We start from the raw sequence: 115,343 nt of genomic DNA, 5'->3' as shown, positions 1-115,343 counted from the left end.
TTCCGTCCGAAAACCGGTGCCAACTTCGGGTGGCGCTGTTGGCTGAGGAACTGAAAGAACTGGAAGTAGCCATTGTCGAAAAAGACATCGTAGAAGTAGCCGATGCGCTTTGCGATCTGCAGTACGTCCTGGCGGGCGCCATTCTGGAATTCGGACTGGGCGAAAAATTCAAAACGCTCTTCGACGAGGTCCAGCGGTCGAACCTGAGCAAAGCCTGCCTGACGGTCGAAGAAGCCGAAGCGACGGTAGCACATTACCAGGCCAAAGGGGTTGAATGTCATTATGTTGAGTCTGACGGAAAATACCTGGTGTATCGGACAGCGGACAAGAAGACGCTGAAAAACATTAACTATTCTCCGGCCGATCTGGTCAGCCTTTTGAAATAGCAAAAAAAGTCCGGCTGGCCGAGCGGCCAGCCGGAGCTTGCAATAACCTAAATAAATTACAGAAATAAACAGTTGCCAGGGGCGTTACTTCGATCTTGCGACGCGGTAAGGGCGTAACGGGTTTCGTTGACCGTGCATTAACCAAGCCTGTGTTCACGTTTGAGCTTGTGGATGATCCGATTGTTAGGATAATCCAGGTCAGCCGGTTTGGGGGGGCGCCCCCGGCGAAATGCGAAAAAGACCATACCCGCCAGGAACACCCCGGTAAGGGCGGTATAGCCAAAAGGCGGAGCCAGATCCCCGAGTGAATTTAGATCCAATACATACAAAGCGGTTACCTGGCTGGCCAGCTTAATAAAGAGAGCCGGAAAAAGGCCGATGGCCAGAATGCAAAGGACCAGCAGGGCTTTGGGAACCAGCATTCCATCGGACACTTCTTTTGCCTGGGCTGCAGCCGTGGAGCGGGGCCTCCCCAGAAACGCCGTTTTAAAAATTTTTGTAAACCCGAACACGCTATACAGGCTAATGAACCCCAGGCCGCTCAAAATCGTCCAGAGCAACAGGTTCAGGGAGCCGCCCGTCAGCCCAAGGTTTTGGATAAGGCCGGTATAAATCAGGAACTCGGAAACAAAGCCGTTGAACGGGGGAAAACCGCAAAGGGCCATCGAACCCAGCAGAAACGATACGGTCGTTTTGGGCATGGTTTTGATCAACCCACCCAATTGTTCCAGCGTGCGCGTATTAGTGGCTCGGTATACGGATCCCAGGCTGTAGAATAAGACGGATTTGGCAAGGGCATGGTTCGCAATGTGTAGAATTCCGCCCGTAAAACCTAGCGCGGCCAGCGTCGGATGATGGAACGCAAGGCCGAGCAAACCGGTGCCAATGCCAATGCCGATAATGCCGGTATTGGCGATGCTGCTGTAGGCTAAAACCGTTTTACCATCGGTCTGAACAAAGGCCGAGCGGATGCCGACGATACCTGAGAGCAGCGAAAGGGCCAGTATGATGAGGCTAATCGTGAAAAAATCCGTTTGAACGAAGGTCAAAACCCGCAGAATGCCGTAAAATCCCATTTGAATTAAAACACCCGACATAATTCCCGAAACGTGGGATGGGGTGGCCAAGTGGGTGCTGGGGAGCCACGAGTGGAGCGGGACAAAGCCAATACTCAGCCCAAAGCCACTGAGCAGAAGCAGGAAGACCGGCAGCAGGTCGTGGGTCGCAAAATAACCACTCAGGCCATCGAACCCGAACGAAAAACCGCTGGCCCGCAGAATCAGGAACGCCGTGGCCAGTAACGCAAATCCGATTTGCATCTGGACCAGGTAGGTAACCCCGGTTTTCAGGATTTCCTTCCGTTCGCCTTCAAACATGACCAGGCTGAAAGCGGAAACGTGCATAAGTTCCCAAACGGCCAGAAAAGCGGCTCCTCCGCGTAGAGTGACGACGAGCAGCATGGAAATGTGCAGCCACAGGAGCGCCAGGTGATGCTGCGAAAATTGCCGTTCCGAACGGGTCTGTCGGTATAATTTCAAATAACCGTGGGCATACAGCAAACCGGCCAGGAAGGTCAAACTGATGATCAGCAGAAAGAAGGCACCCAGGCTGTCAATGTTGCCCGGGAGCGGCAAGCCAACAAGTTCGAGCAGATTAAACTGCATGAGGCCACCCGAGGATAACGCCCGCAAGGCCCAGGAAGAAGCCGTGACAATGAGGACGATATGGAGGAATAAGCTGAAAAAATACTTCGTCTCACCCCGGAAAAAGAATAGGCCCGGGGTGCCAACAGCAGTACAGAGTAAAACAGCAGATTCCATGCACAATTGACGGTATCACCAATGAATTCAAAGATGATGCGATACCGTTAAAAGTGAATTAAGGCAGAGTTAAAAACCGGTTAAATCGGGCTGCGTTAGGTATTTAATTCAAAAGCAAGCGGTTTTTCGGCCTGGGCAGTCGTGCGCACCGGCACGATGACTTCGACGGTTGTTCCTTCGCCGACGGTTGATGTGACGTTGATTTGTCCGCCGTGAATGGTAATAATCCGGTGGGTGAGGGCCAGGCCAATTCCGTGTCCGATAATTCCCAACGTCGTTTCGGAACGGAAGAAGGGTTCAAACAAGTGGGGAATATCCTCCGGCGGGATACCGTAGCCGTGGTCGGTGAACGTAACATGGATCGTATGCTCACCAACGTTCAACGTTACGACGATATGGTGATCATTCGAATACTTGCACCCATTCTCGATCAGGTTCTGGAACGCCATCTGGAGCAGCGATTCTTCTCCCATCACCATGAGTTCTTCTTCATTGCCGGGTACGACTCCGTATTCGATATCGATCCGGTATTCCCGGTTTTTCTGAGCCAGCCGGCTGCGGGCCTGCCAGAGGAGTTCATCAATCCGGACCGGTTTGAACGATAGCGTGGTGGTATCGGCATTGACCCGCGCCAATTCGAGCAACCCCTCGACCAGGTTGTTCATTTTTTTGCCTTCCTCCAGCACACTTTCGAGCGCCTGTTTGTATTCGTCATTGCTCCGGGGCTGCATTAGCGTCACATCGACCTGACCGATCATCACCGTTAAGGGCGTTCGGAGTTCGTGGGATGCGTGGGAAACAAAGCTTTTCTGGAGGATAAAGGCCTGTTCCAGCCGGTCAAGCATGGCGTTGAAGGTAGCTGCCAGTTTCGCCAGTTCATCGCGGGGCCGTCCGACGCGCAACCGGGCGTAGATGTTAGTGGCTGAAATCGCATTCACCTGATCGATGATATCAGAAACCGGTTTCATGGCATCCCCGGCAAAAAGCCATCCCGCCAGAATGACAATGCCCATACTGACGAGCCAGCTCACCACCAGAATGTCACGCAGCCATTCAATTTTAGTAAAACCGTACCGATCAATGGCTGTGGCTACCACGACCAGAATTCGCTTGTGGTTGTCGACATACCGGACGCCCAGCGTCTCGATCTCTCCGGTGCGGATAAAAATTTCTTTTCCGGTACGGACCTGCTCCAGAAATTGCGAGGAAGCCTGTTCGTGCTGCGAATCCGTTGAGTGCAGGATCCGGTTATCGGGCAGGTAAATGGTTACGTGACCTTTGTACAAGGACATGAAACTCATCTCTATTTTCTGAAGAATTTCGTCCGTGATGCCACTTACCTCCACATTTTCCAGCGTTTGAGCGGTGGCAAAGGCGTTTTGGCGCAGCCGATCATAAAATTCACGCTCGCGGTATTGATCAAACAGGTAATAAATCGAAAGCGAAAACAAGAGAATGATCGAACCGACCAGCAGCGCGAAAAGTACGGTTAATCGAGCGCGAATGTTCATAATAGTGAGGACTAAAGGAGAAGAGGAAAAAGCGGCAAAGCAGGAAGAAATCATCGTTCCTCTTCTCCTTTAGTCCGCTACTCCTCTTTTAACATATAACCCATTCCAATGACCGTATGAATTAATTTAACCGGAAAATCCTTATCGACCTTCTTCCGCAGAAAATTGACATAGACGTCGATGACGTTCGTGCCGGTGTCAAAATGGATATCCCAGACTTTCTCGGCAATATCGATCCGGGACACCACCCGGCTTCGGTTGCGCATCAGGTATTCCAGTAACGCAAATTCCTTGGCGGTCAGTTCGATGCGCTTACCACCCCGGCGGGCTATTTTTTCGTTCAGGTCCAGCTCCAGATCGGCCACTTTCAGCAAATTAGCCTGCAGACCAGGATCGATCATCCGTTTGCTCAGGGCCCGCAACCGGGCGAGCAACTCCCGAAATTCGAAGGGTTTGACGAGATAATCGTCGGCCCCGGCCTCAAAACCGGCTACTTTGTTATCCAGCGATCCCATCGCCGTCAGCATCAGAAGTGGTGTCTTGATATTTTCCGATCGCAGAAATTTGGCCAGATCGTAGCCGTTCATTTTGGGTATATTAACATCGAGCACAATCACGTCATAATGGTTACTTAGTGCCATGTTTCGTCCGATATGACCATCATATGCAATATCTACCTCAAAAGATTGTTCTTCAAGGCCTTTTTTGACAAACGACGCCAGTTTGGGTTCGTCTTCAACCACAAGAATTTTCATATTTTCAAAAACAGGCTTAACCGGCTTGGGACGTGTCCGGAACGAAGTTTGATTTTTAATGCAATAAAACAAAAAAGCTACCCGAAATATATCTTCAGGTAGCTTTTTTCATCCTATCCACACCATTCAAAGCTAATTATTAAACCAGCTCTGATGTTCAACCTTCCAAGTGTAAGATATTAGCTGACTTACAGCGGAAATTTGATCGGTCAAAAGTAGACCGATCAGATTAAACACAAGTTAAAGACAGGTTAAAATCGAGTGAAAGCGCCGAAATAAAGCAAACAAAAAAGCTATCCGAGACTACCCGAATAGCTTTCCGACTATATCCACACCATTTAAAAACAGCCGCCCGTTCAGGCTTAGGCTGCCTTTTTTCGTAACCTGCACCAGGTCAGGTCTATATTTTTAATCTCTTGTTTCCAGATTAGTATGCAAATATAACAGTTGTTTACAGCATGAGCATCAAAATTTCTCCAAAAAAATCAAAGAAAACTACTTAGTTATTTTTAGAGTATGCTAAGTAACCAGTTAATAACACTGTAAAACCAGCCAGCAACGGCTAAAAAGGCGGTTTTGCACGAATTTTACAAGTTGCTCAAAACCGCATATGTTATTTTACGGTCTGAATATGCACATAAATTAAGTAACAAAAAAGCGAAATGCTTGGTCACAAGCATTTCGCTACTTATCCATAATGTTGAGTAAATCAGATTCGAGGTAAGCAGGCGCCTTAATCGACCTTTACGGACTTCTTCGCCGAATCGACACCTTCGTGGGCCTTGCTGGCCATATCGTCTACTTTCTCGTTATACTTGTCCTTGTGCTGCTCACCTTCACTCTGGAGCTTACCCGTCCACTGGTTTACCTGAGCCTTCACCTGTTCAACCTGGGCTTTCACCTGTTCTACCCCTTTACTCCATTGATCCTGTAGATCCTTGGTGCGTTTGTCGGCTTCATCCTGAATCCACTGGCGGCTTTCCTGGCCACTTTTCGGAGCTGTCAGAATACCCGCAACAACGCCGGTGATAAACCCTAACAGAAAATCTCTTGAACTTTTCATGGTGTATCTTATTTAAGTTTGCGACTTGTGAAGGTAGCAAATGAAATTAATATTTCGAATTGCGTTCAACCCCTTCAACGGCACTTTTGGTCCGCGAAGCGACCGTATCAACGGCATCATTGTACTTTGACGTCAGGTTTTCCCGGGTGTCTTCATACTGGCTTTTAATGCTGTTGAAGCCCTTGGTAATGGTATCCTGCAGATCTTTCAAAAACTTGTCTGAATCATTTGTTATTTTCTTACGGGTATCTTTCCCGCTGCGGGGAGCCAGCAATAATCCCAAGGCAGCTCCAGTCAAAATAGCAACGACGAGTCCACTGAAATTCGATTTCATACCTTTTCAAACGGTTTTAAGTGAGAAATAACCGCTCACGGCGGATAACGGTTCTATTACAGAAAAATTCGTACCACTTTCCCGCTAGTGGGTAAAAGTTTAGTTGTAACCTATTGGTAGTCAATGAGGTTTATTTAATTCGGTAGGATTACGATTCGGATGATTCGGGGATAAAATGAGGAATATTTTCTACAAACTGTAGAACTGTGTCGGGCCTATGGCTTTCGGAAAGGCGCTCGGTACAGCAGTTGGACAACACTAAGGAAACAAAGATGATTGCCTGGCCAGGGATACACATACAAAAAATCCCTGCACTCAAATCTGGTGCAGGGATTCCGTACCCACCGTAACTTGTACTTAACCTAAAATGAAACCACCTAAACCTAAACGTATCGCTCAGTAAAGTGTATCAGCGATGATATCGACATTCGCTTGACCATCAGGTCCAACGGCATTTTTAAATGATGTGTGTTGTGTAATCAAACGCCCCGCCCACGAATCAGACGTAGCAAAATAGCAACAATTGCGATGACTAACAATATGTGGATCAGGTTGTTACCTGCTAATCCGGTTCCCAGGACTCCAAAGAAACCCAGTGCCCAGATAATAATAAGGATGACTGCGACCGTGTAAAGCAAGTTTCCCATAATATAGCCGGATCAAAGCTGAAAAATTGTTAAGCAAGCAATCGCTTCTGTATCGTTTAATTGAAAATCTTATGCCAAAATAAAGCTACTCGAAAAGTGTCTTTAAAAAGTTCAATAATAGTTTAATGATTTGGATCTTTCTTTGAAAAACGAACAGAAGAAGCTACGGGAATCGATACCCTTTCCCCTAAAAGGTGTGGAAAAAAGTCTACAACTGTAGAATAATATGTAGAAAAAATCCGTCTCTTCTTCGAAATATGAAATTATTTTTTCCGCTTTCTGGCTCCCTCAAATAGTAGTTTTTTAGTAGCTAAACACGCTATTTTGCCAAAAAACCGGGTAAATCACCCATTTTTTGACCGTATGATGGTTTTAGGCACATTATTGTCTATACATCCTTATTGTATAATAAGTGTAAAAATGGAAACCGTAAAACGATCGTGGAACGAATGAGGGGCTGGCAAACCGGGACGCAATATAAGCCGGTACTATCGAACATGACCAATACAAAAAAGGTACTTATCGTTGATGACGAAGCAGATATTTGTCTTTTATTGTCAGGGTTATTAAAGCAAATGGGGTACCAGCCAACCTGTGCTAACTTTCTGGAGGAAGGTCGCGAGCGACTGGCCCAGCAGGCCTATGATGCCGTCTTTCTGGATTTGAGTTTGCCCGATGGGGTGGGGTTTGAACTCCTTTCCCACATTCGGAAAACCGAGTCCAAGGCGAAAGTTATTATGATCAGCGCATTCGACGGGATCGCCGAGCGCAAACGGGCGTCGCAGGAGGGAGCTGATTATTTTATTGGCAAGCCTTTTAACCGAAAGACCATCGAACAGGCTTTACAATATATCCAAGTTTAATTAACTTTATCCCTGAATCAGTAAATTGGGCACTGTAACTGTCCCTGTATGGAAAGAATCTTGATCGTTGACGATAATACGGATATATGCCTGCTTTTAGAACGCTTTTTGTCAAAACAAGGATATAAGACGGCTTCTGTTCAACGGGGAGATGACGCCTTGGCTCTTCTGCGAAAAGACTCCTTTGAGTTGGTAATATGTGATTTCAAACTGCCGGATATCGACGGTTTGGAAATGTTGCGCCGAATAAAAATCTTCGATCCTACGACCGCAGTCATCATTATTACCGGTTATTCAGACGTCCGGATGGCAGTGCAAACCGTTAAACACGGGGCGTATGATTACGTGACAAAACCACTCTATCCGGACGAAATATTATACACCATCAAAAGTGCCCTGGATCGGCGCAATCAGCGGGTTGAATCACGGACGGAAACCGATGGGTCAACCCTGGAGGACGAAGCCACCGAAGCCGGTCCGGTGAAAGTAACGACCCGGGCCGCCAAAACCGCCACCATTATCAATGGGGGGCGTCGCTTTATTTTTGGAAGAAGCCGGGCGGCCGAAATGCTCCAGAAACACATCGAACTCATTGCTCCCACGAATATGTCGGTGATTATTACCGGCGAAACTGGCACGGGCAAGGAATTTGTCGCCAACGCCATTCACCAGAAAAGTAAGCGCTCCGGCAAACCGTTTGTGGCCATTGATTGCGGAGCCCTGTCGAAAGAACTGGCTGGTAGTGAATTATTTGGGCATACCAAAGGGGCTTTTACCGGAGCGATCTCCGACAAAATGGGGAGCTTTGAATATGCCAATGGAGGGACCTTGTTTCTGGACGAAATTGGGAACCTTTCCTACGAAAATCAGATCAAACTGCTGCGGGTTCTGCAGGAGCGGAAAATCCGGCGAATCGGTAGCAATACCGATATTTTAGTCGATGTGCGCATTCTGTGTGCGACCAACGAAGATCTTCGGGAGGCCGTTCGCCAGGGCCGTTTTCGGGAAGATATTTTCCACCGGCTCGACGAATTTCGGATTGATCTGGTCCCGTTGCGGGAACGGAAAGCCGACATCATTCTCTTTGCCGAACACTTCCTGGAATTAGCCAACGAGCAGCTCGAAAAGAATGTGCTAGGCTTCGACGACGAAGTGAAGGATAAATTAAAGGATTATTTCTGGCACGGTAACCTTCGTGAAATTCAGAACGTTGTGAAACGTGCGGTCTTGCTTACGCAGGGTGATATGATTACGGTGGACGCATTGCCCTACGAAATTGTAGCGCCCAGCTACCTCATGGAAGACGGCGGCTCGGCGGTTTCTACAATGACGCCCGCTAACAACCTGAAGTCCGTCTCGGAGAGCGCAGAACGGGCGGCCATTATTAAGGTATTGGAAAAAACCGGCTATAATAAAACCAAGGCTGCCGAAGTATTGAACATCGACCGCAAAACGCTTTATAACAAGCTCAAAGCTTACGATATTCATCTGTAGAGAATAATTCACAATGAACGGACTAACGGCTGCTCATTGTGAATTATTCATTCTTTTTATCTAATCGTAAAGCCGAGCGAAACTTGTCCAACGGCGTTTTTCGCTTTTCCCATCAGCGCACGGGCTGCTCCATCGTTGGCAACGGGCTGTAAGCCCTGTCCGTAACGGAGTCCCAGCATAGCGGCTCCAAAGTAGATGTTTAATCCGCCCGCTACCCCGTAATCGAACGCGTTAAAGTTGTCACGATTAATACTGCGGTAGTCTGAGCCCAGGTCGCCTTCTGTGGTGACTTTCGAGTTAAGCAGATAAGATGCGTACGGGCCAGCCTGCAAGTCAACCGAATTGCCCAGTTTGAACGTTGCCAAAACCGGTAATTCAATGTAATTAAGTTTAAACGTATTCCGCCCCGTAGCACCCAATAGATTATAATTCGCCGAAACCCCTTTGGTTGAATATTGAAGTTCCGGTTGAATCGCAAAGAAACTGCTTACCGGCACCTGGGTAAAGACGCCAACATGAAAACCAATTCGTTCATTTCGATCATCGACATTGTTGAGGTATAAGGTGCTGGCATTTAATCCACCCTTGATTCCCGTTCGGGGTGTTGTCTGAGCAGTTGCCCGCAACGTTGACAGACCGCCCAGGAGAACCATAACCACGAGTAATTTGACAATCGGATTTTTCATAAAGTAAACACGTTTGGTATACCCGAAAGGATGAAAAATATATGCCAATCAGACTGAATAGCAAAGGTGTTTTGGGTATTTGTTTGATAATCAGAAGTTTGATGGTTTTTGATTTTCCGTATTGAGGACGTGGTGAGCCGGGAAAGGCTTCCATTTGTGGAAGATAATACTCAAACTGTAGAAGGAAAATCGTAAAAGTTGGGGATTTGTGAAACACCTTTCCGACAAACTTGTTCCTGTATTCGACGAAAAGTATACTTACTTTTGTCTTTCGGAACACCGGGAACCGGCCTTAAAGCGCATCAAACGAATGACAACGAAAGAAATCCATACGAGCATACTGATTGCCGACGATGATGCCGATGACCGGATGCTGATCCAGCAGGCTTTTCGGGAGTGTAACCTGAAATCGGACTTGCACTTTGTGGAAGATGGAGAGGACCTGATGGATTTTCTCTACCAGCGTGCGGGCTACACCTCGGCGACGCGGCCCAGCCTGATCATTCTGGACCTGAATATGCCCCGGAAAAACGGAATTCAGGCCCTTCGCGAAATCAAGGCAAACGAGCAATTTCGGCAAATTCCTGTCGTTGTATTGACAACCTCGACGGCAGAAGAAGACATTTTACGGACCTACGATTTGGGCGTAAGCTCCTACATATCAAAGCCGTTTGACTTTAACACGCTGCTCGATATCACCAACACCATAAAGAAATACTGGATTGACACCGTTTCCTTACCTGATGACTCAACCCGATGAATTTTCGGATAAGCCCATTCGGGTACTTTTAGTTGAGGATGATGAAGATGATTTTGTGTTGACGAAGTCCCTGATTTCGACCCGGGATAACGCCAACATACGCCTGGATTGGATTAGTGATTTTGATTCGGCGCTGAAACAGATATACCGCAATGCGTATGATGTTTACCTGGTGGACTACCGCCTGGGGGAGCGAACCGGGATCGAATTGATTCAGGAAGCCTTTGCGGCCGGTTTTCAAACGCCGATGATTTTGCTGACCGGGCAGGATGATCTGGAAGTTGATTATTCGGCCCTCAAACTGGGAGCTGCCGATTACCTGGTCAAAGGCCGGATCGATGCCCAACTGCTCGGCCGGAGCATTCGCTACGCGCTACGGCAGGCCCAGGTTATGGGGGAGCTGGCCGAAAAGGAAAACCGCTACCGGTCGCTGTTCGAGCGCTCGATTGATGCCATTTTTATTACCGATCGTAATTTCGAATTTCAGGAAATTAACCCATCACTGGAAAACCTGACCGGCTATTCGAAGGAAGAATTACGGCAACTGGCCGTCCGCGACCTCTTCGATAAGTCCGAGGTGTACGATCAGTTACTGCAGCAAATTAAAGGACCGGTTCATGTCAAGGATACAGAAGTTGTCCTGGTGAGTAAAAACCGGAAAAAGATCGATTGCCTGCTTTCGGTGGTCGCGATTCCCGACAAAGATGGAAACACGAATTGGTATCAGGCCATTGTCCGGGATGTTACTCAGCAGAAAAAAGCCCAGCGCGACCTGCTCATTGCCGAGAAATTGAGCATGACGGGCCAGATCGCCCGCAGCATCGCTCACGAGGTGCGTAACCCGCTGACGAACCTGCACCTGGCCCTGGAACAACTCAAGGAAGATTTGCCGCCGGACGATCCCGGTTTGGCGCTCTACATCAACATCATCCGCCGGAATGCCGAACGGATTGGCCAGTTGATCACCGAAATGCTCAACTCCTCCAAACCCCGCGATCTGGAGTTAAGACCCTATAACCTGAACGACGCGGTGCGCGAGACCCTGCACCTGGTTCACGACCGGTTGCAACTGAAGGGCATGAAGCTGATCACCGATTTCACGACCGAAGATAGTTCTGTTCCCCTCGACAAGGAACAGTTTAAAACCGCCCTGCTGAATATCCTGATCAACGCCGTTGAAGCCATGAAGGAGATGACGGGTGTTTTAACCGTTAAAACCCTGCCGGTGAGCGAACGGGCCATTATGGTGTGTGTGGAAGACAATGGTTCCGGGATTTCGGAAGAAAACCGCCAGCGCCTTTTCGATCCGTTTTTTACCGGAAAACAGGGCGGAATGGGTTTAGGCCTGACAACGACCCAGAACATCATTAACAGCCACCGTGGCTCCATTGAAGTGGAAAGCCAGGAAGGGGTAGGCACCACATTCCGTCTTTTGTTTCCCAAATAAGGACGGTTGGCAAGATCGTAAAAACCGGGACCTCTGAATAATCAGAGGTCTTTTTTTGGTCCATGCTGTAGACTTTTATACCCAGTGAAGTATTCTGATTTCCACAGAAGGATACAAAAATCCAAATCGGTTTTTGTATTATTCAGAGTCATGGTTTTTCAAGACTATTGATAGTCAGTTGAATACAGTTTGTCGGATGGACACGGGAGGGGTTCCGTGAAAATGGCACAATTATCTCCCTACAGGTAATGTCTCATCAACAATCGACTCACGAAAATGTACTGGAAACCAACTCATTTTCCCGCAGCGATGCGTTCGCTTTCACCCAGTGTTCGTGCCAAGGCAATTGAAATTGCCAATCGGCTACAATTGCAGGGTGAACCGGACCAGAAGACGCTTATTTCAACCAGCATTATGCAGGCAAGGCAGTGGAATCGCCAGCGCTTTCTGGAATCTCAGGATTCATCGTTGCGTTAACCCGACCGGCCAGCTAAATGCTGATGAATACAACCCGTTTTGAATTTCCTAGTTACCAACCCAAGCGAATCAAGCCATTATGATCTGGAAAAAAAACATTTACGACACGCTGGTCTCCTGTGCCGCGGCCTGTGACGAATACGCAACAGAATGCTCCCGTCAACAAGATATTGAAGACTTATATCGCTGTATTTTCCTGAGTTTGGATTGTTCGGATCTCTGTCGTCAGGTTGCGGTTTTGTACGTTCGGGGTTCCGAAAATACGCGGCTCCTGGCCAGAACCTGTATTGAAGTCTGCGAAAAATGCGCGGAAGAATGCGAGCGGACGAGTGCCGAACGCGCCTGCCAGATTGCTTCCACCTGTCGCCAGTGCATCCGGGTGTGCATGGCCATTCTGGAAATGGGCCTGCAACCGGACACGGAATCCGAAACCTCCAAAACCCTGTTTGTGGCTCTGGGCCGGCAGGAAATGATTTACAATTAACGTTTTTCACTGTCCGCAAGTGTGTAATCAAGTAAAACGGTGCTGGTTTAAAACCGGCAAGGCCATTGGCCACCGAAAAATTCTGTCAGGAACGTGTCGTCAAGAAACGTGTTGAATGCACTGACTATTTCTGGAAACTGGAACACAACCTGAACACGAACTGATCGTGAGTTTTCGGTGTGAAGCGTGATCTTTACCCCGTAATAGGACCTGAGCCGGGCGTATGGGAACATACATCTGATGAAGACCTTCGCAGGGAATCGGCACCGTGTATACATCATTTAATTGAAAAGGGCCGATTGTTTTTAGTGAAGACTAAACACGATCGGCCTTCTGGTTTAAAATCATAGCGTTATGGAAACCTCGGAACAACAGAAAGCAGGTATGGAAAAAGTGAGCAAGCTGATTGATACGATCCGGATCGGCATGCTGACTACCCTGGACGAACACGGTAATCTGGTCAGTCGACCCATGGCCGTTATGCAGATGGATGAGAACGGAGATTTGTGGTTTTTCACCAAAGAGCACTCTCCGAAAACTGACCAGATCGGTACAAATTATAAAGTCAATGTGGCTTTTGCCGATGTGTCGGATGCGTCTTATGTATCCGTCAGCGGAACGGCTGAAGAGCAGCGTGATCGGGCTAAAATCGAAGAATTATGGTCGCCGATGGCAAAACCGTGGTTTCCGGACGGCAAGGAAGATCCGGAACTGGTTATCCTGAAAGTACACATCGAAACCGCCCAATACTGGGATTCGACTTCCAGCCGAATGGTGCGGCTTTTTGAAATGGCCCGGGCTGCGCTGACGGGCGATACCTACCAGGAAGGGGAAAATAAACTGGTGGAAAACCGGTGATCTGAATGATAAATTGAATGAGGGCTGATGAACGATGAAAGCGCTGCGTAGCCCATTCATCGTTCATCAGCCCTCTTGTATCATTTCATTTTGAGCAATATGATCGAGCGTTCCCGAATTTCGAACGGTTCGCGGGCCGAAACCTCATGCGGTTTTTCCGACCCGGCTGCGGTATTGATCAGAACTTCCCAGGTATGTTTTCTCCCTATTTTGGGTAACGCAAAGGAGAGAGGTTCCCAATAGGCGTTCAACAGAATTAAAAGCCGGTCGTCGCCAATCGCATCGCCATTTTCGTCCTGTTCCTCTACTTTCGTTCCGTCAATCAGTAACCCCAGGCAGCGCGTAATTCCGTCATTCCAGTTGGCTTCTTTCATGGGCTTGCCGTCATTGCGAAGCCAGACGATTTCGTGCCCCGCGTAGAATTTGCGCCGGCGCAGGAGCGGTAATTGCTGACGGAGCGCCGTGAGCTTTCGGGTAAAATCGAACAGCGCCTGCTGGTTGGTGTCCCACTCCCAGTTGAACCAGCTGATTTCGTTATCCTGCGCATACGCATTGTTATTGCCCTGCTGGGTGCGACCGTATTCGTCGCCCATCACCAGCATGGGCGTTCCCTGGCTCAGCAGCAGGGTAGCCAGGAAGGTACGTTTTTGCTGCTCCCGGGCCTGCTGAATCGCTTCGTCGTCGGTTGGCCCTTCGACACCCATGTTCCAGCTCCGGTTATCGTTGGCTCCGTCCTGGTTGTTTTCGCCGTTGGCTTCGTTGTGTTTATCGTTGTAGCTAACCAGGTCGTTGAGCGTAAAACCGTCGTGGGCCGTAATCAGGTTGATGCTATTGCCGGGTTGCCGACCGTCGTTGTACAAGTCCGGACTGCCGAGCAATCGGGTTGCCAGCTCACCCGCCAGCCCCTCGTCGCCTTTCCAGAAGCCCCGGACGCAATCACGGTATTTTCCGTTCCATTCCGACCAGTTTACCGGAAAATTCCCCACCTGATATGACTGAATATCCCAGGGCTCGGCAATCAGCTTGACCTGCGACAAAACCGGGTCCTGCTGGATGGTTTCCAGAAACGACGACAACTGTCCGGCCGCCGTCAGGCTTTGGGCCAGCGCCGTGGCCAGATCGAACCGGAAGCCATCGACGTGCATTTCCGTCACCCAATACCGCAAACTGTCCATAACCAGTTGCAACGTGCGCGGGTGGGCCATGTTCAGGGTGTTGCCGGTGCCGGTATAATCCATGTAATACATCGGATCGTCTTCGACGAGCCAGTAATAAGCCGGATTGTCGATGCCCCGGAAGGAGAGGGTCGGCCCGTGTTGATTGCCCTCCGCCGTGTGGTTGTACACCACGTCCAACACCACTTCGAGTCCCGCTTTGTGCAACGCTTTGACCATCTCCTTGAACTCCTGAACAACGTGTCCGATGGTTCCCTTCGATGCATATTCGCTATGCGGGGCAAAATACCCGATGGAGTTATAGCCCCAGTAGCTTTCGCCCGTAAACTGGTGGATTGGCATCAGCTCGACGGTCGTAACACCCAGCGATTTCAGGTAGTCTGTCACCTCCGGCCGACCCAGGCCCGCGTAGGTACCGCGCACTTTCCCGGGCAGTTCCGGATGGAGTTTGGTAAACCCTTTGACGTGCAGTTCATAAATAACCGTGCGATTCAACGGAATATCGGGCCGTTGATCGTCCTCCCAATCGAAAGCGGAATCAATGACGACGGATTTGGGGACAAACGGAGCCGAGTCTTCATCCGGCGGTTCGATGAACCGGTTTTCATCCTGGTTATTCAGATCGAAGCTCAACTGAGCCGGGTGGCTTTCGACGGGGCCGCTGATGGCTTTGGCGTAGGGGTCAAGCAGCAGCTTTTGCGGATTGAACCAGAAGCCTTTCGACGGATCAAAAAGGCCTTCGACGCGATAGCCGTACAGTTGGCCGGGCCGGATCGAATCCAGGTAAATGTGCCAGATTTGTTCGGTACGTTCAGTGAGTGGGATTCGATGGGTTTCCTGCGTCGGATCATCCACATCGAACAGGCAAAGGGTGACGCCGGTGGCATGTTCACTAAAAAGGGCAAAATTAACACCTTCTCCGTCCCAGGTTGCGCCCAGCGGATAGGGCTTACCCGGTCTGGAACGGATCTCTTCCGAGTTTTTTACCGTATTTGTGGGTTCCATATTTATAAAGTACACATGATGCAGGCGATGAAGGACGACGTATCAGCCACCAATCCTGCTTTTCATTCTTGTCAGACACTCAACTGTCCGATCGGATTGATTGTTCTTGGATACAAAAAAAAGTCTTCGACTGGTCGAAGACTTCTCAGGTAGTAACAACGCGCTTAGACAACTTTTGCCAGCCGGCCCATAGATGCATGGGCCGACTCGATGCGCTCTTTCTGATTGAGCAAAAGCTCCCGCGTACTGGCCATCAGGTAGGTGTTTTTCAGAATTTCCTGATAATCATCCAACGCCTGGCCATCGCCCCGTTTACATTCTTCCACGACTGCTTTGTCGTCATTACCGGTGAAGGTTGTTTTGATGTTAATCCAGGCCCGGTGCAGATCGGCGGCCAGACTGGTTGTCGTCTCGGGATCACCCCCAAGCATCCGGATTTCACGGTCAATCTCGGCGGCAAACTCGCCCCGCTGCCGTGATTGCGTCAGAAACAAGCTCTTCAATTCGGTATCTTTTACATTTTCAGCGGCTTCCTGATAGCCCCATTCGCCATCGCGCGTACGCGTCAACAACGTGTTCAACCGATTCAGAATTTCGCCATTGGTTGTTCCAGCTTCCATAATGTGTCGAATAAATAAACCATGAAAAAGGTGTTGATAGGATAACCCATAGGGCCGGTCGGTGTTTTAACAAAGCGGTTTTTACGTGTTAATGGACCCAAGAGTACCGCGTTCAGCCGCTTTCCGGAGTTTTTCATTTGCGTAAATGGCAATTTCGACCCGGCGGTTTTGCTGACGCCCCGCCGTGCTGCTGTTATCGGCAATCGGCTGGCTTTCGCCGTATCCTTTTTCAATCAGCCGGTTTCCTTTCACCCCCTGCGACTGAAGCAATTTCCCAACGGTTTTGGCCCGGCGCTCCGAAAGTTTCAGGTTATGTTCGTCCGAACCGGTATTGTCCGCGTGGCCTTCAATCAGCACTTCGGTATCGTCATATTTCTTCAGTGTTTCGGCCAGTTTGGCAATGTTCTCCTGATTAGAGCTTTTCAGATTGTATTGGTCCACATCAAACAGGAAATCGGAATCGAAGGTAATTTTGATTCCTTCGCCAACCCGCTCGATCCGCGCGTTTTCGAGCCCTTTTCGTAATTCTTCGGCCTGCTTGTCCATCCGGCGCCCAATCAGCGCCCCCCCGGCTCCCCCGACGGTCGCGCCGATAATGGCACCCATGGCGGTATTACCGGATTTTCGACCGATCAAGCCGCCGGCAACAGCCCCGGCTCCGGCACCAATGACGGCACCCCGCTGCGTATTATTCGTTTTCTCTCTGATTGTTTTACATCCCGTCATTGTATCCACCATCAGCAGGCTTCCGGCGATTACAAGGGCCACCGCTCTCGTTTTCATTACGTTTAACGACTGGCTGTGCTTATTCATAGTGCATCAAAACGTTGGTTTCCAGAGGCAACTCCAAAAGACGTACCAGATCCTTTTCTGATGCATTTTTTCTGGTATAAAACTTGTTGTATATAATTGTTAATCAGTAACTTGTTGGGTTTTTAGGCTGAGCCGGAAGCGAACTTGTTCGATGTCAGTTAACGGGAAACCTCGCCTATAAAGTGAGGAATACTTTCTACAGATTGAATGCCGTAAGACCTTGTATAGGCGTTCCTTAAAACTAGCGTCCGGTTCTCAAATGTTAGTTTTTGGTTCGTTGTAAATTCCAGAAAAAATTAATATTGCTATATTTTACTAAGCGGTTACAAATAGTAAATATTTGGCCTGATTTGTGCACGTATTTAAACGTTTTTCTACTGTTTACCGTACGTGTATGTATTCTCGAGATTCAACAATTACTCTACGTTTAAGGAGGAATGTGGCGTTTCCGCGTCTTGCTGAAATGTTGAAAGAGGCCCGGCAATCCGAATTTAAAACATTGATGCAAGCGATTGATTGTGCGAATAACCGGTATGTTAAAGGAAATGATCATTGGATTGTGCGCGGGGACAATGGCGTTTATTGGGTAGTTCGGCCTCGAGTTGCCGAGTATTTGGTAAATGCCGGGTATGAACTAGCATTTGGAAGGTAGTCGATTACACAACAGCAGAAGGGGTGAAAATTGAAAAGGATCGAGACTTTTTCTATTTTCACCCCTTCTGCTTTTTATTCAGTACGCTATGAAACAAAGCCGTGCGTTAGGAATGTGTTTGGTAATAAGTTGGTTATTGGTGGGTTGTATGGCTTCCAACTGCCCGATCAAGAGTTGTCATGTTCGCATGGAACACCAGCATGGCGGGCGGGTTTACCGCGGAACGTTTTTTGGTACGATGCATAGCCCGGGCTGGTGGCTGTCAAACCGAAAAGGGGCGGGGGCGTCGGCTTCAATGGCTTCCGACCGCAAAGGAGCCGGAAAAGAAAAGGGGGAAGGCAAATCGAAAAAAGCGAAAAAGCAATTTCGCTGGGAGCGTGTGTAAGACCCCAGCGGTTTTAAGCAGGCCTATCTTGGGAGAAACCAGTTCGGTTTTACGCCTGGTAAACAAAACCCCGGCAATAGCCGGGGCATGTCCATTTAGTGTATGTACTTTCAAAATTAAAACGTTCAGCCTAAAATAATGTTTGTGAAATTTGTCTGATAATATTACTAATTAATAGGATCATATTAAAACGATACGGTTTTTTAAAGTCTATAAATCATTTGATAACTCGTACTATAGCCATTATTTAAAAATTACTCCTGATCGATAGCGCTTACTTTCTTGCGTTATGTCTTGATTTTCTGTCTGATTATTGAAGTTTTTATAAACAGTGATGCGCTCTTTTCGTTTGTAGTGAAACGGGGTCCGTTAGCGTCAAGATAGGAAACCATTCGACAAAGGAGGAAAGAGGTAAGAGGACGGTATTGATTCTTGGTTAAGGAATCGTTTGTCTATTTTCTTTATGTCTACGTATAGTCTTTGCAATTCGATTACAAAATCGCCTGCACAAAACATTTAAGCAAAGGTTCGGTTACATCCAGCAATGATTTGCCTGTGAATTAGCGATTTGAAGATGATGACTAAAAAGCAAAAAATTCTGGTTGTGGACGATGATCCGTCGTATCGGCAACTAATCACCCACCAGTTAACCAAAGCGGGGTATGAGGTTTTGATTGCCAAGGATGGGCAGGAGGCTATAAGCTGGCTTCGCAATGACCAGCAACGGCCTAATTTGATTGTGCTGGACTTATTAATGCCCCGCTATAGCGGGATTGAAGTGCTGGAAAGCCTGAGAGCGTTTCCATTTAAACTGCCGGTTATTCTGGTTTCGGGGGCAGAATGGCCGATCGCCCGGCAGGGGATGGCACTGGCAGCACCGGATGCTTACCTTACGAAGCCGTTTAAGATGCAGGATTTGCTGGAAAAAATCGGGGACCTGCTGTTGCCGGTTTCAGAATCCGATCTAACCTGACCCAACACGGAGAATTTATTCGGACAGTGGGCAACTATCGGCAGGAAACGGGCCCTGTTTCGTGCCGATAGTCCGGTTGCCAGGGAGGTTCCATGGTCAAATTACCAGTTTAGAAATTTGTCGTACGTTCATTGGGAACCGTTCTGCCCTCGCCGATAACCAAAACCGCCCCAACGGACGCTGTCCCTGGGGCGGTTTTGGGCAAAGCACGGATCCCTTAGTTGGGATACCCCGGGTTCTGGGGTTTCAGATTGGGGTTGTTCAGCGGAGCATCTCCGAAAAATACTAAAGTTGCTTAATAAACGCGGACGGTATGACAACCCCGCGGAACGCTGATTTTGCCCGCCATTTTCTCCAGCGACGGTTTATCGCCTTTGTTCACTTTCCAGAATTCGATTGCTCCGGAACGATCGCCGTAATCGATATATTCAGAAACCGCTACGGCAATAGCCGCTCCGTTTTTATCGAACTCAATACTTTGCGGAAGAACCCCTTCGAACGGGTATTCGTTGGCCAGGGTTAATTTGCCTTCTTTATCGAGCGTGTAAACCGACAGCGAGCTTTTTCCGGCGGCTGCGTTGCCGTAAGGCTGGTACGATTGCCCGGCGTTGGCCACCACCACCATCGAACCGTCGGGGCTAATCGTCAGCGATTCGCTACTTTCCCCCGCAGCTAGTTGCGAAACAATTTTGTGTTCACCCGGTGTATCTTCGGTGCTGAATTGGACCACAAACAACTCGCCTTTACCGGCACCCTGAGCGTTAGTTCCTTTCTTGATGTCGGAAATGATAAAGAACTTGCCATCGGGCGAGAACTTGCCGGTGGCGGGAAGACCGCCGACTTTAATGGGTTTGCCGTGCGGAACGATGTTTGGTTTTTTAGCCGCATCGAGTGAATATTTCATGATTCCTACTTCCTGCGAATCTTCAATGGAATAGGCAATGAAATCGCCCGCCGGGCTCCAGACCAGGTCGGTAATGCGGGCACCCGGAACCGGCGAAGGCGCCGTAATGACCCGTTTCGGCGTTCCCGTATTATCGAACTCGACCAGGCGCATTTCCTTGCCGGCTTCGCCCGAAGCCACGGCCAGCGTATTGCCCTGCGGGTTGATGGTGATCGCGGTGGGCAGGGCACCGACACTGACCACTTTCGCCGTTGGTTTGGCCGGAGCCAGATCGACTATAAACATCCGGGTGGCCGCCGGCAACCCTTTTATGCCATCTTTCAGGGTCGCTACGGTATCACCCAGCGGACCGTGTCCTTCCAGAACAAAGGCAAACCGACCATTGGGAGAAACCACCGCGGCTTTGTCATACAGGGCCGACGAATTGGAAATGGGGGCCGTAGTGATGTTCTGTCCGTTGCGGTCGAGCGGAAATTTGACAACCGTCAGAACATCACGACTGCCTTTACTTTTGTAGAGGTTACCGTCCACCAGTGTTGAGGCTGACAGGTCGGCATCCGACAGGGCAACGAGTCCTTTGGCAGTAAATTGAATAGGTTCCTGGGCAAACACGCCCGTTGTCAGGAGAGTGGCAAGCGCAAACAAACTCTGATTTTTCATACTGTCAGTAGAAAGGTTATAGCTTAGAGGTTACGCAAATATAGACGAAAGAAGCAATTTTTAAAGACCTTCCGGAGTTGGCGTAAACTTTATTTTGCGCTTACAGCCAAAGCCGAAATCCGATTCCGTGGAGGTTTTCGATCCGGATCGAAGCATCTTGCCGGAGCCGTTTTCGCAGCCGGGAGATGAAGACGTCCAGACTGCGGCCCATGAAAGAGTCGTTTTCACCCCAGAAGGCTTTTAGAATTTCGTCGCGCCGGATAAGGCCATTCCAATTTCCTCGGGTGGCTTTTTGGCTTAATACTTCATAATGCCGAGTTCCTTCTCCACCGCCGAGCGGCCTTGCTTCATCCAGGCGGGTTCGGGGGCCTCTTTCAGATAGTAGTCGAAAAACTGGTACATCCGCACACTGAGGTCCTTGGCGTTATGCCGCTGCGTCAGGTTATGGTCTTCGCCGTTGTAAACCAGTAGCCAGGCCGGTTTACGGAGTCGGCGCAGGGCCGAATAGAACTCGATACTCTGGTACCAGGGCACTGCGCCGTCCTGGTCGTTCGCCATCAGCAGGAGTGGGGTCTGGATGCGGTTGGCGTAGAACAGCGGGGAGCTTTCGATGTAGTTCATCGGTTTGTCCCAGAGTGTACCACCGATCCGGCTTTGCGTTTTTTCGTACTGGAACATGCGGCTCATACCCGTTCCCCACCGGATTCCGCCGTAGGCGCTGGTCATGTTGGCGACGGGTGCCCCCGCCATAGCGGCTTTGAACAGGTTCGTCCGGGTGACCAGGTAGGCCGTCTGATAACCGCCCCAGCTCTGGCCCTGCAAGCCGATGCGGTCGCGATCCACAAACCCTTTTTCGAGCAGACTCAACACGCCCGGCACAATCGCATCGTAGGCGTTCTGTCCGGGCATCCCGGTTGTATACACAATGTCGGGCACGAAAACCAGATAGCCATTCGAAACGCAGTACGACATATTGATCGTCGAACGGCTGGGCGCGGGGGCTTTGTAATCGTTCAGGGTTTCGGCGTTGCGTTCGTAGTAATACACCAGCATCGGGTACTTCTTTTTCGGATCAAAGTCGTCGGGTTTGTAGAGCAGCCCCTCCAGCCGAACACCATTGTTGCCGACCCAGTTGACCAGTTCAACACTCCCCCAGCGGATGCTGTCCTGCTGCGGGTTGAGCTGCGTCAGTTGCAGCGGTTTCGCGAAAGCCGTATCAGTGAGATACAGATTATTGGACTCTCGGAAATTGCCTTTCAAAAACGTCATCGTCGGTCCTTTTTTCGCCTTTGACAAACCGGCAAACCGGTAATTGCCTTTGGTCAGGAGCACCGGTTCGGCGGCCGGGTCGCTTATCGGTTTCCGGAGAATGCCGGTCGATTTATCGGATTCCCAGAAACCCGTCAGCCACAAATCGCCACTCAGCGCCACGTGTTTTTCGTCGGGCTCCAGATCGACGCGCCGGAGCCGGATGCGGTTTTTTCGCCCGTAACCCGCCGTCAGGTTCACCGGTTTTTCCTGACCGGTCGGGTCGATGCGCCAGAGGTCGAACCGGTCGTAAATCAGCACGTACCGATCGTCTTTGGTCCAGCCTGCGGCCCCATAGCTGCCCGGCAGGTCGGGGGTATCGTGTTCTTCGTCGAAAAACCGGGCCGGAATGCCCCGGGTCAGATCAAGGCGTTTGCTGTCGGCAATCGACCAGGCCCGCCAGAGCGAATCGCGCTCGTCGTACCACCAGGCGTATTTCCCGCCCGGCGACAACTGGGCGTACGAGACCCGGGCGTCGTTGGCAATCTGTTTTTTCTGCCCGGTTTTGGCGTTGATCAGGTAGAGATCCGTCTGGCCGGGGTCCCACATGCTATTGATCTGGTAGGGCAGGTTGCTCAGTCCCAGCCAGTAAGGCTGGTCAATTTTCGGATCAATCTGCACATTCGGCATGTCCCGGTTGGCCAGTTGGGTGATATGTCCGGTAGCCAGATCGCAAACCGCCAGAAAACCGCGTTCTTTTTCCTGTCTCAATTGCCGGAGCTGCATGGGCTGGATGGTCGGATCGTTCCAGCTCCAGATGTCCACTTTCACGCGTTCTTCGTCCAGTTGTGTCGAATCCTTGATGGGTTTGGGGGGCAGGAGGGAGGAGGCAAAATAGAGTCGTTTTCCGTCGTCGGAGAAATTCGGCGTCCGGTATTCATTGACGTTCCAGCCTTTCGGGTAAGCGTTCGTGAGCGTGTCGGCCAGCACGACGGTCTGCCCGCTCAGGCCCGCAAAAACCGCCGGTGTTTTCGACTTCCGGGATTTCGGGGCAACCACCGGAGCAAGCCGCTTGTAGAACAGCGCATAGGCCCGGACGTCGGCATCGGCGCTGTCGGCGGTGGCCATCCAGGCGAGTTGCGATCCGGTTTTATCGACGGCCAATCCCTTGTAGATCGTACGTTTCGAACTGGTGTCAATCAGGATTTCATTCTGCTTTTTGGTGTCAAACACAAAAACCCCAGCCTTTTTCAGCGTGTCGTTGACGGCGTCTTTCGTGTAAAAGATGGTGTTGCCGTTTTCCGAAATGGTCACGTAGGTGACGTACCGGAACGATTGCGTCGCACCGGTTTCCAGGTTAAGCAGAATCAGGTCGTCGCCTTTGGGCTTTTTGGTGGAAACCGACGCGCGGGTTCGGCTGGCCGGTTTCGCGTTGGAAGAATCTTTTTTGAGACCCTTTACCTCCTGATGTTCCTGCAAAATGGCGGCCCAGTTACCGCTTTCTTTGGGCAGGGTGTACGATTTGACGTTGGCAAAGCCGATGCGGTTGCCGGTTTCGAGATTAAACACCAGCAGGCTGTCTTTGGGCAACTGGTCGGCTTTGAGTTTTTTCTTTTTGGCGTCCCGCAGCTGTTTGTACGGCGCTTTCAGCCGCATCACCAGGAACCGGCTGTCGGGGGTAAACTGGGCCAGATACCCCCGCGGAAAGGCATACCGGCGGCCCCCGGGAGTCCGCTGATTCTGCGAGAAACCGGTTTCTGTTCGATCGGCAGAAAGGCTGGGATTGCCCGTACGGGCTTCCAGTTGGGGTTGGTCGCCGGTCGGTTGTTTAGCGGATGGGCTCAATCGGGATGCCGACTGGCCCGTGGGGATGTGGACCAGTTCCAGCACGCCGTCGCCCTCCTGCGGGTCGATCTGGTAGCAAAGCCATTGGCCGTTGTGGGAATGCTTCTCGAACCGGACCGACTGCCAGCGGTCATAGTCGGCATGGGTCAGCGGCCGTTTCGGAGACTGGGCCAGCAGAAGCGTTTGAAAATGAAGGACAAAATAAGTGAGCAGAAAAGCGCAGCAACGCATAGCTGGATTGGGTTATAAAGCTACTAATTTACGAAAATTGCGTTGTGGATGCGTCCAATAATCCGTAAAATGCAAAAACCCAATCGCCCGCTATGAAACTTCGTTTGCTTTGGATTCTCGGGTTCTGTCCGTTGGCGGTTTTTAGCCAGATCAACGAACCCCTCAAAAAGGAACTGGACAGTATGTACGTGCTGGATCAGAAATACCGGGCGTATCTGTCGGAATATCCCAACAATAAAAAGCTGGCCGACAGCCTGATGGCGGTTTTTCAGGTTAAAGAAAACCTGGGCGGGGCGCTCTGGCGGCAGCAAAACCGCATCGACAGCCTGAACCTGGTTCGGGTGAAGGAAATCATCCAGCGGCACGGCTATCCCGGGAGTTCGCTGGTGGGCAAACCGACAAACACCGCAGCCTGGTACATCATTCAGCATTCGCCGGAAATCGCGACGTATTTTCCGGTGATCGAGAAAGCCGGACAGGCGGGCGAACTGCCCGAGTCGCTGGTGGCCATGATGCAGGATCGTTTACGGATGCAGCAGCGAAAACCGCAGCTTTACGGCACCCAGGCTGCGTGTTACCCGCTGAAGTTGGATCCGAAAAAACAGGAATGTTTCGTCTGGCCGATTGAAAACCCGGCCACCGTGAACGAGCGCCGGAAGAAAGTCGGTTTTACGCAAACCGTCGAAGAAAACGCCCGACGATTGCAAGTAGAGTATAAGGTATTAACCCTGCAGGAAGTCAGCGAGCGGTTTCAGCTTGGAAATCGGTAACGGAAGATACAGCACGTTTCTTTCCTGAAAATTTTACAAAACATTTTAAAATAAAAGAACGTTCGTTTATTTTTGATCCCATTATGAGATTACGCGACGAAACAAAGGAACTGGCCATCCGCGAAAAAGCGATGGAGATGATCGTGCAGGAAGGGTTCGACGGACTGAGCATGCAAAAACTGGCGAAGGCTGCGGGGGTCTCACCGGCGACCATCTACATCTATTTCAAAGACCGTGAGGACCTGATTCGGCAGATTTATTATGAAGAAATGCAGACAATGAGCGCCAAAACGCTGAAAGGCTTCGATCCGGGCATGCCGTTTAAAGAAGGATTGCGGGTGCAGTGGATGAACCGGGCAAACTACTGCCTGCAATACCCGCTGCGGATGCATTTTCTGGAACAGATGCGGCACTCGCCCTTTCACGAAAAATTCCGGACCGAACGTCAGAATCCGTTTTGGGAGACCATGAATTCATTTGTGAAAAATGCTATCGACCGAAAGGAACTGGTTCCGTTGCCGGTGGAGGTGTACTGGTCCATCGCGTTTGCGCCCTTGTATCAATTGATCAAGTTTCACCGATCGGAACGCCTGGCACCGGATTGGGGCAGTTTTGTTCTGGATGAGAAAATACTGGACCAGGCATTAACGCTGGTACTGAAAGCGCTGAAACCTTAAAAAATTTTGCTACAAATAATAATGAACATTCGTTTATTAATAGCTAAATCATCCGAATCGGTATATTTCGGTTTGAATGCCGGGCTTCCCAGGCGCCTGCGCTCTTCGCGGTATCGTCCGGCCAGGGCGGTTTTGAGTTGGTGCTTCGTGATCTGCAAAAAGCCTTCAAAACCGTCTATCCAGCTCGTTTGTGTCTGGGTATTTGGGTGGAAAGACCGGAACGGGCACAAGCCATTTACCCGTGTTTGCGCGCTGCGAGCATGACGGTCGAGCCTGAGCCCTGGATGATTCGCCATGCGTTCGGCTACTGGCGTGGCGGACCGGGGAACGGGATAGCCAGAGGGAGCGCCTTTTCGGAAAATTAAATCGGTTTTTAATGAAATCCATTCAACGGGTTTCACCGAGCTTCCCTAATTTACACGATTAAATTCATTGAACATGCAAAACGCGGAACCGAAAATCGTTTTTACCGGCTACGAAAAAGCCATCATCGGCCTGCTGGCGTTCATCCAGTTTACGGTAATTCTGGACTTTATGGTGCTGTCGCCCCTGGGAGCCCAACTCCTGACGGAACTGAATATTACCACCGCGCAGTTTGGGTGGGTGGTGTCGGCGTATGCGTTTAGCGCCGGATCGGCCGGTTTGCTGACCGCCGGTTTTGCCGACCGTTACGACCGAAAAAAGCTGTTGCTGTTCTTTTACAGCGGTTTTGTAATCGGCACGCTGCTCTGCGGCATTGCGCCGGATTATGAGTTTTTGCTGATGGCCCGCATCATCACCGGTCTTTTCGGCGGGGTGATTGGCTCCATCGGCTTTGCAATTGTTACCGATTTATTTGCCTGGCAGGTACGTGGTCGGGTGATGGGCGTGATTCAAACGGCCTTCGCGGCCAGTCAGGTGCTGGGTATTCCGGTGGGGTTGTACCTGGCCAATGCGCTGGGCTGGCACGCTCCGTTCCTGCTCATTGTGGCCGTCAGCGTGCTGGTCGGCATGGCGATCGTGCTGTACATGAAACCGGTCAACGCCCATTTGAACCTGAAGTCCGACCGGAATCCGTTCCAGCATTTACTCCATACGGTTTCGCGCCCGAGCTACCTGCGCGGTTTTGCCAGTACCACGCTGCTGGCTACGGGCGGCTTTATGCTGATGCCGTTCGGGAGCGCCTTTGCCATTCACAATCTGGGAATTACGCAGGAGGAACTGCCTTTGGTCTATATGGTGACGGGAGTTTCATCGATCATTATCGGACCGTTTGCCGGTAAGCTGAGTGACCGGATTGGCAAGTATCCGTTGTTTCTATACGCATCGTTATGGGGGATGCTCATTACCATTCTCTATTGCAATCTCGGTAGTACCCCGCTTTGGCAGATCATGGTCATCAATGTGCTGCTGTTTGCCGGTATTTCGGCCCGGATGGTGTCGTCAGGGGCGCTGGTTTCGGGGATTCCCGACCCGCAGGACCGGGGGGCGTACATGGGCATCAACTCGTCGGTTTCCCAGATTTCCGGCGGTATTGCCTCGATGATTGCGGGGCTGATTGTGGTGCAGGCCGCCGACGGCTCGTTGCAGCGGTACAGCCTGCTGGGCTACATTGTGGCCGCAACGATGGCCGTCACCATCGTCATGATGTACATCATCAACTGGGATGTTTCCCGAAAACAGGCCGCCGAAGCCGCCCGGAACGCATCGCCAGCCAGCCAACCACCGGTTTCCGCTAATCAGGATTTACAATCCTGATTTAACCCGCCACGGATTTTTAATCCGAAGCAGCTTCAGGTTGTAGACTGCGGATTGCAAATCCGCGGCAGTTGGGGTCGGGATGGAAACATCCTGACCAGCGTGGGAACAGTTCGACTCCTGAACCGCTCGTTTTATCGGACAGCGGGTTTACATTGCGGCTTCATTCTTACAAACCATGCAAACGGGGAATTTTTTCTCGGATATTCCGGCCCAACTGCCCGAAGAGTTGGTGAACGAACTGGTCGGCCGGGATGGCATCCGGGTTGAGCGGATAGTGTCGAAAGGGCACGCTTCGCCGGATGATTTTTGGTACGATCAGGCGGAAAACGAATGGGTGATGGTGCTGAAAGGCGAAGCCCGGCTTCGGATCGAAGGGCGGGCAGAACCCCTGGATTTGAAAACCGGCGATTACATTAACCTGCCCGCTCACTGCAAACACCGGGTCGAGTGGACAAAAGAAGGCGAAGAAACCATCTGGCTGGCGGTCTTCTATTAACTGCTCCAACTGGTTCTAGTAGGATGAAATCGCGCCCCCGGCTTTCGAAGGTAGGAGTTCGTGTAAGCCCGGAATGGTCGTCTGGCAGCAGCCGCAGGATAGTTTCGCGGTTCAATGGCGCGGCAATTGGTAACAAAATGACCGGTATTGCGCTTAGGGACGGTATCAACAAACTGTTACCATGGAAGCGAATACGGTTAAAAAAATAGCCCGCATGGCCTTAGGAGCCAATTTGATTTTTGCCGGCCTGAGCCACCTGACGTTTGCCCGCAAGGAATTTCAGGCGCAGGTTCCGGACTGGGTCCCACTACCGAAAGACGATACGGTTATTTATTCGGGTATTGCCGAACTGGCGCTGGGCAGCAGCCTGGTGCTGACGGATGCAGCGCACGAAAAAACCGTGGGAAAAGCAGCGGCCGGTTTTTTTACGGCGGTTTTTCCCGGGAACCTTTCCCAGTACATCCATCACCGTACTGGGTTCGGGCTGGATACCGACCGGAAGCGGTTTTTGCGGCTGTTTTTTCAGCCCGTTCTGGTATACTGGGCGTTGAAAAGCACCCATAACGTCTGAATTGAAAAACCGAGTCGTTCGGCGGTTTTGTCAATTAAAAAAACGTGGGTCTTCCTTTTACGGCATCCCATCGCCGGAGATCGTTAGCCGTTCCTGGTCGGCAATGGCTAAAAATTCCGGTTCCGCTTTGCCCATTATAAACCGCTGGCAACGGCTTCGTAAAACCGGTCGAGGAGCAGCGCCCGGAGATTGATGGTGGGTTTGCCGTAGGTTTTGGAGTCGTCGGGATACACGCGGTTGGTCAGGCAGATATAGACCATATGGTACTGGGGATCGACCCAGACGTAGGTGCCCGTATAGCCCGAATGACCGTACGCCAGTGCCGAGGCATAGCGCCGGGTGGCATCACCGGGGAGTTTCGTCCGGTCAAAACCATAGCCGCGTCCGCTGCCTTCCGATTGCTTCGCGGTAAAAAGCTGAAGCGTAGCCGGTTCGATGTATTTGCGACCGCCGTAGGTACCTTTGTTGAGGTACATCTGGTACAGAATGGCGAGGTCGTTGGCGTTGGCAAACAGCCCGGCATGGCCTTCGACGCCCCCGGCCATCGCGGCTCCGGGATCGTTGACGAAGCCCTGCACCCGCATGGTGCGGAACCAGTTGTCGTTGTCGGTGGTCGGCACAATCCGCGAGCGCGGAAACCGGTTTCGGGGTAAAAAACCGGTCGATTGCAGGCCCATTGGCCAATAGAACTCGTTCAGAACGTATTCGTCGAGTCGCTGGTGCGAAACCGTCTCGACGACTTCCTTGAGCATGTACATGCTCACATCGCTGTAGACGTATTTGCCCCGGGTTTTCACCGGCGAACGGAGCGTTACCGGCCACATCACGTCTTCAAAATAGTTGGCCCGCAGAAAAAAACGGTCGGCCACTTTGGTCGGAAAGGCCGCCGACGAATCGGTACTCAGGTCCAGGGGTTTGAGTTGTTCGTAAAACTTGATGTACGGTGTATAACCGCCTTCGTGGAGCAGTGCTTCCCGGATGGTAATAGTCGCTTTGTCCGGGATGGCCCGGGTGCGCGCGACGTAGGTGCTGATCGGGTCGCTGAGCTTCAGGCGGTTCTGGTCCAGCAGCCGCATGATGGATGGCGTGGTGGCGCTCACCTTGGTGACCGAAGCCATGTCGAAAATGTCATCCGGTTTGGTTTTCTCCGGTTCCGAATAGGTATGATGGCCGTAGGCTTTGTGGAAAATCACCTGTCCGTCTTTGGCGAGTAAAATTACCGCTCCGGGCGTCACGTGGTCGGCGATGGCGACATTGACCAGTGAATCAATTGCGGTCAACCGGCGACTGCTGATCGCCTGGGCTTCCGGAATGGTATAGCCCAGCCGGATTTTCGGGGTGGGAAAACCGCTTCCCTGCTTAAAGCGGGTGCTGAAGGTGGCCGGTAAGCGGTTGGACGTGGCGATGCCACCGAAGAGCAGTTGGGCGGCTGCCGATGCGCCTTCCGGCGTGTTGGCGGGGTACCAGATAATGGGCGAACGCACGGATTCCAACGATGCCAGATTTTTTCCGCTGCCCGCCAGAATGATCACCACCCGGTTAATGGCCTGCTGATCGGTGATGAAACGGAGTACGTTCGGGGAAATCGGCGTAGCATCGGTCAGCGTGATCAGAATCAGGTTGTGCAGTTTTAGCCGGTCGTGGAGGGCCAGCAGCGCGGAATCCGTTGGGGTATGGTGGAGCGCAAAGGGGGTGATCGGTGCATACCGGCTGGCCAGGCTGTCGAAAACCGCCTGCTGGCCGAAGGCGAAATGAACACTGGCCGTTTTCAGGTTCTGGAGGTCAGCTACCGGAATCAGGGCCGATGGGTTGTTGAGCAGCGTGATCTGTTTTTCGGCGTCCCGAATGGCGGTTAACGAATGAAGATTGCCGGGCGAGGGTTGGGCCATGGCGCGGACGGTTTCCAGCAGCAGCACTAAATTCAGGAAAAGAACTCTCATGCGATTCGACAAGGGCGGTAGTACAACGGGCTGGCAAGATAAGGATTAATATTCCTGCGGGACGGAATAAATATCCGATCTTTCAGCGGTAAATTCAGTATTTTGGTCGCTTACAGAATTGAGCGCATTCTAACCTTCTATTTTCATCAAACCAACCCTGATTATCATGAAAAAACTAGCTTTTGCCGCCCTATTACTAAGCGGAGCCTATTCCAGCATGGCCCAGAGCTTTACGCTGAAACCTGTCTGGGAATCAGACACCACGCTGCGGACGCCCGAGTGTGTGCTGGTCGATTCCAAAAACAAGGTGTTATACGTAGCCTGTATCAACGGCGGCCCGTCGATGGACAACAAAAACAGCTTTCTGGCCAAAGTGGGCCTGGATGGAAAGGTGATCAAGTTGAAATTTACCGAAAATCTCAACTCCACGAAGGGAATGGGGATTCTGGGGAATAAGCTGTATGTCACCGAAATGACCCAGGTGGCCGAAGTGGACCTTTCGTCGGGTAAAATCCTGAACCGCTATCCGATCGAAGGAGCTAAGTTTCTGAATGACATTGCCATCGATACCCAAAAGGGCGTGATTTACATTACCGATTCGGGCAATAGCAAGGTGTGGTCGATCACCAACGGAAAACCGGCGCTGGTGCTGGACGGTGCCCCGCTGAAGGGCTGCAACGGTCTTTACGTCGAAAACGGGCAGGTGCTGATCGGCAACGGCGACGGTTCGCTGCTGAGCCTGAACCCGGCGACCAGGCAACTCACGACACTGGCAAAGGGTATGGGCGGTATCGACGGCATCGTGGCCTTGGGTAAAAAAGAATACATCGTGACCGAATGGGGTGGTAAAATCTGGCATGTGAAGGCGGATGGCAGCACCGAGCTGAAGCTGGATACCTCGGGTGAAAAAATCAACTCGGCGGATATCGGCTACCACGCTGCTACGAAAATGCTGTTTGTTCCGACCTTCTTCCACAATACGGTGAAGGCTTATTCGCTGAAGTAAAAGGCTAATTCGCTAATCCGGATTTCAAATCCGGATTCCCCTTTCTGCGGATTTTAAATCCGCAGAAAGGGGTTTGAACCGAGTCGACCGGGCGATCGGTAGCCGACTCGTCTCTAATCAGGCCCGACCGGTGCGATTCTTACGATTTTTTTGACCCGCCCTCGTAACCTTTTCCTAAAAACCGCGTCTAATCGAAACAGAAAACGGATGATGAACGTTTTCTTCATTGACAACCAAGGTTATAGGACGTGCGTCATTCCGGAATATTCGTTGCAATTACTCTCATCAGTTTCCTCAGTATCACCGCTTCGACGGCGGTTTTGGCCCAGCGGAACGCCCGGAGCGGATCGCAGAAACCGCCCACCCGGACCATTCCGGTGCCGAAACCGGCGGCCGTTAATTTTTGCGGAGAACCGGTTCCGGTGGAAACTGGAGCCGTGGCCCATAACCTGTCCGTGGCGTTGATGCGCAATATCTCCTCGCAAAATCACCTGCTTAATTTCCGGCGTCGGGCCATCGCGCAGTATTTTCCCATTATCGAACCGATTCTGCGCAAATACCGCATTCCCGAGGATTTCAAGTACCTCGCCATCGTCGAAAGTGGTTTGCAGGCCGATGCAGTTTCGCACAAGGGTGCGCTGGGCTACTGGCAACTGATGCCCGAAACCGCCGGCGAACTCGGCCTGAAAATGAACGACAAAGTAGACGAGCGCAAGGACCTCCTCAAATCGACCGACGCGGCCTGTCGCTACCTGCGGATTCTGCACCGGAATCTGGGGTCATGGACGATGGTGGCGGCTGCCTACAACGGCGGCATTGGCCGCATGCAATCGCACATGAAGAAACAGCGGGAGACGAATTATTATTTCCTGAGCATGAATCAGGAAACGAGCGATTACCTCTACAAGATCGTGGCTGTCAAGGAGTTTTTTCAGTTTCCGGGGCAGTACCTGACCAGCAACCTGATGGCATCGGCGGGCAATTCGTACGAACGGGAGCGGGCGGAAGCCATCGCCAGGGGCATCATCCCGGCCGAAGAGCCGGAACCGGTTGGCTTTGCCATCGAACCCAAGGAAAGCATGGCGTTAAGGATTGAAAGCGCTTCGGTGGATAGCCTGCTGGGCGCGCTGTCGCGGCCGAAAGCGGAACCGTCGGTGTTGTACAAAGGGGATGTGCAGGCCGAACTGCTCAAACCGGGTAAGTTGGCCGTTGGGCAAACCTGGCAATTCCGGCTGACAGAAGCCGTCCAGATCGGCGATCAGAAGTTGGGGAAAGACGATATACTCTACGCCGTGGTGGACGATATCGACCAGCGACTGGGCCAGATTTTTTTGCGGTCCACCAGACTGGTTTCGGCGACCGGCCCGCAGCCGTACAAGGTGACGCTGATTTCAATGAACCCCCAAACCGGTCTGGCCGGTGCACCGGTGCCCAAAGCCGATCAACTCAAACCGGGCGGCCGCACCTGGCTCGTGGGCTGGAAAGTGTTGTAACTTACTGCCAGCCCGCTGGTTCCGAAACTGGCCATTGAAAACCGTACGTCGCCCGGCAATCGCCCTGCGGAACAATAAGCGAACTGATAAAACCGTAAATCGCCTGACCGTAGGTGGCATCCCCCTGCTCCCGAAACCGCTTGCGCGCGATGGCCGATGCCCCAAAATAACCCAATGCGTGCTCTTCCGGGTCGCTGGCGTTCGTAATGTTCCCGGTAACGGAGGCCGGTAATGGGTCGAAAATCGTGCCGGTGCGGGATTGCTGTTCCTTAAAAAGCTTCCAGAACTGATAGGCCGCCGGGGTCAGGCTGTACTGCTGCACTTCAACCAGCGTGGGGCCGGGATTGTAGATCGGCGAACGCATCACCAGCCGTTGGGGAAGACGGTTTCCATTTACTCCGTTGTCTGACAAAATATTGATGTCCTGGCTAAAAAACTGCAACCAGCAGCGATCATAACAGCGGCCCGGACACCCCAGACAACAGGGAATGCCGGTCGAGATCCGGGTCGTGTACGTATAGGCCGTCCACCGATAAAAATTGGTCTGGGCCGCCGGGTCGGTGATGTCGGCGTAAAAATAGTACTGGTACGGCAGCGTCACGCTTTCGGTGGGTGTAAACCGGGCGTACACGCGGTCAATGCCCGGATTGGCGGGCATTTTTTCCGGGGCCGATACGTAGATCTTTCCGTCGGCCAACCGGATCGTTAGCGTATACGAGCGGCCCGGTTGACCGACGAAGGATGAATCGGTTGTCTGGTAATGGCCCGGATTGGAAGCCGTATGGGCCAGGGAGGCCGAATGTCCGGCATCGTCGGCCAGGGTGACGGTGGCGTTGGTAATCTTCTGATCCTGGGGTGTTTCCTGATCGAAGGTAAAGCTGCCCGAATATGACAGGCGGACCGTATACGGCGGTTTTTCGTTCGTAATCAACCCATCGACCACCAATTGCGGTTTTTCGTTCCGAATGGGCAGGTTAACCTGGTCGATGCAGGAGACCAGCCCGGCCAGGATCAATAGCGTTAAAAGTACCGGCTTCATCAGAAGTGAAAATTATAGGTGATCGACGGAATCAGCGTTCCGAATACGGCTAACCGGTAGGCATCGGTGCGCGCGTTCGAACGGTTGAAATAGACCGAATACGGGTTTTTACGGGCATACACATTGTAAATTCCGATGGTCCAGATGCTGTAGCGATTCTGGCGGTTGCTCAGGCGCGTGTCCTTCGAGAAAGCAATGTCCAGCCGGTGGTAATCCTGAATCCGGTCGGCGTTGCGTCGGGAGTAGTTGAGGGTGGGCTGGTTGGCAAACACGTACTGACCGTCGGGATAAGTCGCCGGAACGCCGGTGCTGTAGACAAAATTGGTCGTGAATATCCAGTTGTACCGCATCGCCAGCCGGGTTTGAAGGTTCAGGTTGTGCGGTTTGTCGAAATTCGACGGAAACCACTTGCCCCGGTTCACCTGCAACTCACTGAAAGCGGTTTGCACCGCGACCAGCGAACGGGCGTACGAATAATTGAACTGCCCGGTCAGCTTGCCGCGGTTGCGGGCCACGCTCAGTTCAACACCGTAGGCTTGGCCGTGGGCCTTCAATAAATCCGTTTCCAGTCGTTCGTTCAGCAGGAGCGTGGCACCGTTGCGGTATTCAACGAGGTTGTCGATGGTTTTATAATACCCTTCCAGTGCGACCTCGATCGCATTGTCATTCAGATTTTTAAACAGCCCGACGGCCAGTTGGTCAGCGACCTGCGCGGGCACAAAGGAATCGCTGGCTTTCCAGAAATCCGAAGGCGTAATGGCCGTGGTATTCGAAATCAGGTGGATGTACTGGCGGTTTCGGCTGTAATTAAACTTCACCGAAAAATCGTCGGCCAGTTGCACGCGGACACCGAGCCGGGGTTCAAAACCGCCGTACGTCTGAATGGGTTTGCCATCGCCGTACACCGTCGAATCGACCACGCTTTCGGGCGTTCGGGGCACCTGGCCGGCGTAGCGGTACACGGTTTGCGGTCCCAACTGGCTAAAGGACGAATACCGCAACCCTGCCTGCACCGTAATGGCTGGCGTCAGGGTCCATTCGGTATGGACGTAGACCCCCAGTTCGCGGGCGTTTTCGGGTTCCAGCCGTTTCGGATTGATGCTCGAATTACCACCGGCAGGCTGCTGGTCGCCTTTCTGAATCCGGTACAGAATCCCGTTGGCACCGACCTGTAATTTGTGTTTTTCGAACAGGGTATAAAACAGGTCGGTTTTGGCCTCGCGGTGCTGGATGTACGACGTTAGCCGAAAGGTGTAGCCTTCGGTGTCGCCGTCGACGTGGTATTGATACCCACTGTACAAGGCGTTGACATTCAGTTGTAAATTCCGGCGTAACAAACTGCTCCAGCGTCCCGAAACGACATTGGATTGCCAGCCATACGTGGTATCGCCCGGAAATTTGAACCGGTCGTCACTGCGGTAGGCCGAGAGCGAAAACGTATTGAGGGCATTTGGTGAATACGTAAGTTTCAGATTCCCATCGTAGAAAAACGCCCGGCTTTGTTTGGCCGCGCTGCGCTCAGGAAACGACTTTAAAACCCAATTCGGATACGCCACCCGACCAGCCGCCAGCAACGTCAATCCTTTGGCAATCGGGCCATCGACCACCAGCCGCCCGCTGATGGGACTGAGGCCGCCCGCCAGCCGCCAGCGTTCGCTGTTCCCGGCTTTGGTGTTGACGAGCAGCAGCGATGAAATCCGGCCACCATACTGGGACGAAAAACTGCCTTTGTACAAATTGACATCCTGCACGACATCCGAGCTGACGTTGGTGTAAAAACCGAGCAGGTGGGAGGTGTTGTACATCGGAGCGCCGTCGAGCAGCACCAGATTCTGGTCGGTGCGGCCCCCGCGTACGTTAAAACCGCCCGCGCCTTCACCCGCCGTCGACACCCCGGCCTGCAAGGTGAGCGCCTTCAGAATATCCGGTTCGCCCAGCACCACCGGCATTTTTTTCAGTTGCCGGACGTCGAGCTGAATCTGGCTCATTCGCACATCCTTGACATTCTGATCGGCGCGTCGGTCGCGGACTTCCACTTCGTCGAGTTCGAAGGTTTGGGAAATGAGTTTGAAAACCGCCGTTCGGTTGGCGTTCACCACAATAAACGGGCGCTCGGATTTGAAACCGACGGCGGTGAGACTGATGTGGTAGGAACCGGGTCGGAGCGAAAACGAAAACCGGCCCTGGTCGTCGGTGGTGGTTCCGGCCCCGGATTCGGTGACGAACAGGCTGGCCCCAGCCACCGGCAGGTTCGTGTCGGCCCGCATCACGGTTCCGCTCAGGGTAACGCGTTGGGCGATAAGGGCCTGGGAGACAAAAAGAAACAAAACGAAACTGAAAAGGTAACGTTTAGGCATGCATCAGGATCAGGCTTGTATTCGTATGGACAACAAAAACCGGAAATAGGTTGGAATCGTCCAAGTTACAATTTTATGAGTACAATTCGGGGGCTATTGGGCTGCGGCTAATCCTTTTTTATAAACTTCTATCGCCCGGTTTCGGGCCATCGGGTGGTCAACCATCGGCTGCGGGTAGGAAAGCGACTGGAACTCCGGCACCCACCGCCGGATGTAGTCGCTTTGCGGGTCGAATTTCTGCGCCTGCAAGGTCGGATTGAACACCCGGAAGTAGGGCGCGGCATCGGTGCCCGAACCGGCGGCCCACTGCCAGCCGCCGTTGTTGGCGGCCAGGTCGTAATCCCGGAGTTTGCGGGCAAAATACGCTTCGCCCCAGCGCCAGTCGATGAGCAGGTGTTTGCAGAGAAAACTGGCCGTAATCATCCGGACGCGGTTGTGCATCCAGCCCGTCTCGTTAAGCTGGCGCATGCCCGCATCGACAATGGGATACCCGGTTTGGCCCTCGCACCAGCGCTGGAATTCGCCTTCGTGGTTGCGCCACCGGATATGGTCGTAGGCGGGCCGAAACGCTCTTTTTTCGACGTGCGGAAAGTGGTCGAGTACCTGAAAATAGAAATCCCGCCAGATCAGTTCGTTCAGAAAGGTTGCGCTTTGCTGGTGAGCCTGCCGGGCCAGTTCGCGGATGCTGATGGTGCCGAATCGCAGGTGAATGCCGAGTTCGCTCGTACCCGGCTGCGCCGGAAAATCACGGCTTTCTTTGTAATGGGCCAACAGGCGGTCGGCTACGGTTTTTGCCGGGAACGACGCCTTCGACGGCTGAAAACCCAGCGCTTCGAGCGTTGGAATGGGTTGCGGGTTGATGGTCAGGAAGTTTCGAACATAAGCTTCGGTGGGGTAGGACTGCAGATAAACGTGGTTCAGTTTGTCCAGCCAACGACGGCTGTACGGGGTAAAAACCGTATACGGCGATCCGTTGCCGGTCAGAATCTCGTCGCGGTCGAAGAGGGTCTGGTCTTTGTAGGCGTGGAATGCAACGCCGTTTTCGCGGAGCAAATCCGCCACGGCCTGGTCGCGTTCCTTGGCGTAGACTTCATAGTCGTAGTTCGTGTAAACCGCGCGAATGGGCAACTCGTTCAGGAGCTTTCGGTACACCTCCAGCGGTTTTCCAGCCCTGACGATCAGCGACGTTCCCAGCTTTGTAAACGCTTCCTGAAGAGCCTGAATTGTTTGGTAAATAAAGTTAACCCGCCGGTCGTTCCGATCGTCGAGCGTTTCCAAAATGGTTTGATCGAAAATAAAAACCGGCAAAACCGGCTGACCGCTGCGGAGGGCGTGGTATAAACCCGCATTGTCGTGCAGGCGCAAATCCCGGCGGTACCAGAACAGGACGACGGGTTCGGTGGGTGGAAGGGTCATACGATGGTTTTGGGTACGCAACCCTGCGTTCACCGCAAATGTTTACCATCCCCGCCGACTTTAGTCCGTGATTTTAGTCAGCCGTGTCTATATTTGAAAGATAATACGGTTTTTCGGCGAAAGCAGGAGAAATCGTACCTACTCAGGAATCAGGCACGGACTACCGTCCGTGGATACGTACATATGCTTGCTCTCCCGGTTTTTTTACTTCTTGCGGTCAGTTTTGTGGTGATCGGGGTCTACCTCGAACGGAAAGTCTCGGCCTTTATTCAGGACCGGCTGGGACCGATGGAGGTCGGGAAATACGGTTTGCTGCAATTGATTGCGGACTTGCTGAAACTGCTGCAAAAGGAAGATATTGTCCCGAAAGCCGCCGACCGGAAACTGTTTTTACTGGCCCCGATGGTCATTTTTGCCTCGGTTTTTGCGGGGTATGCCGTCATGCCGCTGACGCCCGACCTACAGGGGTCCTCCACCGAAGTGGGGGTCTTTTACCTGATGGCCATTGTGTCGGTCGATGTGATCGGGATCATGATGGCGGGCTGGGGTTCCAATAACAAATATTCGCTGTTGGGAGCGATGCGTTCGGTGGCGCAGATTGTTTCCTACGAAATTCCGCTGGGTCTGACCATTCTCTGCGCCGTCATGATCGGCCAGACGCTGAACTTGCAGGAGATGAGTTTTCAGCAGGGCATTTATACGGCAGAAACCAATTACCTGTTCGGGGTCAAGGCGCTGGGCATCGATGTCACGAACTGGGGCGGTATTTTTACCTGGAACATTTTTCGCAATCCGTTTCTGCTGATTGCCTACGTCATCTTCTTTATCACGACCCTGGCCGAAAGCAACCGCGCACCCTTCGACCTGCCCGAGGGGGAATCCGAACTGGTGGGCGGTTACAATACCGAATACAGCGGCATGCGGTTTGCGCTGCTGATGCTGTCGGAATACGCCATGATGCTGCTGGTGTCGTTTCTGGGCGCAATATTGTTTCTGGGAAGCTGGAACACTCCGCTGCCCAACATTGGCCCCCTGCGGCTGGCCGACTGGACGAGCGGTTTGCCGGGTACGGTCTGGGGCAATATAACCGGTGTTTTCTGGCTGTTTTCCAAAGCGATGCTGGCGGTTTTGGTGCAAATGTGGGTGCGGTGGACGTTTCCGCGCGTGCGCGTCGATCAGATGATGTTTCTCTGCTGGAAAGTTTTGACGCCGGCCAGCCTGATTCTGCTGTTAATTTCCGGTGTCTGGCGGTTGTTGATGGTGTAATGGCACTTTATTTGTCCTGAAACAGTTGTACAGGTAAAGTACCTAAATTTACCACATGTCATTTACGAAATTACCGCTCATCGAGCCGATCTTGAAGGCTCTGAGCGCCGAAGGCTATACCAACCCCACACCCATTCAGGAACAAGCCATTCCCATTTTACTCGGCCGCCAGGATTTGCTGGGGTGCGCCCAGACCGGCACTGGGAAAACCGCAGCATTTGCCATTCCAATCCTGCAGATTCTGAGCGAGCAACAACGGCCGGAACGAGGCCCCAAGCCGATCAAAGCCCTGATCCTGACGCCTACGCGCGAGCTTGCTATTCAAATCGGGGAAAGCTTCGCGGCCTACGGACGGTTTCTGACCCTGCGCCATACGGTTATTTTTGGTGGCGTTTCGCAACACGCTCAGGTGCAGGCCCTGAAAGCCGGGGTCGATATTCTGGTTGCCACGCCGGGGCGGCTGCTCGATCTGATGAACCAGCGGTTGATCGACCTGCGGACCATCGAACTGTTCGTGCTCGACGAAGCCGACCGGATGCTGGATATGGGTTTCATTCACGATGTCAAGAAGGTGATTGCCAAACTGCCGTCGCAGCGCCAGTCGTTGTTTTTCTCGGCAACCATGCCGTCGGATGTCGCCAAACTGGCCGATTCGATTCTGAGAAAACCGGCCAAAGTAGAAGTGACGCCGGTTTCGTCCACCGCCGAAACGGTCCGGCAGTCGGTCTATTTTGTGGATAAAGCCAACAAGAAACGGTTGTTGATCCACCTGCTGAACGATCCGACGATTGGCTCGGCGCTGGTGTTTGCCCGGACGAAACATGGGGCGGATAAAGTAGCCAAGGATCTGGCGAAGGCGGGTATTCAGGCCGAAGCCATTCACGGGAATAAATCACAGAACGCCCGCCAACGCGCGCTGACCAATTTCAAAAGCCGCCAGACCCGCGTGCTGGTGGCAACGGACATTGCCGCCCGGGGCATCGATGTCGAGGAGCTTTCGCACGTTATCAACTACGAATTGCCCAATGTTCCGGAAACCTACGTTCACCGGATTGGCCGGACGGGTCGGGCCGGGAATAACGGCGTAGCCTTTTCGTTTTGCGATGCGGAAGAGAAAGAATACCTGCGTGATATTAACAAGTTGATTTCCAAAAATATACCGGTTGTTGATAACCATCCTTATCCTCTGGGAACGGCGCCTGCCCTGGTGGAGACGGAGCTGGTCAACCGGCCGCAGGCCGGAACGGCCGAAAACCGGAGTGAAAATGCCCGACGCGGTTTTCGGAATGGCAACCGGAGCCGGTTTAGCCGGCGTTAAAGCTGAACGACATTGGTCTTTTTCCGGGACACCAGCTCGGGGGGAAGGTGGGTCAGGATTTCCTGTTTGAATACATCGATCAGTTTCCGTTTCAGAAAACTGCGGTGCATGACCAGACTCACTTCCCGCACGGGTTGCGGAGCGTCAAAAGGCCGGATGCGGGCTTTTCGGGTTTCGTCCATGTCGACGGTTGCCAGGTAGGGAAGCAGCGTAAAACCGTCCTGCTTATCAATGAGTTTGATCAGGGTTTCGAGGGAGCCGGTTTCGTAGCGAAGCGGCTGGCTGCCGGTTTGTCGTTTATCCGTACCGCAGAGGCTCACCACCTGATTCCGAAAGCAATGCCCTTCGGTCAGCAGCCACAAGCCGTCCGATTTTAAGTCGCCGGCGGAAACGGTTGCCTTTTGGAAAAGCGGGTGCGAATTGGCGGCATACAGCACGAACGGTTCGTAGAACAGCGGAACTTCCAGCAGGCCGTTTTCGTCCAGTGGGGTGACCACAATCCCGACATCGATCAGGCCGTTTTTCAGTCGTTCGAGCACTTGTTCGGTCATCATTTCCTGAATCTGGACTGTCACGGCCGGATAGCGGCCGATAAACTGACCGATAAAATACGGCAGCAGGTACGGGGCCAGCGTCGGAATGATGCCTAACCGGAGTTCACCGCTGAAATCTTCCCGCGATTCTTTCACGATTTCCGGAATACGGCGGGCGGCCCGCAAAACTTCCCGCGCCTGATCCAGAATAATCTGCCCGGTTTCGGTCGGCACAACGGGTTGTTTCGACCGGTCGAACAGCAACATGCCCAGCTCATCCTCCAGCTTCTGAATCTGCATACTAAGCGTCGGCTGGGTTACGTGGCAATGATCGGCGGCCGTGGCAAAATGGCGGTGGGTATCAACGGCAACAATGTATTCTAACTGGGAAAGCGTCACGGACGAACTGGTTAAAAACGGCGTAATGGGAACGGATTGAGCGGGTTTGCGAATTGGATTCACGCGTTAAAAAGGGCTGACAGATAACCTTAAAAATAAGTCGTTTTCGCCATTCAACCGGTGAAGCCATACGAACCTCCCGCCTTTTAATAACCCGGAAACTCATACAAGTGTTCTATCGCTCATCAATAATTTCGATCTATAAATAAAAAATATTGATTGAGTTGATGCGGTTTCGGTTGTAATTTTGATCTGCCAACTCATTATTCACGTATGGAAATATCCGGTATGGATGTCCCTGTTGTAAAAGAATCTCCGGTTGCCCGGAAGCCCGTCGGCAAAACCGGCGTTCTGCTCGTAAACCTCGGAACACCCGATAGTCCGTCGGTGCCCGATGTGCGGAAATACCTCCGGGAATTTCTGATGGATGGCCGGGTGATCGATATTCCATACGCCCAGCGGTATATGCTGGTCAATGGAATTATTGCCCCGTTTCGGGCCCCCAAATCGGCGAAAGTATACCGGGAGGTGTGGACCGAAAATGGCTCACCCTTAAAGTATTACGGAGAGATTGCCGAGCGCGAACTGCAAAAGCAGCTGGGAAGTGAGTTTGTGGTCAAACTGGCCATGCGGTACCAGAACCCGAGCATTGACGCCGGTTTGTCGGCATTTCAGCAACTCGGTCTGACCGAAATTATCGTGATTCCTTTTTTCCCGCAATACGCATCGGCCACCACGGGATCGATCTACGAGAAGGTGATGGCAATTGTCGGCAAATGGCAGGTTATTCCGAAGATCGAGTTTACGAACAGTTTTCTGGATCATCCGAAATTCATTGAGGGATTCGCCCAGCGCGCGCGGCCCTACATGGACAGGGAATCGTTCGACCACTTCCTGTTTAGCTACCACGGTTTGCCGGAACGACAGATTCGGAAAGGGGATACAACCGGCCAGGTTTGTAAGCTGGGCGATTGTTGTTCGTCGCTGCATGCCCAGAATCAATATTGTTACCGGGCGCAGTGTTTTGAAACAACCCGGTTGCTGGTAAAGGCGCTGGGCATTCCGGAAGGGAAATACACCACCAGTTTTCAGTCCCGACTTGGCAAGGATCCCTGGATTAAACCGTATACGGACGATGTAATTCCGGAACTGGCCCAAAAAGGGGTGACGAGTGTGCTCGCCTTTTCGCCGGCTTTTGTTGCCGACTGCCTGGAGACGACGGTCGAGGTGGGCGTTGAATACAGGGAATTATTTGAAAAACACGGTGGGAAACGGTGGCAACTGGTTGACAGCCTGAATGATAGTCCAATATGGATCGAGTTGCTGGTTGATCTGGTGCAGAAGGCCAGGCAATCCTAGCCCAAAACCGTAAGCCCGCCAATTGGCGGGCTTACGGTTTTGAAGGGAGTGTCATTTACTGTCGGCAAAAGCCATTTCGATGGAAATGCCCCGCGTCAGCGTTTGATCGGTACGCCATACCGCCCAGTCAGCTTTTTGGGGGCTGCCGTTGTTCGGGCGGAGCATTGGAATCGAGTTGAAACGACAGCCGGATCGTTGTAAAGCCGGCGGGAGTCTTCCTCGAAAGGCCGGGGGGTCTTCAGCTTTGAAAGTGATGATGGCGGTAGTTTCCTGTAAATGACGCGTTCTGCTGATTGCATTGGGCAACGGAATCAATGGCCCGGACAACGGTTCATTCCGCCGAGGTCGGATCTATGAGGGTGGATACCTTGCTGATCACATTAGCCGGAAAGCCACCCAGCCGGGCGTGTTCCCGAATCATTTCCTCATCGGGCGCATTGTAAACGCAGTAGATTTTATCGGTCGTTACATAGCTTTGAACCCATTGAATCTGAGGCCCCAACGTATTAAGGACACCGCAGGAGGTTTGCGAAATGGTTTTCAACTGATCGGTCGTCAGTTGACCTGCACCGGGAATTTTTCGTTCAATAACATACTTTGGCATGGTAATTTGTTGTTTGTTTGGTTTCCTACTCGTTAGGCTTTTCGGTTACGCCCCGTTTTGGCGGTTTCTGGTCTCCGCTTTCCTTTCAGGGCAACAGCACAAGGCTACGAATCTGGTGAGCTTGCTGTCGGTACCTGATAAAAATTCGATTTAGTACCTCGGTTGGAAAAGTAGCTTATCGACTTGCGACTGCGCGACCGAACGACTGGCCCCGGAAGGACTCTTTTACGGCCATAAATCATCGTCGATTTCTTCCCACGTAATGTCGAAATCATCGTTGTCAAAAAAATCAAGGCGGCTGAAGCCGGCAAATACGAGCGTACACAGTACGGTAAGCAGCGAAAGGAGGACCGTTTTCATAGGGGGTGGTCATTCAAAGTATTCAGTTGATGCCGGCCGGCGGTTTTAGCGTCAGGGCCGGACGGGGGTTGGCAGGACCCGAATATCGCCCAGGGACTTATGGCGCCGTTCCGGAAAAGGCACGTTCCGGATTGGTTCCGACTCGTCAGCCTGGTGAATGGTTATGCGGGGGCAATCGGGGGCCGCAGCAAGCGAGGAAAGTACTGCTCTCAGGGTGGACGCTGTAGCAAGCTGACTGACAACGACCAGGGCAATTCCGGTGAGAGACGCGATGGTTAATAAGATCCGTTTCAAAGCAAAAAGGATGTTCAGAAGGTGTATTTGTGTTTATGGGCACAAAGGTCTGACCCTTTTTACTGGAAAAAATCACCGAAATCCGTGATTTTTGGTCCCTGAAATCCGTGATTTTTGAAGCCGTCGACAGGAAAAGGAGCGGGAAGGGCCTAAAAAAAGCAGACCCGCCGTTCGACGAGTCTGCTGTTAAGGGATCAACCGAGTTGGTTACCGGCTGGCGACTTCTTTGCCTTTCGGGGTAAATTTCACCACCGCGTTCTTGACCGGCGTCACCGTCTTCAGATAGGTGAAAATGGCCCCCAGATCCTGCTCGCTCATGCCGGAGTACATGATCCAGGGCATAATCGTGTTGAATTCGGCAAATTCAGCCGTGGAGGGATGTTTATAGCCCTGTTGTTCAGCCGCTTTAAACCGGGCAATGAAGCCCTGTTTCGTCCAGCTACCGATCCCGGTCGTCGCATCCGGCGTAATGTTCATCGACTTCACGGTTCCGGTAGGCATGGGGAAGGCCCGGCCACCCGCAAAGCTCATTCCGGGCAACGGCTGCCCCTTGTCGTCGACCGGTGTGTGGCATTCTCCGCAACTGGCAAAGGTCGTCAGGTATTTGCCGTACGCCACCGAATCGGCCGGGTCGGGGCGCGTGCTTCCGGCCACTTTGGTTGGAATCGTGTTGATGATGAGGTTCATCGGGAAGTCAGACTCCGGTTGCGGAATGTCTTTGTTCTCAATCGGTTTGAGGGTCCGGACGTAGGCGATAATAGCCTTGATATCCTCGGGATCTACCTGGCCGAAGTTACCATAGGGCATCACCGGAAACAGGGCCCGCCCGTCTTTGGAAACGCCCGCGGTGATAGCCCGGTAAATTTCGCCGTCGGTCCAGTCGCTCAGGTGAGCCGGCGTAATGTTCTTGGCGTAGTAATTGCCGGGAAAGCCCATTTCGCGGGTAAAGGCTTCACCCCCTTTCCCTTCGGTGCCCGGAACCACCGGTCCGCTCGAGATGCTCCAGTCGCGTTCGGAATGACAGTCAACACAAACGGCTACGTGATTGGCCAGGTACTTACCCCGGGCAATCTGGGCCGAATCGGATTTAATCGTCATTTCCGGCGCGGGGCCGACGTTGGGCAAAGCGGTTTTGATGTAGGCAACGCTTCCCGCAATGGCAATGATAATGACTCCGAGCAAGACGCCCAGAATGCGTAGGAATTTTTTCATGCTATTAAATAAAGTAAGGGTAGGTAATTTTCGTCAGCAAACATACCTAAACCTTTCCATATGAGAATAATAGTGGCTTAATTATTTGAACAGCACAAAAAAAACCGGTAAAGCCTGAATTGCTCTACCGGTTAGTTGATGAAGTGAGTAATTTGGTTACTGAAGCGTGCGAATATGATTGTAAAGTGATATGATTATAAAATGGTAATCAATCCTTTCACCACCGACGCCAGCCGGATGGCATCGAAAACCCGGGCTTCGGTAGCGCCGTGTTTCAGTACGCTTTCCTCGTGTGAGCGCACGCATAGTTCGCAGCCGTTGACCGCTGAAACCGCCAGGCTCACCAGTTCGAAAAACTCCTTGCCCAAAACCGGGTTCATCATGATGCTCATGCGAATGCCGGGTTGGGTTTGCTGGTAATAGTCTTTGCCGGTGAAATGCCGGAACCGGTAGAATACGTTGTTCGTGCTCAGCAAGGACGTACAGGCCAGTGTTTCGGCAATTTCGGCATCCGTGGCACTTTCCTGACGCGCCAGGGCCGAGAAGCTATCGATCAGCGGCTGGTATTTTTCATTGACGGCAACCGACAACGCCAACAGCCGGGCTTCTTTCTTGGTCAGATGCTGGCTGTTATTCAGGACATTGCCAAGATTTATTTTCAAGTCGCGCAAATACCGGTGGTCAACCTGCCCGAGCGTTTCGAGAGTCGGGTAAGCGGCCGTGGTATCCAATCCCAGATTGGTCAGCAGCGACAGAACGGTTTCGTTTTGGATGGAAGTGGTCATCGTTTGAAAGAGTGAAAGAGTGAAAGGCGAAAGAGTGAATGCTTCGCGTACTGATTACCTTTTGGCGAAGCTATTCGCTCTTTCGCCTTTCACTCTTTCGCAATTAAAATTAAGCACTCAGCGTCTCTTCGCCTTTCACCCAGTTGCAGGGGCAAAGTTCGTCGGTTTGCAGGGCGTCCAGGACGCGGATTACTTCGTTCACGTTCCGGCCTACGGACAGGTCGTTAACCGATACCCAGCGAATAATGCCCTGGGGATCAACGATGTAGGTGACCCGGTAAGCAATTTTTTCGTTGGCTTCCAGGATGCCCAGTTCTTCCGCCAGTGATTTCGACGTATCGGCCAGCATCGGGAATTTCAGCCCACGCAGATCGTCGTGGTTCTTCCGCCACGCCAGGTGAACGAATTCGCTGTCCGTTGAAGCACCGATGACGATGGTGTCGCGGTCGGCGAAATCTTCGTACTTGTTATTGAACTCGGCGATTTCCGTCGGGCAAACGAACGTGAAGTCTTTCGGCCACCAGAACATCACCAGCCATTTGCCAGCGGCTTTGTGGTCGTCCGACGAAATTTCGTAAAACTCGTTGCCTTTCTCCAGGGAAACGACCGCCAGTTTCTTGAAATCCGGGAATTGTGAGCCAACGGAAACAATATGATTTTTCATAGTTTTATATAGTTGTGCAGGTTGTAAAAAATAAATTCTGTACAAAAATGGGAAGAAAATCGATGCCAATCACATTGTATTTATTGATTAAGGATAGATAATAATGATGATTATTATCACCCAAAGGCTTGCTTAATTGCATTTTCGTCTCCGAGGGCCTGGTTGTTCAGAAATAAGACAAATGAAAATAATATTATTTCTATTGGAAGGTGGTAAATAGGAGAATAAAAAGAATGGGTAGTAATCCGCCGGTCCGGCGGATTACTACCCATTCGGGTACGAAAAGCAATGACTAGTAGCAGCGCACTTCCATCAGGGCCGCCGGAGCCGGTCCGTTCATGGACTTGAGGTGAAGGGTGAGGTTCTGCGTCTCAATCGGCTGGTCAAACTGAATCGTATTGCGGGTCTGATGATTGCCGGTTTGCTGGAAAATACGCTCCTTGCGGTCATTACAGAGGATATAATCGCGGACGCAGAAGGGCACTTCCGTTTCCGGGTGCGTCATGATCACGTTTTCGAGCGGATGGTCGTAATCACCGTCGAAGAACAGCTCCACCCGGCTGATGCGTTGGGCCGCCGGCCAGCTCAACGTAACGGTCGGACTGGAATCGGTCGGGTCGGCCACGTACGCGTTCGGCTGGTTGGTTGGACGCTGGAGGCCGTTCCGCAAATTGTCGACGCCAAATAAGGAGATACCGGGTTCGATTTTCAGGGCAACGTTCTGACCTTTGGGCCGACGTTCGGCGGTCCAGAACTCAAAAGCCTCAACCCCAATATCTTCCGTCGGCTCCTGTTTGCCGTAGTTGGAAACCGCAGCATTGATTTTATTGAAAACCGACAGAATGCCGCTGACGCGCAGGGCGCTGTATTGCAAGCGGATGTACTCATTTTTCAGGAACATCACAAACACGTAGCAGGGCTCATCCACCACCGCATCGAACGGCAGTTCAATGGCCTGTTTGCCTTTTTTGACCGGGATTTGCAGCGTTCCGAGCGTTACATCCGGGGTGTGGTTGTCCGGTTTGCTGCTCCGGCGCAGTTCCACCGTCAGCGTGGTGTCCTGCTCGGCACTCACCCAGGCCGTCAGACGCGGAACCGCCCCGGCGGGCAGGGGCAGCATCTGGGCGGCCGACGATGTCAGCGGTAATAAGGGGCCGTCGGCGGGTAACTCGGTCAATGTCAGCTCACTCGAGGCCGTCAATTGGGCGGTTTGGATTAAATCCGCTTCGTCGTGCAACCGCAATCCGGGGATGTGCTGACCGGTTTTCAACAGTTCCCGTTGTAACTCCTGCATCCGAACCGGCTCGGTCAGGTCGCGGGGGAGCAGACCGTTGCGGCTGCAAAGCGCGGCCGCCATCCCCACCGCCTGCCCACCGTGGGCGCTGGTACCCATGACGCGCGAGGAGCCAAACGCTACGTGTGAAGCACTGATGATGCGTCCGGCGAGGAACAGGTTCCGGATGTTCCGGCTGTAAAAGGAGCGGTACGGAATCTGGTACAGCCCTTTGCTGTGCCACTGATTACAACCCGGTTTTTCGGAAAAAACGCCATCCGCCGGGTGCAGGTCGATCGACCAGCCGCCGAAGGCCACGGCATCCGGGTGGGTCCGCTGTTCGACCACGTCCTGCTGTTTCAGGATGTAATCGCCCTCGAACCGGCGGCTTTCGCGTTTGCCGGGAATCTGCCCGACCCATTCGAGGGTCATCGTTTCGGCTTCGGGAAACTGCCCGGAGTTTTTGATGTAATTCCAGACGCCGTAGACCACTTTCCAGAGTTCCCATTTGATGGTTTCGGTATCATGCACCGTATCCAGCCGACCGCCGTATTCGATCCACCACAACTGGCAGCCGTACTCTTTGGCATTAAACCGCCGGTAGCGCGGAATTTTGGTAATGTCCTGCAGGGCGTAGGAGGGGGGCACAAACCGCACCGGTTTGCCGGTATCTTTCGTGTAGAAATACATCGAATGACCCAGCAATTCGCCGTATTCGGCAGTGGGCGCAAATTTCTCTCCGAATTCCTCCATCGATTCGGCGCCCATCCGGAAAGCCGCCCCGGCCTGGAACGCCACAAGACCATCGCCGGAGGCATCGCAGAACAGCGGAGCGACCAGTTCGTAGGCGGTGCTGTTCTGGCTGCAAAACGCTTTCAGGCCGCTGATGGTTTCCGGATCGGATTTCTCCACCTCATACACCGCCGTATTGAGCAGCAGAGTGATATTGGGTTCGGCAATGACTTTTTCGAGGATAATGGTGTCGAAAATCAGCGGGTTTCCTTCCGGATTGCGGTACAGGTTTTCGATCAATAACTCGTTGATAAAACCGCCTTCCCGCGCCCAGCGGTTGTTGTTGCCCATGTGCGAGGTGGCCCCCAGTACCCACAGCCGGACCTCGCTGGACGAATTGCCACCCAATACGGGCCGATCCTGCACCAGCACCACGCGAATGCCCGCCCGGGCGGCCGTGATGGCACAACAGGTGCCGGAAAGTCCTCCGCCCACTACAATCAAATCAGCCTCGTGCCGGACGGTTTTAGGCGTTCGCCTATCGGTTGCTTGTTCGCGTATCATTCGTTAAATCAATCGTTTGTGCGAGAATGGAAAAGCCGGTTGGCTTGATGATTTCAAAAGTTAGCGTTTTGTCGAAACCCGCAATGGGCAGGGTGATGTCGGCACTCTGACCCGGCTGTAAATCGGGAATCCGAACGGTAGCAAACCCGGTTTTTAACTGATATTGCCGGATGGCATAGGCCGGAAAGTCAGTGCGGGCCGTGATCCGGAGTTTGAGCTGGTGAACGCCTTCCGGGCCGGGTATCCAGGCGGTTTTTTCAACCGTCAGCGGTGCCATACCGTTTCGGTGAGCCTCGTACAGAGGTCGTTTCGAGCGATCGGGCCGAACCAGGCCCCAGGGGCGGGTGCCGTCGGGATTGGTGCCGTCGTGCCGGCTCAGGTAATCGTTGTACGACCACCACGACGCGCCGATCACGTACGGTAATGGCCGGATGTCGCTCAGAAACTTCTCCAGATGGGTTACCTGCCCCGCTTCACCGTCTTTGCCGTCCGCGCGGGTGCCGTACTCACTGATAAAAATCGGTTTGTCGGGATACAGTGAATGAATGTGTTTCAGAATCGGGGCGTGGTTGCCGTAGGTGTTCGTCGAAATGAAATCACAGTACTGGCTGGCTTCATCTTCCGGTTTTTTGGGCAGAATATTCAGCCGCATGGTCGCGAACGTATACAGCCGGGTGGGGTCCAGTTCGCGGGCGTAGGCAATCATGTCTTTGGTCCAGCGTTGCCCGGCGGGCTGTTCGGAAAGGTACTCATTCCCCACGCTGTAGGCAATCACGCAGGGATGGTTCCAGTCGCGCTCGACCATCTCGCGGAACTGTTGCCGGAATTTGGTGCGGATGGTGTCGTTGTCCATCAATCGGGGCGTAATCTGCCAGTTTCCGGCTTCGGTGATGATGAGCATGCCGTTGCGGTCGGCCCAGTCGTAGACGGTTTCAGCGGGGGTATAGTGCGTCAGCCGGTGCAATTCCATGCCCGCTTCTTTCATCAGCCGCAGGTCTTTTTCGACCAGCCAGTCCGGTTCCAGCGATCCCAGGGCCGGATAATCGACCACCCGGTTTCCTCCCGCTACTTTGATGGGCTGCCCGTTGAGCAGCAATTGCGTCCCTTTTACTTCCACTTTCCGGATGCCAAAATGCGTGCGGACGGTATCCGTAGCGGCCACCACCTGAAGGTGGTACAACGTCGGCTGATCGACGCTCCAGAGTTTGACGTCGGCGGCTTTCAAACTGGTTTCGGCTTCCAGAACCGCGATCTGACTGGAGGAGACACTGCCCGGTTGCTGTTTCCAGTTGACGGCCACGGTTTTACCATTTTGCTCTACCCGAAAAGCCAGTTTCGGCGTAACAGCCTGACCGGTCGTATTCCGAATCCGGGCTTTGACCTTCAGCGTGGCCGTCCCTTTGGCCAGATCCGGTGTGGCTTCAATCTTGACATTTTCAACGTACACCTCGGGTTCCACCGTCAGGTAAACCGGACGAATCAGGCCGCCGTAATTGAGCCAGCCGGGAAACGGATCATTGGGTTCGTTGTAGTCCTTCGATCCGGGAATGGTGCCCCGGCGCCACGTATTGTTGTTGACCGAAACCGCAATGGTATTGGTTCCGGCTTTTAGATAATCGGTTACATCGAAATGAAAAGGGGTATAACCACCTTCGTGAGTGCCAACTTTTTGGCCATTCAGCCAGACGACGGTTTCGTAGTAGGCTGCATCGAAGTGCAGCAGCACCCGTTTGCCGGTCGTGGGTTGCCACGGGAACGTCCGGCGGTACCAGGCGGTGCCGGTGTAGAACTGGTAACGCGGATCGACCGAAAAACAGTGCGGCACCGTGACCTTGTTCCAGCGGTTGAGGGGCGCATCGTCGCGGAACCAGCGGCCGGTTTCGCCCACTTCGTTCGGGTCCATGGCAAATACCCACTCGCCGTGCAGCGGAATGGCTTTCGGATCGCGAATGGCGTATTGACCCCACGAAACCGTTGCCAGTTGCAGCAGAAAGAAAAGGGTAAAGAGATTCGGTTTGTAGTTCATGGAAAAAGGAAGAGATACGGTTTTCCGACCATTAAGGATTGGAGGGGGCGGTTTTGGCGGCTTGCGGCACGCTGGCTGGAATCTGGACGCGTCGGGATGCCTGCCAGGGAATCAGCGATGCCACCAGAACCACGCCCGAAATAACCGCCGTGATGCCTGCACCCTGCGTCGTCAGGAAACTCAGAACCAGCAGCATGACTGCCGTGAAAGCCAGCGATACGGCAATAATTCGTAGCCCAAAGCGGTTTTGTTTCTTGACTTCAATGGCTTCTTCCAGGCTCAGATTTTCAACGGCATCGGCTCTTTTTTGGGCTTTAGCGGCTTGATAAGCCAATTCTTCGGGCGCTACCTCGTTGCGCGAACGTCGGGCCGCCCAGAGTTCGTAGGCCAGCAGCAACAGCAGCGGCAAACCAACCCCGATAATGGTTTCGGCCCCGCGCGTTAGTTTGAAATCCAGCAGCCAGGGCGAAATGGCTTTGAAAAACAGGTTGACCAGCAAACCAATGCTCGTAATCCAGAGGGTTGCCCGGCCGGTCAAACGTTTGGAAAACAACGCCCAGAGGGGAGGTGCCAGCAGCGGACCGCCCGAAATGGACGAAATACTCAGCACCACCTCGACAATTCCGCCAGCCGCCGGAACCAGCAGCGCGATAATGATCATACCGATTCCGAAGAACCACGAAGAGCCCCGGGCCACCCGCATCAGTTGTTTATCGGATGCCGTCGGGTTGATGAGTCCTTTGTAAATATCGTTGGTAAAAACCGCCGAAACGACGTTCAGGGCCGTGTTGGCGCTGGCCGAGGTGGAGAAATACATACCGGTCAGCATCAGCCCCAGGAGGCCCGGCGGCAGCACCAGCTTGCAGATCATCAGATAGGCATTTTCGGTATCCAGGCCCGTCAGCGACGGGTTGATGGCCTTATAAATCATCGGAGGCAACATCCAGATTACCGGACTGATGAGGTAGAGGGCGGCAAACAGAAAGGCCACTTTTCGGGCCGACTTCGGACTGTCGACGCTGGTATAGCGTTGTACGAACGTCCAGTTACCACCGATGTAGCAGATGTGGTAAATGACAAAAGCCGCGACGAAGCCGAAGGTGTATTCACCGTTGAGGAGGTTGAAAAAGTCGTCGGGAACCGCACGGGTAAAACCGTCGAAACCACCCACGCGGTCCAGCGATAGCGGCAGGAGAATAAAAACCGCAGCCGATAACACCACAAACTGCAAAATATCGGTCACCATCACGGCCCAGAGACCACCGACGGCGGTGTAGGCAATCATGAAAATACCCAGGCCGATCGTACAGGGTACCAGCGGCAGGTTCAGCGACGAGCTGACCAGTTTGGCCACCGGATACAGCACCGACCCTTTGATAAACAGCGAAACCAGCGTGAAAATGAAAATATAGGCTTTCTGAACCGTGGTTCCCAAGCGCTCCCGGATGAACTCGGCAGCCGTCAGCGCCCCGGTGGCTTTCCAGCGCGGGGCCAGGTATAAACCGGTGATCAGCGCACCGATGCACATGGTCCACTGGATGGTGATGGCAACCCAGCCGTGTTTGTAAGCGATGGAGCCCCAGGCCACGAACGTTCCGGCGGAGAAAAAACTCATGAACAGCGACAGGCCGCCGATGAACCACGGCACGGCTTCTCCGCCCGCGAAAAACGACTTCAGGTTGCGTCCGGTTCGGGCAAACAGCATCCCGATTCCGAGCACGAAGGCCGAAAAAACGAGGATGACAAGGAAATCTATGGTTGTATTCATACTGATTTTTGGTTGGCGACCCGCAACAGCGGAACGAGTTACTTATTCTCAACCGTCAAAATCTCCAGCCCAAACGGTGGCAGCTTTTTGGTTGTGACTTTCTGGCTAGCCGTGGTGATCTGAAAGTCGGAAGCGTGCGCGCTGTTGTTCAGCAGAATGACAAATACCTTGTCTTTTTTCTCGGACTGAGCCAGAATGTAATCGATCGATGGGTTATCGATTTTGACCCGGTTTTCGTCAATCAGCAACGTAGCCTTTTCGCCATTAACGGTTCCGGCGGCAAACCCGTAAGTCTGGTGCGGTCCGACTTTGGGCGTCACAAATCCGCGTGGGAAAACCACCTTGCCGTTCGAACGCAATTCCGCTTCGGCCAGCAGGTAATCCGTCAGCCAGCCAACCTGCCACCAGGCGTGGTGCGGATACGGCCCGGCGCCCCGGTTCATGGCCTGCCAGTAGTACGATGCGACGCTGGTTTTCGGGTCCACAAACGCATCCCGGCCAATGGCTCCGGCGCGGGCCATGTCGGCGAAAATCGGCTCTTTCGTTAGCCCGTACATCCGGATAAACATCCCGGAATGGCTGGCCAGCTGAATCGGACCGTGCCGACCCGCTGAGCCAAAAATACCGCCGTGTTCGAAACTCAGACCGGATTGGTTGATCTCCCAGTCTTCGCGCGGGGTGCCGTTGACGGTTTTGGGTTTCCGGCTGGCGATGGGGTGGGTGTAAATCGACGTGGTGTAAATTTTGGCGCAGGTGATGGCGGCCTGTTTATACCGTTCGTCCTTCGTCAGGTCGTATAAATCCAGAAACGCCTGGGCTGCCTGGCCGGTGGCAAAATCAGGGGCGTAGCGCGCATCGCCACAAACGCCCAGAAAGCTTCCGGTTTCGACGGCATTTTTGATCAGCCAGTCGGCTCCTTTGCGGGCGGCCGCGAGGTATTTCGGGTCTTTCAGGATACGGTTTGCGACAATCATGCCGTAGAACGTTGGGCGAACATCCTGAATGTCTTTGAAGATTTCGTTCTCCGTCTGCTTGTCGTAGGCCACCGCCCAGCTACCATCCGGTTTTTGCCATGTTAGCAGCCGCTCAGCCCCAAACCGTAACCGTTCTTTCAGTTCCTGATCATTGGGTTTGAACAACAGCATGTTCCCGATGTCGAGCAGCGTGTAATACGTCAGGGCAATCGGTTCGACCACCGCGCCCCATTCCTCGACGAACTTCTTCGATTTGGCTAAATAATACTGTCCTTCGACGGCTCCCTTGAAAAAGTTATCCGCGGTTTCCTGTTGAACGAGTTTGAAGTTTTCGGCGTAGGGCAACACATTGTTGGTCAGCAGCGGATCGCCGGTGGCGGTTGCCAGCATCCACATCGCGCCGTAGTCCGAGTTTTTCATGGCGTCCCGGTTAGAACCAACCACTCCACCCAGGTACGATTGCGCGCCGATCTTCTTGCCCTCAAACTCTTCCACGTTCCAGAGTGACGTTTTCGGGTCGGTCAGGTAGTGGTGCATTTTCTGGATGCGGTCGGTCAGCGATTGCTTGCTTTTCCGCAGGGCCAGCGATTCCTTGAACCGGTAAATGTCGTAGACCGCGTGGTTGAGCGCCTTGAACCAGTCGCCGTCGGTCAGGCTGTAGCGGAAGGTGTAGCTCACGGTTTCGCCAGGTTTCAGGGCCGATTTGGGTTCACCCAGCACCGGGAAATACAGCGTGGGCGACAGCTGGGCCTTGCGGTTCATGTGCGACAGACCAATGTTCCAGTCAAGCTGCGTGATTTTGTCGTTCGCCCAGGGGTCGCGGGCCAGGCCCGGTTCGGGAATAATCGAAAGGGTCAGTCCGTTTTTGGTACTGATCATGGGCGACAGCGTACTGGCGCAGCGTTCGCGGTACACGACCGGCAGCGTCGGAATGCCGTGGCCGTAAGCGTAGGCCAGCACGAAGTTGGGTTGCAGTTTGTTGCCCTGGAAATAGCCTGGCACCGTTGCCCAGCTCAGGCTCTGCTCGGGAATATCGACCAGCGTGGGGCTGGCTAATGAAAAGTAACCGGTTTTCTTAGCCGTCAGTGTTTGTTTTACCAATACATCCTGCGGAAATTTCGGGTCTATGCTCCACTCGGTGCTGACCGTGGCCGCGTCGGTTTCCTGCCGAAACGTGAGGCTGTTTTTACCGGCCTGTTTGGCTTCTTTCGGGAAAAAATGGATGGCTTGTCCGGCCGTATTCAGGGCCACCGGACTGGTGGTTTCGGCCCATTGCTCCTCCTGATAGTGGTAGATTTTTTCCGGGAAATCGACACCGGTAATCGTTTTAAACGTTTGCTCCGGCTTGTTCGACGGTTTTTCGGCCGCATACAGCAAGGTGTTTTCGCCGGAGGGTTGCGCCAGCGTCTGCCATTGCCGGCCTTTCTGGGCGGCTACTTTCTGTAACCGCCAGCCGCCCGCCGTTGACTCCCAGACCAACTGAATCCGATCGTTCGACAAACTGACGGTTTTGGGTTTCTGGGCCAAACCGGCGATACTGAGAAATCCGAGTACTAAACTAAGGCAGTATTTCATGATAACTAATTAATCGTTTGGACTCTCCTGTTTATGGCCCGGTCAACAGAACGGATGCCATTACGAGATTAAAAACCAGTAACGTTAAACTTATTTTACCTCAAGAACGGCTTCTTTTTTAAACGCTCCCAGTCCGTAGGAAAACCGCAGGGTTGCTTTCTTTCCGGCCGAAACCGGGTTGGCCGACAGATCGACAACCTGCTGGAAATAGGTTCCGTTTGTCCCTTGCTCTTCCAGCGAAATACGGCTTTGCTGGCCCTTTGCATTGGTTAGAATCACCGACCCCTGTTCGACTTTCTGCGGGTCGAGGTTGAGTGGGGCCGTTAGTCGGATCCCAATTGTCTGACCCGGTTTGGCTTCCTGAATCCGATTCGTGAACGTGGCATCGAAAATCTCAACGTTGGTTACATCGGCGGCCAGATACGCCAGACCGGCCAGCCAGGCGGTATTGAACGTCACCCAACCTTCCGTGTGGCCGGGGTCGCCGGAGTACGGATCATACGGGTAAACGCCCTCTTTCGGCGAACCGTCGAGCACCCCACGCACGGTCTGGAGCAAAGCCGCTCCGCCTTCCAGTTCCTTGAACCAGCCCAGATCGGCGCCTTCAAAATCGGTGAGGGCGTCGTAGCTGAAATGCCGTCCGGTCGGATTACGGCCATAGACATTATCCAGTTGCGCCGTGGCCAGTTCGCGCAGGCGTTGTTGCGTAGGCGCATCGTTCAGCACCGAAACCGCGGCCAGGGCCGGAGCCGGAAAACCGGCGATGTTACCGGGTTCGTTGAAACTACCATTGGGGTTGTAGGTGGGGTCGGACGTGGCTTTGATGTCGGCGATGACCCACTTGTTCTCCGCATATTTGCGGAAGTCCCACATATTGTCGGAGCGGCTGATGGCGACTTTCGCCCAGTCCTGCACTTTTTCGAGTAAGCCTTTCGGGGCTTTGCCGGGATAGTTTTTCAGGAAAAACCGGAAGGCGTCCATCGTGACGAACTCATTCATCCGCTGTCCCTTGGTCGAGGTTGGATCCTGCCAGTCGAGGTTCTTGATCAGCCACTCGGTCTGGGCGAAGGCGGCTTTGAAATAGGCATCGGCATCTTTGCGGCCTTCCCGTTTCGCCACTTCGTACATCATTAGGTTCGGTACGATGGAGTGGCCCGGCGGAAATTGTCCTTTGCCGCTCCCGATCTGGGTATAGGTCTGAAACAAGTTGGCCGAATGCTCGATATCGTACCAGTGCCAGCGGTCTTTGTTGTCGTTGCCCCAGATTTTGAACAGGTAATCGCGGGCTTCGGTATAGACTTTCTGGGGAATGTAAGGACTCAGGTCGGGGTAGGCATACAGAAAATACGCCAGTTGTTCTTTCAATAAGGTATGATTCACCTGTCCGCGCAGGTAGACATCGACCGCCCAGTAAATCAGGCGGACAATTTCGGGGGTATGTTCCGGCAGTTTCTCGCGAACACCGGTATAAATGCCTTCCACTGGCATCCGTTCGACCGTGAAGGCATCGGGATTCGCGGAATACAGCGCGAGCAGGGTAGGGAGTTCAAACGAAAACTGGTGGCTGTCGCGCCAGGCTACACCCAGCGAGGGGCAATCGGCGCTTTTGTCGGTGGGCGAATAGCTTTCCGAATTACCGTACCAGCAGCGGTCGTCAATCATGAACGCCAGCGCGGGTGGGTAAGACGATCGCTCGATCACGTAGGGCGCAATTTCAAACGGGAACGACCGGCCTTTTTTCTCCCCAGCGACCAAAATCGTATACGGTCCGGGTTGGGCCGGTTGGAAAGCCGTAAAATCGCCGATATGTCCTTTCACCGTGCCGGAAAACTGTTTTTGACCGGCGGCATCGAGCACCTGGAAAACCGTACCATCGGCTGCTAACGGAGCCGTAAACCGTTTCGGGGCCCGCAGGTTGTATCCGATCTGATTCACAAAAACCGGCTGCGGATCGTGGGCGTATACTTCAATTTCCGGAAAACCGGTGGTCTGTTTGGCCGAATACGCCACCCGGATTTTCGTTGTTGTAACCGGTTCGAACGAAATCAGGGCCTTATCGGGTTGGGGCGCATCAAATACGTCCTTCCAGTTTCCGTTGGTTTCAACCTGGATGCGGACCTTTTCTTTGCCGCGAAATCCGCGCAGGAGAACCCGGTCGATGGGGTAGGGCTGGCCCAGATTCACGTCAAAATAATTGACCGGTGCCGCTACGGAGGTATACCAGACCGTCGCGTCGTTGCCATCGACCAGGTACTGGAATGGATTATCCGCGATGATCGGATAGCCCGAAACCGCCTTGCCTTTGGCCAGGTTGACGGTTTGGGCATCCACGGCACTAACTGCCAGCGTTGAAAACAGGGCCGTTAGTCGCATGAAAACCGGTAAATTGGGGAACGTTGAGGGCATAAAGCTACGGGTTGGGTATCGTTGGTTGCTGTTGCGGATCGTCGGGCAACCCCGTTCAAATCCGCAACAGCAATCAACCGGAAAGCTAAACGATTATGAACAGTCTTACGGTTTGGCCGGAGCCGGTTCGTCCTTGATGATTGCCATGAATTCCGGCAAATGGTCCTGATAGACTCCGCGCGGTGACGTATTGTATTTCTTCGCCATGTATGCGGCAAAACCGACCACTTCGCCCATCATGCCGCAGGTCCGCATCACCCGCGTGCTCCCAAAGGCGACGTGCGTGGTGCTGATATTCCGGCCCGCCATGAACAGGTTCGTGATGTTTTTGGAATAAAGACAACGGTACGGAATCGTGTACGGCGCAACTTTGATGTGCTTGGTTCCAGCGAAAAACTCCTGTCCTTCAAAATACTTGCTGTTTTTGGGATCGGGGAAGTGCAGGTCGATGGTCCAGGTAGCCGTTACGGTGCCGTCCGGGTGCTGTTTGCCGTCCTGAATGTCCATCTGGGTCAGGATGTGGTCACCCATCAGCCGCCGGGATTCGCGTTTGCCACCGATGTAGGCCACCCAAGCCAGTTCGCGCTTGGCATATTTCGCCTTCTTGTTGTTTTTCAGGTACGACCAGTTACCGTAGATCGCCCGCAGGTTATGATCGCGGATTTTCTCGGCGTCGGTAATCGTGTTGAGGTTGCCAAAACCGGTTTCCCACTGCCAGTCGGCTTTGTGGTCGTCGATGTGGTATTCATCCGAGAACTGGATGGCCCAGGGCGTTTCGGGAAAGGACGAAACCGTGTCGCGCTCCAGCGAGGCCCAGAGGTTTGAGGTGCCCAGCGTAAAATCGTCGGCCTTTTCAGCCGCCAGCGACTCGCCGGTTTCGGCTTTGCTTTCCCGGCCAAACCGGTAGTCGGCCCCGACCAGGTGTCCCAGCGTACCGTCGCCGGTGCAATCGGAGAAGTACGTGCCCGTAAACCGGACTTCCTGGTTCGTGGCAATGTCCCGGCCAACGACGGCAACCACCGCATTGCCTTTTTTCTCGGCTTTATACACGTGCGTATTCAGGTACAGCGTAATGTTTTTCTCGGCTTTAACGATCGACGTTTTCCGCGCATCGCCGTATTCTTTCGCGTCGGGGTTCCCGTTGCCCGGGTCGCCATTGTCCATTTCACGCACAATCCGGCCCAGTTTCGGGTAATGGTTTTTGTCAACATCACCCATCAAATGCACCCGGATTTCGGAACTGTTGTTGCCACCCAGCACCGGGCGGTCCTGAATCAGGGCCACTTTCAAGCCCATGCGGGAAGCCGAAATGGCCGCGCAGGTGCCGGCGATTCCTCCTCCGACCACCACCAGGTCGAAATGCCCGGCTTCGGTTGTTTTGCCGGCCAGGTTCAATACTTTATTGCGAAAGGCCGAAAGGTCTTCCGTCTTATCGGGGGGCGTAAATTTGGGCGCGTTCGTAAACAGGATGGCGTCGCAGCGTCCGTTGAAACCGGTCAGGTCGTGAAGCGCCAGTTTGACCTGGTCCGTTTTGACGTCGATTTCGCCACCAGGATACCACTTCCAGGCATCGGAACCGCTTTCGCCAAAGACGGTGTTAACCGGTTTTCCATCCAGAACGACCTGGAATTTGCCCGGCCCTTTCGGAAATGGAGCCCAGTCTTTGGTGCGTACCCACACCTGGTATTTGCCTTTTTTGGGAAACTTGACGGTAGTGCTGGCGTCTTTCACCGGGCGACCCATTCCGTGGGCCATCAGGTAGGACGAGCCGATCACTACGAATGACTGCTGGTCGATGACCCAGCCGCCTTTGTCATCAAACGACTCGGTTTCCACGAAAACGTGGTCCTGAGCCATCAACTGCCACGAAAGGAGCAGACTTAAAAGTGTTTTGATTGCGGTTTTCATAGAAAAACAGGTTGGGTAGTTAGGATAGGGGTTTAGAAATAGGTGTCTTTTTAGGTCGATACATGATTAATCCTGTCCAGGCTGGCTGGTCCTGGTTTTATAAACTTTCATTCGGGCCTGAACCGCCGGATTTTTCGGTTTTAAAGTCGTCAAAACCCGGTAAATTTCGGCAGTGTACTCGGAATTCGAATGACTCAGGTGACCGGCCAGCGTTTGTAACGCCTTTTCGGGCAACTTCGGCTGGCTCGCCAGCAGGTTCAACAGCAGGTTGAACTGTTCCGGATTCGCATTCACCAATGCCCGGGCGGTTTGCTCGGCCAGCGGAGCCCGCAGCGGAACCGTCGTCAGCTTTTTCAGAATTGCGATTTGCAATGGATAGGCCGCCTTCGTGTACGTTTCCCACAACCACGTTTGCCGGTCGGCACCCGCAAAGAATTGAGGGCTCAGCTTTTGCAGCGCATACCGGGCGGTGAAAAGGTTTTTGGCCCGCATGATCTGCATCAGATCAGGACTGAACGCTGCCGTCGCATTGCCGGCTTTATCGATCACCCGTTCCATCGCCCAATACTGGTAAAAATGGTTGCTGCTGCCCAGAAACTCGTGCAGCAGCGTATCGCTCCGGTAGGTTTCCGTGATCTTCTGCATTTCGTCAACCACCGAACCGTGGGCAATGTGCCAGAGCGTATAACAGGTGTATACCGCACCGTCGATGACCTCGTTCTTCACGGTTTTCAGCGTCGCTCCGGCTTTGGCATCCACCGAATCGGCCAGGTTTTCCGTGCCCTTCCCGACCAGATCTTCCATCGCGACGTCTTTCAGCAGGGAGTTGGTATTGCTCAGAATGGCTTGCAATTTCTCGTAGTCTTCCGGTTTGAACTCCTCGTGGTCCATCTTGGTCAGAACCTCATGGGGCGGAAAGTCGTAGCGGAGGTAATTGCCGAGCAAATCCCAGTAAAAATTAATATACACCGGTTTGCACTCGCCCGTCAGACAGACCGGCGTAAAGACGTTGCGAAAAAAATACTGCGGTCGGTTGGCTTCGTTCAGCGCCAGTTTCAGTACGTAGGAGGTCGTGTCGTTTTCGGTGATGGTAAATTCCCGGATTGTCTTGGGCGACGGGAACGGTGCGGTAGGGTGCAAGCGAGAAGCTCCCGGCATACCCGGTTTCGAAGCTATGCCATAGCTTCCCAAACCAACCATTAACCAGGCAATCATCCCTAAAATACCGCTTGTGTTCCGCATACGTGGCAAGCCGGACGGATCCGGTTAATTCGTTTTGAGTGGAATATGAACGTTAAAAGACTGGCTCGGGTCAACATCGGAAGCCAGAAACAGGACCTGCGGTTTTCCGTCTTTCAACCACAGTTGGGGCCGTTCCAAGTGGGCTACTTTCTCCACCCGGCCGTCGGCCCATTTAATTTCCAGTTTCGACACCAGCGGATGCTTCGCCAGTTGCCAGTCGAGTCCGTCGGCCGATTGAAACAGGGCGAGTGACTGACCCGCCCTAGTAAAGGCGCCGTGCATGTCTTTCACAATGGCCCAATACCGGCCCGACTGATACCAGATGAACGGATCTTCGGCCGGGAAATCGCTGCCTTTGGCCTCGAAAACCGTACCGGGCTGTTTCCGGAACGGCCCCAGCGGACTGTCGGAAATCGCCACTTTATGCACCACCGGTCCACCAAAGGGCGCCGGTTTTTTCTTGCCAACCGCTTTGTACACCATCAGAAAGCCGCCATCCGGTTTTCGGGTAATGGACGGGTTGTTAACCACCAGGGCGTCGTCGGCCGTCGAATCCGGACTGACATCGATCAGGGGCGAATCAAACCGTTTCCAGGGGCCATCCGGGCTGTCGGCCACGGCCACACCAATCCGCTGGTTGTTGCGGTGGACAAAGTTCAGTCCTTTCGGGGTAACTTTCCCATCGCCGGTATTGCCCATGTAATACAGGTAATACTTCCCGTCAAATTCGTGAACCGTCGGATTGTGCGTACACAGGCCGTCCCAGTATTCCCGGCCGCGCGGAGGCAGGGTAACATCTTTAAACGTATACGGCCCCAGCGGATTATCGGCCACGGCATGGGCCACCTCCGAGTGGGTCACCCACGCGCTAAAGCCCAGTTCGCGCTTAAACCGGGAGTAGAACAAATGGTAGGTGCCTTTTGAGTCAGCCACCATCGTTCCACACCAGGTATAATACAGACTATCTTTCAATACGGCCCGCGTCGGAACCGGCTGGATCAGTTGCGTAAAGTCCAGGTCGGCCGAAACCGGTGTGTTGGTTTCCGGCTTCTGCCCGACGGCGCAGGAGAAAATTCCCGCAGCCGCCAGGCAGAAGATCGTGAACGTATTGATTCGTTTGATCATTTCCAGTCTGGATTCTGCTCCAGTTTCGGGTTCGCGTTCAATTCGTCCTGCGGAATCGGGAAGTACTTGTTTTTCGCCTGAACGTTCCGGACCGGATACACATCGTTCACCGCTTTCGGGATGACTGTCAGGAATTTACCGGTTCGCGTCAGGTCATACCAGCGGTCGCCTTCGGCAAAGAATTCCCAGGCCCGTTCCTGAATCACCGCATCGATGAACGCATCTTTCGACAGACCGGTTTTCAGATCCGGCAAACCGGCCCGTTTGCGAACCGTGTTGATATACCCGTAGGCCGCTGCGGTCGCGCCGTTCAGACGGGCTTCGGCTTCGGCGGCAATCAGGTACATATCCGCCAGCCGCAGGATCGGGATGTTGGGAATAGAACCGATGGTCGACACCGGATCCTGGTATTTTTTGACCAGTACGCCTTTCGTTGTAATGGGCGTGATATCCTTCTGGGCGACCCTTTTGCCGCTTTTATCGATGTAGGTGGTATCCAGCAGGGTGCGCCGTTTGTCGGTTGGGTCGAACGAGTTGAAAAACGACTGGTAGGCAAACATCGAACCAAAAGACGTCCGGGCGTATTCGGCCCCGGCGCTACCGCTCGGACCATACAAACCGACCAACTGGTGGCTCCGGCCCGGCGAGATCGGATCAACTTCATAAGCCCACATGTTTTCGATCCGGGCTTCGTCTTCCTTGTCGTACCGGTAGACATCTTTCACTTCGGGCATCAGTTTGTACTTGCCGGAATTGATGACTTCGTTGGCTTTTTCCAGTGCCTTCGCCCAGTCTTCGTTGTAGAGAGCGGCTTTGGCATACAACGCCGTGGCTACTTCTTTGGCCGGGCGCCCCTTTTCGACGGCCGGGTAGGAGAGCAGGCCGGAGGCTGCCGCCAGTTCCAGGTCCGCGTAAATTTGCTTGAAGACGTCGGCTTTCGGGCTTTTGGCCGTCAGGGCTTCGGCTTCCGAGTAGCTCGGCGTAATCTTGATGGGCACATCCCCGAAGTTTTTCACCAGCATCCAGTGGTAAAAGGCGCGCAGAAAATAGGCTTCCCCCAGGATTTGCTTCTTCCGGGTTTCGTCCATCGACGCTTCCGGCACTTTGGCAATCACCCAGTTGGCTTTTTCGATGCCGTCGTAGCTGGCCGCCCAGACCTGCTGGGGCGATTCCATCAGCCGCCCGTTACTTTTCTGGTTGGTGTAGTTCACATCATACGTGAAGAGGGTCAGCGTACTGCGCCCCACCACCGAACGAGGGTACGTCTGGTCGTCACTCATGTCGGCCAAAAGGGTCAGGGCGGGGCCGCTGCCCAGGTCGCCCATCGGGCCGTAGGCGGCAATCAGCCCCTTTTCGGCATCAGCGGCTGTTTTGTAAAACGCTTCGGTATAAATGGACGAGTAAATGGTTTCGTCCAGTTCGCAGGAGGTCAGCAAAAACGCTGCGAGTATGGGAATGAATATCTTTTTCATGATTGCTTGAGTGATTGAGTGGATGAGCGATTGAGTGAAGGAGCTAAAAAACCGCTCAATTACTCAATCCCAATTCGCTCAATTATAATGTGATTTGAATACCGCCCAGGAATGATTTCGCTTGTGGGTACACGAGGTTGTCAACACCGATCACCGTGTTCGAACCCGCAAAGGTATTCACCTCAGGATCAAATCCGCTGTATTTGGTGAAGGTGAGCAGGTTGTTACCGCTGACATAGACCCGGATGCCCTGAACACCCTTGATGCGGGGTACATTGTAACCGATGGTAAGGTTTTTCAGGCGCATGTAGGAACCGTCTTCCACCACGTAGTTGGTAATTGGCAACCGGCCGGCCACGAAGGCACTGGCGTACTGGTTGCTCGGATTCGTCGGCGACCAGCGATTGACAACCCCTTTCAGCATGTTCCGCTGACCCGCCGGATTCTCGAAGGACAACCGGCTGGCGTTGTAAATGTCGTTGCCCTGTGAGCCCGAGAAAAACGCACTCAAATCAAAGCCTTTGAATGAAAGGTTGGTCGAAAAACCGTAAATGAAATTCGGGTTCGGATTTCCCGTAATGACCTGATCCGCTGCCGTAATCTGGCCGTCGCCGGTGACGTCTTTTACCTTATGACCACCGATCCGGCCGTCGTAACCGGGTAAGATGGTTTCGCCGGTCTGGTTGATGCCGTCAAAAACATAATTTTTAAACAGCCCTAGGGGCTCGCCGACTTTCAGAATGGTATAGGTCGTTACAAACCGTTCGTTGGTTACACCCCCATCGAGACCCAGCACTTTATTGCGGTTGAAGGTCACGTTGGCCGACGCGTCCCATTTGAAAGCGCCATCCAGAATGCGTCCATTGGCGGCCAGTTCAATCCCTTTGTTTTCCAGTGATGCAAAGTTACCCGTGATCGTGCTGTAACCGGAGCTCAGGGGCAGTGCTTTTACGTACAAAAGGTCTTTCGTGTTTTTGTGGTACACATCGGCGATAAAACTAACCCGGTTGTTTAGCAAACTTAAATCAAAACCGATGTTGGTCTGGGCCGAACGCTCCCACCGCAAATCCGGGTTCGCAATACCGGAGGGGTTGATTCCCGTTACGAAGGTATGGTTGAGGTTGTAATTACTGCCCGAAGCCGAAACCGTTGCCAGCGACTGGTAGGGATTGATGCCACCGGCATTCCCGGTAATCCCGTAGCTGGCCCGCAGTTTCAGGTCCGAAATCCAGGTGACTGATTTCAGGAACGGTTCCTCGATCAACCGCCAGGCGGCTGATACCGCCGGGAACACCCCGTACTTGTGATTGGCGCCGAACTTGCTCGATCCATCAACCCGAACCGTGAAATCAACAAACAGTTTGTCTTTAAAACCGTAGTTGACACGGCCCATGTACGAATCCAGCCGTTGGCGGTTCCGGTTGCTGCTGACGGTGCGGGTGAGACCCAGTTGCAGGGCTTCGTTCTGCGTGGCGTCGTTCGGGAAACCGGTGGCATTGATGCTGTTGTCGTTATACATTTCGGCCTGGGTGGCAAAAACCGCCGTTCCTTTCAGGGTGTGGTCTTTGCCCAAAGCCGTATTGTACGTCAGAATGCTTTCGTGCAGCAGAGCCAGGTAATTGATGTTGTCTTTGCGGGCGGAGCCGGAGTTGTCGTTCAGGTCAGCCCGGTTGATGATGGAACGGGGGTTGTAATTATTGTACAGTTCGGCCCGTTGATCGACGTTGAAAGAAGCCCGGTAGGTCAGTCCTTTGGCAATATTGGCTTCGCCGTACACATTGGCCAGGGTCCGTTTGATGCTCCGTTCGTTTAACTGAGCGGCAAAACCCAGCGGGTTGGAAACTTCCCGGTATTGGGTGGCCTGTTCGCCAAACGGGAACACCGTGCCGTCCGGGCGATATGGTTTCAGGTTAGGCGGTGCACCGAGTGCCGCGCCCAGAATCGAGCCGGTGACAACCCCCGCATCACCGATGGTCTGGCTACCGGTCGTAATCCCGTCATTGATCGAATAGCTGCCCAGAATACTGGTCCCAACCTTAAACCGCTGGCCAATCTTGTGGTCGAGGTTCAGGCGCAGGGAGTAGCGTTTGAAACCGGAGCTAATGATGATCCCGTCCTGATCGAAATAGTTCATCGACAGGGCCAGTTGCGTTTTTTCGTTCCCGCCGTTGATCGAAAGCTGGTGGTTCTGAATGGGAGCCTGCCGGAAAATCTCGTTCTGCCAGTTAATTCCCTCGCCCAACGAAGCCGGATCGGGGTAGAAGTTGTTTTTGAAAACTTCATTTTCCAGCTGCGCAAACTCGGCTGCGTTCATCACCGGCAGGGTTTTGTTTACTTTCTGAACACCGTAATAGCTGTCGAAGGTCACCCGTGTCGCTCCGCTTTTACCGCGTTTGGTCGTAATCAGCACGACCCCGTTGGCCGCGCGAGAACCGTAAATGGCCGATGCCGAAGCATCTTTCAGGATTTCAACCGATTCGATATCATTCGGGTTGATGGTCGATAGCGGGCTGACGTCCGTAATACCGCCCCCGTTGGAAATCTGAATGCCATCCACGACGTACAGCGGTTCGGAGTTGCCGTTGATGGAGTTGGTTCCGCGTACCCGAACACTGACGTTACCGCCCGGTGCACCGGTATTCTGGTTAACCTGCACCCCCGCAACCCGGGCCTGTAAGCCCTGCGCCACGTTGACAACCGGCGTTTGTGTGAGTTCGGCGGATTTGATGGAGGCAATGGAACCGGTGGTTTCAACTTTTCGCTGGGTGCCATAGCCCACGACGACGACTTCACTGAGTGATCGTTCATCCGACTGAAGCGAAACATCGATCGTGCTCCGGTTGCCGACCGCTATTTCCTGCGAAACGTAGCCGATATACGAAAAGGTGAGCGTGGCATTGCTGTTGGGTACGACCAGGCTGTACTGGCCGTTGACATCAGTTGTAGTACCTTGCTGGGTACCCTTGATAATAACATTGACACCGGGTAGCGCTTCCGTACCGGATGAGACCCGCCCTCGGACAGTCAGGCCGTTGTTATTTTGCGCAAACGAAGTGAGAGAAGCGGAGAGCAGGAGGAGCCATAACAGTCCCTTTACTGCCCGAATGGGTTTAGAGAATACCATACATAAATCCGGACATTGTCCTTGATGTTAAAGGTTGGCAATAAAAAATGTACAATTTTGTGGGAATTGTTAAACAGACACTGCAAAAGTTGATCTATCCGGGAAAATTGGCCTGCTAAGTGGCAAAAAGCCAGTTAAATCATTCTTTTTTGCATATCTTACCTGATATTACGGTGAAATAATAATTTTGCAAAGAAAAAATTGTCTTATATTTTTGGGAATGTTCCCAATTTTTTGGGAACATTCCCAAAATGTGCATCATTCGATGGGAAAATAAGCGATTTTCAAGGAGTATACAGTCATTAATATTATAATAGTTATATTTTAATGAGGAATCATCAGGCGACTATCATCGACATTGCCAAAACACTGAATCTGTCAAAATCCACCGTGTCGCGGGCCCTGACCGGGCATCCGAATGTAAAGGCAAAAACCCGTGAACGGGTGCTCGAAATGGCGGATCAGCTCGATTACCAGCGCAACCAACTGGCCATTTCGCTGCTGACTAACCGGACGCAGACCATTGGGATTATGGTGCCGGAATTCCTCAGTCCGTTTTTTCCCCGGGTCATTATCGGGGCGCAGGATGTGCTGGCCCAGGCGGGTTATAACGTGATCATTTGCCACTCCAACGAGTCGTATGCGACCGAAATCGTCAACGCCCGCTTGCTGTTAGCCAGCCGCGTGGATGGCATTCTGGTGTCGCACACGAAGGACACGAGGAATTTCGAGCATTTCAAAATCTTCGAGCGGAAAGGAATTCCGGTGGTTTTTTTCAACCGGATTGTGGATGAGCTGGATGTTTCGAAAGTGGCCGTGGACGATTACGAAGGTGCCTACCGCGCGGTCGAGCACCTGATCAACACCGGCAAACGGCGGATTGCCCACCTGTCGGGCCCCGATTCGCTGCTGAACAGCCGCGATCGGCTGAACGGTTACCGGGACGCCTTGACGGATAACCAGATTCCGATCGACCCGGCCCTGATTATTTCGTATGATCTGACGCTCGACAAGGCGAATATCTACGTCAACCACCTGCTGAATCTGCCCCAGCCACCCGACGCGCTGTTCGCCATCAACGACCCGACCGCCATCGAGGCCCTGAAAGTTATCAAAAACCGGGGACTGCGAATTCCGGACGACATTGCGATTGTTGGGTTCAGCGACGACCCGGTTTCAGCCCTGATCGAACCCGGCCTGACCACGGTGGCCCAGCCCGTCGATGACATTGGCCGCCAGGCTGCGCGGCTGCTTCTCAACCAACTGGCGGCCGAAGAAGACCGCCCCGCATCCGAACTGGTGGTGTTGCCCACCCGGCTGATCATCCGCGGGTCGACGAGTTCGGCCCCACTTCCGGGAAACCCATACTAACCCGCCTGCCTGCTGCGCTTCCAGCCGACGGCTTTCCCATCCATTCGCAACGGGGCCTTCTTCCGGTTCAGCGCCCGGAGCGGGGCCGCTGTGCCCTGTTCAGAACGGCCTTCTCCCCATTCGTTGCCGGGCTCAGGCTGGGCCGTCACGTCCGGTATGAGCGATTTATTTTGCCGATAGGTTGGTCAATGTATCGGCATTTTTTAACTTATCGCCTTGGGTTTGTATTTGGTAAGTATTGCAAATTGGCAGTATTTTATTGGTATTATTTGATGTATTTCCATTGCTAATACGGTTTTTGGCGTTTTGTCAAAATTATATCCCGTTTCTTTTTCTAAATTAGAAAGTTCATAATTCCGTAATACTTGCGCAATAAGTGCCCGGTAGATTTGCGGTTTCGTAAAGTGATATGTCAATTCTGTATCCATTTTCCACCATTCCGATTCTCGGATTATTCCTGATTTTCTGTATGAAAAAAAAGTTACGCCCATCAATGAATGAACGAAGGTTCAGTTGTCGTCGCGCTATTCTGACGCTGGCTATTCTTCTGTTTGGCTTGCCCCTGCTTGCTCAGACTATTTCCGGCAAAGTGGTATCGTCCGAAGGGAGCCAGTCGCTGCCCGGCGTTTCCATTGTGGTCAAAGGCACCACTAGTGGCACCACCACCCGCAATGACGGGACCTATACGATAAGCGTCCCCGATCCGTCGGCGGTTTTGATTTTTTCCTTCATCGGTTTCGATGCCCAGGAGGTAACGGTTGGTAACCGAACGTCGATCGATGTAACGCTGAACGTTTCGACACAGGCCTTGAACGAGGTAGTCGTAACGGCCCTGGGGATTTCGAAACAACAACGCAATCTGGGCTACGTGACGCAGAAAATTGATAATTCGGCGCTCTCGCAGGCCCGGGAAACGAACCTGGTTAGCCAATTGGCCGGGAAAATTGCCGGGGTGACCGTGGTGAACAGCCCGTCCGGGATCGGAGGGTCGTCGCGGGTGACCATTCGGGGCGAAAAGTCGTTGAATATCAACGCCAATCAACCGCTGTTCGTGATTGATGGCTTACCGATTAATAACAACTTTGTGGGGTCGTCGGGACGTAGTAACCAGGAGGCCGACTACGGGAACGGGGCCGGTTTCATCAACCCCGACGATGTGGAAACCATGACGGTTTTGAAAGGGGCCAGTGCGACGGCCCTGTACGGGTCGCGGGCGGCCAATGGCGTGGTGGTCATCACGACCAAAAGCGGCAAAGGCACCAAAGGAATTGGCGTTAGTGTCAATTCGAATGCCATGTTTGAAACCGTGTTGCGGCTACCGGACTACCAGAACGTATATGGGCAGGGGTTGAACGGGGAGTTTTCGTTTAAAGATGGTTCCGGGGGCGGTTTGCGCGACGGTACCGACGAAAGCTGGGGCCCCAAAATGGACGGACGTTTGATTATCCAGCACGATTCACCCACCGATAAAGGCTACCGGGCGGGGGATACGAAAGTGCCGGGTGGTCCTGGCGTGGCGACACCGACGCCGTTCATTGCGCATCCCGACAACATCCGTGATTTCTTCGAAACCGGGGTGGCACTGACCAACAACGTCGCCGTTACGGGGAGCAATGACAAGGGGGATTTCCGGTTGTCGTTCACCAACCTGTCCCAAAAAGGCATGGTTCCCAATACGGACCTGACGCGTAACACCTTCAATGTCAACGCCGGATACAAACTAACGGACCGGTTTACGGCCCGCACGAACGTGAGCTACATTCGGAACCATAGCGATAACCGTCCGAACCTGAGCTACGGAACCGAAAACATCATGTATCTGCTCAACTGCTGGTGGGGGCGTCAAATCGACATGGCGTCGATGCGAAATTACTGGCAACCGGGGCTGGAAAATATTCAACAGTTCAACTTTAATTACAATTACCACGATAACCCGTACTTCAACCTGTACGAAAACACCAACGGTCAGGATCTGAACCGCGTCATCGGGAGCGTCACCCTGGCGTATCAACTGACGGACTGGCTGTCGGTGCAGGGCCGGACGCAGGTCGATTACCAGGACGAACTGCGGGTGCGGCAACGGGCCTTCAGTACGCAGCGCTATCCGTACGGTTCCTACCGCCGGGAAGCCGTGAAAACACTGGAACGCAACACGGATCTGCTGTTTTTAGTGGATAAACGCCTGAACGATAACTTCACGCTCAGCGGGACGGCGGGTGGAAACCAGCGGCTGAATACGTACGACTACCTCGATAATTTTGCCCCCCAGCTGACGGTGCCGGGCGTTTACAGCCTGAACAACAGCCGGGTACCGCTCGAGTATGCCCAGAATACATCCGAGCGCCGGATCAATAGCCTGTTTGCGTCGGGCCAGCTGACGTACCAGGACAAACTGACGCTGGAAGTGACGGGGCGCAACGACTGGTCGAGCACGCTGACGCTGCCGGCCGGCCTGGTGGGAGCCGCCGATAATTCCTATTTCTACTGGTCGGGAACGCTGAGTGCCGTGGTGAGCGACTGGGTCAAGCTGCCGTCGTGGGTGTCGTTTGCCAAACTGCGGGCCGGTTACGCCCAGGTCGGGAACGACACCGAGCCGTACCAGTTCTCGCAACCGTTTAACCCCGGTACGCCCTGGGGCACGACGCCGACGTTCGGCGAATCAACCCGGATTCCGAACCTGAGTCTGAAACCGGAAATCAGCAGTTCGCAGGAATACGGGATCGATATCCGGTTTCTGAAAAACCGGGTCGGGCTGGACTTCACGTACTATAATACCATTAGTAGAAACCAGATCATCTTCCTGCCGCTATCGGGAACGACCGGCTATAGCCAGATCGTCCAGAACGCCGGACGCATTCAGAACAGCGGGATTGAAGTTATGCTGAACCTGACGCCGGTGCGGCTGGACAATGTTGGTTTCCGCTGGGATATGAACGTCAACTTCTCCCGCAACCGCAGCAAAGTGCTGGAGCTGGCCGACGGCGTTTCGACCTACGAACTGGCGAACCGGTATTTCTCGGTACAGGCCCGCGTCAACGAGCGGATGGGCGATATGTACGGCTACGCCTACGAGCGCGTAAGCAGTGATCCGAAAAGCGCCTACTACGACCCAACGGGCCAGAATGTGGGCAAACTGGTGATCTCGGCGGAAGGGCGGCCCGTTGCCACCAGCACGCTGCAAAAACTGGGGAATTACAATCCCGACTGGCTGGCCGGTATCAACAACTCGTTTACGTACAAAGGCATCAACCTGAGTTTCCTGTTCGACATCCGGAAAGGGGGCGAAGTCTATTCGCATACGTATGTCGTTGGGCGTGAGGGCGGTCAGTTGATCGAAACACTGCAAGGCCGGGAAAGCGGTTACTACGACAACTCCGTCGATAAGGAGTTCAGGAACGCGCCGGAAGGAACGTATTACGTGGTGCCGGGTGTCGTCAAAGCCGGGGAAGGCCAGTTTACGGCCAACCAGCGCCGGATTTCGGCCCGCGAATGGCATACGGCCTTCACACTGGGCCGGCAGGTCCTGGAAGACGCTATTTTCGATGCGTCATTTACCAAACTGCGCGAAGTGAAATTGGGCTACTCAATTCCGAATACTCTGATGGGCCGGAAGTTGCCGTTCCGCAACGTGACGGTTTCGCTGGTGGGGCGCAACCTGTTCCTCTGGACCAAGGTGCCGCATATCGATCCCGAAACCTCGTCGGTTTCCGGCGGAACCATTATTCCGGGTTCCGAATCGGTCGCCATCCCGTCGGCCCGGAATTACGGTATCAACCTGTCGTTTAATCTGTAACTGTTTAGCGGTTACGGTTTAGGATTAAGGCATTAACTATCAGTCCTAAGCCATAAACTAACAAGCCTTATGAAAAGAACCTACATCAAGTTGTTTGCGTGTCTGGCGTTGCTCGTCGCTGCCGGAACGTCCTGCGACAATAATTTCGAAGACGTCAACACCAACCCGAACGTGCCGAACACCGTTACGCCGGATTTGCTGCTGCCGAACATTATCCGCTCCACCGTGAACGAAAACATGGGAATGGCCTGGGGCATTGGGAACATCGTGATGCAGTATACGGCCAAGATTCAGTTCGTAAACGAGGATCGGTACCTCTGGGGCGAACAGAACGGTATCTGGGGAACCGGTTATTCGGCCCTGCGTGAAATCCAGAACATGCATACCATCGCGTCAAACGCGAGCCCGGTGCAGAAAAACTACCAGGCCATTGCGCTCATCATGAAATCCTGGGTGGCTTCTTTGATTACGGATGCCTACGGAGATGCGCCGTATTCGGAAGCGACCAAGGGAAAAGACAAGATGTTTTTCCCAAAATACGATCCGCAGGAAACCATTTACAACGGAATTCTGAAAGATCTGGCGGAGGCCAATGCGTTGCTGGCACCCGAAAACGGCGCGGTAAACGGCGATATTCTGTTCGGGGGTGATGTGACGAAGTGGAAGAAAATGGCCAATTCGCTCCGGCTCCGGTATTTGATGCGGATTTCGAACAAACGCGACGTGAAGGCCGATCTGCAGGCCATTGTCGGCAACCCGACGGCCACCCCGGTTTTTACCTCCAACGCCGACAACGCGGCGTTGCGGTATCTGCCCACGGTTCCGAACCAGTTTCCACTCTATACGTCGCGGGTCGGTTCGTTCGATGAGTTCCGGTTGAGTAAGACGCTGGGCGATAAACTGGCCCAACTGAACGACCCGCGACTGGCCATTTTTGCCCGCCCGACGGTCGCATCGGTTTCGGCCGGAAAACCGGCCTACGTGGGTGTGCCCAACGGCCTGGACGATGTGGGTGCCTTGACCTACAACGGTGGTGCTCAGAATGTTTCGCGCGTGGGCGGTAATTACTACATCGACGGTTTCGGAACGCCCACGGATGGGAACCTGAACATTGCCAGAGGCATCATCATGACCTACGCCGAACTGCAGTTTATCCTGGCGGAAGCGGCTCAGAAGAAACTGATCACCGGTGAGGCCAAAGGCTATTACGAGAAAGGCATTACGGCTTCCTTCAACTTCTACGCGCTGGATGTGCCGGCGGGGTACCTGGCGCAGCCGGATGTGGCGTTTACGGACGCAAAAGCCCTCGAATTGATTGGAACTCAGAAGTGGATTTCGTTATTTTACAGCGGTCTGGAAGGCTGGTTTGACTGGCGTCGGACGGGTGTTCCCGACATCAAACCCGGCCCGTCGAACCTGAACAGCAACAAAGTTCCCGTGCGGTTTTTGTATCCGAGTTCGGAGCTGAACCTGAACAAACCGTCGGTGGAGGAAGCCATCCAGCGCCAGGGCGCGAATACCATCAACACCCCTGTATGGTGGGATAAATAAAAGAGCGAAAGAGTGAAAGAGAGAAAATAGCTTTGCGAGGGATCGAAAAATGGCGAAGCTAATTTCGCTCTTTCACTCTTTCATTCATTCACTCATTGCTATCTATGATACCTCGACAGGCAATTGCGGAGATTACGGAACTGTTTGAAAAACACGGTTCGGACGATTATTATGGCGAGCCGGTTTCGCAACTGGAACACATGCTGCAATCGGCGATGCTGGCCGAACGGGCCGGGGCCGACGACGAAACCGTCATCGCGGCTTTTCTGCACGACATCGGGCACCTGCTGCCGTCGGAAGCGGCCGAAGATCACATGGACGAGTACGGGCGGGTGGACCACGAGAAGCTGGGAGCCGACTGGCTGCGTGAACGCGGTTTTTCGGAAAAAGTAGCCCAGCTGATTGAACACCACGTCAACGCCAAACGCTACCTGACGTACAAGAATCCGGCCTACTTCAACAAACTGTCGGAAGCCAGTCTGAAAACGCTGGCGTTTCAGGGCGGTCCCATGACGGCGGCCGAAGCGCAGGAATTCGAACAGAACCCGTTTTTTCGGGGCATTCTGCAGGTGCGGGGCTGGGACGAACTGGCGAAGGAAACCGACCTGGAAATGCCGCCGGTCGACCAGTATCTTGCCCTTTGTAAACGCTACCTGGAACGTCGCTAAAACCGGTTCGGGCTTCCGAAAACCGGCCGGTTTTATAACCAAAAAAGCCCCGATGGATCTGTTCCATCGGGGCTTTGTATAGCAGCGGTTTTGATCAGGCCGCGATGCGCAGCGGTGGTTGACCAGATTCCAGCAGTGGCTCAATCACGCGGTTCAACCGTTCCCGCAGGAAACCTTCCTGGAGGTACGAGGGCAGTTTGGCAATCAACCGCTTGTAGCCCTCAATCCCCAATGCCTTGGCGATATAGGCTTCATGCACGGCATTGATGTGCGATACAATATTGACCAGACTTTCGTGGAACAGCCGAACGTCGATTTCCGACTCAACAAACCGCTCAATCTCACGGTTGGAAGAGGAAATCCGCAGGCGGCTCAGGGCGTCGAAATAGGTCGTATAACCGATTTGTTTGCCCAACTGCTTGTATTGTTCCTGGCCGAATTTCTGCAAAACCTTCCCCGTTTTGGTACTGCGCAACGCCGTCTTGGGGTTGTTCTGAATGGCCTGCCGCAACGCCTTGATGCGCTGGTCGCGCGAGGTTTTCAGAAACTGCGCAATCTCGATCTGGGCCGCCGACTCGCGGGAGGGCAGGGTCAGATCCGGTTTGGCAATATCGAGTTTCGCCATGGGCAACCGCATGGTCCGGTAGTTGTTCAGCGGACCGGAGGCATAAAAGCCCACCGATGCCGGGTAATAGCCCCGAACGACCATGTTACCGATGCGTCGGCGAATGATTTCTTCGTTACTGACGGGTTCGCCCATGGCATGGAGGAACGCCCGGACACTGAACAGAACGCTATAATATGCCTGCGGAAACGTCCAGTGCAGCGAACTTTGCAGGTACTGGTTGTCATTGACAACCGGCGTAATGCGAAGCGCGTATTCGGCGCTCCAGCTATTCAGCAGCAGCTTTTCGAGCGCCTTCTGTTGTTCGTCCGAAACCTGAGGGGCAAAGTCCTGAAAGAGCGGAAACCGGCTCAGATCGAACAGGTCGTCCTGCCGTTGAATGTGAAAATCGATCGCGAAAAAGTGGTTCAGGAAAACCTGCGCCGGGATGGATTTTCGCCAGTTTTCGTCCTGCGGCTGGGCAGGAGCAAAAGGGACCAGTTTTCCTTCCTTGTTCATCGTATTTTCTGTGTTCATGTTCATGTAAATAGAACAAAAAAACACCGTTCGATGTTCCGGATCTAAGAATTATTTATAGGAATTAATGAATTGTAAATCAATGGATTGTAAATTATTTTTCAATCTTTAAAGGCCGAAAAAGAGAATATGGTCCAGGGGCGGTTTTTTGGCGTAAAACCGGGTTGTTTTCCGGCGAAGAACGGCCCGCATACGCCACCCGGTAGCGGTCGAAAACGACCCGTGAAATGGCTAAAATCTGCTTCCGGGAGCGGGGGCAATTTTCGCGCTTAGGCACGGATCAGGGGCGAAACCAGCGGGCTTTGTACACCTTCATGGTCGGGAAGCTGAGCGCGTGGCTCGGATGCTGAAACCGCACGTGGTAGGTCCACCAGCTTTCTTCGGGAACCGTGTAAATGAACTGGCCACGGCGGTCGCGTCCGACGCTTTTGGTATGGGGCGCATCCGTAAAACCGGGTATTTTGGTGAACGTGTGGGTCTTTAAATCAAATTGCCAGGCACCGGTTTCTTCGGTCAGGAAGAGGTGACGACCGTCCGGCGTTGGCTGGAGGTCGTGGCCGCTATGGCCGGGAATGGTCCATTCCTGCACGAGTTTGAGGGCTTTCGTGCCGACCAGCTTGTATTCCCGTAAAACCGTCAATCCCAGCGCAAACAGGCTTTTTCGCTGCTGATCCCAGACGAGGCCGTGGGCCGAGAACAGGCTGTCGCTGTAGAGCGGTTTTTCGGGATGTTTTTGGTCGAACAGCATGATCCGGTTGCCGTTGGGAGCCGTAGAAGCCGCTGCCGCAATCAGATCACCCGGCAAGAGTTCGATGGAATGCGCGTTTGGGACGCTGGCGTAGAAAACCACTTTTTTGTCTTTCCGGTTCAGCACGGCAATGGCTCCGCTGGACGACGAAACGAGCAATTGCTCGCCCTGCCGGATGGCCTTGCAGTCGTCCATCGAGTTGAATTTGCGGGTGCGGTATTCCGTCGGCAAATCCATTGCTTCGTGGGCGTCCCAGCTCCAGACAACCGCCGGAATGCTGTCCTGGCCCTGCTGGTAATCGACCAGCAACACTTTGCTGTCTCCGCACACCATCAGCAGTTTTTCGGAGGTCGATTGCGCAAAACCGCCTACCGAAACCGCCAGCAGGCTGATCAAACTAATAACTCGGTTCATAAACAGGAAGGGATAGGAAATCATTTGAAAAAAGGTTTAGGTTGGAATCAGACGCGCTCCAGGGGGTGCGTTTTTTGTTTCACTTTTCGGAATTTATCGCGCTGGCCGAGATATAAGCCCACCAGCACCAGCGCCGTTCCCAGAAACGTATGCACCGTCAGGGGTTCGTCGAGGAGGATGGATGAGTAGGCAAATCCGAAAATCGGGCATAAAAACAACCACAAAGAGGCTTGTACGGCATCCTGTCGAACCAGGTAAAACCAGAGTTGCAGTCCGATGACCGACACCGGAACGATCAGCCAGAAAACCCCGCCCCAAAACCGGAGATCGAAATGCGAGTGTTCGAAATCGGCGAAAGCCAGAGTGAAAGGCAGCAGGAGCAGACCGCCGATAAACACCTGCCAGCCGTTGATAACCAGACTGGGCAATCGCCAGGAAAACCGGGTGTAATACACCGTAGCCGCCGAGATCGACACCATGCCCCCGAGCAGAATCAGCAAGCCCGGTACGGTAGCGAAACTGGACTGAAGCAGGGGATAGGTCGCCAGCACAACGCCCCCCATTCCGATGAGAATTCCCAAAATCTCGTACCAATTCGCCGGGCGACGGAGCCATAAGGCCGATAGGATCGTGATAAACAGTGGGCTGGTGGCCGTCGAAAGACTACCGATTCCGGCGGAAACATGCCGAAGGGCCAGCACAAAAGCCCCCAGATAAATCGTCGTGTTCAACAGGGCAAAAATCGTCAGGCGTTTGAATTCGGTGCGGGTCGGTAGCGGGCCGCGCTGAATGCCATGGGCAATGAACAGAATCAGCGGACCGGCGATCATAAACCGGATTTGCGCCAAAAGAAGCGGGTCCGCAGAAAGAACGCCAAATTTAGTGGCTGCCGATGCCGATGCCCAGAGGGCCGCAAACAGCAGGCCGGAAAGGAAAAATTTCATGCGGCAAAGGTACGGCGAAGCCCACAGGAAAGCACTTCAAAGCCGCAATTTTCCGTTTCACCGGACTGGCCATTGGGGATGTGGGCTGAACGCACCAATTTTAAAACCGTAAACAACAAATCATAAACTCCTCATGAAAACACTCGTTATTGGTGGGACGGGCACCGTCGGAAGCCAGGTCGTTCAGGAATTAGTTCGCCAACAGCAAGCGGTCCGGGTGCTGGTTACCAGCGCCGAAAAAGCCGCTCTGCTGCCGGATGGGGTGGAAGCCGCCGTGGGCAATATGGATGAACCCGCGACCTTGCCGAAAGCCTTTGAAGGCATCGACCAGGTTTTTCTGCTAAACCGCCTGAGCCAGACCGAAGTGGCGCAGGGATCTTTTGCCGTGGCTGCGGCCAAACGGGCGGGTGTCCGGAAAATCGTTTACCAAAGCATCCATAATGCCTACGAAGGGTTTCATATTCCGCACTTTCGCACGAAAATATCGCTCGAAAAAACCATCCTCTGGTCGGGCCTGAATTACGTCTTTATTTGCCCTAATAATTTCTACCAGAACGATTTCTGGTTCAGGGAGGGCGTGATCAACTACGGTTTATATACCCAACCGATTGGCGGAATCGGGCTAAACCGGGTTGATGTGCGCGACATTGCCGAAGCAACGGTGAAGGTACTGATGACCACAGAGTTCGACGGTCAGCGCATCCCGCTGGTCGGTCCGGATGTCCTGACGGGGCCTTCCGTCGCGCGGGCCTTGAGCCAGCAACTCGGTTACGATGTTCAGTACGCGGGCGATGATCTGGCTGCCTGGGCCGCTCAGGCAAAACTGGGGCTGCCGGACTGGCTGGTCGATGACTCGGTGGCAATGTATACGTTTTTCCAGAAACAGGGCCTGAAAGCGACGACCCCGGAGTTGGACTTGCTGACCCGCGTGTTAGGCCGTGCGCCCCGCTCGTATGCCGATTTTGTCAACGATTACGCAGCGGTTTTCCGCCGGGAAGCCGAACTGGTTGAACCGTAAAGCCGTAAAAACCGTCTTCCGAAAACCGTGTCGCCGACGGTTTCCGGAAGACGGTTTTTTACAGGGTCGTTTGGGTAGCGGCCGGGTCCCGGGTGGCCCCCGATCTGCGGCACCATGCTGCTGGCCGTGAACGCCGACAACTCCGTGCCGACGGTACAGGTCGGGCGAACGTTGCCCGGTTGTCGGTTTTTGCGGTAACTAGTTCGAATCTGTCGGCCAACCGAACGGTACGATTAAAACCCAATTTTCCCTTTCCGGCCCCGACCGTCGTTGCCATCGACGTATTCCTTCAGTTCCGCCAGTTCTTTTTCAAAACCGCTGCTCAGGATCGGGAACCGGCACCAGGTTTTGGGGTCCACGTTTTCATCATCGACGTGGAAAGAAGGCGCATACCGTTCGCGTTTCCACTGGTTGCGGCTCCAGAGCCGGAAAAACCGGTCGACGGAAACGTAAAGCTGCTGGCGGTTGTATTGGCCGTCGAACACGACTTCCACCTGCTGCATGACTTCCTTCGGTGACAGTTTATCCCGGATACCGAACTTCTCGATGGCGTTCAGGACCTCGTAGGGCATCAGGTCTTCTTCGTCGGTCTGCTTTTGGTCGAGCGGGCGCAGTTCGGCGGTGGGTTGCAGGCTGTTGACTTTCTGCAAGCCTTCCACCGTAATTTTGCCGCCCACGCCCACGGTTTCGAGCCAGCGCAGCCAGCCGCGCAAATAGTATTTGTCGATGCCGGCGATGGGAGAGATGCTGCCCGCCGTGTCGCCGTCCATCGTAGCATACCCGACGGAGGCTTCCGAGCGGTTGGAGGTCGAGAGCAGCAGGGCGTTCTGAATATTGGCCAGCAGCCACGCACTCGGAGCCCGCACCCGTGCCTGAATATTCTGGAGGGCCACATCGTCGGTTTTCCAGCTCAGCGGTCGGCCCAACTGTTCTTCAATCAGCCGGGTGTAGGTTTCGACCAGTCCGTTGATGTTGATGTTATAAAACGTTGCGCCGATGGATTTAGCCAGCGATTCGGCCGACTCGTAGGTGTCTTTCGAACTGTTTTCGGTGCCCTGATAAATCGTCGTCAGCAGGGCACCGCAGATTTCCTCGACGGTTTTCAGCTTCTGGATGCTTTTGATGTAGCTCAGTTTCTTTTTAAAACCGTCCAGCCCAATGCTTTCGTCGGCCATCCGAATCATCAGCGAAATCAGCGCAGCAATGGCGGAAGAATCGGCGCCACCGCTCAACGATAGCACAAAACCGTGCGATCGGCTTTTTCGCAGGTAATCGAACAGGGCCAGCGCCACCGCCCGGGCGAATTCCTCCTCCTTCAAATGGTTGCCGTGTTCCCAGTATTCCAGTTCGGCTTTTTGTACCACCGGTTTGACGGGAGGAAAGTCGAACGGCGCGGCCACGCGCAGGTTCGGAAACAGGTAGGCCAGATTTACCTTGTTCTGGACCTGGCTGAGCCGCGTGTCGTCCACGTCAATGACGGCGGTGACGATCAGGTGGTCGGCGTAGCTGAAACGAGGCCCCGACACCAGCAACTGGCCGTTGGAGGCAATCATGGCGTCGCCGTCGAAAATGGCCCGGCCCGATTCATTGCCCAGCAAATTGCAGTAAATGTAGCTGACACCGAACGCCCGCGAACCGTCGATCACAAACCGTTCGCGGACGTGCGATTTGAAAAACGCAAAGTGGCTGGCGCTTGGGTTCAGGATAATATCGACGCCCCGCTCATGCAGACTGCGACCCGGGCGGTTGGCAATCCAGGCGTCCTCGCAGATCTCGAAACCGATCTTTACGCCCGATACATCGAACAGCAGATCGCCCACCGGATAGGTGAACTCACCAATCTGAATTTCGTCGCGGACCCCGGCCGTCCAGGGCTGGAACCAGCGGGTTTCGTAGTGGATTCCGTTGTTGGCCAGCACCTGTTTGCAGACAAAGCCCAGAATCCGTTTGTTGGCAATCAGACAGGCGGTGTCGTAGGCCCGGTTATTGGCCAGCCGCAGGGGCAGGCTGACGGCTACAATGATGTCGGCGGTATGGGGCACAATCTCCAGCAGACTCTGTTTGGCCTGCTCCATCACTTCGTGCGAGAAGAACATGTCTTCGCAACCGTAACCGGTTATACAAAGCTCAGGCAAACATAAGATGCTGACTTCCTGTTTTTTAGCTTCCTCAATGGCGTCGATAATCGTCCGGCGGTTGTGTTCCCAGGCCATCGGAATCTGGTTGACAACACCGGCAGCAACTTTAATGAGCTTCATGTATCTGATTTTTCGGCTTTTTGCAAGAATAACAAATATGAAGCAGAAATGGGTTTTAAAAAACCGAACAGAACCTGCATTACGCAAAATCAGGATTAAATCGAGGCTATTGCCGCCGTAATTGGAGAATGAGATCGGTTTTTAGCTGATGCAGTTGCTGCTCCAGCCCGACCGGATACGCATGCGGATTGGTAAAGCGTTTTATGCCGGGATGGAGCTGAGCCAGTTGGTGCTGCACCCGGTTTCGCACGGCGTGAATAGAAGGTTGCCCGGCAACCAGCTGCCCCTTCCGGAAGATGGGCTCGAGCAGGTCAACATACGGGGTCGTTTCCGAAAAATGCCGCTGCCGCGTAAAGTCGTAGGGGTCGATCATGGTGGTGGCTCCGGCGGGCGGGGTTTCTTCGTTGTAAATCATATCGGAAATAAAACCGTGTTCATCATAAAACCGACGAACCTGCTGGAGGCCCGGTGTCGAGATTTTGATGGCCTGTTCCGAGAGTTTTAACTTGTATTCCCACGCTCCCGACGGGTTGCGGATGGCGGCCAGTTTATACACTCCGCCCAGTGCGGGCTGATCGTAGGCCGTCACCAGTTTGGTACCGATTCCCCAGATGGTAATTTTGGCGCCCTGGTGTTTGAGACTCGTCACGAGGTATTCATCCAGGTCGTTGCTGCCGACGATGGACGTTTCCGGAAAACCGGCTTCATCCAGCAATCGGCGGGCTTCGATGCTCAGGTAGGCCAGATCCCCCGAATCCAGGCGGATGGCGCTGAGCTGATACCCTTTGCTGCGCAGGACCTTTCCGGCTTCAATGGCGTTTTTCACGCCCTGGATGGTGTCGTAGGTATCGACCAGCAAGGTGACATTGTTAGGAAGAACATCGGCATACACCCGAAACGATTCCAGTTCGTCGGCAAACGACATGACCCAACTGTGGGCGTGCGTCCCGCGAACCGGGATGCCGTAGAGTTTGCCCGCCAGTACGTTGGAGGTGGCGTCGCAGCCGCCGATATAAGCCGCCCGACTGGCCGTTAGCCCGCCGTCGATGCCCTGCGCCCGGCGGAGGCCAAATTCCAGCAGGGTGTCGCTCCCGGCTGCCAGGCGCATCCGGGCGGCTTTGGTCGCGATCAGCGACTGAAAATTGACCAGCGTGAGCAGGGGCGTTTCGAGCAACTGGCATTGCAGAATCGGCCCGCGAACCCGCACGAGCGGTTCGTTGGGGAACACGACCGTTCCTTCCGGCACGGCGTCGATATCGCCCGAAAACCGTAGGTTTTTGAGGTAATCCAGAAAACCGGGTTCGAACAGCGGGCGGCCGTCGGTACCGGTAAGCGTACGGAGGTAGTGGAGGTCGTCGTCGGCAAAGGAAAAAGCCGTCAGGTAATCGATCACCGCCGACAAACCGCAGGCCACGGTAAAACCGCCCTGAAACGGATGTTTTCGGAAGTATAAATTAAAAACGGATTCTTTCCCGGCCGTACCGGATTTCCAGTACCCATAGGCCATGGTGATCTGATACAGATCCGTCAGCAGACTCAGCGAGGTGTTATAGAAGGATTCCGGCATTTTCGGTGTCGTTTGGGGGTTGTTCCATTAACCATCAGAAAGAGTTTCCGTTTAACCCTTTTTAACGCCCATTCACATCTTTTTTATTGAAGGCTGCAACTTCCTGAGCGTTCTTTGCATCTGACCCCTGTGGCCCATCGCAGAAAAACACCGAGTGCTTACCAGTCATCCTTACAAAACAACCATCTATGTAAGATCAGGTTCTATGTAATGCATACTACTTAACTTTGCCACGTACTCTTTGGGAGCCGAACAGTAAACAACAACTTTTGAACAGTAAGCCAGTAAACAACAACCTACTAAGAACTCATGAAAACGTTTATCACTGCCGTGTGTGCGTGGCTGTTTATGACATCCGCAATGGCCCAGAACCCGGTCAAAGGGAAGGTTCGCGGGCTGGTGATCGATCAGAACCAGAAACCTTCGGAATTTGTCACCATTCTGCTGCTCAAAGCCAAAGACTCCACGCTGGTGAAAGGCGTCGTGACCAACGACAAAGGCCAGTTTGAGCTTGAGAACGTGGCCGAAGGCGGTTACCGGGTTGCTACCTCGCTGGTCGGTTTCAAGAAAGTATATTCCGAACCGTTCACGATTGATGCGGCTAATGCCGAGGTGCAGGTTAAAACGCTGACGATGCAGGAAGAGGCCAAAAGCCTGAACGAGGTGAAGGTGGTCGCGAAAAAACCGTTCATCGAACAGGAGATCGACCGCACGGTGGTTAATGTCGAAAACAGCATCGTCGCCAGCGGTAGCACCGCGCTCGAAGTTCTGGAAAAGGCCCCGGGCGTCACCATCGATCGTCAGAATGACAACATTCAGTTAAAAGGCAAAGGGGGCGTTATCGTCATGATCGATGGCAAACAAACCTACCTCTCGGGCCAGGAAGTGGCCAACCTGCTGAAAAACACGCCGAGCGACAACATCGAGAAAATCGAGATCATCACGAATCCTTCGTCCAAATACGATGCCGCCGGGAACGTCGGCATTATCAACATCCGGATGAAGAAAAACAAGAACTTCGGCACCAACGGAACCGCCATTGCCGGGGTCGGGTATGGCCGGTTCGAGAAGGCCAACACCAGCCTGAACCTCAACCACCGGGTGAACAAAATCAACGCCTTCGGGAACTACAGCTACTTTCATAACCGCCGGTTTCAGGAAAACAGCCTGGATCGGATCATTCCCTATGAAGGCAGGATTACCTACTTCGACCAGTCGTCGTACCGCCCGAACCGCTTCGACGGGCATTCGTTCCGCACGGGTGTCGATTATTTTGTCAACAAGAAAAGCACGATCGGGGTGCTGGCGACCGGTTTTGTCAACGACTGGCGGCAGGACAACGGGATCAACAACTCGGTGATGCGGAATGAACTGGGACAGATTACGCTGAAACCAACTACCGACGTCTCGGTTAAAAACAACTGGTTCAACCTGACCGGAAACCTGAACTACAAGTACGATTTCAACGGCAAAGGCCGTGAACTGACGACCGACCTCGACTACTCGCGCTTCAACGGCGATTCGTACAATAACCTGAGCACCACGTACCGCAACGCCAGCGACAGCATCGTTCAGCCGACGGCAAAGGTACGCAACGACATGCCTTCGACCATCGACATCTGGGCCTTCAAAGCGGACTATGTGCATCCCACCCAAAAAGGCAAATGGGAAGCTGGCGTGAAAACCAGTGTCGTGAAATCAGAAAATAACCTAACCTATGAGGATTTTGTAGATGGCCGCTGGGTGTTCAATCCGAACCAGAGCAACGAGTTCAGGTACTCCGAAAACATCAATGCGGCTTATCTCAACTACGGCGGGCAATTGAACAAGAAAACCAGCATTCAGGCCGGGTTGCGGCTGGAGAATACGCATTCGAGGGGGAATTCGGTGACGCTGAATAAAATCGTGGACCGGAACTACACCAACCTGTTCCCAACGCTGTTTATCTCGCGAAAAATTGATACGAATAATGTCCTGAATCTCTCGTTCAGCCGCCGGATTGACCGCCCCAACTACCAGAACCTGAATCCGTTCCGGTTTTACCTGGACCCGTATACCTACCAGCAGGGCAATCCATACCTGAAACCGCAGTTTACCAATTCGTTCCAGTTGACGCACGTTTACAAGGGTAAATTCTCGACAACGCTGGGCTACAGCCGCACCATTGACGTGATTGTGCAGGAAGTACCGGGTCAGATTCCGGAGGAAAATATTACGTACGTAACCACTGACAACCTGGCTACGCAGGACAATGTGAGCCTGACGATGAGCTTCCCGGTGACGGTGACCAAGTGGTGGAATATGCAGAACAATATCAACGCGTATTATAATAAATACGATTCGCCATACTTAGGAGCGCAGTACAACGTTGACTTTGTAGCGTACAACGTATATACGTCGCAGAACTTTGTGTTGCCCAAAAACTTCACGGCTGAAATCGCCGGCTGGTACAACTCGAAAAGCCTGTACGGTTTTTACCGGTCCGTTCCGCAGGGCGCGTTTAGCCTGGGCGTTCAGAAAACGCTCATGAACCGGAAAGCAACGCTGAAACTGAATGTGAACGACCCGTTCTGGCTGAATCGCTTTGAAGGCCGGGCTGTATACCAGGATATTAATTTCCGGGTCCGGGCACGCTGGGAAAGTCGCATCGCCCGACTGACGTTTACGTATCGTTTCGGGAATCAAAATGTGAAGGCGGCCCGGCAACGGAGCACGAGCACGGAAGCCGAACGCAACCGCGCAGGCGGGGGAAATAATTAAATAAAAGTTAAATAAAGCAAACGGCAGATGGTTAGACACCCTTCTGCCGTTACTTTGATAGATAATTAGTTTAGGTTAAGAAAGCAGAAAGCCATTCCCACGTTGAGGAGTGGCTTTTTCGTTGTTAAAAATACGGTAACATTCACCAAATTCAAAATATCATTCGGTAGTTGTTTGTTTCTTCAATTGATAAAATTTCAGCAACCGGGCGTGTTGAATTAAAAAGTCATAAAAAAAGACCACTTTTGGTGGTCTTTTTTGTGATTATTGGAATGATATTTACTATTTAACTAATTGACTCTCTTAGTCCAGAGCGGCCACTCCCGGCAAGGTTTTGCCTTCCATGTACTCCAGCAAAGCACCACCACCCGTCGAAACGTAGCTGACCCGATCGCCATACCCGGCATTGTTGACCGCCGAAGCCGAGTCGCCCCCGCCGATCAGGGAGAAAGCGTCGTTCTCTTCCGTCGCTTTTACGACTGCATCCGCAATCGCGTTGGTACCGATGGCAAAATTCGGGAATTCGAACACGCCCATTGGCCCGTTCCAGAGAATGGTTCTGGATTGGGCAACCACTTCGGAAAATTGCTTGACGGTTTCGGGACCAATGTCGAGTCCTTCCCAGCTGTCCGGGATTTCGCCGGTGGGCACCACCTGCCGGTTGGCCTCGTTGGCAAAATCATCCGCAATCACGTTATCGACCGGAAGGTACACCTGAACACCTTTCGTTTTGGCCTTTTCGAGCAGTTCGAGCGCCAGCGCCTGCTTGTCAGCTTCGAGCAGCGACTTCCCGATGTTACCCCCTTTGGCTTTGGCGAACGTATACGCCATGCCACCCCCAATGATCAGGTTATCAACTTTATCCAGCAACTTCTCGATGATCAGGATCTTGTCCGAAATTTTGGCCCCGCCCATGATGGCAGTAAACGGCCGGTCGGCGTTTTCCAGCACGCGTTGTGCATTGTCCAGTTCGGCCTGCATGACATAGCCACAAACTTTATCGGTGAAAAACTGCGCGATCACCGCCGTGGAGGCATGGGCACGGTGGGCCGTTCCGAACGCATCGTTTACCCAGACATCGCCCAGCTTCGAGAGTTTTTCGGCAAAACCGACGTCTCCTTTTTCTTCTTCCTTGTAAAAACGCAGGTTTTCCAGCAGCAATACCTCCCCCGGTTTCAGCGCGTCGGCCTGCGCCTGGGCCGATTCGCCGATGCAGTCGTCGGCAAACTTCACCGCCACACCCAGCATGATCGACAAGGGACCCACCAGGTGTTTCAGCGAATATTTGTCTTCCGGTCCTCCTTTGGGACGACCCAGGTGCGACATCAACACGCAGGAACCGCCGTCTTTCAGAATTTTGTTGATCGTTGGCAAGGTGGCTTTCATACGGGTGTCATCCGTAATCTCGAATTTATTGTTCAGCGGAACATTGAAATCCACCCGGATCAGGGCGCGTTTACCGGAAAAATTGTAAGCGTCTAAGGTTTTCATACGACAGGTTTCCTGTTGAATATCAAAATGCGCCCGAACTTAGGAGTTTTTACTCAAACGGAGCAATTACACGCTCAGCTTATTGGATTTGTGCTAAATTAAAGTGTATTGTTGCAATTATTGCCTATTCGGGGACCTTTTGCTCAACGAACCTTATTGTTTATTCCCCACCAGTTTTAGGTGAATGTCAATGGCTGGCAGGATATATTTCTCATCCGGCAGCGTTGGATCGGCGCTATACAGCATCCCCCATTGGGTCCGGTCGATCTGGAGCGTTGCTTCCACCGTCAGCTGGTTATGGCTGACCTGCATTTTGGCCGGGAAACGAACCGGATTGCTTTTGCCTAAGATCGTCAGATTACCTGTCACCCGCACGTTGGAACCGGCCAGGCCCTCACTGCCCGAGTAGGGCTCAACGCTGGTAATGGCATACGTAATCGTGGGATGAAGGGCCATATCGAAGAAATCGGCACTTTGCAAATGGTGTACCAGTACGGGTTTGAGCGAATCGGGCAGGCTGGTACTCAGAATGGACGAAACCGGCAGTGAGAACGAGCCGCCCACCACGGTCCCGTTTTCGATCACCAGCTGATCGCTTTTCACCGTAATGACCCCTTCTTCGGAATAACCGGTTCGCAGACGGCCCTTCCAGAGGGCTACTGATTTTTCTTCATCCAGTTGATAAGCGTCCTGGGACGGCTGCAAATGGTCGGTGGCACAATTCCACAGCAGCGTTGCCAGCGCAATAAATAGGGTTACTTTTTTCATGGCGTGTTCGAAAAATAGACTTTGTTGTTTGGGAAAATGGGCAAAGCGGTTGATCAGGGGGCCGGTGGAATGGCCGCCGGGACGGCGTTGGCCACCGGTTTCAGTGATTTCAGGTAGGCAAAAACCGCCCGCATATCGTTCTCGCTCATGTTCGTGTAATTGGGCCAGGGCATCGGCGGCAGCAGCGGGCGGCTGTTGTCGAGTCCTTTGAATTTACCCTGCCGCATGGCTTTGTTGAACTGCTCGAACGACCAGTTGCCAATACCGGTTTGATCGGGCGTCAGGTTAGCGGCAAACGATACACCCCAGGGACCAATGAACGCCGTATTTTGCCCGTTGAACAACACCCACTGGCCATTTTTGACCAGATTCCTGTCGTACGTGCCGAGCGGTATGGCGCTGTTATGGCCGGAAAGAAAACGATCCATATCGGGCGCGGGTCCCTGGGGCGTCATTTTTTTCGGGGCGTGGCAGTCCGCACATCCCGCAATCATCACCAGGTATTCCCCCCGTTTGATTTCATCACCCTGCGCCGACTGATGGGGCGTTGTCGGATGTTTCACCGGTTTGGGGGCGGACTGCGGTTTGGAAAAGGCACAAGCGAGCCAGATGGCTGCCGGAGCGGCCAGATAAACTAATTTTGACATGACTATTTTTTGTTTTTAGTGAAAAGAAATTCGGGCGATACGGCCGTAAGCCAATCGTTGTTGGACGGGTAAAAAGAAACAGCAGGGGCCGGTCAGGGCCGTTAGTAGTGTGTTCGAATCAGTTGTCGCCCGGGCACCCGGTAATAATGGCCCTGGTTATTGAAGACCATCGTGGGAATATCGTTGGTGAACTCCTTGAATTCCCGGATAAAATGGGCCTGATCAGCGTACCCGAACGTGTGCGAACTATCCACCCAGTTGGGTAACGATGCGGTTTTCTGAAACGACTCGTACGCATTGCGGAACCGGATGATGCGCTGGTACATTTTGGGCGTTGTACCGTAATGGTCCTTAAAACGGCGTTCCAACTGCCGTTTGCTGACGTACAAATGCTCGCTCAGGGCCTTGATCGACAGGCTCCCTTTCGACTGCCGAATCAGTTGGGTGGCTTCAATAACGTAATTTCGACTGCCCTTCAGGTTGCGAAGCTGCGCCATCAGAAACGTTTCTGAGGCTTTGATCACGTCCTGAATATCCGGCCGGCCGTAAACATCTTCTACCAACCGGTTGATCGCCCGGCCAAAGAAGGTTTCCAGATCGGTGAAATTATTGAACAGCGATGCGATCGGCACGTTGAACAGCTGCGGCAGGCTTTCCGGTTTTAACTGAATGCCAAATTTACGGGTCGTTCCGACCGACTTCCACTGCACGGCATCCTGATAAAGTCCCGCAAAGAACGCCTGCGGGAGTTCCTGCCAGCGGTCATTGAAGAGGGCATGAGCGCGGTTGTCGTCGAGGTGAATGATCAGTTCCAGCGTGCCAAAAGGCAGACAGCGTTGCACCGGAGACTCTTCTCTTCCCCTGGTTTTGAAACAATGCAGCCAGTAACATTCGACAAACGGCTGCAGTGCCGGTGAAGGGCGAAATTCCTGATAACTCGTGTTCATTAGTTGTGGAGTGGTATTCTGGTTGTATTATGCCGTAAAAGTAATTGTTCGGAGGGGGCCGGTCTTGAAAAAAAGCGACATTTTTGTAACCGGTCAAACCCGTTCCGGCGCGGCTGTCCGTTCGCCCGGCGGTTTTCCGGTAATTCGTTTTCGGCCATTCGCCGAAAACCGCCCAATTCGTCGGTCGGAGCGTCCGCAAAAGTTGGGCTGGCTCCATCGCCGTTGCGACCCGCCTTGTGGCTGGTCGTGGGTTCAATACCGGTCTTCGCTGCCGCCCCCGCCAAAATCGCCCCCACCAAACCGCATCCCGTCTTTCGGACCCAACTGACCCGTAGTAGCCTGAATGGTAGACAAGGTTTCGGCCTGCAGGAGAAGTTCTTTGGGGGAATCTTCATCGGGCCGGTCGGTAAAACCGTTGCGGGAAACGCGCAGAAACTGGATCAGTAAAATCGCCCCCAGAAGGAGGAATAAGCCGTGGATGATCAGGTAAAATTCCAGGGGAAATAAAGGATGATAATACCGCCAGGTGGCCAGCGCCAGGCCCCAGCCCAGTGCGCCCATAATGAGCAGGGGGCGTTCTTTCTGACGGATCCCGAGGTAGACCAAGGCGACCGGGACGCTGAAGGTCAGCACCCAGAAAAACCCGGCCCACGGAATTTCGGGAGCTTCGGCCGGCCGGTAATCCATGAGCCAGTAAGTAAGCTGGCGGTTGGTGAAATAGTTGCAACTGATTACTAATAAGCTCAGGGACAGCCATTCGAGCAGGATGAAGTTATCCCGCCAGTAGAGCAGGTTGTCCCGGTTTTCGTACAAGCGGGCGGTTCCATAGAGTCCGGCAGAAACCGCCATCAGCACAAACGCCAGCACCTGTTTTCCGAATGAAACATCCAGCAACCCATCGAACAAAATCGTGGTGAGGGTGGCAAATGCGGCCATCGTCAGCAGGAGATCGCTGTAATACCAGACGCCAGCCAGGATGAGCGGCAGGATGAATAAACCGTATTGCCAGGTGGGACGTCCATCAGGCAGGAGTCCCGTGAACCCGGTGACGAGCAACGCCACGGTGGCGATCACGAGGGCGTTGTCGATTCCGGAGCGGTAATAGTGCCGGGTAGTGATCAGATAATGCGTAAGCAGGCCGACGAGCAGGCCGAACCCGATGTTAAAAACATCGAAGAAAGCCGCATAATCCAGCACGTTATTGAGCAGGGAAACGAACAGGAAATAACTTCCGCTGACGGCAACAATGGAAAATACAAACAGCCCGACCTCGATAAAACCGTTGGAATCCCGAAAACCGACCGGAAATTTCGCCCGAATTCCGGTCATCTGGGCTTCATCGAGCAGCCCCTGCCGTTGCCAGCGGGCGGCATACTCCTGAATTCGTTTGTTTTGCACCCAGGTTTCGTTATACGCTTTCATAAGAATAGGAGTGGATAGAGGGGCTGCGAAACCGCCCGGTTATGGCTCACTTCGCCTGAAAGTTTTCGTTCTTTCGGCTGTTGGATAGATAAACGGTGATGCCAATTCCGGTTATAATCCAGTACAGATACGTGGCTTCGTCGCGCAAATGAAAATAATGAAATACCAGAAAGGTAATGCCAATGTAGCCGTAAAAAGTGCTCATCAGCAGAAACAGAAAGGAATGTTCCCGCCGGGCGTACGCGTCGAAACCGGCGCAGGCAACCGCCAGGGCCGCGGCAAACGGGAGGTGTAAATCATGGAAATTGAACAAACCGGCCACCAGCGCCACCAGCAACAGGTTCCCGGCAAAACTCAGCGTGGTCATGGTGAAATGCCGCTTGATCCGCCGGTGGTCGAGCACCAGCGCCCCGATCATCAGTCCGATGCTGAGCGCCACCGCCGAGAGCAAAACCGTCATGTCTTTCAGGTTGCCTTTGAAGTAAAACTCCAGCGGTCGCACCGTCACGCCAATCCACGAAATCAGGGCTGTAAGCCCCATCGCCAGAACGCCCCGGTGATCGAAGAGATAGGCCAGGCTCAGAAACAGGATGGCCGGCAAAAACGTTACCAGCCCGTAGCGGGTGCCGAAAACCGTATACTGATATTGCAGATAGCCTTCGAGGGTCAGGAAAAGCAGACAGCCGAGCAGCAGGGCGTAGTCGCCGAACGGGGAGCGGCTGTGGCTGCGTCCCGTTGAAAACGGCCCTTTGAAGCGAATCGCAAAGGCGAAACTGGCGGCACAAATAACCGCGAGGGCCAGCAGGAGGAAGGTGTGACCAATCTGGTCGATGTATTTATAAATTAGCCAGCCCGTTCCGGTGGTGAACAGCAGAATGCCAACATACAGCAAAACCCGTAATTCCCAGTGAATGGAAAAGGGCTTCTGGTTCTCAACGTCCTGAATAACAGATCGTTGTTTTTGGTCGATCAACTGCTGATCCGCAAGTATCTGCAAAACCCGTTCCGGGGACATATTAACAAAAAATGGTGTTATTGATATAACGGCAAAGATGAACAAATGGATTGAAAAATATGGCAACGAGACCCCAGCAGATTGAACTGCCACCGAAATATTACCTTGATTATTTTCAATACCTGATCGGTTTTGTCCAACGGATGTATGGCCATTTGCTGAATGAGGCCGAAAAAGAATTTATCCGGCGATTCCAGGGCCTGACCGAAGATGCCCAGTGTATGTATGTGCGGTTCAGCAACCGGCGGGGTACGTTCTTTCGGGTTCAGAAACTGCAATACAAGGAAATCGACGACCTGCCGGCGGCTGTCGGCGAATTGCTCCTCAACGGTTTTATCGAACGACTCAATTTCCACCACGAGTTGCTGGGCAACGAGGTGCTGAACACATTTACGAAACCGGAATTGCTGGACCTGCTGCCGCTGGAACCGGAAGAAATCAAACCGCTGAGCAAGGTAAAGAAAGAAAATATTGTGCGCTACGCCCTGCACGAGCTGGATTTTGCCCGGATTGTGGAGAGCCTGACGCGGCACGAAACCGTCATCAAACCAAATTTCGACGCGGAGGTGATGATGCTGAAATACCTGTTTTTCGGCAATCGCTCGGCTGACATGACCGAGTTTGTCATTCGGGACCTGGGCATGGTCACGTTTGAACGGTACGACGAATCGAAACTGACGGCCCGGTTTGCCAGCCGGAAAGAAGTAGAGGATAAATTGCTGATATCACTGACGAACGAGGAGTTTCGCGAGTTGCGGGACTCGGTAACACCGCCGGAGGATGTTTTCAACTGGTTCATGAACTGGGACGAAATCAAACCCGACCTGAGCGAAATTGCCCTGCCGGGGTATGCCAAACTGGTGACGCACGTTGGCGGTTATCTGGAGCGGCAGAAAATGCCCGAGCAGGCCATGCAGGTCTACACCCTGACCGACCGGGTTCCGGCCCGCGAACGACGGGCGCGGTTGCTGTTTCGGTCGGGCCTGACGGAAGAGGCTCTGGCGCTTTGCGACGAAATGGCGTTGAATCCGCAGAATGCCGATGAGCGGTATTTTGCGACCGATTTTCGGGAGAAGATTCTGAGCGCCGGGGAGAAGAAACGCAGCCGGAAGGCCACCACCCGGTTTTTGTCGGATGCGGAAAGTGTCGGCGTTCCGGCCATTTACCGGCACCATGTCGAAGCGGGTGTTATGAATCATTTTCTGGAAACGGGCTGGGAAGCGGCTTTTACCGAGAATTACCCCTGGCGCGGCTTGTTCGGGCTGGTGTTCTGGGACATCATTTACGATGCTAACGTACAGGCCATTCACCACCCGTTGCAGCGGGCACCGTCGGATTTTTACGGGGCCGATTTTTACGTCAGGCGGGAAGAGCAGTTGAAAAAACGGCTGGCCGATCTAGCTACCCGCGAAGACTGGAAGCGGCAGATCGAAACGGTGTATTTCGAAAAATACGGGATTACGAACGTGCTGGTTGACTGGAATGAGGAACTATTGAACCTGAATCGACAGATGGTTGAACTCCTGGAACCGAAGCAATTGGGCCTGATTTTGCTCGAAATGTCCCGGAATCTGCGCGAAAACACACGCGGTTTTCCCGATCTCCTCATCTGGAACGAGCGGGGCGAGTACGAATTTGTCGAAGTAAAATCGCCCACCGATCACCTGGGTGCCCAGCAACTCCACTGGCTGGAATTCTTTCAACTCATCGACGTCCACGCGCGCGTCCTGCGCGTCATCTGGACGGCTTAGGGAGGGAAGAGTTAAGAGTGAAGAATTATGAGTTAAGAGTGATGAGTTATGAGTTAAGAGTTGGCTGACGCGTTCTGTTTAATGCTTCAGCCAACTCATAATTCATAACTCATCACTCTTAACTCATAATTCACACCTTCCTTCCGGTGCGGAGGAAAACCGGGAACCGGACTTGCCGTTCGCCGTTTGCCCAACGGGATTTCAATTGATCCGCAATCCACAAAACCGGGTCGTGGCCGTGCTGGCGGATGTATTTCTGGACGCTTGACCAGGTTCGGAGGTAATTCAGAAAGCGCTCCAGGTCCCAGTTTCGGTAGATGGTAAATTCGCGCTGTTCGACCTCGCTGAACGGAAAGGGGATACGGGCGTACCGGTCTTCGACGTGCCGGCGGTTTTCATCCCAGTAGGGACCGACGATGTGTTCGTAAAAATGATTGAAAATGGGATCGACAGCGGCATCAATTTGCACCCCGCCATAGCCCCACTCCGCCACCAGGGCCCCCGGTTTTCCCACGCGCCGGACTTCCCGATGAAACGCATCGGCATCGAACCAGTGTAGGGCCTGGGCAACCGTGATTAAATCAAACGAGTGATCCGCAAAAACCGTCTGTTCGGCCGGGCAAACCGTGTACTGGATGTTGGGTTTTCGGACAGCCTGCTCCAGTTGCTGGGCGCTGATGTCGGTGGCCTCGACGATTTCGAAATACCGGGCTAACTCGCTGGCAACCTGCCCGTTTCCGGTGGCGCAGTCCCAGGCTTTTTGACGGTTTTCGATACGGGTCAGCAGGAATTCGTACAGTTCGCTGGGGTAGTCGATGCGGTATTGCGCATACAGATCAGCATGTCCCGAGAAACGATCGATGGTCGCCATATGGGTGTAAACTAGCGCTAAAAATGAACGAGAAAGCTGGGTACGAAAACGATTGATGGACGGCGTGCCCGGTATTTATCCGTTTCTTATCCATTTGTGGCACAATTCATTTACGGTCCGTTAAACCTTTCCGAAAATTAATTGTCATAGGGATACAAGATAAGGAAAAAGCCGGGCGAGTGTTGGCGTATATGATCGTTGCCGTTTAACTTTGTCAGCCCAAGTCCGTTGGTAATCAAAACTCATAGCTTTTAATTTTTGTTACATGAAAAAAACATTCGGAATGCTCATTGCAGGGGTATTGGCCGCACTCTCCTTTGACAGTAACGCCCAAACCGCCATCCCGGACGATATCAAAGCGTTATTGCAAAAAAATGCCTGTCTGGCCTGTCACAATCCGGACACGCGCCTGGTAGGTCCTCCTTACAAAGAGGTTGCGAAGAAAAAATATACCGATGCGCAGATTGTTGAGTTGATTTATGATCCCAAACCGGAACACTGGCCGGGTTACCCGCCGATGGCGCCGTTGAAAAGCGTTCCGAAGGATGAAGCGCTGAAAATGGCGAAGTGGATCAACTCCCTGGACGGTGGGGCAAAAGCGCCGGCGAAAAAACCGGCAGCCAAGAAGAAAGCTTAATCTTTTGACGTTTCTGACCCAAAAACCCGCTGATAGCGGGTTTTTGGGTTTAAGTTCTGGCTGTTACTAGTTCCTGCCAGATTTCTACTATCCGACGGGTTCTTTGGCTGGCCGTAGCCGTTTCGAGATGAACAGAAATTCCTTCATCCCGATTGGGGTGATCTAATAAGGTTTGTAGTTCTTCTATTAAATACAAACGCACTGAATCCTGACTATTTTTAATCTCGTCAATAATTTCTTCCCGGTTATCAAATAGGTATATTATATCTTCAAAATCGCTATTTCCCCGTAAATCCTGTCCATGACGATAGGATTTGAATGCTTCCAGTTTAGATGCCAAAAAATACGGTGCTGTAAAAAGGAAAATAGTATGGTCTGTGTCAAGTGTATATTCTACGGCCTGATCAACACCATCTGAATACCATCTATTGGTGAAGCCTAAGCTCGAAGATTCTGTAGGCATCACATCGACTGTAATCCCCTGGTAGATATATCTGCAAATTACTCCAGATAGGATATCGTTCGTAAAACCAAGTTGTATTAACTTCTCATCTAATCTTGGTGGAATCGGTGTAGCTGACTAAAGCAACAACTACATCAATGTCCTGAGTAGGTCTTGGTTCTGCTGCCGCGGGATCAGTTGCATAAAGTTGAACCGTTGAACCACCTACAAAGACAAACTTTTCGTTTAGCTTAGTCAAAGCGTCAGCAACGAGACGCATATGGGTCAAATTGACGTCTTGGGTCATCAATTGGGTAATAGTCGTTTTTTTAACTCCTCGACAGCAATGGTTACTTCACGGGATTTTCCAATTCGTATCGCATCGGTTAGAGCTAATAATTCATACAGTAATTCATCATTTTTAATAGCGATGTCTACTGTATGGTATAATGGTTCAATAGCCTGTCCTCTAACTGGACCATGGGCATTTGGCCATACATAATTTTCTTTTGATGAAATAATCGAAGAGAGCGGTTTTGCTGAATGTGCAGTAGGAATTCCTCGGACTAAGGAACCTGGCTGTTGTGGAAAGACATATTTTAAGCCGTATTGCAAAAAGTCCATTAAAGCCAAAGGCTTTACTTTTTTAGTTGGTGCATCGTATAAGCCCGCATAATCCGATCGGGCTAATGATTCCGTTACTTCGGCGGGGCTGATTCCTAATTTATTTGCTATTTCCTTTTTTAAAAGAGGCTTAAAAAATGAGGTAAATCGGAACCGGGAAAGATCAAATTTATTATTTTCTGTATTATCAAAAGATTGTTTATCCCGCGATAAAAAGTCTTTTATTTCTTTTTCATGAGCGGCCACTTTAAGCAGAATCAATATGTCCTGCGGCCGCATACCATTATGCTTTTTCATAATTTGCGATTTGCAAATCGCAAATTATGAAAAAGCCCCGGGAAATAATAGAGAGAAGCTGGATACTTAAAACCCTTCGTCGACCGGTGGCTCGCTGAAAATCCGTTGCCGGACGGCTTCGTATAAAACTACGCCGGTGGCCACCGACACATTCAGGGATTCGACCTGCCCGACCAGCGGAATCCGGGCGTGGTGGTCGGCCAGCCGCAGCAATTCCTCCGAAATACCGTCATCTTCCGAACCCATGACAATGGCCGTGGGCCCTGACATGTCGACGTCGTACAGGTAATTGTTGGTTTTTTCGGTACAGGCGACCACTTTGATGCCGGAATCTTTCAGGTATTTCAGGGTCTCTTCCAGGTGTACTTCGCGGCAAACCGGCAAATGGCTCAGGGCTCCCGAGGAGGTTTTCATGGCGTCGGCGTTGATGAGGGCCGTGCCCCGGGCCGGAATGACAATACCCTGCACCCCCGCGCACTCGGCGGTGCGGGCAATGGCGCCGAAATTGCGCACGTCCGTAATGCGGTCCAGCACCAGCAGGAGCGGCACATGCCCCTGTTCATACACGCCGGCAATCACATTGGACAGTTTGGCGTAATGAATCGCCGACACGAAACAAATGGCGCCCTGGTGGTTTTTGCGCGTAATTCGGTCCAGCTTTTCGGCCGGAACCCGCTGGATGGTCACGCGCCGTTCGAACGCCAGCTGCTGAATTTCGGGAAAACTGCCTTCTTTGATCAGATAAAGACGATCGATGTCTTTGCCCGAACGCAGAATTTCGGTAACGGACTGAATGCCAAACACCATCTCCTCGCTGGAGTATTGTTTGGGCTTGTTATGCTGATACGGATTTACTCGCGAATTGCGCCGGTTCTCCATGCTTCGACAACGGGATACCAGACTGGTTGATATTCGACATAGCGTACCAGTTCGTAGTGATCCTCGACAAATTGATTTGGTTTTCGATTAAATGTAAAGTTGATTTCCGACACGTTGGCCCGCTGGTTATACACCCACACTTCCCGGTCGCGGCTGCGTTGCACGCGGTCGGGCGGGCCCAGTACGATGTAAATCATGCCCTTGTCGGTTTTCCAGCCTTCCTTATAGGTTGTAAACAACCGGTTCGCTTCCTCAACGCGTCCGTAATACGCCCGAATTGCCCCGCGCGCTACCTCCTGATCCCCGCTCATCATCGTGAGCCAATACCGGTCGAGGGCTTTCTTTACATCCGTCGCCGAGTTCAGGCTGTTGGTTTCCGTGTTGGTGCTGACGTACAAAACCGGCTTGATCAGTTTTTCGGGACGGGTCAATTTCGGAAAACGCCGGTCGGCCACCACCAGCCCGATGCCGTAGGCGTCGGCGGTATCTTCCAGAAAATAATACAAGCCTTCGGTCGGCAGCGTGAATGGCTGGTTGGTCGTCACGCTCATCGTCGAATCGATGTCGAGCGATTTCGAAGTCGGTCGGGGCGTCGTATTCATGGGCGATTGCGCCGGGTCGAAGTCGTGCCGGTAACGGTACAGCAGCAGCGATTTTGAAACCGTGGCGTTCACATCCCGAATGACAATCGTATCGCCCGCATTGATGAAATGGTGCTGTTGCGGCAGATTTGTTCTGGGATCAAAAATGGCAAACCGGTCCCCGAGCTTCACGGTTTTGAAGCGAACCGGAAGGTCGTTCAACACTTTTCGGCCCGTGCTGATTTCGGTGATTTCGTTCAGCATCACCCCGTTGATGGCGTTGGCCGGTTTTCTGACATCGAAGAAAACCGTCAGCACATCTCCCGACTCGGGCGACTGATCCCGAATCACGGATTCGGCCGTGAGCGGCACGTTGCCGTAGCCCAGCCGTTCCCGGCTGTTATAATCCGGGTAAATGACGTAGTTATACATGAACTGGGAGGTGAAATCTTCGAGGTTCGCGTGTTCGCGGCCTTTCCGAACCATCACGTTCATGTACACCCGAATGGTGGATGAGTCTTTTCCGATAAAACGACCTTTCGTTGAAACGACCCGCCAACTGCTGGAGGATTGGGAAGGCGTCGGCGTTGCCGCCGATGGCTCCGGCGTGGTCCGGCTGACCGGGCGTTGGGCTGACCGTTCCGCCGGGCGCTCAGTGGGTCGTTCGCTGGGGGTTCGCTCGACTTTCTGGGCGGTTTCCGGGGCTTTAGTGCGTTTGCCGGACGCGCAGGCACCCAGCAAGGCGGCAGAAAGCAGGATAATTACTAGTCTCATACTGATATTTCGCTATTCTTCCATAGAACGAACAAAACCGCCAATCCCGTTAAGTCCAGGGCCTTATTTCTTGGCCAGATAGAAAAAGTCCAGGCTGCCGGCGGGGGCGGTGGTCACCTGGTAATCCGTATACTGGATTTCGGCCGCCAGACTATCTGCTTCCAATAACTTGTTTCGGTTCAGGCGGTTCAATAAATCGTACGGGATCTGCAGCATCCAGCGCGGCAGCCGGTGCTGCAGATCGAACACGTCGTAACGCGTGATTTTCTCGACGGCCTTTTTGTTCTGCTCGTAATACGCCATCACTTTGCCGTTGCCGTGAATGCCCTTCGTCTCCACCGTGGGAAAATACCGCAGCAGCAGGTTTTTCAATTCCTCCGCCGTATATTCCCGGACGTGCCACGGATTGCGGGTGAGGGAAAACAGGCGGTTTACGGTCGTCAGGAGCAGGGTTCCCCCCGGTTTCAGCACCCGGAAAGCTTCTTTCACGAACAGGTCGTCGTTCTCGATATGTTCGATCACCTGAAACGTCACGATGTAATCGAATGTATTGTCGGCCAGGCCGGTCAGGGGCGGAATACTGGCCTGAATGAACGTTGATTGGGGGTATTCCTGCCGAAGCGACTGAATCAGCGCGTCATTTTTATCGATACCGGTATAATGGTCTGCCGCCTGGGTGAGCAGTTGCAGCCCGCGCCCCCAGCCGCAGCCGATTTCCAGTACCTTGCCGCTGACGATCTGAGCCGCTTCCCCATACGGAAACAACAGGCGTTGGTGTACGGGATTGTCGGAAGCGATTTCGGCGGAGGTTATTTCGGTGGTTTTATACATAAAATCATTCAACTAGGACTCCACTCCTCTAAATAATGGCCAGGATAAAAGGCTCGTGCGTACGCGTCGTATTGGAAGCCTGTTGACCACTGGAATCGTAGTCCAAAGATACGGTATTTGCCAGAGCTTTAAAATTCTTTCCGTCAACGGCTTATTCCTTGCCGGCTTTATTGGCGTGTTTGATCGCTTTCCCAATCTCGTCCCACTGCTCCGGCGTGACGGCATCCAGGTGATTGAATTCACCCGCCGAAAGCACTTCCCCACCATCGATGGTGATGCACTCACCGGTCATGTAGGCCGAATAATCGGAGAGGAGGTAGGCCGCCAGATTGGCCAGCTCCTGGTGTTCGCCCACCCGTTTGAGCGGAATCCGCTGGGTGAGGTCCATCGTTTTCATGATGGGTTCCGGGAAAAGCCGGTCCCAGGCCCCTTTGGTCGGAAACGGTCCGGGCGCAATGGCGTTCAGGCGAATCCCGTATTTGGCCCATTCTGCCGCCAGGGATTTCACCAGAATCAGCGCCCCGCCCTTCGCCACCGCCGACGGAACGACGTAACCCGAACCCGTGGTGGCGTAGGTCGTTGAAATGTTCAGCACCGTGCCCGGTATCCGGTTTTCGATCCAGTATTTACCCACGGCCAGGGTGAAATAATAGGTTCCGCGCAACACAATGTCCACCACCACATCGAAGGCTTTGTACGACAGCCGTTCGGTCGGACTGATAAAATTACCGGCTGAATTGTTGAGCAGGCCGTCGATCCGGCCAAACCGTTCGAGGGTCTGGGCAATGACGGTTTCGATTTCCTGCGGATTCCGGACGTCGCAGGCCAGCGGCAGGACCTGCCCGCCGGTTTCGTCCATCAGCTCGGCGGCCGTGGCTTCCAGCACCGGCAGTTTCCGGCTACAAATGACCACCTGGGCACCCAGCTGTAAGAAATACCGCACCATCGATTTCCCCAGCCCGGTTCCTCCACCCGTTACAATCAGTACCTTATCTTTCAGGGAATCTTCCCGGAGCATTCCTTCTGTCTTTATCATAATCGGTTGATTTTCGGTTATTTAATTGATACAGTCCGGTACACATAGTTTTAAGTAATCGCGCAAAACCAGAAAGCATAGACCATAAACTATAAACTAACAGTATTTTCGTCCGTAAACCAAAACCGTATGCATCCCGAAACACTCGCCCTCTACCAAAGCCGCATGGCGGACGCCAACGCCGGGGCCGTTGTGCCCCCCCTGTCACTCAGCACCACGTTTGAACGGGCCGCCGATGGATCGTTTCCGCACGGACACATCTACGGCCGAACCAGCAATCCGAACCGCGATTTGCTGGAAACCACCCTGGCCGCCCTTGAAGGCGGTTTTGCCGGCCTGGCGTTCAGTTCCGGGCAGGCCGCTACCATGACCTTGCTGCTAGGGCTCCGGCCCGGCGACCACGTCATCATTCCCGACAATGCGTACCACGGTACACCGGCCTTACTGGAAGAGCTATTCCATCCCTGGGGCTTGACCTATACCCGGGCCGATTTCACCAATCTGGCGGACATTCAGGCTTCCATTCACGAAAATACGCGGCTCATCTGGATTGAAACGCCCTCGAATCCGTTGCTGAAAATTGCTGATATTCAGGCTATTGCTGATCTGGCCCACCAGGCCGGGGCGTGGTGTGCCTGCGACAATACCTGGGCCACACCCATTCTGCAACGCCCGCTCGAACTGGGTTGCGATGTGGTTATGCACTCGACCACCAAATACATCGGCGGCCATAGTGATGTGCTGAGCGGGGCGCTGGTTTTCAGGGAAGACGGCGAGTTATATCAACGGGTTCGGCGGTTTCAGTTGCTAGGCGGGGCGATTGCGGCTCCCTTCGATTGCTGGCTGCTGTTGCGTGGGATCAAAACACTCACCACCCGGGTTCGTGCGCAGTCCGCCACTGCTTTTCAACTCGCGGAGTTCCTGGACCGGCATCCGGCGGTTGAGGCTGTGCATTATCCGGGACTGGAAAGTCACCCCGGTTATGAGATTGCGCAAAACCAGATGGCGATGTTTGGGGCGATGCTGTCTGTTCAGATCAAAGATGGCGCCGAAGCCGCGATGGCCGTGGCCGGGCACGTCAGGCTGTTCACCCGGGCAACGAGCCTGGGCGGAGTAGAGAGCCTGATCGAACACCGGGCGTCGGTCGAAGGACCGAACACGGCGACTCCGCAAAACTTGTTGCGGATTTCCGTAGGACTCGAACATGCCGATGATTTAATTGCCGATCTGGAACAGGCCTTAGTATACGCAAAACCACTTTAAATCGATACCATCCGGTTTTGTAAGGGCGTCAGTGCTCAACCCCCGGTGTTCGGGGCACTTTCCGTAGCTGTTTCGGGCGCAGGCACCTGGTAATCCGGTTTCTGCGCCCCGGCTCGACCACAGGCGTTAACTTACCAGGCTCGTTAGTTGATTGCATTTGCAGTGGACAATCCGTTGAATAACCGATCAAATCCGCTCTGGTAATCATTTTTTTTTGTCTGATATTCTACAGTTCAGGGCAGGTAGTAGTGATAAAGAATTCTTAGGGAAGCTCACCCGGAAAGCGGGAGTTCGGGCGAGTATTCGGAAAGAAAGTTGAAAATTAGGGTTTTTAGCAAAAGAAGGGCTTGATATTTTTACCCCTGGTATTAGTAGAACTTACTATTGCTGATGTTTTGGTCTCGAATAAAGGCTGGACAATTGTGAATAATTTTGTCCGATAATGGCCATATAATAAATAAAGAAAAATATCTAGTTGTTTTTCCTGAGTAATTACGCATGTTTTAATATTTTCGCCTATTAACCCTTACTTATATATAAATATAATAATATGACTTCTGGCGGTTTTCTTGAAGGGCAGGACGTTTTTGCGTTCGCGTTCGAGCCCCCGAACGCGTTGCGGGCGGGTTCAAAAATTCTACGATTCAAGGGTCGCGGGCCGTTCGTTCAGAAGGCTGCGGTTTCCGTGTACGAAAGTGCATGAAGAGTCGACTCGGCCTTCATGCCCCTGTTTTTCCTGAAAAAAAGCTGTATCCCTATTGACGTATAAGGCGTATCGTTAGCAGTATTGTGCCTTAATAAACCGGCCAGATTTGTCTCCGGCCGGTGTTCGAAAATGCGGGTCCGGGCGCACTTTTCGGGCTTTCGGATGTCTGGGATGGTTTTGGGTCATTTTTCGGAAACAGCACAAGCAATAAGCGGTTTTTTGGGAAAAACGCTGGATTGGCCCGGCAGATTGCCAGGGAGTAGGAACGCGTATTTAAAGATTTCAGATTTATGGACCCAACCATTTTTGCTACCGTTTTGCATCCAGTAGCAGGTTATCTCCAGCTTCGGTTAACGCAGCCTTCCATCTGTGCGGTTTTGGAAATATTAAATTTATACGTCCAGGACGGTTATGAAGTATTATCGGCTTTTCTGATCGATTCGTCAGGTTGCCTGCGACTCCCGGTAGAAGCGTTTGACGGCCAGCCGATCTGGAGGCCCCTGCAACAGCTTAAGCTCGAATGGCAACATGTTTTGGGCGTTAAGATGTAAGGAAAGAAATAACGGCACTGTGAATTGTCAGACAAATGTTTTTTGTCACTACTGACCCGAAGGATCGATAAAAAATATACATGACGGCATTTGTTGGTTAGAATTTCTTAAGTAACTTTCCCGGCAGAATCAGTAACTAATGTCGTTTAAATACTCAGATTAGGTGCTTTTTACGCAGCTCCTTACTTGAAGGTTTATACTTAATTTTCTGGTTTTCAGTTTTTTGTTTTATCCCTGCTTTTGAAAAAACGCGTTTATTGAACCCAAACTTATACTTTTAATGACCTCTACTTTAATCCAGGAAAAGCGGGAGCAGCGAGTAAGTGCTATTATTGCCAAGCGTCAGTTTATTGCAAAAAAACTGAATAATATCAGACAGGTAATCAATTCGTTGAAGGCGGCAATTCAGGTAATGGATGAAAGGCGCACGGAGATTTATAAGGCAACGGATAATGAAACCATTCGCTATAGACTGTCCACAATTGATTTGCAGGGGCTTCGGGAGAGTATTGAGGAGGAAGAGAAAAATGTAACCCGGTATTATTCCCGGTTCGCCCGGAAAACGCTCAACATTGGAGCCGTTGGCCTGGCCCGGCAGGGAAAAAGCCAGCTTCTGCGCAGTCTTTCCGGTTTAGACGATAGTGCCATTCCGGCGGGGCCGTTCGGGCACTGCACGGGGACCCGGAGTACCATTCTTCACAGCCCGATGGTCGAACCGCACGGGGAAATTCAGTTTTATACAAAGCAGGAGTTTGTGAAGGAGGTCATCGCTCCGTATTACACCGAATTGCTGGAAGCGGTGCCGCAACCGGCCACGCTCGAGGAGTTCGAACACCAGCCTTTGCCACCGCTTCCGGTAGAAAAACAGCAAAGCCTGAGTGCCAAAATTAAATACGCTCAACTGGAATTATACAAAAACCACCTGGCGGATTATAAACCGTTACTGTCCAGAGTATCCCCCCGGTATGTGCCGATCGATAACGTGCGGGAGTATGTGGCGCAGGAGGATACGACCGGAAAACGGATCTTTTACAACTACCTGGCGGTGCGGGAAGCACGGGTGGTCTGTACGTTTCCCCACGATAATGTCGGCGATCTGGCGTTCGTGGATATTCCGGGTCTGGGCGATACCGGTATTGTGGCCGAAAACTGGCTGGTCAATACGCTAAACAATGATGTCGATATCATTCTGTTTGTCAAAAAACCGTCGGGTTTGGGGGAGGTCTGGAAACCGCAGGAAGTGGACCTGTACGATACCTTGCGGAGTATGCTACCCGAACTGGACCTGGAACTCTGGTCGTTTCTGGTGATGAACCGGGTGCGCTCGTCATCGCCGAATGAAGACAATGTCCGGAACTGCGAACGACTAATCCGCGAAAAATCGGAGCAAATGAAGTTTGCCGGTGAAGTCATTGCTGACTGCTCGGATGGCGAGGAGGTCAATGCAATTCTTCTGCAGGAGGTGCTGGATTACCTGACGCAGCATATCGAAAAAATTGACCAGCTGTATATCAATTCGTTGTATAACCGCCTGCGGGGTCTCCACGGACAGATCAGGGCGGAGGCCCAGAAGGCAAAAGATGCGCTTGGGGTCGTTTCGGAGTCCACGCCCTTTAGCTTCAACAGCTTCAACCGCCTGTTTAAGGATGTGGTCAAGAAGGTATACAGCGGATTTGAGCAACTCACGAAAGACCTGCGGGACAAGCGCGAAATTCCCGATGCGGGTTTTCAGGAATATGTCGTGAAGGCGCAGGAAAACGCCTATACGGACTCCGGTATTCCGACTCTGGAAGAAATTGAGGATACCCGAAACTTGCTTGGAGGCTATAAATCGGCCTGTGAATATTACCTCAATTACAACCGGACGCACCTCACCCATCATTTCGAGAGCCTGGAAGAAGGGCTGGGCAAGTCGGTTGAATCGGTTAAAATCCAGCTCGCCGAGGTCCTGAAAAATGAATTGCAGGGGCGGCTGGGCAACCTGAGTTCGGCGACCGGAACGGCCTTTTTTAAGGATGTGATCAAGCTCCTGGGGGAACAGTACCCGGCTTTGCATCCGGCTTTTGAAATGCTGATTGACTTTCAGCTTTCGTACCAGAGCTTTTTCTATTACCGACTTCGGCGGCACCTGGATTATCTGTCGCCGGATACCGGCATGGTGGAGTTAAGTGTCAAACCGTCGGCGAAAGAAATTTACGACTTGCTGACGGCGATGCACAAAATCGTGCTGGAGAACCTGAAGGGCGAACTGGTGCATTGGCCGATCGAGATTAATCACGCCATTTTTGCCACGATCGAGCAGTTTGTAGACAAGGTATTGCGGTCTGAGAATGCCATTGATGAGTGGCAGTCCTTTTACATTGAAAATCGTGCCAAAGTGTGGCCGGAAACGTTCCAGGAGCTGTCTGTTAATAATGGTTTACGGTGGCAGTGGATCGAGATAACGGAACGGTTGGGTACGATAAACAAATCCATTTTAACATTCGAAAATTAACGATTATGAATGCAGAATTTAACATTACGGTTCTGGGCTCGGCACGGGCTGGAAAGACTAGTTTACTTTCTTCAATTTATAGTCAGTTGTCGCAGGTTATTGGAGAGGGCAGTAGCCTCGAAATTAAGCCGGTAGGAGAGGCCGACCTGCTGCTGAGTCGACAGGTTTCGCAGTTGCGAACCGCGTTTGACAGTCTTACTCAAATGCCACTGAATAACGCAGATGTGGTGTCACCTACCACCATTTCGGAAGAAAAAGTCGTGCCCAAACCCCGGTATGAATTTAATTTTGGCATCGAAAGCAAGAAGGCTAAAAGTGCCTTTAAAAAGAGCAGCATCGTTGATGTTGGCGATTTGTTGAGCCTACGGCAAAGTGGTAAACGGAACCGGGGTCAGCTGGATAACAGTGGGCATTCCGATATCGGCTACCGTTTTAATCTGGGGCAGAAAAATAAAAAGCCGAAAATGCAGCTGGTTCTTCGGGATTATCCCGGAGAGCAGATTCTGGATAACGCCCAGGAAGTTATCCATCGGATTCGCGAATGTGCCGTTACGCTGATCACCATTGATACCCCTGCCTTGATGGTGGAAGGCAATACGTCCTTTCCGTGGTCTTTCCATAAAGAGCGGAACCAGCTGGAAAAAAAGAAAAATGGAACCGCCAATATTCACAGCCTTTTTCAGGAAGCCTACAAGGAGTTAAAGGATAAAAAACTGGTTATTCTGGCACCGGTTAAATGCGAAAAATGGATGAAAGATCCGGAATCGGCGAGTCTGTTATTGGACCGGATAAAAGCCGGTTATGACAACCTGCTTCAGTTACTGGCGAGCGAAAACCTGAAGGATAATGTCGCCGTTGTGGTGACGCCGGTTGAAACCTTAGGCAGCATCGTTTATGCTTACATGGACAAGCAGGACGTGTATTCGCCCCAGTTCATGAAACGCAGTGTTTCCTCGAAATACGATCCCCGTTATGGCGATCAGCCCCTGCGGTATATGCTGCGTTTTGTGTTAAAACGGTTTCTGGAAAAGCCGGGTTTCTGGTTCGACTGGTTTGGCGATGATAAACCGTTCCTGAACGCCATTCATGATTTTGCGAAAGACTGCAAATCTGACCCGTCACTGGGGATTCAGACGAGCGGTTTTTCCGTCATTCAGGGCAGTCAGTTATTATAAAAAGGTTATGCCGCCAGCTGGCGGCATAACCCGGCCCTATGGGGCGAATGGCAGATGAGCGGGGTACTTTCGATGTCTGTTAATTCACGCCTTCCTGCTCGCGTTTAAACAGGCCGACCAGCGTATCGACGGCATAATCGACTTCTTCGGCGGTATTGTATTTGCTGAAGGAAAACCGGATGGCCCCCCGTTCCGGGTCGTTGCCGGGCAGGGCCGACAAAACGTGCGAACCAATGTTGGAACCGCTGGTGCAGGCACTGCCTCCGGAGGCCGAAATACCGGCAATGTCGAGGTTGAACAACAGCATATCGCTGAGGTCGGATGCGGGCAGGCTGATGTTCAGCACCGTATACAGGCTGGCCGTCAGGTCGTCGGAGAGGCCGTTGAACGAAACGCCATCCAGTCGTTCGCGCAACTGCGTGATCATCCGGTTTTTCAGCCCTTCGATGTGGTGGCGGTGACTCTCCATCTCCGCGTAGGCAATCTCCAGGGCTTTGGCCAGGCCGATAATTCCGTACACATTCTCGGTTCCACCCCGCATGTTGCGTTCCTGCGAACCGCCGTGAACAAACGGCTGAATGGGTCCGCGCCCGGATTTCGTGTGGGCGTTGACGTACAGAAAGCCGACGCCTTTAGGCCCGTGGAACTTATGAGCGGCTCCGACGATGAAATCGACCGGAAGCTGTTGTAAATCATGGCGATAGTGCCCCATCGTCTGCACCGTATCGGAATGGAAAACCGCCTTGTATTCCCGGCACAGATTTCCGACCGTTTCCAGGTCGAGGAGGTTGCCAATTTCGTTGTTGCCGTGCATGAGTGACACCAGCGTAGCCGGGTTATTCCGTAACAAATCTTCCAGATGCGCCAGATCCAGGCGGCCTTTTTCATCGACTTCCACCAGACTTAGTTTGATAAGCCCCTGTTTGGCAAGGTGTTCCAGCGTGTGCAATACGGCATGGTGTTCGAGCGGGGAGGTGATGGCGTGCGTCAGTCCGTAGGTTTCGATGGAACTACGGATGGCGGTATTGTCGGCTTCGGTGCCGCCGGATGTAAAAAAGATCTCGGCGGGCGACGTTTTCAGCAAGGTGGCAACGGTTTTGCGGGCCCGCTCGATGGCCGTCCGAACTTTCCGGCCGTGCGAATGGATGGAAGAAGGATTGCCGAAGTCGTCGGTCATCAGGGGAAGCATGGCCTCCAGCACTTCCGGATCGAGCCGGGTGGTGGCCGCATTGTCAAAGTAAGCGCGCATGTGATGTCGTGTAAGAGCCGCAAAGGTACAAAATTAGCAGGAACGCCACCTTGGCAGCGGCTCCATGTTACCAGCAGGTAAGTGGTAAACAGACAAACTCCGGAAGCAAGTTCTCCTGAATGATCAGAAGTTGCCTCCGGAGTTTGGTTCAAAACGGCACGCCCGGTTTTTCAAGAGTGAACGCTTAGCGTTTATCGGCGATGACTTCCTTGATATCCGAAATAATTTTATTGGCCAGATAATCGGCGGTCGACAGCGTGTCGGATTCGGAATAAATCCGGATGATCGGTTCGGTGTTCGATTTGCGCAGGTGAACCCACTCCTTTTCGAATTCGATCTTGACACCGTCGATGGTATTGATGGGGTTTTTGGCGTATTTGGCTTTAATCCGGTCCAAAACCGCATCGACATTGATGTCGGGCGTCAACTCAATTTTGTTTTTGGAAATGTAATAATTCGGATAGGTCCGGCGCAGGATCGAAGCCGATTTGCCAAACCTGGCCAGGTGTGTCAGGAAGAGGGCAATACCAACGAGGGCATCCCGGCCCAGGTGCAGATCCGGGTAAATAATGCCGCCGTTGCCTTCGCCCCCGATGGCCGCATCGACTTCCTTCATCATCTCCACCACATTAACCTCACCCACCGCCGAAGCCGAGTGTTGGCCGCCATATTTCTGCGTCACATCGCGCAGGGCCACGGTAGATGACAGGTTCGAAACCGTATTGCCCGGTTTCAGGCTTTTATCCCGGTTTTTCAGAACGTAATCGGCCACGGCCACGAGCGTGTATTCTTCGCCAAACGGCGAACCGTCTTCGCAGATGAGCGCCAGCCGGTCCACATCCGGATCGACGACGATGCCGAGATCGTATTCGTTCTTTTCGATTTCGTGAATAATGTCGCGCAGGTTCTCGGGCAGCGGCTCGGGGTTGTGGGCGAAATTCCCGGTAGGTTCACAATGCAGCCGCTGAATCGTTTCGACGCCCAGCGCTTCGAGTAACATCGGCACCACAATGCCGCCGGTCGAGTTGACGGCATCGACCACCAGTCTGAATTTGCGGGCTGCTACGGCTTCCTTATCGACCAGCGGCAGCGCCAGAATGGCGTCAATGTGTCGCTGAAGCCAGGTGTCGTCTGTTCGATAACTCCCCAGTTTCCGGACCTCGGCAAAATCGATGGCTTCCGATTCGGCAATTTGCAGAATGTCAGAACCGTCTTTCTCGGAAATGAACTCCCCTTTTTCGTTCAGCAGTTTAAGGGCGTTCCACTGAATGGGGTTGTGGCTGGCCGTCAGGATAATACCCCCGGCGGCCTTTTCGCCCGTTACCGCCATCTCGACGGTAGGCGTGGTGGATAGTCCCAGATCGACAACGTTGAGGCCGAGGCCCTGTAGCGTCGCGGCCACCAGTTTTGAAACCATCTCGCCCGACAACCGGCCATCCCGTCCGATGACGACTGTCCGGTTATTGGGCTGCTGTTGCCGAAGCCATTGCCCGTAAGCAGCTGCAAATTTCACTACATCTAAGGGCGTCAGCCCTTCGCCACTTCGCCCTCCAATTGTTCCGCGTATGCCGGAAATCGACTTGATTAATGCCACGTTTTACGTAATGATTAAAGACTGAACGGTTGAATGGTTGTAATGGCTAGAATGGTTTGTCAGGTTAACGGGGAGCAGCTTTAACCATCGACCATTGAATTTTCCAGGCATTCGACCATCCAGCGAAAGCAAATATAGCTTCTTTTTTCTATCCCCGGGTTATTCCGTACCGCTTATCGAAATTGATGCCTGCATTGTTGAGCGTGCGGCCCCACGGAAGATGCCCGCCAGCGGGGGCAGCCGATCGTGGTAAAACGAAGCCGCCAGTGACACGTGGTGGTTGATGACCACCGAGCCCTCCGTTGGGTCGAAACCCCGCCAGCCGGCACCGGGCAAATACACCTCCGCCCAGGCATGCAGTTCGTGCTCCTGCTGGGGGTTGCCGTACAGATACCCACTGACAAACCGGGCGGCCAGCCCAATGCTCCGGCAGGCGGCAATGTACAGAACCGCATAATCCCGGCACGAACCTTTCCGCGAGATCAGGGTTACTTCCGGTGAGGTGGCCGGTCCGACAGCGCGGTTTTCGTACACAAAATTATTGCGGATCGTCGTGCAGAGGTGCGACAGGAACGGCACGGTTTTCCATTTGGCCTCCGCGGCCATCTGCCGGGCGTATTGTTCGATCAGGGTCGTGACCGCCGAGCGTTCGAGATACGGTTCCAGCAATTTCCGGTCCGCTTCGGAGTAGTTGAAGGGGATTCGCTGGGTTTCAAAGGGAAATAAGACAAAATCATAGGCATTGTACAAGTCCGATTCCACTTCCATCTCGGCCCGGACGACCAGCGAATCCGTCTGGTTATTGATATAAATCACCTGCTGCACATTGCCTTCAACATCGACGTTCATCACCAGGTTGCCTGGCACCGGATCGATGAAAAGCTGGTAGTCGAGTAACCGTTGATGCGGGTAAATTCTGGGATACAAATACAGGGTATGCGGTTCCAGTGAAACCGCTGCCGAATACGCATACCGGAGTTCATGCCTGACCCGAAGTTTCATTACCGCGCGGAGAGTTTAGTACGCTAGTTGTCGTTTTTAAACGATTTTATCGAAAATGGGATCCATCCAGCCCGTTGGTAGTTTCCGAACGGAATTATTTAGTAACGCACTCCATTGATTCGAGACTCCTTCCATGTCTTCTTTCAGCAGCCGGTGTTCAATGAGGTGAAAACTATTTTTGGCGTAGACGATCACATCGAGCGGGTAATCGACGTCGTTGGCACTGACCCGGGTGGCGTCAAATGCCAGAAAGCCCATTTTCAGTGCTTCCTGCAGGGACGATTCGTACGTCAGGCTCCGGTACAGCAGCGGTTTTCCGTAACCCGAATTGCCGATAATTTTAAAGGGTGACCCCTGATCGACTTCCACCCAATTGCCTTCCGGATACAGCAGAAACAGCTTATGCTCTTCGTCATCTTCCAGTTGCCCGCCCACAATGGCGTTGAGGTTAAAGTGCAATGCGGACGCTTCGAGAGTCGCTTTGTCTTCCTTGGCTACCCGCCGGACCTGCTCCCCAAACGCGTTGACGGCTTTGTATAACTTATTGAACGAACGGTCTTTCTCCCCGATGACTTCCCGGAAATAGGTAATGGCTTTGTCGCGCACGGAGCGCAAACCGGAGGTCATAATGAACAGCGAATGATTTTCCAGTTCATGTACCGAAATCTTGCGATTGGTCGAAACTTCGGAGCCGGAAGTAAGTCGGGTGTCGGCAATGGCAACTAGGCCGGCGGCTACTTTGATACCTAAACAATACGTCATTGAGTCAGTCAACTACAAGCTATGGCGAATGGCAAATATACACGTTTCCGAAATTTGACTTCCGATTTGCACCAGTTTTTACAAAAACTCCTGATTCTGGCCGGAGGGCGCGTCCGGAAACGACCGACGTTCTGTCGGGCTACATGAAGCGATATTCTAAAAAGGTTTGTTACTTGCAGCTCCATAGAAACCCGGTTTTGAGGAGGTCAGCCGGGATGACAACCGCCAACGAAATCCGTATGAAAAAAGAATCGCTTGCCGATGCTCCCAAGTACCAATTCTGGAAACAGCAGGCCGAAACGAACGGCCTGATCATTCATAAAGTCGATGAATATTACATCCGCCGACGCCACAATGGAGAAGTGTTGTTTGCCATGCTGGAGGTCGATGCGGATACGCCGGAGGGCGACAAAATTCCGCCCGCGCTCTTTCTGAAAGGCCATGCCGTTTCGGTGCTGGTGTGCCTGATCGACCAGGAAACGAAAGAAAAATACGCGGTGCTGGTGCGACAACGGCGCATCTGCGACGGTTCCCATACCTACGAACACCCGGCCGGCATGGTCGATGCCGCCGATGATCCGGCGGACGTGGCCGCCCGGGAGGTGGGCGAAGAAATTGGGCTGGAGGTCCGGCCGGAAGAATTAACCCGCCTGATGGCGGGACTTTGTTACCCGAGCACCGGTACCAGCGACGAAGCGATGCATTATTACTACCTTGAGCGGGTGATGTCCCGGGCGCAGATCATGGAGTTTCACCACAGGGACATGGGGGTGGCCTCGGAATTCGAGCGAATCACCACCGCCGTCATGACGTTGCCGGAAGCGCACAAACTCATTACGAACATCAATGGGCTGCTGATTCATTTTTTATACCTGAAAGCGGTCGGTGATTTTGAAACCATGAAGTTGCTGTGAATGAGGGGAAACCGGATAGGGTGGGATGGAAAAGGCCCGGGAAGGGCAAAGAAAAGTGAAAAAAGAAAAATTGGGTTTGTGAAAAAGAATGAACAATCACTATATTTGCAACCCGAAACGGGCATTACGCTCGCCAATGGACCCGTAGTTCAATGGATAGAATTTCAGATTCCGGTTCTGAAGATAGGGGTTCGAATCCCTTCGGGTTCACGAAAAGCCTTCTACAGCAATGTAGAGGGCTTTTTTACTTTTTGGGGTCAAGGTTGGGGTCAAATCCCGGTAAATTCTTCCATGCGTTATTGACCACCCAGATCTTGTCCTCCCCTCGAATGGTGCGGTAGATCATCGTGGTGGCGATTGATCCGTGGCCCATTAAATCGGCCAATTCCGTAATATCGACTTTCAGGTCGAGCATCAACATGGAGAAGGTGTGACGGCCAGAGTGAGACGAAAGTTTTTCCCAGAGTTCGTATTCTTCATCGAACCGCTGATTTTTTTGGTAAACGACCTTGACGAATTTTCGGGTCAGGCCTGTACATTTGGCAAAATCCTTAATGACCTCATTATACTTCTGGCTACTAATGAGGGGTAGCTTACCGCCCGCCGTACTTATTGTATTGAGGGTAGTCCTAAAAAAGTAATGATACTGAACAATTAGCCACAGCCGGGGTAAGTTTGGGTCGCCAAATTAAGATTACCGGTTATATTTCTTCAACACACCTGTGCCGACTACGGCTCGATAAACTTAGTGAACAATGGCCATACTTATTTATTACGGCAAAGCCCGACGCAAATGCAAACAATGTGGTCGCCAATTTGTCTCTGTTTGCCAACGAGCGCCTTTGTCAATGGACCAAAAAGTCGAATCGAATTACTGTTAGCGGAACGGATTTCGCTGGGGGGCATCTGCCGTGTCATGGAAATCAAGGCTCATCAATTATATGCTTATATGGATGAATTGTATGCGGAAATACCGACTGATTTAGCCTGTCGCATTAGTCAACCAACTGTGATCGAGTTGTATGGTCGGGATTGTGAGCCGGAAGAACTGTGGAACTTCGTTCTCTACAAGGCCAATAAGCAGTGGGTGTGGGTTGCTCTGGATCGGGCAACTCGTCAAGTACTCGCTCTTTCTATTGGTGATCGGAGCGCGCTGGGGCCTTAGGTTTGTGACGTGCATTACCGAAGCGTTATTACCAAAAGACTACGTTTTACACCGAAGACTGGGATGCCTATAAGCAGATTATTCCAGTTGAACAGTACCGATTTAGTAAACAGAAAAAGCATACAAATCATATCGAACGGTTTTTCTGTACGCTTCGGCAGTGGGGGTCGCGTTTGAGTTTGTCTTTTTCTAAAAAGCTCGATCGACACATTAACTCCATTTGCTTTGTGGTGATGCATTACAATCTATCATTACAAGTTTAGGACTACCAACTTTTTTAGTAGGAAAAAGGGTAACAAAATGATAAAGTACATTCCTTTCAAAGAAAATCATTTAGGCGGACCTTTGTAAGGTTCTCTGTTCTACTTTTCATTCTGGGTGAGTCGGCTCTTAGGTTAGTCAACTCACCTTTTTTATACGGAGCTTAATGTTATATGTATTATGAGAAATTATTTGGTAGTTTATCATAAGGGCGGCATTACATCACTTTTCTATACTCACACCGAAAAAGCGGCCAGGAGATATTTGTGCATCTTGATCAAGGCTGGAAGAGCTACGCGGCAGGATACAATGAGTATTGTGTGGGTGCCCGATGATTTGGTTATTTATTACCGGCGAAAAAATAATACAGTAGAGCGGGTAATGGGCTATTCGATTTTTGATCGGATTAAAAACGCTTTCCAATCAATAGATAAATTTGGGAAGACTAGTCAATACAGAGTTTCTTCTTAGCGACTTGTGAAAGGTATGACTTTAATTACAGACGTTATTAGTTTAGTCCTTACCCTGGACACTATCTCAAAAACTGTGTAAACGAAGAATCGGGGTTTGTAGTCCCGATTTTTTATTTTTAACCAAACCCAGTTTATGAGACCAGAGGATTTGTTGACTGATGAATTTTTGAAGCAGTTCAAGAGCCGCGACGCACTTAATGACTTTCTTGGCCAGTTGCAGAAGCGTGGCATCGAAAAGATGCTGGAAGGGGAGTTGGATGGGCATTTAGGCTACGATCGGTACGCGCAGACAGCCCACAGCAATTCGCGGAACGGCTATGGAAAGAAGAAGATCAGAACCCGTTACGGCGAGTCGGAAATCAGTGTGCCGCGTGATCGGGATGCCAGCTTTAATCCGCTGATTGTTCCCAAGCGGGAGAACATGGTTGATGGCATCGAAGAGGTAATTGTCTCCTTGTATGCCAAAGGCATGAGCGTTTCTGACATCGAAGACCAGATTAAGGACGTTTACAATTTTGAGGTATCGGCTTCTACCATCAGTCGGATCACTTCCCGGATAGCTGAAGACATTGTCAGTTGGCAGAACCGGCCATTAGAGCCCGTTTATCTCATTGTCTGGATGGACGGCATCATTTTCAAAGTGCGGGAAAACAGCAAGGTGATCAACAAGACGGTTTATATCGCCGTTGGTCTTAAACGGGATGGTTATAAGGAAATTCTGGGCATGTGGCTTGGAAAAAGCGAGTCTGCGGCCTACTGGTTGAGCGTGTTGACAGACATGAAGGCCCGCGGATTGCAAGACATCCTGATCACGGCTACCGACAACCTCAACGGCTTCACTCAAACGATCCGGTCGGTGTTCCCTGAATCGGCCACGCAGATCTGTGTTGTCCATCAAATACGTAACAGTTGCCGATATGTGGTCTGGAAGGACAAAAAGGAGTTTAGCCGTGATATGAAGGACATTTACGCAGCTCCGACCCGACAGGCTGCCCTGGCCGCGTTGGAAAATCTCGAATTGAAGTGGGCCGGCAAGTATTCGTATGCCATTAAAAGCTGGCGGCAAAATTGGGATGAACTAACCGTGTTTTTCGACTTTCCATTGGAGATCCGGCAGATCATTTACACGACGAATCTAATCGAAAACCTGAATGGAAAAATCAGAAAATACACCAAAAACAAACTGTCCTTTCCCAATGATGAAGCCGTATTAAAGTCTGTTTATCTGGCTCTACGAGAAGCCTCCAAGAAGTGGACGATGCCCATCCGCAACTGGGGTATGATTCTAAATCAGTTTTTAACTATTTTTGAAGATAGGGTTAGGCTTTAAGCCTCGCCAACCCCGATTGAAAAGTTTACACGGTTAATGCGATAGTCCCTTATCTTTGAGGAGCGTATTCAATTCCACCGCTTCGAGTAAAATCCTGCTGACACAGTTCAGCGAGCACTCCCAATCGGTCCCGTCCGAAGCAATTGCTTCGGACGTTTTTGCCTATTCCTCATCTTTCCCTTACTGGTTACCCCTTACATTTCCGCCAAACCTTTGTCGGTTTATTCGATCAACTATTTCATTATAACTGGCCTCTCTAAGTTACCAACTAGCTCCCCTTATTCACATAATACAAGGTAACCGTATTTTTATAGGGCTAAACAAAGAAATTTATTCCAAAAATTCTTTGCAAGAAGCCATTCAATTGTCTTATAATCGCTTGTGCATATAAATAGTATTTATCTATACTTATATTTCTATATTCTTCTCCCCTACGCCGTAACCATTTGTAAGTGTCCCTAAAATTCGGACAGTTTAGAATTAGAGAAAAATGCTAATTTTAAACTGATTCCTATGAAAAAGACGCGATTCACCGAATCTCAAATTGTCAAAATCCTCAAACAGCAGGAAAATG

Annotated in this window: 95 protein-coding genes and 1 tRNA gene (1 of these 96 running past the window's edge); 35 read left to right on the top strand and 61 right to left on the bottom strand. The window is 52.7% G+C overall.

The genetic code is table 11. The features are described from left to right. Positions 1–386: the 3' portion of a pyrophosphohydrolase domain-containing protein gene (locus ACFPMF_RS19930; protein ID WP_379848493.1), read on the top strand. The gene continues 79 nt to the left of window position 1, outside the view; 386 of the gene's 465 nt are visible here — the last part of the coding sequence; its start codon lies beyond the left edge, outside the window; the stop codon is at positions 384–386. 137 nt (positions 387–523) lie between these two features. Here ACFPMF_RS19930 and ACFPMF_RS19925 read toward each other — a convergent pair whose 3' ends face one another. From ACFPMF_RS19925 to ACFPMF_RS19900, 6 genes are all read right to left on the bottom strand, one after another. Then, a complete protein-coding gene (locus ACFPMF_RS19925) occupies positions 524–2,206 on the bottom strand; it encodes a proton-conducting transporter transmembrane domain-containing protein (RefSeq protein WP_379848492.1) in 1,683 nt (560 codons plus the stop codon). A gap of 95 nt (positions 2,207–2,301) precedes the next feature. Further along, positions 2,302–3,717: a HAMP domain-containing sensor histidine kinase gene (locus ACFPMF_RS19920; protein ID WP_379848491.1), complete on the bottom strand. Its 1,416-nt coding sequence runs from the start codon at positions 3,715–3,717 to the stop codon at positions 2,302–2,304. A 77-nt stretch (positions 3,718–3,794) separates the two neighbouring features. After that, positions 3,795–4,472: a response regulator gene (locus ACFPMF_RS19915; RefSeq protein WP_379848490.1), complete on the bottom strand. Its 678-nt coding sequence runs from the start codon at positions 4,470–4,472 to the stop codon at positions 3,795–3,797. Between the two features lie 733 nt (positions 4,473–5,205). Further along, a complete protein-coding gene (locus ACFPMF_RS19910; protein WP_379848489.1) occupies positions 5,206–5,535 on the bottom strand; it encodes a YtxH domain-containing protein in 330 nt (109 codons plus the stop codon). Between the two features lie 46 nt (positions 5,536–5,581). Next, entirely contained in the window at positions 5,582–5,869 is a 288-nt protein-coding gene (locus ACFPMF_RS19905) for a YtxH domain-containing protein (protein ID WP_379848488.1), read from the bottom strand. A gap of 479 nt (positions 5,870–6,348) precedes the next feature. Next, positions 6,349–6,516: a lmo0937 family membrane protein gene (locus ACFPMF_RS19900; protein ID WP_124877250.1), complete on the bottom strand. Its 168-nt coding sequence runs from the start codon at positions 6,514–6,516 to the stop codon at positions 6,349–6,351. A gap of 497 nt (positions 6,517–7,013) precedes the next feature. Between ACFPMF_RS19900 and ACFPMF_RS19895 the strand changes: the two genes are divergently transcribed. Further along, complete coding sequence (locus ACFPMF_RS19895) at positions 7,014–7,379, top strand: response regulator (RefSeq protein ID WP_379848487.1); 366 nt, start codon at positions 7,014–7,016, stop codon at positions 7,377–7,379. A gap of 48 nt (positions 7,380–7,427) precedes the next feature. Beyond that, positions 7,428–8,873 carry a sigma-54-dependent transcriptional regulator gene (locus tag ACFPMF_RS19890; protein WP_379848486.1) on the top strand — a complete coding sequence of 482 codons (1,446 nt, stop codon included), beginning with the start codon at positions 7,428–7,430 and terminating at the stop codon, positions 8,871–8,873. Between the two features lie 56 nt (positions 8,874–8,929). Here the strand turns inward: ACFPMF_RS19890 and ACFPMF_RS19885 are convergent, their stop codons facing one another. Next, a complete protein-coding gene (locus ACFPMF_RS19885) occupies positions 8,930–9,559 on the bottom strand; it encodes a porin family protein (protein ID WP_379848485.1) in 630 nt (209 codons plus the stop codon). A 310-nt stretch (positions 9,560–9,869) separates the two neighbouring features. Between ACFPMF_RS19885 and ACFPMF_RS19880 the strand changes: the two genes are divergently transcribed. From ACFPMF_RS19880 to ACFPMF_RS19860, 5 genes are all read left to right on the top strand, one after another. Next, positions 9,870–10,319 carry a response regulator gene (locus tag ACFPMF_RS19880; protein WP_379848484.1) on the top strand — a complete coding sequence of 150 codons (450 nt, stop codon included), beginning with the start codon at positions 9,870–9,872 and terminating at the stop codon, positions 10,317–10,319. Continuing rightward, complete coding sequence (locus ACFPMF_RS19875; protein WP_379848483.1) at positions 10,303–11,766, top strand: hybrid sensor histidine kinase/response regulator; 1,464 nt, start codon at positions 10,303–10,305, stop codon at positions 11,764–11,766. Before ACFPMF_RS19880 ends, ACFPMF_RS19875 begins: the two co-directional genes overlap by 17 nt. Before the next feature lie 276 nt (positions 11,767–12,042). Next, complete coding sequence (locus ACFPMF_RS19870; RefSeq protein ID WP_379848482.1) at positions 12,043–12,243, top strand: DUF2188 domain-containing protein; 201 nt, start codon at positions 12,043–12,045, stop codon at positions 12,241–12,243. Between the two features lie 79 nt (positions 12,244–12,322). Continuing rightward, positions 12,323–12,727 carry a four-helix bundle copper-binding protein gene (locus ACFPMF_RS19865; protein WP_379848481.1) on the top strand — a complete coding sequence of 135 codons (405 nt, stop codon included), beginning with the start codon at positions 12,323–12,325 and terminating at the stop codon, positions 12,725–12,727. 354 nt (positions 12,728–13,081) lie between these two features. Further along, entirely contained in the window at positions 13,082–13,585 is a 504-nt protein-coding gene (locus tag ACFPMF_RS19860) for a pyridoxamine 5'-phosphate oxidase family protein (RefSeq protein WP_379848480.1), read from the top strand. Positions 13,586–13,665: 80 nt separating this feature from the next. Here the strand turns inward: ACFPMF_RS19860 and glgX are convergent, their stop codons facing one another. From glgX to ACFPMF_RS19845, 3 genes are all read right to left on the bottom strand, one after another. Beyond that, positions 13,666–15,765 (bottom strand): glycogen debranching protein GlgX, encoded by a 2,100-nt coding sequence (glgX, locus tag ACFPMF_RS19855; protein WP_379848479.1) that lies wholly within the window; start codon positions 15,763–15,765, stop codon positions 13,666–13,668. A gap of 164 nt (positions 15,766–15,929) precedes the next feature. Beyond that, complete coding sequence (locus tag ACFPMF_RS19850) at positions 15,930–16,385, bottom strand: ferritin-like domain-containing protein (protein ID WP_379848478.1); 456 nt, start codon at positions 16,383–16,385, stop codon at positions 15,930–15,932. 81 nt (positions 16,386–16,466) lie between these two features. After that, positions 16,467–17,168, bottom strand: a complete 702-nt coding sequence (locus ACFPMF_RS19845) for a YiaD family glycine zipper/OmpA-like lipoprotein (RefSeq protein WP_379848477.1) — start codon at positions 17,166–17,168, stop codon at positions 16,467–16,469. Positions 17,169–18,037: 869 nt separating this feature from the next. Here ACFPMF_RS19845 and ACFPMF_RS19840 point away from each other — a divergent pair. Both ACFPMF_RS19840 and ACFPMF_RS19835 read left to right on the top strand, forming a co-directional pair. Further along, a complete protein-coding gene (locus ACFPMF_RS19840) occupies positions 18,038–18,235 on the top strand; it encodes a hypothetical protein (RefSeq protein WP_379848476.1) in 198 nt (65 codons plus the stop codon). Positions 18,236–18,809: 574 nt separating this feature from the next. Further along, positions 18,810–19,208, top strand: coding sequence for a response regulator (locus tag ACFPMF_RS19835; protein WP_379848475.1), 399 nt, complete (start codon positions 18,810–18,812; stop codon positions 19,206–19,208). Between the two features lie 295 nt (positions 19,209–19,503). Here the strand turns inward: ACFPMF_RS19835 and ACFPMF_RS19830 are convergent, their stop codons facing one another. The 3 genes from ACFPMF_RS19830 to ACFPMF_RS19820 all read right to left on the bottom strand — a co-directional run bounded on the left by ACFPMF_RS19830 (position 19,504) and on the right by ACFPMF_RS19820 (position 24,096). After that, positions 19,504–20,772 carry a beta-propeller fold lactonase family protein gene (locus ACFPMF_RS19830; protein ID WP_379848474.1) on the bottom strand — a complete coding sequence of 423 codons (1,269 nt, stop codon included), beginning with the start codon at positions 20,770–20,772 and terminating at the stop codon, positions 19,504–19,506. A gap of 100 nt (positions 20,773–20,872) precedes the next feature. Further along, entirely contained in the window at positions 20,873–21,034 is a 162-nt protein-coding gene (locus ACFPMF_RS19825) for a helix-turn-helix domain-containing protein (RefSeq protein WP_379848612.1), read from the bottom strand. A 35-nt stretch (positions 21,035–21,069) separates the two neighbouring features. Next, positions 21,070–24,096, bottom strand: a complete 3,027-nt coding sequence (locus ACFPMF_RS19820) for a S9 family peptidase (protein ID WP_379848473.1) — start codon at positions 24,094–24,096, stop codon at positions 21,070–21,072. 92 nt (positions 24,097–24,188) lie between these two features. Between ACFPMF_RS19820 and ACFPMF_RS19815 the strand changes: the two genes are divergently transcribed. Together ACFPMF_RS19815 and ACFPMF_RS19810 are read left to right on the top strand one after the other, a co-directional pair. Then, positions 24,189–24,866 (top strand): DUF6624 domain-containing protein, encoded by a 678-nt coding sequence (locus tag ACFPMF_RS19815; RefSeq protein WP_379848472.1) that lies wholly within the window; start codon positions 24,189–24,191, stop codon positions 24,864–24,866. 83 nt (positions 24,867–24,949) lie between these two features. After that, complete coding sequence (locus ACFPMF_RS19810; RefSeq protein ID WP_379848471.1) at positions 24,950–25,543, top strand: TetR/AcrR family transcriptional regulator; 594 nt, start codon at positions 24,950–24,952, stop codon at positions 25,541–25,543. On the opposite strand, the gene ACFPMF_RS19805 is transcribed toward ACFPMF_RS19810, so the two are convergent. Further along, the gene (locus tag ACFPMF_RS19805; RefSeq protein ID WP_379848470.1) at positions 25,540–25,944 is read right to left on the bottom strand and encodes a hypothetical protein; all 405 of its coding nucleotides are present in this window, start codon (positions 25,942–25,944) and stop codon (positions 25,540–25,542) included. The two genes, ACFPMF_RS19810 and ACFPMF_RS19805, sit on opposite strands and share 4 nt — an antisense overlap. A gap of 37 nt (positions 25,945–25,981) precedes the next feature. Here ACFPMF_RS19805 and ACFPMF_RS19800 point away from each other — a divergent pair, with 37 nt between their 5' ends. The 3 genes from ACFPMF_RS19800 (at position 25,982) to ACFPMF_RS19790 (ending at position 28,350) form a co-directional block, all read left to right on the top strand. Next, the gene (locus tag ACFPMF_RS19800; protein ID WP_379848469.1) at positions 25,982–27,280 is read left to right on the top strand and encodes an MFS transporter; all 1,299 of its coding nucleotides are present in this window, start codon (positions 25,982–25,984) and stop codon (positions 27,278–27,280) included. A 178-nt stretch (positions 27,281–27,458) separates the two neighbouring features. Next, complete coding sequence (locus ACFPMF_RS19795) at positions 27,459–27,779, top strand: cupin domain-containing protein (protein WP_379848468.1); 321 nt, start codon at positions 27,459–27,461, stop codon at positions 27,777–27,779. Between the two features lie 181 nt (positions 27,780–27,960). Then, entirely contained in the window at positions 27,961–28,350 is a 390-nt protein-coding gene (locus ACFPMF_RS19790; RefSeq protein ID WP_379848467.1) for a DoxX family protein, read from the top strand. 134 nt (positions 28,351–28,484) lie between these two features. Here the strand turns inward: ACFPMF_RS19790 and ACFPMF_RS19785 are convergent, their stop codons facing one another. After that, entirely contained in the window at positions 28,485–30,290 is a 1,806-nt protein-coding gene (locus ACFPMF_RS19785; protein WP_379848466.1) for a serine hydrolase domain-containing protein, read from the bottom strand. 166 nt (positions 30,291–30,456) lie between these two features. Here ACFPMF_RS19785 and ACFPMF_RS19780 point away from each other — a divergent pair, with 166 nt between their 5' ends. Beyond that, positions 30,457–31,296, top strand: a complete 840-nt coding sequence (locus ACFPMF_RS19780; protein WP_379848465.1) for a hypothetical protein — start codon at positions 30,457–30,459, stop codon at positions 31,294–31,296. 248 nt (positions 31,297–31,544) lie between these two features. Next, positions 31,545–32,789: a lytic transglycosylase domain-containing protein gene (locus ACFPMF_RS19775; RefSeq protein ID WP_379848464.1), complete on the top strand. Its 1,245-nt coding sequence runs from the start codon at positions 31,545–31,547 to the stop codon at positions 32,787–32,789. A 1-nt stretch (position 32,790) separates the two neighbouring features. Here the strand turns inward: ACFPMF_RS19775 and ACFPMF_RS19770 are convergent, their stop codons facing one another. The 3 genes from ACFPMF_RS19770 to ACFPMF_RS19760 form a co-directional block, all read right to left on the bottom strand. Continuing rightward, a complete protein-coding gene (locus tag ACFPMF_RS19770; RefSeq protein WP_379848463.1) occupies positions 32,791–33,828 on the bottom strand; it encodes a DUF4249 domain-containing protein in 1,038 nt (345 codons plus the stop codon). Continuing rightward, entirely contained in the window at positions 33,828–36,185 is a 2,358-nt protein-coding gene (locus tag ACFPMF_RS19765) for a TonB-dependent receptor (protein WP_379848462.1), read from the bottom strand. The genes ACFPMF_RS19770 and ACFPMF_RS19765 overlap by 1 nt, the downstream gene beginning before the upstream one ends. 93 nt (positions 36,186–36,278) lie before the next feature. Beyond that, complete coding sequence (locus ACFPMF_RS19760; RefSeq protein ID WP_379848461.1) at positions 36,279–37,601, bottom strand: cryptochrome/photolyase family protein; 1,323 nt, start codon at positions 37,599–37,601, stop codon at positions 36,279–36,281. 183 nt (positions 37,602–37,784) lie between these two features. Between ACFPMF_RS19760 and ACFPMF_RS19755 the strand changes: the two genes are divergently transcribed. Further along, a complete protein-coding gene (locus ACFPMF_RS19755; protein ID WP_379848460.1) occupies positions 37,785–38,867 on the top strand; it encodes a complex I subunit 1/NuoH family protein in 1,083 nt (360 codons plus the stop codon). A gap of 55 nt (positions 38,868–38,922) precedes the next feature. After that, positions 38,923–40,185, top strand: coding sequence for a DEAD/DEAH box helicase (locus tag ACFPMF_RS19750; RefSeq protein WP_379848459.1), 1,263 nt, complete (start codon positions 38,923–38,925; stop codon positions 40,183–40,185). Here ACFPMF_RS19750 and ACFPMF_RS19745 read toward each other — a convergent pair. Continuing rightward, positions 40,182–41,117, bottom strand: coding sequence for a hydrogen peroxide-inducible genes activator (locus tag ACFPMF_RS19745; RefSeq protein ID WP_379848611.1), 936 nt, complete (start codon positions 41,115–41,117; stop codon positions 40,182–40,184). The two genes, ACFPMF_RS19750 and ACFPMF_RS19745, sit on opposite strands and share 4 nt — an antisense overlap. Before the next feature lie 273 nt (positions 41,118–41,390). On the opposite strand from ACFPMF_RS19745, the gene hemH reads away from it, so the two are divergent. Then, on the top strand, positions 41,391–42,476 hold the full coding sequence (hemH, locus tag ACFPMF_RS19740; protein ID WP_379848458.1) for a ferrochelatase: 1,086 nt from the start codon (positions 41,391–41,393) through the stop codon (positions 42,474–42,476). Between the two features lie 331 nt (positions 42,477–42,807). On the opposite strand, the gene ACFPMF_RS19735 is transcribed toward hemH, so the two are convergent. The 16 genes from ACFPMF_RS19735 to ACFPMF_RS19660 form a co-directional block, all read right to left on the bottom strand. Continuing rightward, positions 42,808–43,080, bottom strand: coding sequence for a DUF4242 domain-containing protein (locus ACFPMF_RS19735; protein WP_379848457.1), 273 nt, complete (start codon positions 43,078–43,080; stop codon positions 42,808–42,810). 225 nt (positions 43,081–43,305) lie between these two features. After that, complete coding sequence (locus ACFPMF_RS19730) at positions 43,306–43,440, bottom strand: hypothetical protein (protein ID WP_379848456.1); 135 nt, start codon at positions 43,438–43,440, stop codon at positions 43,306–43,308. Positions 43,441–43,491: 51 nt separating this feature from the next. Continuing rightward, entirely contained in the window at positions 43,492–43,734 is a 243-nt protein-coding gene (locus ACFPMF_RS19725; RefSeq protein WP_379848455.1) for a hypothetical protein, read from the bottom strand. Between the two features lie 207 nt (positions 43,735–43,941). Then, complete coding sequence (locus ACFPMF_RS19720; protein WP_379848454.1) at positions 43,942–44,946, bottom strand: c-type cytochrome; 1,005 nt, start codon at positions 44,944–44,946, stop codon at positions 43,942–43,944. A 194-nt stretch (positions 44,947–45,140) separates the two neighbouring features. Beyond that, positions 45,141–45,731 carry a carboxymuconolactone decarboxylase family protein gene (locus ACFPMF_RS19715; RefSeq protein ID WP_379848453.1) on the bottom strand — a complete coding sequence of 197 codons (591 nt, stop codon included), beginning with the start codon at positions 45,729–45,731 and terminating at the stop codon, positions 45,141–45,143. Between the two features lie 109 nt (positions 45,732–45,840). Beyond that, the gene (locus tag ACFPMF_RS19710) at positions 45,841–46,395 is read right to left on the bottom strand and encodes a peroxiredoxin (protein ID WP_379848452.1); all 555 of its coding nucleotides are present in this window, start codon (positions 46,393–46,395) and stop codon (positions 45,841–45,843) included. Between the two features lie 292 nt (positions 46,396–46,687). Further along, positions 46,688–48,964 carry an FAD-dependent oxidoreductase gene (locus ACFPMF_RS19705; protein ID WP_379848451.1) on the bottom strand — a complete coding sequence of 759 codons (2,277 nt, stop codon included), beginning with the start codon at positions 48,962–48,964 and terminating at the stop codon, positions 46,688–46,690. Next, complete coding sequence (locus tag ACFPMF_RS19700) at positions 48,939–50,990, bottom strand: glycoside hydrolase family 2 protein (protein ID WP_379848450.1); 2,052 nt, start codon at positions 50,988–50,990, stop codon at positions 48,939–48,941. Before ACFPMF_RS19700 ends, ACFPMF_RS19705 begins: the two co-directional genes overlap by 26 nt. A gap of 31 nt (positions 50,991–51,021) precedes the next feature. After that, entirely contained in the window at positions 51,022–52,758 is a 1,737-nt protein-coding gene (locus ACFPMF_RS19695; protein ID WP_379848449.1) for a sodium:solute symporter family protein, read from the bottom strand. Positions 52,759–52,796: 38 nt separating this feature from the next. Beyond that, positions 52,797–55,307 carry a glycerophosphoryl diester phosphodiesterase gene (locus tag ACFPMF_RS19690; RefSeq protein WP_379848448.1) on the bottom strand — a complete coding sequence of 837 codons (2,511 nt, stop codon included), beginning with the start codon at positions 55,305–55,307 and terminating at the stop codon, positions 52,797–52,799. Between the two features lie 90 nt (positions 55,308–55,397). Beyond that, complete coding sequence (locus tag ACFPMF_RS19685) at positions 55,398–57,713, bottom strand: discoidin domain-containing protein (RefSeq protein WP_379848447.1); 2,316 nt, start codon at positions 57,711–57,713, stop codon at positions 55,398–55,400. 105 nt (positions 57,714–57,818) lie between these two features. Continuing rightward, positions 57,819–59,621, bottom strand: a complete 1,803-nt coding sequence (locus ACFPMF_RS19680) for an FAD-dependent oxidoreductase (protein ID WP_379848446.1) — start codon at positions 59,619–59,621, stop codon at positions 57,819–57,821. A gap of 66 nt (positions 59,622–59,687) precedes the next feature. Continuing rightward, the gene (locus ACFPMF_RS19675; RefSeq protein ID WP_379848445.1) at positions 59,688–60,863 is read right to left on the bottom strand and encodes a hypothetical protein; all 1,176 of its coding nucleotides are present in this window, start codon (positions 60,861–60,863) and stop codon (positions 59,688–59,690) included. Positions 60,864–60,887: 24 nt separating this feature from the next. Next, complete coding sequence (locus ACFPMF_RS19670) at positions 60,888–61,988, bottom strand: glycoside hydrolase family protein (RefSeq protein WP_379848444.1); 1,101 nt, start codon at positions 61,986–61,988, stop codon at positions 60,888–60,890. Then, on the bottom strand, positions 61,985–63,460 hold the full coding sequence (locus ACFPMF_RS19665) for a RagB/SusD family nutrient uptake outer membrane protein (RefSeq protein WP_379848443.1): 1,476 nt from the start codon (positions 63,458–63,460) through the stop codon (positions 61,985–61,987). The genes ACFPMF_RS19670 and ACFPMF_RS19665 overlap by 4 nt, the downstream gene beginning before the upstream one ends. 82 nt (positions 63,461–63,542) lie before the next feature. Continuing rightward, positions 63,543–66,584: a SusC/RagA family TonB-linked outer membrane protein gene (locus ACFPMF_RS19660; protein ID WP_379848442.1), complete on the bottom strand. Its 3,042-nt coding sequence runs from the start codon at positions 66,582–66,584 to the stop codon at positions 63,543–63,545. A 327-nt stretch (positions 66,585–66,911) separates the two neighbouring features. On the opposite strand from ACFPMF_RS19660, the gene ACFPMF_RS19655 reads away from it, so the two are divergent. Continuing rightward, positions 66,912–67,955, top strand: a complete 1,044-nt coding sequence (locus ACFPMF_RS19655; RefSeq protein ID WP_379848441.1) for a LacI family DNA-binding transcriptional regulator — start codon at positions 66,912–66,914, stop codon at positions 67,953–67,955. Here ACFPMF_RS19655 and ACFPMF_RS19650 read toward each other — a convergent pair. Both ACFPMF_RS19650 and ACFPMF_RS19645 read right to left on the bottom strand, forming a co-directional pair. Next, on the bottom strand, positions 67,952–68,104 hold the full coding sequence (locus ACFPMF_RS19650) for a hypothetical protein (protein WP_379848440.1): 153 nt from the start codon (positions 68,102–68,104) through the stop codon (positions 67,952–67,954). The two genes, ACFPMF_RS19655 and ACFPMF_RS19650, sit on opposite strands and share 4 nt — an antisense overlap. 54 nt (positions 68,105–68,158) lie before the next feature. Next, positions 68,159–68,446 (bottom strand): hypothetical protein, encoded by a 288-nt coding sequence (locus ACFPMF_RS19645; RefSeq protein WP_379848439.1) that lies wholly within the window; start codon positions 68,444–68,446, stop codon positions 68,159–68,161. A 2-nt stretch (positions 68,447–68,448) separates the two neighbouring features. Here ACFPMF_RS19645 and ACFPMF_RS19640 point away from each other — a divergent pair, with 2 nt between their 5' ends. The 3 genes from ACFPMF_RS19640 (at position 68,449) to ACFPMF_RS19630 (ending at position 73,967) form a co-directional block, all read left to right on the top strand. Continuing rightward, positions 68,449–71,748, top strand: coding sequence for a SusC/RagA family TonB-linked outer membrane protein (locus tag ACFPMF_RS19640; protein ID WP_379848438.1), 3,300 nt, complete (start codon positions 68,449–68,451; stop codon positions 71,746–71,748). Between the two features lie 69 nt (positions 71,749–71,817). After that, positions 71,818–73,299 carry a SusD/RagB family nutrient-binding outer membrane lipoprotein gene (locus ACFPMF_RS19635; RefSeq protein WP_379848437.1) on the top strand — a complete coding sequence of 494 codons (1,482 nt, stop codon included), beginning with the start codon at positions 71,818–71,820 and terminating at the stop codon, positions 73,297–73,299. 104 nt (positions 73,300–73,403) lie between these two features. Beyond that, a complete protein-coding gene (locus tag ACFPMF_RS19630) occupies positions 73,404–73,967 on the top strand; it encodes a phosphonate degradation HD-domain oxygenase (protein WP_379848436.1) in 564 nt (187 codons plus the stop codon). Between the two features lie 94 nt (positions 73,968–74,061). Here the strand turns inward: ACFPMF_RS19630 and ACFPMF_RS19625 are convergent, their stop codons facing one another. The 3 genes from ACFPMF_RS19625 to ACFPMF_RS19615 all read right to left on the bottom strand — a co-directional run bounded on the left by ACFPMF_RS19625 (position 74,062) and on the right by ACFPMF_RS19615 (position 77,214). Then, positions 74,062–75,114 (bottom strand): hypothetical protein, encoded by a 1,053-nt coding sequence (locus ACFPMF_RS19625; protein ID WP_379848435.1) that lies wholly within the window; start codon positions 75,112–75,114, stop codon positions 74,062–74,064. Between the two features lie 274 nt (positions 75,115–75,388). Then, the gene (locus tag ACFPMF_RS19620) at positions 75,389–76,270 is read right to left on the bottom strand and encodes a DUF6528 family protein (protein WP_379848434.1); all 882 of its coding nucleotides are present in this window, start codon (positions 76,268–76,270) and stop codon (positions 75,389–75,391) included. Positions 76,271–76,317: 47 nt separating this feature from the next. Next, positions 76,318–77,214, bottom strand: a complete 897-nt coding sequence (locus tag ACFPMF_RS19615; RefSeq protein ID WP_379848433.1) for a DMT family transporter — start codon at positions 77,212–77,214, stop codon at positions 76,318–76,320. A gap of 133 nt (positions 77,215–77,347) precedes the next feature. Here ACFPMF_RS19615 and ACFPMF_RS19610 point away from each other — a divergent pair, with 133 nt between their 5' ends. Continuing rightward, a complete protein-coding gene (locus ACFPMF_RS19610) occupies positions 77,348–78,232 on the top strand; it encodes an NmrA family NAD(P)-binding protein (protein ID WP_379848432.1) in 885 nt (294 codons plus the stop codon). Between the two features lie 233 nt (positions 78,233–78,465). Here ACFPMF_RS19610 and nadE read toward each other — a convergent pair whose 3' ends face one another. Both nadE and ACFPMF_RS19600 read right to left on the bottom strand, forming a co-directional pair. Continuing rightward, a complete protein-coding gene (nadE, locus tag ACFPMF_RS19605) occupies positions 78,466–80,490 on the bottom strand; it encodes an NAD(+) synthase (protein ID WP_379848431.1) in 2,025 nt (674 codons plus the stop codon). A gap of 106 nt (positions 80,491–80,596) precedes the next feature. Then, positions 80,597–82,057 (bottom strand): nicotinate phosphoribosyltransferase, encoded by a 1,461-nt coding sequence (locus ACFPMF_RS19600; protein ID WP_379848430.1) that lies wholly within the window; start codon positions 82,055–82,057, stop codon positions 80,597–80,599. A gap of 309 nt (positions 82,058–82,366) precedes the next feature. Here ACFPMF_RS19600 and ACFPMF_RS19595 point away from each other — a divergent pair, with 309 nt between their 5' ends. Beyond that, complete coding sequence (locus ACFPMF_RS19595) at positions 82,367–84,817, top strand: TonB-dependent receptor (protein WP_379848429.1); 2,451 nt, start codon at positions 82,367–82,369, stop codon at positions 84,815–84,817. A gap of 303 nt (positions 84,818–85,120) precedes the next feature. Here the strand turns inward: ACFPMF_RS19595 and ACFPMF_RS19590 are convergent, their stop codons facing one another. The 6 genes from ACFPMF_RS19590 to ACFPMF_RS19565 form a co-directional block, all read right to left on the bottom strand. Then, positions 85,121–86,308 carry a phosphoglycerate kinase gene (locus ACFPMF_RS19590; protein WP_379848428.1) on the bottom strand — a complete coding sequence of 396 codons (1,188 nt, stop codon included), beginning with the start codon at positions 86,306–86,308 and terminating at the stop codon, positions 85,121–85,123. Between the two features lie 153 nt (positions 86,309–86,461). Continuing rightward, complete coding sequence (locus ACFPMF_RS19585) at positions 86,462–87,076, bottom strand: YceI family protein (protein WP_379848427.1); 615 nt, start codon at positions 87,074–87,076, stop codon at positions 86,462–86,464. Positions 87,077–87,129: 53 nt separating this feature from the next. Continuing rightward, positions 87,130–87,723, bottom strand: coding sequence for a c-type cytochrome (locus ACFPMF_RS19580; protein ID WP_379848426.1), 594 nt, complete (start codon positions 87,721–87,723; stop codon positions 87,130–87,132). A gap of 101 nt (positions 87,724–87,824) precedes the next feature. Next, positions 87,825–88,670, bottom strand: a complete 846-nt coding sequence (locus ACFPMF_RS19575) for a DUF6597 domain-containing transcriptional factor (protein WP_379848425.1) — start codon at positions 88,668–88,670, stop codon at positions 87,825–87,827. Positions 88,671–88,922: 252 nt separating this feature from the next. Continuing rightward, a complete protein-coding gene (locus ACFPMF_RS19570; RefSeq protein ID WP_379848424.1) occupies positions 88,923–90,092 on the bottom strand; it encodes a hypothetical protein in 1,170 nt (389 codons plus the stop codon). Positions 90,093–90,138: 46 nt separating this feature from the next. Continuing rightward, positions 90,139–91,107, bottom strand: coding sequence for a DUF2157 domain-containing protein (locus tag ACFPMF_RS19565; RefSeq protein WP_379848423.1), 969 nt, complete (start codon positions 91,105–91,107; stop codon positions 90,139–90,141). A gap of 59 nt (positions 91,108–91,166) precedes the next feature. On the opposite strand from ACFPMF_RS19565, the gene ACFPMF_RS19560 reads away from it, so the two are divergent. Next, complete coding sequence (locus ACFPMF_RS19560) at positions 91,167–92,858, top strand: VRR-NUC domain-containing protein (RefSeq protein WP_379848422.1); 1,692 nt, start codon at positions 91,167–91,169, stop codon at positions 92,856–92,858. A 130-nt stretch (positions 92,859–92,988) separates the two neighbouring features. Here ACFPMF_RS19560 and ACFPMF_RS19555 read toward each other — a convergent pair whose 3' ends face one another. Continuing rightward, a complete protein-coding gene (locus tag ACFPMF_RS19555) occupies positions 92,989–93,729 on the bottom strand; it encodes a class I SAM-dependent methyltransferase (protein ID WP_379848421.1) in 741 nt (246 codons plus the stop codon). Between the two features lie 265 nt (positions 93,730–93,994). On the opposite strand from ACFPMF_RS19555, the gene ACFPMF_RS19550 reads away from it, so the two are divergent. Continuing rightward, complete coding sequence (locus tag ACFPMF_RS19550; RefSeq protein WP_379848420.1) at positions 93,995–94,366, top strand: c-type cytochrome; 372 nt, start codon at positions 93,995–93,997, stop codon at positions 94,364–94,366. A 49-nt stretch (positions 94,367–94,415) separates the two neighbouring features. Here ACFPMF_RS19550 and ACFPMF_RS19545 read toward each other — a convergent pair whose 3' ends face one another. The 7 genes from ACFPMF_RS19545 to ACFPMF_RS19515 form a co-directional block, all read right to left on the bottom strand. Then, on the bottom strand, positions 94,416–94,829 hold the full coding sequence (locus ACFPMF_RS19545) for a hypothetical protein (protein WP_379848419.1): 414 nt from the start codon (positions 94,827–94,829) through the stop codon (positions 94,416–94,418). 85 nt (positions 94,830–94,914) lie between these two features. Further along, positions 94,915–95,115 carry a hypothetical protein gene (locus ACFPMF_RS19540; RefSeq protein WP_379848418.1) on the bottom strand — a complete coding sequence of 67 codons (201 nt, stop codon included), beginning with the start codon at positions 95,113–95,115 and terminating at the stop codon, positions 94,915–94,917. Further along, a complete protein-coding gene (locus ACFPMF_RS19535) occupies positions 95,115–95,729 on the bottom strand; it encodes a hypothetical protein (protein WP_379848417.1) in 615 nt (204 codons plus the stop codon). The genes ACFPMF_RS19540 and ACFPMF_RS19535 overlap by 1 nt, the downstream gene beginning before the upstream one ends. Positions 95,730–95,795: 66 nt before the next feature. After that, positions 95,796–96,608 carry a 23S rRNA (guanosine(2251)-2'-O)-methyltransferase RlmB gene (rlmB, locus tag ACFPMF_RS19530; protein WP_379848416.1) on the bottom strand — a complete coding sequence of 271 codons (813 nt, stop codon included), beginning with the start codon at positions 96,606–96,608 and terminating at the stop codon, positions 95,796–95,798. Then, complete coding sequence (locus ACFPMF_RS19525; RefSeq protein ID WP_379848415.1) at positions 96,581–97,963, bottom strand: GWxTD domain-containing protein; 1,383 nt, start codon at positions 97,961–97,963, stop codon at positions 96,581–96,583. Before ACFPMF_RS19525 ends, rlmB begins: the two co-directional genes overlap by 28 nt. Before the next feature lie 63 nt (positions 97,964–98,026). Further along, on the bottom strand, positions 98,027–98,794 hold the full coding sequence (locus tag ACFPMF_RS19520) for a class I SAM-dependent methyltransferase (protein WP_379848414.1): 768 nt from the start codon (positions 98,792–98,794) through the stop codon (positions 98,027–98,029). Between the two features lie 151 nt (positions 98,795–98,945). Next, the gene (locus tag ACFPMF_RS19515; RefSeq protein ID WP_379848413.1) at positions 98,946–99,830 is read right to left on the bottom strand and encodes an SDR family oxidoreductase; all 885 of its coding nucleotides are present in this window, start codon (positions 99,828–99,830) and stop codon (positions 98,946–98,948) included. Between the two features lie 129 nt (positions 99,831–99,959). Here ACFPMF_RS19515 and ACFPMF_RS19510 point away from each other — a divergent pair, with 129 nt between their 5' ends. From ACFPMF_RS19510 to ACFPMF_RS19500, 3 genes are all read left to right on the top strand, one after another. Continuing rightward, a complete protein-coding gene (locus tag ACFPMF_RS19510; RefSeq protein WP_379848412.1) occupies positions 99,960–101,093 on the top strand; it encodes a trans-sulfuration enzyme family protein in 1,134 nt (377 codons plus the stop codon). Positions 101,094–102,630: 1,537 nt separating this feature from the next. Further along, positions 102,631–104,844: a hypothetical protein gene (locus ACFPMF_RS19505; protein WP_379848411.1), complete on the top strand. Its 2,214-nt coding sequence runs from the start codon at positions 102,631–102,633 to the stop codon at positions 104,842–104,844. Positions 104,845–104,849: 5 nt separating this feature from the next. Further along, positions 104,850–106,019, top strand: a complete 1,170-nt coding sequence (locus tag ACFPMF_RS19500) for a hypothetical protein (protein ID WP_379848410.1) — start codon at positions 104,850–104,852, stop codon at positions 106,017–106,019. 79 nt (positions 106,020–106,098) lie between these two features. On the opposite strand, the gene ACFPMF_RS19495 is transcribed toward ACFPMF_RS19500, so the two are convergent. From ACFPMF_RS19495 to ACFPMF_RS19480, 4 genes are all read right to left on the bottom strand, one after another. Then, entirely contained in the window at positions 106,099–107,268 is a 1,170-nt protein-coding gene (locus ACFPMF_RS19495; RefSeq protein ID WP_379848409.1) for a cysteine desulfurase family protein, read from the bottom strand. 184 nt (positions 107,269–107,452) lie between these two features. Continuing rightward, positions 107,453–108,862: a phosphoglucosamine mutase gene (gene glmM, locus ACFPMF_RS19490; protein ID WP_379848408.1), complete on the bottom strand. Its 1,410-nt coding sequence runs from the start codon at positions 108,860–108,862 to the stop codon at positions 107,453–107,455. 159 nt (positions 108,863–109,021) lie between these two features. Then, the gene (locus tag ACFPMF_RS19485) at positions 109,022–109,864 is read right to left on the bottom strand and encodes a transglutaminase family protein (RefSeq protein WP_379848407.1); all 843 of its coding nucleotides are present in this window, start codon (positions 109,862–109,864) and stop codon (positions 109,022–109,024) included. Between the two features lie 36 nt (positions 109,865–109,900). After that, positions 109,901–110,626, bottom strand: a complete 726-nt coding sequence (locus ACFPMF_RS19480; RefSeq protein WP_379848406.1) for a proteasome-type protease — start codon at positions 110,624–110,626, stop codon at positions 109,901–109,903. Positions 110,627–110,865: 239 nt separating this feature from the next. On the opposite strand from ACFPMF_RS19480, the gene ACFPMF_RS19475 reads away from it, so the two are divergent. Together ACFPMF_RS19475 and ACFPMF_RS19470 are read left to right on the top strand one after the other, a co-directional pair. Continuing rightward, positions 110,866–111,540: an NUDIX hydrolase gene (locus tag ACFPMF_RS19475; protein WP_379848405.1), complete on the top strand. Its 675-nt coding sequence runs from the start codon at positions 110,866–110,868 to the stop codon at positions 111,538–111,540. A gap of 138 nt (positions 111,541–111,678) precedes the next feature. Beyond that, positions 111,679–111,750 (top strand) — tRNA-Arg (locus tag ACFPMF_RS19470). A 34-nt stretch (positions 111,751–111,784) separates the two neighbouring features. On the opposite strand, the gene ACFPMF_RS19465 is transcribed toward ACFPMF_RS19470, so the two are convergent. Beyond that, positions 111,785–112,069 carry a tyrosine-type recombinase/integrase gene (locus ACFPMF_RS19465; RefSeq protein ID WP_379848610.1) on the bottom strand — a complete coding sequence of 95 codons (285 nt, stop codon included), beginning with the start codon at positions 112,067–112,069 and terminating at the stop codon, positions 111,785–111,787. 264 nt (positions 112,070–112,333) lie between these two features. On the opposite strand from ACFPMF_RS19465, the gene ACFPMF_RS19460 reads away from it, so the two are divergent. After that, positions 112,334–112,705: a hypothetical protein gene (locus ACFPMF_RS19460; protein ID WP_379848404.1), complete on the top strand. Its 372-nt coding sequence runs from the start codon at positions 112,334–112,336 to the stop codon at positions 112,703–112,705. An 867-nt stretch (positions 112,706–113,572) separates the two neighbouring features. Further along, entirely contained in the window at positions 113,573–114,769 is a 1,197-nt protein-coding gene (locus ACFPMF_RS19455) for an IS256 family transposase (RefSeq protein ID WP_379848403.1), read from the top strand. Positions 114,770–115,343: the final 574 nt, after the last annotated feature.

Source organism: Larkinella bovis (genome assembly GCF_042655385.1).
Classification (GTDB): domain Bacteria; phylum Bacteroidota; class Bacteroidia; order Cytophagales; family Spirosomataceae; genus Larkinella; species Larkinella bovis.
Note: the sequence above shows the minus strand (reverse complement) of the source record. Positions and strands in the feature narration are given on the sequence as shown.

Coding starts and splice junctions, on each gene's coding strand:
- ACFPMF_RS19925 (WP_379848492.1), bottom strand. CDS start 2,206: ATGGAATCTGCTGTTTTACTCTGTACTGCTGTTGGCACCCCGGGCCTA.
- ACFPMF_RS19920 (WP_379848491.1), bottom strand. CDS start 3,717: ATGAACATTCGCGCTCGATTAACCGTACTTTTCGCGCTGCTGGTCGGT.
- ACFPMF_RS19915 (WP_379848490.1), bottom strand. CDS start 4,472: ATGAAAATTCTTGTGGTTGAAGACGAACCCAAACTGGCGTCGTTTGTC.
- ACFPMF_RS19910 (WP_379848489.1), bottom strand. CDS start 5,535: ATGAAAAGTTCAAGAGATTTTCTGTTAGGGTTTATCACCGGCGTTGTT.
- ACFPMF_RS19905 (WP_379848488.1), bottom strand. CDS start 5,869: ATGAAATCGAATTTCAGTGGACTCGTCGTTGCTATTTTGACTGGAGCT.
- ACFPMF_RS19900 (WP_124877250.1), bottom strand. CDS start 6,516: ATGGGAAACTTGCTTTACACGGTCGCAGTCATCCTTATTATTATCTGG.
- ACFPMF_RS19895 (WP_379848487.1), top strand. CDS start 7,014: ATGACCAATACAAAAAAGGTACTTATCGTTGATGACGAAGCAGATATT.
- ACFPMF_RS19890 (WP_379848486.1), top strand. CDS start 7,428: ATGGAAAGAATCTTGATCGTTGACGATAATACGGATATATGCCTGCTT.
- ACFPMF_RS19885 (WP_379848485.1), bottom strand. CDS start 9,559: ATGAAAAATCCGATTGTCAAATTACTCGTGGTTATGGTTCTCCTGGGC.
- ACFPMF_RS19880 (WP_379848484.1), top strand. CDS start 9,870: ATGACAACGAAAGAAATCCATACGAGCATACTGATTGCCGACGATGAT.
- ACFPMF_RS19875 (WP_379848483.1), top strand. CDS start 10,303: ATGACTCAACCCGATGAATTTTCGGATAAGCCCATTCGGGTACTTTTA.
- ACFPMF_RS19870 (WP_379848482.1), top strand. CDS start 12,043: ATGTACTGGAAACCAACTCATTTTCCCGCAGCGATGCGTTCGCTTTCA.
- ACFPMF_RS19865 (WP_379848481.1), top strand. CDS start 12,323: ATGATCTGGAAAAAAAACATTTACGACACGCTGGTCTCCTGTGCCGCG.
- ACFPMF_RS19860 (WP_379848480.1), top strand. CDS start 13,082: ATGGAAACCTCGGAACAACAGAAAGCAGGTATGGAAAAAGTGAGCAAG.
- glgX (WP_379848479.1), bottom strand. CDS start 15,765: ATGGAACCCACAAATACGGTAAAAAACTCGGAAGAGATCCGTTCCAGA.
- ACFPMF_RS19850 (WP_379848478.1), bottom strand. CDS start 16,385: ATGGAAGCTGGAACAACCAATGGCGAAATTCTGAATCGGTTGAACACG.
- ACFPMF_RS19845 (WP_379848477.1), bottom strand. CDS start 17,168: ATGAAAACGAGAGCGGTGGCCCTTGTAATCGCCGGAAGCCTGCTGATG.
- ACFPMF_RS19840 (WP_379848476.1), top strand. CDS start 18,038: ATGGAACACCAGCATGGCGGGCGGGTTTACCGCGGAACGTTTTTTGGT.
- ACFPMF_RS19835 (WP_379848475.1), top strand. CDS start 18,810: ATGATGACTAAAAAGCAAAAAATTCTGGTTGTGGACGATGATCCGTCG.
- ACFPMF_RS19830 (WP_379848474.1), bottom strand. CDS start 20,772: ATGAAAAATCAGAGTTTGTTTGCGCTTGCCACTCTCCTGACAACGGGC.
- ACFPMF_RS19820 (WP_379848473.1), bottom strand. CDS start 24,096: ATGCGTTGCTGCGCTTTTCTGCTCACTTATTTTGTCCTTCATTTTCAA.
- ACFPMF_RS19815 (WP_379848472.1), top strand. CDS start 24,189: ATGAAACTTCGTTTGCTTTGGATTCTCGGGTTCTGTCCGTTGGCGGTT.
- ACFPMF_RS19810 (WP_379848471.1), top strand. CDS start 24,950: ATGAGATTACGCGACGAAACAAAGGAACTGGCCATCCGCGAAAAAGCG.
- ACFPMF_RS19800 (WP_379848469.1), top strand. CDS start 25,982: ATGCAAAACGCGGAACCGAAAATCGTTTTTACCGGCTACGAAAAAGCC.
- ACFPMF_RS19795 (WP_379848468.1), top strand. CDS start 27,459: ATGCAAACGGGGAATTTTTTCTCGGATATTCCGGCCCAACTGCCCGAA.
- ACFPMF_RS19790 (WP_379848467.1), top strand. CDS start 27,961: ATGGAAGCGAATACGGTTAAAAAAATAGCCCGCATGGCCTTAGGAGCC.
- ACFPMF_RS19785 (WP_379848466.1), bottom strand. CDS start 30,290: ATGAGAGTTCTTTTCCTGAATTTAGTGCTGCTGCTGGAAACCGTCCGC.
- ACFPMF_RS19780 (WP_379848465.1), top strand. CDS start 30,457: ATGAAAAAACTAGCTTTTGCCGCCCTATTACTAAGCGGAGCCTATTCC.
- ACFPMF_RS19770 (WP_379848463.1), bottom strand. CDS start 33,828: ATGAAGCCGGTACTTTTAACGCTATTGATCCTGGCCGGGCTGGTCTCC.
- ACFPMF_RS19765 (WP_379848462.1), bottom strand. CDS start 36,185: ATGCCTAAACGTTACCTTTTCAGTTTCGTTTTGTTTCTTTTTGTCTCC.
- ACFPMF_RS19760 (WP_379848461.1), bottom strand. CDS start 37,601: ATGACCCTTCCACCCACCGAACCCGTCGTCCTGTTCTGGTACCGCCGG.
- ACFPMF_RS19755 (WP_379848460.1), top strand. CDS start 37,785: ATGCTTGCTCTCCCGGTTTTTTTACTTCTTGCGGTCAGTTTTGTGGTG.
- ACFPMF_RS19750 (WP_379848459.1), top strand. CDS start 38,923: ATGTCATTTACGAAATTACCGCTCATCGAGCCGATCTTGAAGGCTCTG.
- hemH (WP_379848458.1), top strand. CDS start 41,391: ATGGAAATATCCGGTATGGATGTCCCTGTTGTAAAAGAATCTCCGGTT.
- ACFPMF_RS19735 (WP_379848457.1), bottom strand. CDS start 43,080: ATGCCAAAGTATGTTATTGAACGAAAAATTCCCGGTGCAGGTCAACTG.
- ACFPMF_RS19730 (WP_379848456.1), bottom strand. CDS start 43,440: ATGAAAACGGTCCTCCTTTCGCTGCTTACCGTACTGTGTACGCTCGTA.
- ACFPMF_RS19720 (WP_379848454.1), bottom strand. CDS start 44,946: ATGAAAAAATTCCTACGCATTCTGGGCGTCTTGCTCGGAGTCATTATC.
- ACFPMF_RS19715 (WP_379848453.1), bottom strand. CDS start 45,731: ATGACCACTTCCATCCAAAACGAAACCGTTCTGTCGCTGCTGACCAAT.
- ACFPMF_RS19710 (WP_379848452.1), bottom strand. CDS start 46,395: ATGAAAAATCATATTGTTTCCGTTGGCTCACAATTCCCGGATTTCAAG.
- ACFPMF_RS19705 (WP_379848451.1), bottom strand. CDS start 48,964: ATGATACGCGAACAAGCAACCGATAGGCGAACGCCTAAAACCGTCCGG.
- ACFPMF_RS19700 (WP_379848450.1), bottom strand. CDS start 50,990: ATGAACTACAAACCGAATCTCTTTACCCTTTTCTTTCTGCTGCAACTG.
- ACFPMF_RS19695 (WP_379848449.1), bottom strand. CDS start 52,758: ATGAATACAACCATAGATTTCCTTGTCATCCTCGTTTTTTCGGCCTTC.
- ACFPMF_RS19690 (WP_379848448.1), bottom strand. CDS start 55,307: ATGAAATACTGCCTTAGTTTAGTACTCGGATTTCTCAGTATCGCCGGT.
- ACFPMF_RS19685 (WP_379848447.1), bottom strand. CDS start 57,713: ATGCCCTCAACGTTCCCCAATTTACCGGTTTTCATGCGACTAACGGCC.
- ACFPMF_RS19680 (WP_379848446.1), bottom strand. CDS start 59,621: ATGAAAACCGCAATCAAAACACTTTTAAGTCTGCTCCTTTCGTGGCAG.
- ACFPMF_RS19675 (WP_379848445.1), bottom strand. CDS start 60,863: ATGCGGAACACAAGCGGTATTTTAGGGATGATTGCCTGGTTAATGGTT.
- ACFPMF_RS19670 (WP_379848444.1), bottom strand. CDS start 61,988: ATGATCAAACGAATCAATACGTTCACGATCTTCTGCCTGGCGGCTGCG.
- ACFPMF_RS19665 (WP_379848443.1), bottom strand. CDS start 63,460: ATGAAAAAGATATTCATTCCCATACTCGCAGCGTTTTTGCTGACCTCC.
- ACFPMF_RS19660 (WP_379848442.1), bottom strand. CDS start 66,584: ATGGTATTCTCTAAACCCATTCGGGCAGTAAAGGGACTGTTATGGCTC.
- ACFPMF_RS19655 (WP_379848441.1), top strand. CDS start 66,912: ATGAGGAATCATCAGGCGACTATCATCGACATTGCCAAAACACTGAAT.
- ACFPMF_RS19645 (WP_379848439.1), bottom strand. CDS start 68,446: ATGGGCGTAACTTTTTTTTCATACAGAAAATCAGGAATAATCCGAGAA.
- ACFPMF_RS19640 (WP_379848438.1), top strand. CDS start 68,449: ATGAATGAACGAAGGTTCAGTTGTCGTCGCGCTATTCTGACGCTGGCT.
- ACFPMF_RS19635 (WP_379848437.1), top strand. CDS start 71,818: ATGAAAAGAACCTACATCAAGTTGTTTGCGTGTCTGGCGTTGCTCGTC.
- ACFPMF_RS19630 (WP_379848436.1), top strand. CDS start 73,404: ATGATACCTCGACAGGCAATTGCGGAGATTACGGAACTGTTTGAAAAA.
- ACFPMF_RS19625 (WP_379848435.1), bottom strand. CDS start 75,114: ATGAACATGAACACAGAAAATACGATGAACAAGGAAGGAAAACTGGTC.
- ACFPMF_RS19620 (WP_379848434.1), bottom strand. CDS start 76,270: ATGAACCGAGTTATTAGTTTGATCAGCCTGCTGGCGGTTTCGGTAGGC.
- ACFPMF_RS19615 (WP_379848433.1), bottom strand. CDS start 77,214: ATGAAATTTTTCCTTTCCGGCCTGCTGTTTGCGGCCCTCTGGGCATCG.
- ACFPMF_RS19610 (WP_379848432.1), top strand. CDS start 77,348: ATGAAAACACTCGTTATTGGTGGGACGGGCACCGTCGGAAGCCAGGTC.
- nadE (WP_379848431.1), bottom strand. CDS start 80,490: ATGAAGCTCATTAAAGTTGCTGCCGGTGTTGTCAACCAGATTCCGATG.
- ACFPMF_RS19600 (WP_379848430.1), bottom strand. CDS start 82,057: ATGCCGGAATCCTTCTATAACACCTCGCTGAGTCTGCTGACGGATCTG.
- ACFPMF_RS19595 (WP_379848429.1), top strand. CDS start 82,367: ATGAAAACGTTTATCACTGCCGTGTGTGCGTGGCTGTTTATGACATCC.
- ACFPMF_RS19590 (WP_379848428.1), bottom strand. CDS start 86,308: ATGAAAACCTTAGACGCTTACAATTTTTCCGGTAAACGCGCCCTGATC.
- ACFPMF_RS19585 (WP_379848427.1), bottom strand. CDS start 87,076: ATGAAAAAAGTAACCCTATTTATTGCGCTGGCAACGCTGCTGTGGAAT.
- ACFPMF_RS19580 (WP_379848426.1), bottom strand. CDS start 87,723: ATGTCAAAATTAGTTTATCTGGCCGCTCCGGCAGCCATCTGGCTCGCT.
- ACFPMF_RS19575 (WP_379848425.1), bottom strand. CDS start 88,670: ATGAACACGAGTTATCAGGAATTTCGCCCTTCACCGGCACTGCAGCCG.
- ACFPMF_RS19570 (WP_379848424.1), bottom strand. CDS start 90,092: ATGAAAGCGTATAACGAAACCTGGGTGCAAAACAAACGAATTCAGGAG.
- ACFPMF_RS19565 (WP_379848423.1), bottom strand. CDS start 91,107: ATGTCCCCGGAACGGGTTTTGCAGATACTTGCGGATCAGCAGTTGATC.
- ACFPMF_RS19560 (WP_379848422.1), top strand. CDS start 91,167: ATGGCAACGAGACCCCAGCAGATTGAACTGCCACCGAAATATTACCTT.
- ACFPMF_RS19555 (WP_379848421.1), bottom strand. CDS start 93,729: ATGGCGACCATCGATCGTTTCTCGGGACATGCTGATCTGTATGCGCAA.
- ACFPMF_RS19550 (WP_379848420.1), top strand. CDS start 93,995: ATGAAAAAAACATTCGGAATGCTCATTGCAGGGGTATTGGCCGCACTC.
- ACFPMF_RS19545 (WP_379848419.1), bottom strand. CDS start 94,829: ATGCCTACAGAATCTTCGAGCTTAGGCTTCACCAATAGATGGTATTCA.
- ACFPMF_RS19540 (WP_379848418.1), bottom strand. CDS start 95,115: ATGACCCAAGACGTCAATTTGACCCATATGCGTCTCGTTGCTGACGCT.
- ACFPMF_RS19535 (WP_379848417.1), bottom strand. CDS start 95,729: ATGAAAAAGCATAATGGTATGCGGCCGCAGGACATATTGATTCTGCTT.
- rlmB (WP_379848416.1), bottom strand. CDS start 96,608: ATGGAGAACCGGCGCAATTCGCGAGTAAATCCGTATCAGCATAACAAG.
- ACFPMF_RS19525 (WP_379848415.1), bottom strand. CDS start 97,963: ATGAGACTAGTAATTATCCTGCTTTCTGCCGCCTTGCTGGGTGCCTGC.
- ACFPMF_RS19520 (WP_379848414.1), bottom strand. CDS start 98,794: ATGTATAAAACCACCGAAATAACCTCCGCCGAAATCGCTTCCGACAAT.
- ACFPMF_RS19515 (WP_379848413.1), bottom strand. CDS start 99,830: ATGATAAAGACAGAAGGAATGCTCCGGGAAGATTCCCTGAAAGATAAG.
- ACFPMF_RS19510 (WP_379848412.1), top strand. CDS start 99,960: ATGCATCCCGAAACACTCGCCCTCTACCAAAGCCGCATGGCGGACGCC.
- ACFPMF_RS19505 (WP_379848411.1), top strand. CDS start 102,631: ATGACCTCTACTTTAATCCAGGAAAAGCGGGAGCAGCGAGTAAGTGCT.
- ACFPMF_RS19500 (WP_379848410.1), top strand. CDS start 104,850: ATGAATGCAGAATTTAACATTACGGTTCTGGGCTCGGCACGGGCTGGA.
- ACFPMF_RS19495 (WP_379848409.1), bottom strand. CDS start 107,268: ATGCGCGCTTACTTTGACAATGCGGCCACCACCCGGCTCGATCCGGAA.
- ACFPMF_RS19485 (WP_379848407.1), bottom strand. CDS start 109,864: ATGAAACTTCGGGTCAGGCATGAACTCCGGTATGCGTATTCGGCAGCG.
- ACFPMF_RS19480 (WP_379848406.1), bottom strand. CDS start 110,626: ATGACGTATTGTTTAGGTATCAAAGTAGCCGCCGGCCTAGTTGCCATT.
- ACFPMF_RS19475 (WP_379848405.1), top strand. CDS start 110,866: ATGAAAAAAGAATCGCTTGCCGATGCTCCCAAGTACCAATTCTGGAAA.
- ACFPMF_RS19460 (WP_379848404.1), top strand. CDS start 112,334: ATGCAAACAATGTGGTCGCCAATTTGTCTCTGTTTGCCAACGAGCGCC.
- ACFPMF_RS19455 (WP_379848403.1), top strand. CDS start 113,573: ATGAGACCAGAGGATTTGTTGACTGATGAATTTTTGAAGCAGTTCAAG.